This is a genomic window from Neptunicoccus sediminis, assembly GCF_001719615.1.
GTDB classification, from domain to species: Bacteria; Pseudomonadota; Alphaproteobacteria; order Rhodobacterales; family Rhodobacteraceae; genus Amylibacter; species Amylibacter sediminis.
On record NZ_MDVX01000002.1, the window covers coordinates 1 to 115343 of the forward strand.

Here is a 115343-nt window from a genome sequence, read left to right on the forward strand (position 1 = left end):
AAATCCCATGTCTATCACTCCATATCTCCCTGAACAAATTCGTCAGGGCAATGTGTTCACATGGGTCAATTCTCAGTGAAAATTTTGTAGGCTACCGGGTCACTTCTCAACGGAAATCAACACGGGGATGGTTGGGAGGCCCTGTTCCGGTTCTTCAAGAACTGGAGCCGCAGCATCAAGGCCGCGATGGGACGCCCGCAGAAGCCACTGCCTGCTCCACCACCCCTGACGCCTGCAAAGAAGTCTCAGGGGCCAACACAAGGCTTTCCGGTCCATCGAAGAGGCTCCGATGGCAAAACCGACCAAGAGTTCGAGCTGCCTGATCAGGAAGAACCCTCCGCTTATGAAGTTGACGAAGGAGAGGTGATCGACGAGTCGGAAGTTCTTTTCGAGCCGGAAGAGCCAATGCCCGACGATGAAAATGAAACAGGGCCCGCGTTCGGGCCCTGAAACTAAAGTGTATAAGTATGTTAAATGGGTAGCTACTGTCCCGGAAACGGTTTAACCAAACGGCACTCGTCAGGCGTCCTCTCTCGTGTCCAGCCAGCGCTGCAGGTCACTCTGCCGCCAGCCCACAAGACGAGCGGTCAGCTTGATCTGGGACGGGAACTCCCCGCTCTGTATCCGGCGGTAAATCGTAGACCGGCTCAAACCCGTCAGGTGCATCACTTCCTTCTGCATCAAAATGCGATCGATCGTCATATATTTTCCTTTCTAAACGATTTGTCACAACCTAGCAGGACATGTTTAAAATCAGGTTTAAAGGTGGGGTGGAAATGCGGACGCGGTTAGACATTTGGGCTGAAATTAGATCTTTGTTGCGCTCCACAACAACGGTAGCTTTGCGCAGCTCGTGATCTTTAAACGGCCACGCGAACGGCCCGAACCAGCCGTTCGCCTCGTGGCCTGCCGCTGCGGGGAAGTTTCACCAAACCGACCATTCGTCCATCGTGCAGCATTGCCGCCGGATGAAAGACGGAAGAGCGGACAAACCGGATCTTTGCCGCAAGTGCGCAAATGCCCGATTTGGCGAGCCGTTCAATAAGCGTACATTCCCGAATTCCAAAGGTTTAAGTCAGGAACGATGTGCACGGAGGGCTTCGGGGACAGCTATGAGAAGCAATACGGAAGCCGCGATCACAAAAAGCCAACTCCCTACAAGTTGAAACAATACCGCCCCGCAGACGCCCCCAATGGTGAAGCTGGCGAGGGTCAAGCTGTGTAGTTTGAGATTTGGCATAGCGTCTTGCCGCAACTTTGCTTCATCCGCGATCGCTACCAACTCTATTCCGATATCGGTTGCCATTCCTGACACATGGGTCGTGCGTACCCGCGCCCGTGAGATCATCGTCGTGACCGCGTTTTGAAGCCCCATAATAAAACTGAGAATGATGACTAGAATTGTCTCATTAGGGGACGCGAACGACAGAAGAAGCACCGTGCCAAGCAGCAAAAGTATGAAGGCCTCAACCGTTATCGCGAGGGCGTAGATTGACTGAAGGTTTCTCTTTTTTCCGGCTCGTATGACCAAGGCCGCTATATTTGCACCGAAGATAAATGCAGCGACCAGACCCAAGAACGACAACGACATCACAACGGCACCACCCGCGAAGTTATCCGCGAAGGCCGAAATGTTGCCCGTCATATTCGCGGTAAATGTCCCAGCGATAAGGAATCCGACGGCGTTTAACGCCCCTGCTATCGAGGACAAGAGACCTGCCAGAACCAGATCAATTTTTGTGGTGCGATCATCGCCAACTTTGATTAGCATTGTGGTTCCCGTTCAATGTTCTCTCAAAAGATGCCATTGGCCGATGGTATTCACAAACGTAAACACGACGGTTGAGAAAAACCTCTTTTGTGGCTCAAAAAATTGTCTCCCTAAAATGTTGTAAGAAACCCCGCTCAAAACCTAAGTGGTTGATAAAGTTTTTCTGCAATCCGTCGTTTAGCCGAAATTCGTGTATAACGCAGCATCGGTAAGATTGGGCTCCAAGCGGACCTCGGATGCACCGCGGCATCATGTGATACGATGCCTTCTCAACGTCGAGTTGTCGATGTGGGTGGGCGCGGTGGATCGGAGGGTTCATCATGGAAACACCAAACTTACCTGCCATCCGCGCATTGCGCCTAGCTTGGAACAAAGGCCGCATCGTCGGCCAGAAACGGCCCCTCAAGCCCAAACACGTCTGGGCGATCAGGGTGCGGCTGGAGCTGGCCGAAAACTATCGTGATCTGGCCTTCTTCAATCCTGCCATCGACAGTAAGCTGCACGGCTGCGACCTGGTGAAGATGAAAGTGGTCGATGTCATGGCATCAGGCCAAATCATGGAACGTGCATCGGTTCTGCAAAGCAAAACCCAGAAATCTGTGCGTTTCGAAATTTCTGAGGGCACACGTGCGTCCCTCGCAAGATGGATGAAGGAGCCGCTCATGGTTGGCTCCGCACACCTCTGGCCTGGGCGATTTCACGAACGAATTCACATCTTGACCCGCCAGTACGCGCGTATTGTTCGTAAGTGGGTAACCTGCATTGGCCTCGAGGCCAGCACCTATGATACGCACTCGATGAGGCGGACTAAGGTGACCCAAATTTATAAGAAGACGGGCAACCTTCGGGCAGTCCAGCTGTTTTTAAGCCATACCAAGATAGACAGCACTGTCAGATACCTTGGCTTTGAACTCGAAGATGCGCTGGCGATAGCCGAAGCTATCGAAATATAAATGCAAGGGCCGTCTTCACGGACGGCCCAAAGCGGCCTTCCATCCAGCACGCCGATGCCGCGCCGCAGCTTCCCCAGACCGGCCATTCGTTCATGGCGCAGCACTTTCGGAGGATGAAGGTCGATTGAACGGACATAGCTACGGTTTGTTGACTTCGCAGCAGTGGCGGCCTTCTGAAGCTGCGTGGCGATCGAAGCCCAGCCCGCCTAAGTTTCCGCTTGTTCGGCGTCACGCTCTTCCTTTGGCACCCTCTGTTCATGCGCTGTTTCACTACCAGAGAGAAAGATTCCCACTCCTTTAAGTGCAGGTATCTTGTCTGAGAAGACTCGCAGAACAATCAAAGCCGGGACGGCGATAAACATGCCGATGACAGACCAAGCCCAGCCCCAGAACGCCACCGCAAGGAATACCAGAACCGGGTTCAGCTTCAAACTACGCCCGACTGCATATGGCGTGATAAACTGTCCTTCTATCGTTGTCAGTCCAAGATAAACCCCTGCCACGATTAAGGCTGAAGACACGGTATCAAAGCTGATGACAGCTATGAAGAAAGCGAGCAGGACACCTGCAATTGCTCCAAGGAAAGGGATGTAGTTGAGAGCAAATGCCAGAACCCCGAAAAGTAAGGGGTTCGGCATTCCCAATCCCCAAAGCGCAAGACCGACAGACACGCCAAGGCCCGCGTTGATTGCTGTGATGGTGAGGAAGTAGCGCGACAGCTTGCGTTCAATATCGTAGGAAATCTGTATCGCTCTCTTCTTATCTTTAAATGTTGGCGCAGTCTGAACCAGCTTTTCATAAAACATGTCACCTGAAGCGGTCAGAAAGAAAAATAGGACCAAGGTGAAAATGATCTGACCCATGACGGACGGTGCAGTAGTGAGCGTTTGAGACAGAACGCTCGGTCCCTGAACGACTACCTCTTGGGGTGCTTCATCGCTCGGAGCGGCTGTCTCGGCGCCAGATTGTCCACCCTCGGCCACCTCTTGAACCTCATCCGATGCCTCCGCTACTTTCTGTATAACCTCTGAGACACCGCGCAACTTGCGTTCCACATCAGCTGCAATGGTCTCACGGTCGGCGACGTACTGCTGGATAGGACCGGAGAGCACCAAGGCAAGTGCGCTGAACCCCACCGCAAGAGCGGAAACAAACAACAGCGCGCTCACTGGCGGCGGCACGCGGCGACGCTGCAAAAAACGGCGAATGGGCGAGAAAGTTAGGGCCAGAAGAAAGGCGAGAAAGACGGGCATGATGAATGTGCGCCCAAGAACCACCGCAGCGACCAGAGCAAGGACTGCAAGCGTCACCTAGGGCCAATTAGTGGGTCGCAATGGCAAAGGCGGATCGATCTCAGACATAGCGAGTACCACCTTCTTTGAGATGCAAAATGAGAGGGAAGACAGTCAACGAGAGGAAGACGCCGGAAATTTTCCACAAGATAGGCCTCACAACGACAATCCTTCAGCAGTTCTGCTCTTATACATACCTTGAAGCCGCTATCCGGCAAGCGATGTTGTTCACAAGAAGATCTTGAAGGGATGGCTCACTGCCATTTTGCAATTGCATATGAGCGGCTTACCGCGTGAGCATGCCAGCAGCAAAGAAAGACACCTCATGATCCGTAGTCGATTGAAGTTCACCAATCAGAATCTGAGCGAGAATCTGTGAATCAGGCCTCTTCGCAATGCGGTTCTCGCAATTTTGGTCGTGTATGTGGTGCATTTTGCGGACACCCTGCCCCTACGGGACATCGCGCCTGACATCATTATAGAGACGGTCGAAAAACTGTTGACGGAGATCTCCGCAAGCATGCACGGGGTTGCCACATTTGCCGTCGCATCCTTGGTATCAGCTTATGCCTCCGCAGGCGGCCGTGCGACGCCCCGCGCCTTTGCGCTCATAATCGCGGATGGTATGTCGCAAGAAGCCCTCTCGAGCTTCATTGGCGCCTTCATTTTCAGCATCGTCGGGATCAAGCGGTCAAAGTTGGCTTCTTCGGTGTCGCAGGACGCCTTGCGCTCTTCCTTTTCACAATTGCAATATTTGCTTGGGTGGTGCTCACCTTCGTCCGCTGGGTCGACAACATCGCACGCCTTGGTCGCATCGAGAACACGATAGAAAAAGTGGATGCCGCAACCCGCGAAGCCTTTCATCATTTTCATCGCACAGCCCCGCTCGGAGGCCGGCCTGTCATCAACTACCCAAAGAATGGGGTGGATCTTTACTCAGATGAACTGGGGTTTATCCAGCACATCGATACGGGGCGGCTCGAAGAATGGGCAAAGGAAAATGATGTGGTGGTTTATGTCAAAAGCCTGCCAGGAGCGTTTATTCATCCACAACGTTCACTCGCAACGATTGCTCAAGAACTGAAAAAACAGTGTTGGACCTAAGCGAGCCCCTAAACGCCTCTGTGCTGGCTGAACGCCGAACCTATTCAAGCGACCCTCGCTTCGGCGGCAATCGCTAAGAAATTCAAGCGTGAACTGGCACCTGCCCAAGCTTCCGATTGAATTGGCCTGACGCACTGAGGCCAAGGCGGTCGATCTCGCTCCACACAACCACACAACCACACAAACGTAATTCGTTCAGGTATTTTCAGCAATACAGCCAAAATCTCGATTGCAGCTTGGCGTCTGTCGCTATTACTAAATAGATTGGCCAATGCAGGGCAGCATGATCTCAACTCTGGTTCCTTGGCCAACCTCGCTCTGCACTGATATGTCACCGCCAGTGTCCACTGCGAATTGCCGAGTTTGATACAGGCCCAATCCCGTGCCATGCTCCTTTTTGCTTGTGACGAAGGGGCTAAACAATGTCTCGATTGATGCTGCTGGAATACCTTTCCCGGTATCTTCGACCATGACAGCGACGAAGTTCCCGCCAGCAAGGCGTTGATGCTCATCTCCCTGAACTACCCGCGTCGATATCACTAAACGTCCGCCGTCGCCCATTGCGTGCGAGGCGTTAATCACAAGGTTCATCACGGCCGCATCGAAGAGTGCAGGACTCGCCATGATCTGCGCGTCATTGGCCGAAAGTCTGAGTTGCAGATCGACGTCCACCGCTATGCATCGGCGCAAAAGTCCTTCAAGCTTGGCAATCTGGGCGTCGGGATCAATCGCAATTTTGTTAACCTCGTGGTCTTTGGCGAAGCATAGCAGTTCGTTGGTCAGTCGGTCGCCCCGATCTATTGCATCTTCAAGATGGACCAGCAGATTTTCGTCAGCGCCCTGCCGCCGCAAGCTACGCACACCTGCATGAATTACCGATACCAAGTTCTTGAAATCATGTGCCACGCCGCTTGTCATGTATCCGACAGTCTCAAGCTTTTCCTGCATCAAGGCCTGCTGTCGGTGGGCTTGACGTTCCAGTTCTCGTCGCGACAAGATGGAATACAAAAGGACAATGAGGGCGATCACCAAAGCATCCATCAGCATAAGGAGCCAGATTGAGTTTTTCCAACTGGCCATCGCCTCGCTCTGATCATGTGCCAATGTAACCAGCAGCGGGTAATCTTTGAGCCGCTCATATCCCACAATTGAAGGCTGGTCGGAAAGGGGGTTCGTGGCCCGGTAGACACCGACCGGTGCGCGTGGAACGTGAGATCTGAATAACTCAAGACCTTCGGGCGCTTTCCCATAAAGGTCTGGCTGAGGCGGGCTGCTGGCAATCAATGTCCCATCCTGATGAAACAGGGCAATCGCATCGCCCGGTTGTAGCTGCAGACGGCCGTAAGTCTGCTCAACGAATAAGGGATCAACCGCTGCCACAACGATTCCGGTGAATTCCCCATCGGGGCTTTGAATTCGGCGCGAAATCGGCACGAACCACTCCGCGACGGAGCGGCTTAGGATCGGCCGCCCGACAAACATCTCCAGCGTTGGATCGTCCCGTAACGCCTGAAAATAGCGGCGGTCCTCCAACGAGACGCGCGGTGTGTTGGGGTAATCCGTATCATGAGTAATAAACCCGTCGGGACCGATAACAAACAGTGCCCGGACAATGCCCAGATGGTCGCGCGCGTCGCGCATAAAGGTTCGAAAATCGACATCGTCATGCTCAATCGCCTCGCGCTCGAGCTGGACTGCCAATGACCTAAGGGTTACATCCGTTGTTTCGAACACCAGGCGGGCCTGATCACCCAGAAGCGACGTCATATTTGCCACGGCAACCTGTGCCTCTTGGATGGCAGCCTGTCGCGATTGCACGATGAACCCGAGCGAAAACACGATAAGTGCCGAAATCAGAATGCCTGTTTCAAGCCGAAGCCGCCGCGGCGTTGCCGCGAGCTTGTGGCGGACCTGCTCTAAATATGAGTGAAGCGCGCGCTGATTCATAGAGGCATCTTACAGTGCATGTATTCTTTATAAAGACATAAACGGCGGCGGAGTGGCCTTAGCAACTCGGCTTCTTCGGCCTCTTGGATGCCGAAATATAACTGGCAGGTGTGGGCCGAACCTAGATTAACCAGAACCTGCGGTCTGCGAATGTTTGCTTCCAGTTGTCTGAACAAAGTCATTTCCTTGATGCAGCGTAAGTCCGCTCCCCACCGAATGTGTCAACCGGGCGTGTCTGCTTTGGGCTGGGACCAGTCATCCGGTTGGTCGCGATGCTGCGTGCAACGTCAAGTTTTGAGTGCCGCGGCGCCGCACGTCCGGTTTGAGCCAAACATGTTGTTTCGTTAGGGTGTAGTGGCTGCCTGATTAGCTATTACTTAGGTAAAGACCTTAACGTATTGACAGTTGCTGCTCAGTGATTTTACTTAGGTATATGGCTAAGTATGATTCGACTCTTGATCTGTGCTTTGCCGCCCTAGGCGACCCGACGCGGCGAATGATCCTTCAGCGCCTCGCGCGGGGTGAGGCAACGGCGAGTGAACTGGCGGAACCGCACGCGATGGCTCTGCCGTCGTTCATGGAGCATCTGAAAAAGCTCGAAGCTGCTGGTTTGATTTCGTCCGAGAAGAAGGGTCGAACCCGCGTTTGCGAACTGGCACCAGATGCCTTCACCCCCGCGAAAAACTGGCTGACAGAACAGAGCGCCATTTGGGACGGACGGCTTGATCAATTTGACGACTATGTCACCAATCTCACGAAGGAGCGGAATAAATGACTCTCGATCCGAAAACTGACCTGACATTTACGCGCACGATCAATGCGCCAAGAACTTTACTCTGGGAATGCTGGACCACTCCCGAACACATCAAGAATTTCTTCATCCCCAAGCCCCACGGTATTGAGAGGTGTGAGATCGACCTGCGTGTGGGCGGCAAGTTCAACACGACGATGAATGTCGAAGGCAACCTGATAGAAAACGAGGGGGTCTATCTGGAAGTGGAGGACTGCAAGAGGCTCGTCTTCACGGATACATACAGCGAAGGCTGGAAGCCTGCCACTGATCCGTTCATGACCGCCATCATCGAGTTTGGAGACGATGGAAACGGCGGAACGACCTACACCGCGATCGCGCGGCATCGCTCGCCAGAAGCCCACCAGAGCCATGAAGACATGGGCTTCTATGACGGTTGGGGCACAGTAGCGACGCAACTTGAAGAATACGCCCAGACTCTCAGATGATTAAAAGCGGACTGTGCGTTGATGGCGGCAAAGTCCGCTCATCGGACCTTCGCCCTTCAAAAATGCTGCACGATGCACGAATGGCCGGTCTCAGGAAGCCGCAATGCGGCACCCACGCTAGGCATGAAGGTCGGCTCTGGGTCGCTAGCGAAATACTGCGAACTCCACTTCCTTCGCACAACTGTCATTATTCTGGTCGCAACGAAGGGCGGTTCTCCGCCAAGTGGTGTCGAACTACACGGTAAGGCACCTAAAAAATACCCTTTCCGCCAGTGCATGAGGAAGGGGTTCGAGAAGCATTGTGTATGAGTTGCCGACTCCAATGCGAAGAAATTCTTCAGCCGCGAAAAGTAAGATAATATTGTAGATGCCTTTTGTATCTAATGCACTCCGACTAACTAATATTATGCGATATGGCCTTGACGATATGTCCGCCGGAGGCACTACCCCACCACCACGCTACCCCTCTTCGGCATCTCCAAACTCGACCCCTTTGGTCAGGGGAAAACCGCGCAGGAAATCTTCCGGTTCCATGACACCCTTGCCCGCCCGTTGCAGCTTTAGCAAATCAACCGCGCCCTCTCCGCAGGCTACGCGCAGTGCATCGTTTAGCACTTCCCCCGCCGCACCTGTCCCATGATCTGCAACCCGACTGAGAAGCAGTTTGACCCGCTGTCCCTCCACCATGCTCCACGCACCGGGAAACGGCGAGAGACCGCGAATCTGTCGATCCACTTCAACTGCGGGGCGGGTCCAGTCCACGACGGCTTCGGCTTTGTCGATCTTGGCGGCATAGGTCACGCCTTCTTCGGGCTGGGGCACGGCCTGTGCCGAGACTCCATCGGCCAGTACCGTCAGAATCGCATCCCGTCCCAAAAGGCTCAGCCGGTCGTGCAGGATCGCGGTTGTGTCTTGATTCGAAATATTCGTGCGCACGGTCAGCAGCACAGGGCCGGTATCAAGCCCTGCTTCCATCTGCATCACACAGACGCCGGTTTCCGTGTCCCCTGCCAGAATAGCGCGGTGGATCGGTGCGGCGCCGCGCCAGCGGGGCAGCAGGCTGGCGTGGATGTTCAGGCAGCCTTTCGCCGGTGCATCCAGCAGCGCTTGTGGCAGGATCAGCCCGTAAGCCACCACAACAGCCACATCCGCATCAAGCGCGGCGAAAGCATCGCGGTCCGCCTGATCCTTGAAGTTCACCGGATGGCGCACCGGCAAGCCCAACGCCTCGGCCGTTTTTTGCACCGGCGAGGGCCGGTCTTTTTTGCCACGGCCCGCAGGACGGGGGGGCTGGCAGTAAACGGCGCAAACCTCATGGCCTGCGTCCACGATACCTTGCAGAATCGGCACGGAAAATTCCGGCGTTCCCATAAAGATGACACGCATCACGCACGCCCTTTCTTCAGCGCCAGCTTGCGCGCCTTGGCCACCAGCATCTTGCGTTTAACCGCGCTAAGGTTGTCGAAATACATCTTGCCGTTCAGATGGTCGATCTGGTGCTGCACGCTGGTCGCCCAAAGCCCCACAAGATCCTTGCGCTGTTTCACGCCCGTCTCGTCCAGATAGGTCACAGTCACCCCGCGAGGCCGCGCAATTTTTGCCGACACGCCGGGCAAATTGGGCGAAGCTTCGGTGTATTCCCGCAGTTTCACACTGGCGTCGATGATTTCGGGGTTGGCCATGCGCAGCGGCTTGTCTCCGGCTTCAGAGGCGTCCACCACAGCAAGCCGCCGCATAACGCCGATCTGACAGGCTGCCAGTCCGACACCGGGCATGGCGTACATGCTGTCGAGCATGTCATCCCAGATGGCGCGGACTTCGTCGTCTACCGCTTCAACCGGATCACAAACTGTGCGCAGCCGTTGATCGGGCCAAGGGACGAACGGGCGGACTGTCATGGTGTTTCCTTTTGATAATCAAGCACTAGCCGCCCCTCCAGATGATCCGCTTCATGCTGGATCACAACGGCAGCATCGCCGGTAAACTCTTGCTGATGCCGCGCCCCTGTCACATCCTGCCAGTCGAGCCTGATCCTTGCGGGGCGCGTGACCTCAACCGGCGTATCGGGAATAGAGAGACATTGCTCGGCCACGGTGCGGCTTTCAGGTCCAAGCGGCGTCACAACCGGGTTAGCGCAGACGAAAGGATTTCGCTCCGCAGCCTTCCAATCCGCATCAAACACAAAAATCCGCCGCTCGTCACCAACCTGTGGCGCTGCCAGCCCGCGCCCTTCGGCTGCGTACATCGTCTGCAGCATATCCGCGGCCAGCCGCGCCAGCGCATCGTCAAAAACCTCTACCGCAGAACACACCTGCCGCAAGACGGGATCAGGATGCATCACAATCGGTAAAAGCCTCATCCGCGCGCCCGCTCTTTCTTTAGCTTCAACATTTTCTTGGTGATCATAGAGCGTTTCAGCCCGCTCAGGTAATCTATGAACAGCTTGCCGTTCAGATGGTCCAGCTCATGCTGTGCGCAGGTGGCCCATAGCCCGTCGAACTCCCGCTCTTGCTGTTCGCCCTGAAGGTCCAGAAACTGCATCACCGCACGGGCGGGGCGTTCTACGTCTTCATACATTTCGGGAATAGAAAGACAGCCCTCGTTGTAGACGCTGGTCTCCTCGCTGGTCCAGACAATGGCCGGATTGATCAGCACCATAGGTTCGGGCTCTTCATCCTTGGCGGTGCAATCCATGACAAACACCCGCTGTAAGGAACCGACCTGCGGCGCGGCGAGACCGACACCGGGGGCGTCATACATGGTTTCCAGCATGTCGCGAGCCAGCGCCTGCACCTCTGGCGTCACCGCCTCGACAACGGGGCAGACTTTCTTGAGGTGCGGATCGGGGTGTATCAGGATTTCTTTTACAGACATGCCCGCCATTTAGGATAATCCCGACGTCCATGCAAGCGCCCGTAAAAACCGCTTGCACCTGCGGGGCCTTTTCGTAGCATCCCCGTCAAATTCAAAATACAGGAATACCGAAGATATGAGCTTTGACGACATAATCGACCGCACAGGCACCAAATGCGCAAAATGGGACGGGATGGAATCCATCTACGGGGTTTCGCCCGAAGACGGCCTGCCCATGTGGGTCGCAGATATGGATTTCCGCTCCCCTGACTGCATCATTAAAGCAGCACAAGATCTGACGGACCACGGGGTATTCGGCTATCGCTCCGATTACTCGGATTATCACAATGCTATCATCTGGTGGATGAAAAACCGCCATGGCTGGGATGTAAAGGCAGAAGAAATCTTCACCACCTTTGGATTGGTAAACGCGGTGGGCATGTGCCTGCACAGCTTTACACAGCCCGACGACGAAATCGTGCTTTTCACCCCTGTCTACCACGCCTTTGCCAAGGTCATTAAAAACGCTGGCCGCAAGGTAAAAGAATGCCAGCTGGTCGAACAGGACGGCCGCTACGAAATGGACTTCGCGGCCTATGAAACCCAAATGACCGGCGCGGAAAAGATGCTGATCCTCTGCTCCCCCCATAACCCGAGCGGGCGGGTCTGGAGCAAGGCGGACCTGCAAAACATCGCGGATTTTGCCGAACGGCACGACCTGCTGATCATCTCGGACGAGATCCACCACGACATCGTCTACCCCGGCCATACCCACCTGCCGATGCCCGTGGCTGTGCCAGACTGTATCGACCGGCTGATCATGCTGACCGCCCCATCAAAAACCTTTAATGTGGCCGGCAATCACGCAGGGAATGTTATCATCCACGACCCCAAACTGCGCGCCAGATTTTCGGCGGCGATGCAGGGGCTTGGGGTATCCTCGACCATTTACGGCACGGCAATGACGACCGCCGCCTATTCCCCTGAAGGCGCCGCCTGGGTGGATGAACTCGTGGCCTATCTGGTTGAAAACGCGCGTATCTTTGACGAAGGCATCAACAGCATTCCGGGCCTTTCCTCCATGCGGCTGCAAGGAACTTACCTCGCATGGGTGGATTTCGCGAATACCGGCATGGATATGGCCGAGGTCAAAGACCGCGTGCATAACACCGCAAAAATCGCGCCGAATGAAGGCACAACCTTCGGCTCGGGCGGAGAGACCTTCCTGCGCTTTAACCTCGGAACCCCCCGCGCCAATGTGAAAGAGGCTATCTCCCGCATGAAAACTGCTTTCGCTGATCTGCAATAACGGCCCCTATCCGGCTCTTTTTGGTAAAAATATCCAATCCTGCGCTGCAAGCGGGGTCTTAACGCTGAAAGCTTGGAAATGCCGCAGCGCAGCACTTGCAGGGTGCTGCGCAATAAACTACCAATCAGCCAACCCAAATCGAAACATCATTACCCAAAGGATGCAAAAATCATGAGCTTCAAAGTCCAACCCGCCCCACCAGCCCGCCCCAACCGCTGCCAGCTTTTCGCACCCGGCTCCCGCCCGGCGATCTTTGAAAAGGCAGCCGCCTCCGATGCGGATGTGATCAATCTGGATCTGGAAGACAGCGTTTCTCCCGCGGATAAGGCCGAAGCCCGCAAAAATGTGATCGAAGCGATCAATACAATCGACTGGGGCAATAAAACCCTCTCCATCCGCATTAACGGTCTGGATACGGAATTCTGGTACAAGGACGTTGTCGACATTCTGGAAAACGCCGGTGACCGGATTGACCAGATCATGATCCCCAAGGTGGGCAACGCAGGCGACATCTACGCCGTTGACGCCCTAGTCACTTCTGTCGAAATGGCCAAAGGTCGCAAGAAACCGATCCAGTTCGAAGTGATCATCGAAACCGCGGCCGGACTTGCCCATGTGGAAGAAATCGCCGCTGCCTCCCCCCGTATGGCGGCCATGTCGCTGGGGGCTGCGGATTACGCAGCTTCGATGGGCATGCAGACCACAGGCATCGGGGGCACACAGGAAAACTACTATATGGTGGAAAACGCCAATGGCGATGCGTCCCGCGCCACCCATCTTGGTGATCCGTGGCACGCTGTCACCGTGGCCATCGTTTCGGCCTGTCGCACCCACGGCCTGTTGCCCGTTGACGGCCCGTTCGGAGATTTCTCCGATGAAGAAGGTTTCAACGCTCAGGCCCGCCGCTCTGCCACGCTCGGCATGGTGGGAAAATGGGCGATCCACCCGAAACAGGTCGCCCTCGCCAATGCTGTCTTTACTCCCTCCGAAGCCCAGATCACCGAGGCCCGCGAAATCCTTGTTGCAATGGAAGAAGCGGAAAAATCCGGTCAGGGTGCGGCCGTTTACAAAGGCCGTCTGGTGGATCTGGCCTCTATCCGTCAGGCGCAGGTTATTGTAAAACAGGCCGAAATGATCGGCTAACCCGTAAACGGGCGGGGCCACCCCCGCCCGATTCCAAAGGACAGCGCATGACCGACTCCCCCAATGCAGAACAGGCGGATTTCTGGACCGACGGGGCCGGATTGGACTGGATAACCTATGAGGCGCAACTGGATGCGCTTTTTGCGGGGGTCAATCAGGCACTTCTACAGGCGGCGGCACCGCAATCCGGACAAACCGTGCTCGACATCGGCTGCGGCACCGGCGCCACCACGCGGGAGTTCGCCAGAGCGGTCGGCCCAAGCGGCCATGTGCAGGGCCTCGATATTTCGACCACAATGGTGGAGCAAGCCAGAAAATCCGCAGCCGTTGCGGATCTTGGCAATGTCACCTTCACTTGCGCCGACGCCCAGACCGAACCCCTGCCCGAAAACCGCTTTGATCACGTCTTCTCGCGCTTCGGAGTGATGTTTTTCGCGAATCCCGTCGCCGCTTTTGAAAACTTGCGCAACAGTCTCACCCAAAGCGGCCAGTTAACCATAGCCTGCTGGGGACCATTCAAAGAAAACCCTTGGTTCACCCTGCCCCGCCGCGCGGCCACGGATCTGCTGGGCAATCCACCCCCGATGAACCCGCGCGATCCCGGCCCCTTTGCCTTTGCCGACACAGATTACGTGCAAACCATCCTCAAAGACGCAGGGTTCCAAAACTTCGCAGTCACCACAAAAGACATTCCCCTCACCCTGCAAGGCACAGCCGCAGACGCCGCTGAACTCTCCTCCTACATCGGCCCCGCCAACAGCGTCATCCGCGCAAAAGGCGGCACCGCCGCAGACAAAGCCGAGATCGTGAAAGCAACCAAAGCAAAACTGAAAGCCTACGAGAAAAACGGCACCGTCACCGTTCCTTCAAAAATCCACATCTACACAGCTCAAAAACAATCCTGACACCCGCTTCAATGTTCCGTGAAATACTCCCCGCCGGAGGCTCCCGCGGCTGCAAACGCCACAACCACGCGGTTACTCTGCAGCGACCTGTTTGATCCCCAGCATTTCCGCCAGATAATGCCCAGTGTGGCTGGCTTTCACTTGTGCCACCTCTTCCGGCGTGCCGATTGCTACAATTTCGCCCCCGCCATCGCCGCCTTCAGGGCCGATATCGATGATATGATCCGCAGTCTTAATCACGTCGAGGTTGTGTTCGATCACCAGCACGGAATTGCCCTGATCGACCAGTTCGTGCAGCACTTCCAGCAGTTTACGCACGTCCTCAAAGTGCAGGCCGGTGGTGGGTTCGTCGAGAATATACAGCGTCCGTCCGGTGGACCGTTTGGACAGTTCTTTTGACAGCTTCACCCGTTGCGCCTCACCACCCGACAGGGTCGTGGCCTGCTGGCCGACCTTGATATAGCCGAGTCCGACCCGCAACAGCGCAGTCATTTTGTCGCGAATGGCCGGCACTGCCTGAAAGAAGGTTTCCGCATCCTCGACAGTCATATCCAGCACATCGGCAATGCTCTTGCCCTTGAACAGCACCTCCAGCGTTTCGCGGTTGTAGCGTTTGCCGTTGCAGCTTTCGCAGGTCACATAGACGTCCGGCAGGAAGTGCATCTCGATCTTGATCACCCCGTCGCCCTGACAAGCCTCACAGCGCCCGCCCTTCACGTTGAAGGAGAACCGCCCCGGTTTGTAGCCTCGCGCTTTGGCTTCGGGCAACCCGGCGAACCATTCGCGGATCGGTGTAAAAGCACCTGTATATGTCGCAGGGTTGGAGCGCGGCGTGCGCCCGATGGCCCGCTGGTCAATGTCGATCACCTTGTCGAGATATTGCAATCCCTTGATCGCCTCGCAGGGGGCCGGCGTCTGTTTCGCACCGTTTAACCGCATGGAGGCGGTTTTGAACAGGGTTTCGATGGTCAGGGTCGATTTACCGCCACCGGAAACGCCCGTCACGCAGCAAAATGTGCCCAGCGGATAATGCGCAGTGACGTTTTTGAGGTTATTGCCGGTCGCGCCTTCTACCACCAGAGACTTGCCATTTCCCTTGCGCCTTTCAGCAGGGATCGGAATACTGCGTTTTCCAGTAAGATATTGACCGGTAATGGATTTTTTGTTCTTCGCAATTTGCGTTGGCGTGCCCTTGGCGATGATTTCCCCGCCGTGCACACCCGCCCCGGGACCAATGTCCAGAACGAAATCCGCCTCGCGGATGGCTTCTTCGTCATGCTCGACGACAATCACCGTATTGCCCTGATCCCGCAGGTTTTTCAGCGTCGTCAGCAAACGGTCATTATCCCGCTGATGCAAACCAATCGACGGTTCATCAAGCACATAGAGCACCCCCGTCAGGCCCGAACCGATCTGGCTGGCCAGACGAATCCGCTGGCTTTCCCCACCCGAGAGCGTACCGGAGTTGCGCGACAGGGTCAGGTAGTTCAACCCAACATTCACCAGAAAGCCCAACCGCTCGCGGATTTCCTTCAGGATTGCGCGGGCGATTTCGTTTTTCTGCGCTGAAAGTTCTGCAGGTATACCGTCGACCCAGTCATGGGCTTCGGCAATAGACATTTCCACCACCTGCCCCACATGCAGCCCGCCGATTTTCACCGCCAGCGCTTCGGGGCGTAGACGGTATCCGTCACAGACACCGCAATGACGGTTGTTCTGATAGCGTTCAAATTCTTCGCGGATCCAGTTGCTGTCCGTCTCGCGGTAGCGCCGCTCCATATTCGGGATCACGCCTTCAAAGGCGCGGGACACCTCATAGACGCGGCCACCCTCATCATAGCGGAACTTGATTTCCTCATTACCCGAGCCGTGCAACATCAGTTGTTGCACATGGGCCGGAAGTTCCCGCCAGGGCAGGTTTTTATCAAATTCGTAATGCCGTGCGATGGCCTCAATCGTCTGGCGGAAATAGGGCGATTTCCCCTTCGCCCAAGGCGCCAGCGCCCCTTTATACAGGGACAAAGACGGGTCCGGCACCACCAGACGTTCGTCAAAGAACAATTCCACACCCAGACCGTCACACTCCGGACAGGCGCCAAAGGGTGCGTTGAACGAAAACAGCCGCGGTTCGATTTCGGGGATGGTAAAGCCGCTAACCGGACAGGCAAACTTTTCCGAAAACGTATAACGCTCCGGCTCGCCCTCTTTCGGGGCGGTTTCCAGAATGGCAATGCCATCCGCCAGATCAAGTGCCGTGCGCAAACTATCCGCAAGCCGCGTCTCCAGCCCTTCCTTCACAACGATCCGGTCAACCACCACGTCGATATTGTGGCGGAATTTCTTATCGAGCGTAGGCGGCGTGTCGAGATCGTGGAATTCTCCGTTCACCTTGACCCGCTGAAAACCGGTTTTCTTTAGTTCAGCAAACTCCTTGCGGTATTCGCCCTTGCGATCCCGCACAATCGGCGCCAGCAGATAGGCGCGCGTACCTTCCTCCATCAACATCACACGGTCTACCATCTCGGACACTTGCTGTGCCTCGATCGGCAATCCGGTGGCCGGAGAATAAGGCGTGCCAACGCGGGCGAACAGCAGCCGCATATAGTCGTAAATCTCAGTCACCGTGCCAACAGTAGAACGGGGATTCTTCGAGGTGGTTTTTTGTTCAATGGAAATAGCGGGCGACAGACCGGAGATGTGATCCACATCCGGTTTTTGCATCATATCGAGAAACTGCCGCGCGTAAGCCGAGAGCGATTCCACATAACGGCGCTGCCCCTCGGCGTAGATCGTGTCAAACGCCAGAGAGGATTTCCCCGATCCCGAAAGCCCGGTGATAACCACCAGCTTGTCGCGCGGAATATCCACGTCGATGGATTTGAGATTATGCTCGCGCGCGCCGCGGATTTCGATATTTTTGAGTTCAGCCAATGCTCTGCCCTAGTTTGCCGATCAGACCCTACAACATCTAGGTCATCCGCGCGGGATTGCCAACAGAAAAGCCGGAACATTAAGGGAACATACAAGGATCGAAACGCCCTCCTGACAGAAAGTGTCATGACGACGGGGCGACCGGCAATTATTTGCCCAGAATGACTTTCACGTAGTTTCGCGTTTCCTTGTAGGGTGGCACGCCATTGTATTTTTCCACGGCAGCCGGACCTGCGTTATAGGCGGCCAGTGCCAGACGCCAGCTGCGGAACTTGGCATATTGCTGTTTAAGGTAGCGCGCACCGCCTTCAAGGTTCTGGGCCGGATCATGGGGGTTCACCCCCAGATAGCGTGCGGTAAACGGCATCAGTTGCGCCAGCCCGATGGCCCCTGCGTGGCTTTTGGCTTTGGGATTCCAGTTGCTTTCCTGCTGCACCAGACGGTTGAACAGATCCACCGGAATACCATGCTTGCGGGCGGCAGCCTCGGCCATTGGCCTGTAGACACCTTTATAGGACCCTGTGTAGCGCGGGATCAGGTCCAGACGGTTTTCCTTGGGCAACAAGCGGGCGGAGCTGGAATATTGGTTCGACAGTCGTTTGTCGATCAGCTTGGAATGGCTGGAGGAGATGCCCAGACGGGATTTGGAGGATTTCGTCACATCCGCAAAAGCCGCAACAGGACCGAACCCCATCACCACCACTAGACTGCCCGCCAGTATTTTAATCATTCTCGTGCCCCTGCCCGATCAAACTCTGGCACAGGCTTTACAGGTTTTTTGCCAATTTGAAAAGATAGCCCCGGAAAAGCAGCCGTGTTAGTGGTTTGTTCATTGGTTGCAGGGCACAGAGAAGATGGTTAACTACCACGCACGCAAGAAACGACAAAAGATTCGAGTTTAGGGAGAAACGCCTATGGCTGGCAGTTTGAACAAGGTTATGTTGATCGGCAATCTGGGCCGTGATCCGGAAGTGCGCAGCTTTCCAAATGGCGGTAAGGTGTGCAACCTGCGCATCGCAACTTCCGAACGCTGGCGCGACAAGAACACCGGCGAAAACCGCGAGCGTACAGAATGGCATCAGGTTTCCATTTTCAGCGAAGGTCTGATCCGCGTGTGCGAACAATACCTGCGCAAAGGCTCCAAAGTCTTTGTCGAAGGCCAGTTACAAACCCGTAAATGGCAGGACCAGAGCGGCAACGACCGGTATTCGACCGAGGTGGTTCTGCAAGGCTTTAACGGTACATTGACCATGCTGGACGGACGCGACGGCGGTGGTGGCGGGTCGCAAGGCGGCGGCTACGATCAGGGCGGCGGCAGCGGCGGCTATGGCGGCGGTTACGATCAGGGTGGCGGCTATGGCGGCGGCTCTCAGGGTGGCGGTTCCCAAGGGGGCGGCAACTCCGATCTGGACGACGAAATCCCGTTCTGATTGGCGCAAGCCCGTCACGACCGTCAGCATATTATGGCCCCCGACGCGGGGCCATTTTTTTGCCGTTTTGCACCCTTTCCGCTGCATGGCACGGGGCGTGATCTGATGCCACCGATCCGCTCCGGCGTGCCGATGGTCCGTACAGGGCCACAGGGGGCCATTTAGCGGAGGATTAAGGGGAATATTTTGCTGAATCGGGCCGAAATCGGGGCAGAAAGATTGCCCTTATGCTGAGGCTGGTTTATAGGTGGTCCACTAGATATTGTGTAAAGAAGCAAGGCGGCCAGACGTGAGCGACGAGACCGAAGATCAGCCGATAACCCCACCAGAACGCCCGATCCATGACGGCCCGACAATCTCTATCGAAGAGGAGATGAAAACCTCCTATCTCGATTACGCCATGAGCGTGATTGTCAGCCGCGCGATCCCTGATCTGCGCGATGGTTTGAAGCCGGTGCACCGCCGGATTCTCTATGCCATGAACGAGACCGGCAACACCCACGACAAATCCTACCGCAAATCGGCCCGTCCGGTGGGCGATGTGATGGGGAAATATCACCCCCACGGGGATTCCGCGATCTATGACGCGCTGGTGCGCATGGCGCAGGATTTTTCCATGTCGCTGCCGCTGCTGGACGGTCAGGGCAACTTTGGCTCTATGGACGGCGACAGCGCCGCGGCGATGCGTTACACCGAAGTGCGCATGGACAAACCGGCCGCCAGCCTGCTGGCCGATATTGACAAGGACACTGTCGATTTTCAGGACAACTATGACGGCAAGGACCGCGAACCGACGGTTCTGCCGGCCCGCTATCCCAACATGCTGGTCAACGGTGCCGGTGGTATCGCGGTGGGGATGGCCACCAATATTCCACCCCACAATCTGGGCGAAGTGATCGACGCAACCCTTGCGTTGATGAAAGACCCCGATATGGACAGTGTGCAGTTGATGGAATACATCCCTGCCCCCGATTTCCCCACCGGCGGCATTATTCTGGGCCGCTCCGGTGCGCGTAAAGCTTATACGGAGGGGCGCGGCTCGGTCATTATCCGTGCGAAAACGCGGATCGAGGAAATCCGCAAGGACCGCTACGCCATTGTCGTGGACGAGATTCCCTATCAGGTGAACAAGGCCACGATGATCGAAAAAATCGCGGAACTGGCGCGGGACAAAAAGATCGAAGGCATCGCCCATGTGCAGGACGAATCCGACCGGATCGGCGTGCGTGTGGTGATCGAGCTGAAACGGGATGCAACGCCGGAGGTGGTTCTGAACCAGTTGTTCCGGTTTACGTCCCTGCAAACTTCTTTCGGCTGTAACATGCTGGCGCTGAACGGTGGCCGTCCGGAGCAATTGAACCTGCACGGTTTCCTGTCGAGCTTTATCAAGTTCCGCGAAGAAGTCGTCGCGCGCAGAACCGCGTTTGAGTTGCGCAAGGCACGCGAGCGTTCCCATATCCTGTGTGGTCTGGCCGTGGCTGTGTCCAATGTGGACGAAGTGGTTGCAACGATCCGCAGCTCCGCCGACCCGGCCGAAGCGCGGGAAAAACTGATGACCCGCGCATGGCCAGCGCAGGATATTGCTGCGTACATCAAGCTTATCGACGATCCGAGTCACACTATAAACGAAGATGGCACCTATCATCTGTCGGAAATTCAGGCCCGCGCCATTCTGGACCTGCGGCTGCAACGGCTGACAGCAATCGGCGTAAAAGAAGTCACGGACGAGTTGGAAGAGCTCGCCGCGAAGATCACCGATTATCTTGAAATCCTCCGCTCGCGCGACCGGATCATGGGGATCATCACCGAAGAACTGACCGAAGTGCGTGAGATGTTCGCCGTGCCACGCCGTTCGGAAATTGTCGAACATGTGGACAACATGGACGACGAAGACCTGATCGAGCGGGAAGATATGGTCGTGACCATCACCAACTCCGGCTATATCAAACGCACCATTCTGGCGGATTACCGCGCACAGAAACGGGGCGGTAAGGGCCTGCAGGGGATGAACACCAAGGACGAGGATTTCGTCACCAACCTGTTCGTCGCCAACACCCACACGCCGCTACTGTTCTTCACATCGGATGGGATGGTCTACAAGCTCAAGACGTGGCGTCTGCCTCCGGGGGGACGGAACTCTCGCGGGAAGGCAATCGTGAATATCCTGCCGATTCCGACAGGTGTTTCCATCGCGGCAATCATGCCCGTGGATGTACCAGAGGACGAATGGGACAATCTTCACATCGTCTTTGCCACCACCGCAGGGGATGTTCGCCGCAACGCGCTGAGCGATTTCACCAATGTGAAATCCAACGGCAAGATCGCGATGAAGCTGCCGGAAAACGTGTCGATTGTGAACGTTAACATCGCCACGGAAAATGACGACTTCCTGCTGACAACGGAATTGGGCAAGGCGATCCGCTTCCCGATCACCGATGTGCGCGTCTTTAAGGGCCGTGACAGCACCGGCGTGCGCGGCATCCGACTGGCCGAAGGCGACTCTGTCGTTTCAATGGCTGTGATCCGTCACGTGGACGCCAGTGCCGAAGAACGGGCCGGTTATTTCAAGCGTCGTCGTGCTGTGACCGGAGAAGACGCCGGCGCTATAGAAGAAGCGGCCGATGGCGATATCTCACCGGAACGCTACGCCGAACTTGGCGCATTGGAGCAGTGGATCCTGACCGTCACATCCGGCGGTTACGGCAAACGGTCCTCTGCCCATGAATACCGCGTCGCTGGTCGGGGTGGTCAGGGTATCGCTGCGGCCAATTTGGGCCGGCGCAACGACCGGATCATCGCCAGCTTTACGGTGGATGAAGACGACCAGATCATGCTGGCCACCTCGACCGGCCAGTCGATCCGCTGCCCTGTCTCGGGTATTTCCCGTCAGGGGCGTACCTCTTCGGGCGTGAAAGTCTTCAACACGGCAGAGGGCGAAAAAGTTGTCTCGGTCGCCTATATCGCAGAGCAAGGCGATGAAGACGCCGCCGACGGCGAAGCGCAAATCGGAGACGAAACTGGTGAATCCGACGCTTCAACAGAAGAATAAACGCGGATTTATTTGAGAAAAACTTGGAAAAGGGGCCAAATTCGGCTCCTTTTCTTGACGATTTAGCGATCCGCGCCTAGGTTCGGGCTGCCAAACGGCGCTTTTGTATTACCGGATCGTTTTTGGCGTTACTCGTGTGTATGGCGGTTGTGTGATGGAAAATTGGGATGACTTGCGGTTCGTCGTGGCCCTCGCTCGCTACGGAACCATGTCCAAGGCCGCGTTATATCTACGCACAAACACCGCCACAGTCTCCCGCAGGATCAAACGGCTGAACGAAACCACCAACACGTTATTGTTCCAGAAATCCGGTGCCGAATGGGAACTCACCACCGAGGGCCGCCGCCTGTTTGAACTGGCGGCCGGTTTCAGCGATGATCTGCGCTCTTTTCATGCAACCACCCCGTCGAGCTTGCAAACCACACAAACCGTCCGCGTTACCGCGCTCGATTTTCTTGTCTCCACCGTCCTGAGCAAATCGCTCAACACATTCACCGCACAACACCCTAATGTCACACTAGAGCTGAGCGGCAACAATAACCGTGTCAGTCTGGCATATGGTGAAGCAGACATCGCACTGCGTCTGACCCGCCCAACCGAAGGCCGTCTGGTAGCGCACCGGATAGCCGATATTCGCATGGGGATTTACGGACCGCGGGATTGTCCGCGGGACGACTGGATCGGGCTGACCTTCGACCTCGACTGGACACCTGAAATGAAAAACGGTCTGGCGTTTTTTGCGCAGGAACCAAAATTGCGCTTGTCTTCGTTTCAGGGAATTATGCAGGCGATCCGGACCACCGGCCAGCCGGGTATCCTTCCCGAAGTGATGGCGACCAGCGCCCCCGATCTTGAACTTTTGCAACCTAGCGAGGAAATGCGCGTCAGGGAATTATGGCTGCTTTACCATGAAACCCGCAAAGAAGACGCTGTCCTGCGCAGCACCTGCCGGTGGCTCGAACAATCCTTTGCCAGCTTCAGCGAATAGCAACAATTTTATTCAAACATTTGACAGACTCCACAGGCTTCTTTAGCCTTCGATCTATCCCCTCCAATACCCGCTGTGCGTCTGCAATTTATGCAAACCCGCCTTTGCGTTTTTAGCGCTTTACCCCCGCGTCAGTATCCCGTCTTGTTAGGTGGGTAATTGGACCCGCTACCCATCTATTGGGTCCTTTTCTGCCCATTGCGGCAGTTTACCCGTTCCCACTGCGAACCCCTACCGCAGTGGGAACACTAAGCCCCTTTCCATTCCTGCCGACCTGTCCTAAATGCCAAGCATGAGCAAACCTATTCACATCATCGGCGGCGGCATGGCCGGCAGCGAAGCAGCCTGGCAAGCCGTTCAGGCGGGACAGCCCGTCGTTATCCATGAAATGCGTCCCGACGTGGGCACTTTCGCGCATCAAACCGACAATCTGGCAGAGCTGGTATGTTCCAACTCCTTCCGCTCCGACGATCACGAAGCCAACGCCGTTGGCTTGCTGCATTGGGAAATGCGCGCTGCGGGCAGTCTGATCATGGAGATGGCAGAGAGACACAAACTCCCCGCCGGTGGTGCGCTTGCGGTGGACCGCGAACCTTTTGCACAGGCTGTGACCGAACGGTTGCTGGGCCATCCTCTGGTGACTTTGGAACGGGGGGAAGTGACCGGAATTCCCCCGCAAGACTGGGGTCAAACAATCATCGCAACAGGTCCCCTGACCTCATCCGCGCTGGCGCAATCCATCCTGTCTGTCACGGACGAAAGCTCTCTGGCGTTCTTTGATGCCATTGCGCCGATTGTTTACGCCGACAGTATCGACATGTCCAAAGCGTGGTTCCAATCCCGCTATGACAAGGGCGAAACCGAGGAAGAGCGCACAGCCTATCTCAACTGCCCGATGGATAAGGAAACCTATGAGGCGTTCATCGACGCGCTGCTGAACTCTGGCAAGACAGAGTTCAAGGATTGGGAAAAGGACACGCCCTATTTTGACGGATGCTTGCCGATTGAGGTGATGGCCGAACGGGGTCGCGAAACCCTGCGGTTCGGGCCGATGAAGCCTGTTGGATTAACCAATCCCCATCAACCGGACGTCAAACCCTATGCGGTGGTGCAATTGCGCCGCGACAATGCGCTAGGCACTCTTTTCAATATCGTCGGTTTCCAGACCAAGATGAAATATGGCGAACAGGCGGCGGCTTTCTCCCTGATTCCCGGCCTTGAAAACGCACGGTTTGCCCGTTTGGGTGGTATTCACCGCAATACCTTCATCAACTCACCGCGCCTGCTGGACCATCAAATGCGTCTGAAAAACCGCCCCGACATCCGCTTTGCCGGACAGATTTCCGGTGTGGAAGGCTATGTGGAAAGTGCCGCAATGGGGCTGCTTGCCGGACGTCTCGCCGTGGCCGAAGCCCTTGGCGCGCCGCTTGATCCGGTGCCACAAACCACCGCAATGGGCGCCCTTGTGACACATATCACGGGCGGTGCGGATGCGAAAACCTTCCAGCCGATGAACGTCAATTTCGGGCTGTTCCCACCGGTCGACAACGTCAAAGGCGGGCGGCGAAACCGGAAAGACCGCTACAAAGCCTATACGGATCGGGCGAAAACGGACTGGCAGGGCTGGCTTGCCACGCAGGCCTGAACCGACTTTGCAGGATCACGGAACGGGACAGGTAACATGATCGTCGAAAGATTTGCCCCCTCTCCCACCGGGTTCCTGCATTTGGGCCACGGCTTTTCCGCGATAACCGCTTTTGACGCTGCGAAGGCGCAAAACGGTCGTTTCCTCTTGCGGATGGAAGACATTGACACCGCACGCTCCAAACCGGAATTTGAAGCGGCGATTTATGAAGATCTACGCTGGCTCGGACTGGCGTGGGAGACGCCGGTGCTGCGCCAATCGGAACGGATGGAGCACTACAATGCAGCGCTTTCGCAACTTGTGGACATGGGGGTCTGTTACCCCTGTTCCTGCACCCGTCGCGACATTGCCGAGTCGCTGTCCGCTCCGCAAGAAGGCGCAGCACAACAATTCGGTCCGGACGGCGTAATCTATCCGCGGACCTGTTGCGCCCGTTCAATGGCCCAAAAAACGAGCGCGGATGCCGTGCGTCTGGATATGCGCAAAGCGGTGGCGCTGCTCGATGATTTGGATAAAGCCGGTTACACAGAAATAGGCGAAAACCCGGGCTGGCAGCCTCTTTCCCCAAGCTACCTTATTGAGCGCTGCGGCGATATTGTTCTGGCCCGGCGCGACATCGGCACCTCCTACCATTTGGCCGTGGTTGTGGATGACGCGGCACAATACATTACCCATGTGACACGGGGCGCGGATATGGCCCCGGCCACCCCGATACACGTTTTGCTCCAGCGGCTGTTATCCCTGCCCACACCCGTTTACCGCCACCACCGACTGATCCGCGATGACTCAGGAAAAAGGCTCGCGAAACGCCACGACGCGCTGGCACTTCGCGCGTTACGGGATGCGGGCTGGACTGCGCAAGACGTGCGTACGGCTGTCAAACCATAGGCTTGGAGAGTTCTACCTCCCCCTCCAGCACGCTGGTGTAAAAACAACTGCGCCTGTTGGTGTGACATGCCGGACCTTCCTGATCCACCAGCACAAGAATACAGTCCCGATCACAATCAATCCGCATATCCACCAGCTTTTGCGTGTGGCCCGAGGTTTCCCCCTTCACCCAAAAGGAGGCACGCGACCGCGACCAATAGGTCACACGCCCGGTTTCCAGCGTTTTCGCCACCGCCTCGGCATTCATCCACGCAAGCATCAGTACTTCCCCGCTGTCGTGTTGCTGGGCGATCACGGGCAACAATCCCCGATCATCGAATTTCAGGGTGGCGGGATCAAAATTTACCATCTCGGGCCGGTTCCTCTTTCCAAAACAGGGGTTGAAGCCTAGTTATAGAGGTAACACGAGAAATAGAAGGGCTGCGCAATGACAGACGCATCCGAAATGGTAAAACTCTACTCCAACCGGATTCTTGCACTGGCGGCGGATATTCCCCATGCCGAACGGCTGAACGCTCCAGAGGCGAGTGATATGAAACGGTCTCCTTTATGTGGTTCTACCGTAACGGTAGATGTTTGCGTGAAAGACGGCGTGGTGTCCGATTTTGGCCAAGACGTCAAAGCCTGCGCCTTAGGACAGGCATCGGCCAGCGTTTTAGGCGCGGCGGTTATGGGGCAGTCTTTGAGCACGATCAAAACCGGACGTGACCAACTGGCCGCAATGTTGAAATCCGACGGACCCGTTCCTGATGCGCCGTTTGATGGTTTGGAAGTGTTGCAACCTGCCAAAGCTTACAAAAACCGTCATGCATCCATTCTTTTGGCGTTTGATGCAACGGTCGCTGCTCTCGAAAGCTTAAACCAAGCGGCGTAAAAATAGCGTTAACTGGAAACCAAAAAAAAACGCCGCGACCTAAACAGGTGCGGCGTCAAAGGTGTGCGGTGTCGAAAATCGGGCACGTCGGAAACGGGGCAATGTTTCAGGGCCGTCTTGGGACGGCGGGCATCACAGGGACGAGGCATCCGGATACCCAAGTGCAGCCAAACGACCGCGGACAGAGTTCAGAGGGTGTAACCGGGCAGGTGCAGAACAACGACCAGCATCACAAAAATGGCAGAAAGCCCGACAACGTCTTCAAGGACGGTGGCGGAATTAGCATTCAGTATTCGGATCATTTCGCGGATCATTGTCAGACCTCAGTGGTTATGTTCTCGTCAGTTCCTGTAATGTTCCGCAATTGTTCCTGCATTGCAAGAACTAAATGAGAACATTTAACTGTTCCTTAACCTCTGTGGGTTTAACCTACTGAAATGTATCGAAAAGATTTATCCTGCTCCATCAGATAAAGGAGAACACGCGCCGCTTTCCCCCTTTCGGAGACCAGTTGAGGGTCTTCGGCCAATAACAAACGGGCATCGTCCTGCGCCGTTTTCATCAACTCGGACTGGCGTTCCAAATCCGCAATCCGGAACCGTGGCAGACCGGATTGGGCAACGCCCAGAACATCTCCGGCGCCGCGGATTTTCAAATCCTCATCCGCGATGCGGAACCCGTCGTTGGTGTCGCGCATGGTCTTTAACCGCCGCTCGGCCGTCTTTCCAAGCGTGCCATACATCAACAAACAGGTTGAGGCCTCGGACCCACGCCCGACACGCCCGCGCAACTGGTGCAATTGCGCCAGACCAAAACTTTCGGCCTGTTCGATGACCATAATACTCGCCGTGGGAACGTTAACCCCGACTTCGATCACCGTTGTTGCCACCAGAACTTTGGTGCGACCTGACACAAAATCCGCCATGGCCGCATCTTTATCCGCTGGTGGCATTTGGCCGTGAACCATGCCCACGTTTTCGTCACCGAGGGCAAGTCGCAACAGACGGTAGCGCTCTTCAGTGGCGGCCCAGTCCTTTGTCTCGCTTTCCCCGACAAGCGGACATACCCAATACGCCTGCCGCCCCTCTGCAATCGCGTTGCGCAGGTGGGAGACCACTTCTTCGAGCCTCTTGTTCGAGACCAGAACCGTTTCGATCGGTTTGCGTCCGGCGGGTTTCTCATCCAGTACCGAAACATCCATGTCGCCATAATTCGCCAGTTCCAAAGAGCGCGGAATAGGTGTCGCTGTCATCACCAGCACATCCACCGCAGCCCCTTTCGCACCCAGGTCGAGCCGCTGGCGAACGCCAAACCGGTGCTGTTCATCAATGACGGCAAGCCGAAGATCTTGAAATTGAATGTCTTTTTGAAACACTGCATGTGTTCCCACGAGAATCTGGATGTTCCCGTTCTCCAGTGCCCCCAGCTTTTTGCGCCGCTCCGCCCCGGTGTCCCGCCCGGTCAGCAATTCCAAAACAACGCCGGCCTCGGCTGCGAGTGGCTGAAGCCCTTCCACATGCTGCCGCGCCAGGATTTCCGTTGGCGCCATCAGAACGCCCTGCCCGCCGGATTCCACCGCCGCCAGTAGCGCAATCAGCGCAACCAGTGTCTTTCCGGAGCCAACATCCCCTTGCAACAGACGGTTCATTTTCCGCTTGCTCGCCATGTCTTCGGTTATTTCCGAAAACGCCCGTAACTGCGCATTGGTGGGCGCGTAAGGTAAAGATTTCAATACCTTATTGCGTAGAACGCCGGTGCCTTTCGTCTCTAAACCTTTGGCACGGCGCTGGGAATTGCGGGCCAGCGCCAGGGTGATTTGATGGGCGAACATTTCGTCATAGGCTAACCTTGCGCGGTGGGGCGCTGTCGCTTGAACATCGGCCTGAGAGCGGGGTGCATGCGCTGTCTCCACCGCAGCTTTCCACCCCGGCCAATCGAATTTTGCAATGACGGACGGGGCAATCCACTCGGCAAGATCCGGCAAGAGACGCAAGGCCGAATGGACGGCGCGAAAGACCTGCTTTTGACTGATCCCCGCCGTCAGGGGATACAGCGGTTCATTGGCGGGGATCGTCTCCGCTGCTTCGGGCGGCAGAATGTAATCGGGATGAACCATCTGGGCGATACTGTCGAACATCTCTACCTTGCCGGAAACCACGCGTTTTTGACCGCTCGGCAGTTGTTCGCGCAACCAGTCGGAACGCGCGTGGAAAAACACCAGTTGAAAGCTGGTTTTACTATCCTGCACCGTTACCCGATAGGGCCGCCCCTTCACCGCGTTCGGGGAGTGAATGCCGACGACGACTTCGACCGTCACCACCGACGGCGGCGCAACGTCGAGGATACTCGTGCTGATTTGGCGGTTGATCAGGCTGTGAGGAAGCAAAAACAGCAGGTCACGGGGGCGGGTAATTTCAATTTTAGCAAAATTTTGCGCAGATTTCGGCCCGATCCCGTCGAGCACGGTCAGATCCGCAAAAAGCGGAAAGAGAATTTCTGGACGGCGGCTCATCCGGCGACCCTACCCTGTCGCGCCGATCAGTTCGAGCCAATCATCCTCGGAAATTATTTCAACGCCAAGAGATTCGGCTTTCTTTGCTTTGCTACCCGCACCCGGTCCGGCGATCACAAGATCGGTTTTGGCCGAAACCGAGCCCGAAACCTTGGCACCCAATGTTTCTGCGCGGGCTTTTGCCTCTGCCCGGGTCATTTTTTCCAGTGTTCCGGTAAAGACCACGGTTTTCCCCGCAACTGCGCTACCGGAGGTATTCGGCGCGACCACATCCTGAACCTCCAGCTCGGCAACCAATCTCGCGATAGCGTCGCGCGTATTTTTGGTGTGGAAGGCATCGACTAGGGCCTCTGCCATGACGGTGCCGACGCCGTCGATATTCAGCAATTCGTCCCATGCTTCCCCGGATTTTTCCCGTGCTTGGGTCATCGCGGTGAAAAATGCGTCCCAACTGGTGTAATGACGGGCCAACATGGCGGCGCTGGTTTCCCCCACATGGCGGATTCCCAGAGCAAAAATCAGCCGGTTCAGGGGAATCTTTCGTTTCTCCTCAATCGCAGAGAACAGTTTGCTGACCGATTTATCGCCAAATCCGTCGCGATTCTTCAGCTTGGTCAGATTGGCGGCGTCCCGCTGGGACAGGGTGAAAATATCCGCGGGTTCCTTGATCGGCAGGCTGTCATCCTTAAAGAACATCTCCACCTGTTTGGCGCCGAGCCCGTCAATGTCAAAGGCGGAGCGGGACACGAAATGTTTTAACTTTTCGGCCGCTTGTGCGGGGCAGATCAGGCCACCGGTGCAATAGGCGACGCTATCGCCTTCTTCGCGAACCACGTCAGAGCCGCATTTCGGGCAGGACGTTGGAAATTCATAAGGTACGGCGTCTTCAGGGCGTTTTGAGAGGTCTACATCGCGAATTTTGGGAATGACATCGCCTGCGCGGTAGACTTCAACCCAATCCCCCAACCGCAGGTCGCGGCCTTCGCGAATTGGGGCGCCTTTACTGTCCCGTCCGGCGATGTAATCCGCATTATGTAGGGTTGCGTTAGAGACGACCACGCCGCCGACCGTAACAGGATGTAAACGCGCCACGGGGGAAAGCGCACCAGTGCGACCTACCTGAATTTCAATCGCCTCAAGGATTGTATGGGCAATTTCTGCGGGAAATTTATGTGCAATGGCCCAACGCGGGGTTGTTGCGCGATAGCCAAGACGGGATTGCAGCGTCAGATCATCTACTTTGTAAACCACACCGTCTATGTCATAGCCCAGCGTGGCCCGTTGTTCTTCGATGTCGTGGTAATGCGTTAACATCTGGGCGGTATCGTCCAGCCGCCGCGTCAACGGGTTTGTGGAAAAACCCAGACTCTCCAACCTCTTGATCGCATTGAACTGGGTGTCAGCCAGAGGTTCGGAGACCTCTCCCCAAGCATAGGCAAAAAACAGCAGAGGGCGCTGTCGCGTAATATTTGAATCCAGTTGTCGCAAAGATCCGGCCGCTGCGTTGCGCGGGTTGGCGAAAGACTTCGCCCCCTTCTCTAGCTGACTGGCATTCAGTTTTTCAAAATCCGCATGGCTCATGTAAACTTCGCCGCGGACTTCCAGAATAGCTGGCGCGTCTTTCAGGCTGCGGGGAATGTTTGCAATCGTCAACGCGTTGCTGGTTACGTTTTCACCAACCTCTCCATCGCCGCGGGTCGCTGCCTGCACCAGTTTTCCATCTTCATAGCGCAGCGACAAAGACAACCCGTCGATTTTAGGTTCAGCTGTGAACGCCAGCGGTTCATTGTCCCGAAACCCTAGGTATTTTCGCACCCTTTGAGTAAAATCCTCAACATCTTCATCTGAAAAAGCGTTTCCCAAAGATAGCATGCGCTGGCTGTGCTTTACCTTTGAAAAAGCTTCCGACACCGGTGCGCCCACCTGATCCGAGGGGCTGTCCGGCCGTTTCAATTCCGGGAAACGGCTTTCAATTTCGGCATTGCGCAGGCGCAGGCGATCATATTCGGCATCGCTGAGTTTCGGCGCATCTTTGGTATGATAATCGATATTCGCTTCGGCCAGAATGTCGGCCAATCGGATCAGTTCTTCTTCAGCTTCTTTTACAGACAACTGTGATACCGAGCGTTCGACTGCCATGATCCGATAATCCCCAAAAACTGATCGTACCGAACCGTTCTATTTGGCTGCCCTTGTCGGGTCTAGTAGACAATTGGATCATTCGGCAATTTGAGGTGAAAGTTGGCAGACCTGCCAGACAAAGAATCAGCCTAAGTCGTCGCAAATTTTTCCGTTTTCCAATCGTTCACTTCTTAGTCAGGCAGTTGCGACCATTTTAACGGAATCCTCAACTTCATCCGGATCGCGAAGCACATATCCGCGTCCCCAGACCGTTTCGATGGGGTTTTCTCCCCCCGTAGCTTCGGCCAGTTTTTTGCGCAGTTTACAAATAAATACGTCAATGATCTTAAGTTCCGGTTCATCCATCCCGCCGTAAAGATGGTTAAGGAACATTTCCTTGGTCAGTGTCGTGCCCTTGCGTAGCGAAAGCAGTTCTAGCATCTGGTACTCTTTCCCCGTGAGATGGACCGTCTCGGTTTCGACCGAAACCGTTTTTGTATCCAGATTCACAACGATGCTTCCTGTCTCAATCACAGATTGCGCATGTCCCTTGGAACGCCGTACAATCGCATGGATACGGGCCACCAATTCTTCGCGATGGAATGGTTTCGTGAGATAATCATCCGCACCAAATCCCAACCCCTTAACCTTTTCCGACGCGTCATCATTGCCCGAAAGAATTAGAATCGGGGTTTGGATTTTCGCGACGCGCAACTGGCGCAGAACCTCATGTCCGTTAATGTCCGGCAGATTCAAATCCAGCAAGATAAGGTCGTAATCATAAAGCTTTGCAAGATCTATACCCTCTTCACCCAGATCCGTGGCATAGACATTCAGATTGGCATTAGAGAGCATAAACTCGATGCTTCGGGAGGTCGTAGGATCATCTTCAACAAGTAGAACACGCATAGCAGACTCCAGATCAATAAGATTTTGTAGGCTTAGTATTCTACAACTTAGTTAAATATACGTTACGCTCCGCAAGAAATTATCAATACACGTTAAGGTTGTCTATATAAAATTTGATCCTTTTTCCAACGCCATCAACTTCGGTACTTTTGAATCGCTGTCACCCGCAGCGCTGCAGGACCATGGCTTTGAACCGCGTTAATCCAGCTGTGCAACTCGTCCTGTGTCAGATCGTAGGTCTGGCATGCCTCGCGATCCGTAATCAGCCCACCCTCTACGGCGGCAACAATCACGGCCTTGCGTCGCGCCACCCAGCGCGATGTGTCCTTGGGCGGCAGATCAGAGCGGCTGAGGCGGCTTCCGTCCGGCAGGGTCACAGAAACGGGACCGGAGTCCTTTCTTATATACATGGGGCACCTTCTAACAAATTTCACTGTGGCCAAACTCTGCCCAAACCCCTAATAACTGGTGAACCCTCCCCCTTGAGAACACTTAGGGTTTTACTATATTCCATATCAAACCTGATCTATCGGCCCGGCAAGTCGGCATGGCGCTGTTGATCGGCTCCAAAACTCCGGCGATGTGATGGCACTCGACACTCCAAAAAACGAATTGAATTCTATGGGCTTTGCCAAAGCGCCCAAGGACACCCGTGTGCTCGTTGCGATGTCGGGCGGCGTTGACAGCTCTGTTGTGGCGGCCCAGCTTGCCTCTGAAGGCTATGACGTGGTGGGAATCACGCTCCAGCTTTATGACCACGGCGCGGCGCTGGCGAAAAAAGGCGCCTGTTGTGCGGGTCGCGACATCCATGATGCGCGCCGCGTGGCCGAGGAAATGGGCTTTCCCCATTACGTTCTCGATTATGAAAACAAGTTCCGCGAAAGCGTGATCGACGAATTTGCCGACAGTTATCTTGCCGGTGCGACGCCCGTGCCCTGCATCCGCTGTAACGAGCGGGTCAAATTCCGCGATCTTCTGGAAACCGCCAAGGATCTGGACGCCGATTGCATGGCGACCGGCCATTACATCCAGCGCTTTATGGGACCAAACAAGGCGGAATTGCACAAGGCCGCGGACGGGGATCGCGATCAGAGCTACTTCCTGTTTTCGACCAAACAGGAGCAACTGGATTATCTGCGCTTTCCCCTTGGCCATCTGCGCAGCAAGGCGGAAACCCGCGAGCTGGCTCGCAAATTCGGCCTGCCTGTAGCGGACAAGCCGGACAGTCAGGACATCTGCTTCGTGCCCAATGGCTCTTACGCTGCGGTGATCGAAAAACTGCGCCCCGGTGCGGCGGATCCGGGTCAGATCGTGCATCTGGACGGTGAGGTACTGGGGGACCACAAAGGTGTGATCCATTACACAGTCGGCCAGCGGCGCGGTCTAGGCATTGGCGGGCGCGAACCGCTTTATGTGGTCAAGCTGGATGTGGACAAGAAACACGTCATTGTCGGCCCGAAAGAGGCGTTGGCCACGCGCAAAGTGCCGGTTCGGGAAATCAACTGGCTTGGGGACGACCCCTTTGAAAGCCGCGAGGAATGGCATGTTTCCGTGCGGGTTCGTTCTACCCGCGCGCCCAAAGAGGCCATCGTGCGCCCGCTGTCCGCCACGCAAGCTGAGGTCGAATTGCTGTCCCCCGAAGAAGGCGTCGCCCCCGGACAGGCCTGTGTGTTCTATGAAACAGAAGGAACACGTATCTGGGGTGGCGGCTGGATCTGGCGCGGCTATTAATCCTGCTGCTATTAGGCACATATTAACTCCCACCTCCTATGCTGTGCCTGCCGCAGCCTTGGAGGACCGGATGAAAGGTGTCGTTTTTGTAGAGTTATTGTCACTGGCGGATTCCCTGATCGGGGAAGATGCCGTGGACGATGTGCTCAATTCTACCGAATTGGCATCCGGCGGGGCCTATTCTGCTGTGGGAAACTATTCCTGTGGCGAGCTGATGGCGCTTATTGATGGCCTGTCCCGTCATGCGGGTACAACGCCCGATAAATTACAGACAATTTTCGGCAAATGGATATTCCGGCGGTTCGCGCAAACCCATGCCCCTTTCATGGAGGGTAAGGAGACCGCCTTCCAAATGCTCGATTCCATCGAAAACGAGGTTCATGTAGAGGTCCGCAAACTCTATCCCGATGCGGAACTGCCAAGGTTCGCCACCCGTTACCTGTCTTCGCACTCTTTTGAAATGATCTACCTGTCGGAACGGCCGCTGGTGGATTTTTGTCAGGGTATGATCGAAGCCTGCATCGAACATTTCGGTGAAACCGCATCGGTTTTGCGAACGCCGGTCCGCTCTGACGGGTGTTCCGGTGCAACCTTTACCATGCGGCTGACATCCCGACAGGCTGCCTGATGAAATTGGAAGCAAAACTTTCTGCAACAGATACTGTTTCGCGGCGGCGCTATGATCGTGAAAGGGCGGCCCGTTTAGAGGCGGAATCCCTACTGGATGTAAAAAGCCGCGCGCTTTGGGAGGCGAATCAAAGGTTAATCAGACAGGCGGACGAATTGGAGAGGATGGTGGGCGACCGCACCACGGAACTCCACCACGCGATGAAAGCAGCCGAGGCAAGCAACAAGGCAAAAAGCGTCTTTCTCGCCAGTATGAGCCATGAAATCCGCACCCCTCTCAATGGTGTGCTGGGCATGGCGGAGGCGCTTACCGATACCAGCCTGACCGCCGAGCAACAGGAGATGACCAATACGATTCTCGAAAGCGGCGGGCTGTTGCTGTCTGTCCTAAGCGATATTCTGGATGTCTCCAAGATTGAGGCAGGGGAACTAACGATAGAGAAAATTCCCTTCGATCTGCCCGCCCATTTTAACGCGGCCAAGCAATTCTATGCGATGAAGGCGGTTAAACAGAACCTGTTGTTTGACATCGAACTTGCCCCGTCCGCTGGCGTCTGGATCAAAAGCGATCCGGTCCGGTTGCGGCAGGTGGTGGGCAATCTGGTCTCAAACGCCTTAAAATTCACCCGCGCTGGTAAAGTTTGCGTGCACGTAGATCTGGAAGACACCGACGCCGGCACCTTCCTGATAATCCGCGTCCGCGACACCGGCATCGGCATACGTCAGGACAAATTAAATCTTCTGTTCCAGCCGTTCAAACAGGCCGACGATACGATAACGCGAAACTTTGGCGGCAGCGGTCTCGGTCTCGTCATCTCCCGCCAGATTTGCCGGTTGATGGATGGGGATCTGACCGTGCAAACGGTCCTTGGCGAAGGCTCCGTTTTTACCGCACGCATGCGGGTAGATCTTGCAGTCCGCGCCGACGCTCCGGACCCGCAAGAGGACGATCAGGCGTTTGAATACCTGTCCTCGCGCCCCTGGCGGATTCTTGTGGCAGAGGACAATAAGACGAACCTTCTGGTTCTTGAGAGGCAGTTAAAGGATCTGGACCTCGAACTGGTGCCGGTCTCAACCGGGGCGGATGCGGTCGAACAGGCACGGGCGCGAAGCTTTGATCTGATTTTAATGGACATTAATATGCCGGTGCTCGGCGGGATGGAGGCGACAGCGAAAATCAGACAATGGGAGGATCAAACCACCCGCAGGCCCACGCCGATCCTTGCGCTGACGGCAAATGCAATGACCTATCAGATTGCCGAATATCTCAAGGGGGGGATGGATGGCTATCTTTCCAAACCCCTCAAGAAAAGCGTGCTGCTGCGCACGCTGGCTGACACGCTTCAAGCGCATGTCAAACCCGGGTATCCACCATGAAAAACGGCGACCGGCAGTGGAATTGGCAGGGTGCAATCACCCGAAGCCCGCGCAATCCGGCTGGCGGTTTCCACTTGCGCAGCGACCGCCAGCGGACAGATTCATCAAACGAAGGAGTCAGGCTCGGAGGCTTTACGCTCGGTCATATAGGCTTGCAGCGCTTCATCCACAGCGGGATCAATCGGTGGCTGGGTGTATTCGCCCATCATCCGCTCAACCCGCTCACTGGCCAGTTGCATCGTGTCTTTGGACCCTTCATCCGCCCAGGTTTCAAACGGTTTATAGTCCAGCAACTGCGACTTCCAGAAACTGTCCTTGAAGTTCGCCTGCGTATGGGCGCAACCAAGATAATGCCCCCCCGGACCGACCTCGCGCACCGCATCCAGCGCCTGACCGTTCTCCGACATATCCACACCCTTTGCCATAGAATGCAGAACGCCCAACTGATCCGCGTCCATGACAAATTTTTCAAAGGAGGTGACGAGCCCGCCTTCCAGCCAGCCGGCCGCATGCAGACAGAAATTCACCCCGCCCAGCAAAGCCGCGTTCAGGGTATTAGCGGTTTCATACGCCGCTTGCGCATCCGGCAGTTTGGACCCGCAGAGCGCCCCGCCAGAGCGGAAGGGCAATCCCAGACGACGGGCCAACTGCCCTGCCCCGTAAAGAATTTTCGACGCTTCCGGTGTCCCGAATGTCGGCGCACCGGAGTTCATGTCGATCGACGTCACAAAGGCCCCGAAAATCACCGGCGCGCCGGGATTGCAAAGCTGGTTATAGGCAACACCGGCCAGACCTTCGGCCATCACCTGCGCCAGCGTGCCCGCAACCGAAACCGGCGCCATAGCCCCGCCCACAATAAAGGGCGAAACGATACAGGCCTGGTTATTCTTGGCGTAAACCTCCATCGCGCCCATCATGATCTCGTCAAAGGTCAATGGGGAGTTGATGTTGATCAGAGACGTCATCACCGTCTTGTTGGCAATGCTCTCCCCGAACAGGATTTCGGACATTCTGACCGAATCCTCTGCCCGTTCCGGCGCGGTCACAGACCCCATATAAGGTTTGTCTGACAGGGTCATATGGGCATAAAGCATGTCCAGATGCCGCTTGTTCACCGCAATATCCGTCGGTTCGCAAACTGTGCCGCCGGAATGATGCAACCATTTCGACATATAAGTCAGTTTCACCATCTTCTGGAAGTCCGCCATAGTGGCATACCGCCGCCCGCCATTCACGTCGCGCACGAAGGGCGGGCCGTAAACAGGCGCGAGCACCATTGAATTGCCACCCACGCGTACGTTCCGCTCGGGATTTCTGGCGTGCTGGATGTATTCGGAAGGCGCGGTTTTGATCAACTCGCGGGCCAGCCCGCGGGGGATACGAACCCGTTCGCCGTCCACATCAGCGCCCGCATCGGCCCAGCGTTTCAGCGCACCCGGATTGTCGGGAAAGTGAACCCCAATCTCTTCAAGGATGGTTTCGGCATTGTTTTCAATAATCTCCAGCGCCTCTTCGGTCAGCACCTCGAAGTTCGGAATATTGCGCTCGATATATTTTGCCACCTCAAGGCGCACAGCAGTGCGATCGGCGCGGCGGGCGGCACCGCCTCCTCCACCACGGGTTCTACGACGGGTTGCTGGCGCAGCTTCAGACATCTGGGATCACCTTCTGTTCACATCTTCAAGGCTGGTTTAGCGTTTTCCTGCGAACGGTAAGGTGTAAATTCGCCCGTTTCTGGCACAAAGCGACATGGCCGGTCGGATTCAGGCGGCGACGGGAAAAATTCCCGTGAAATACACCCGTTTCCAACGCCCCCGCGACGAATGTGACCTTGCGCGAATCCCAGCCATTTACTATGGGCTTGCCATGACAGATCATGCCCCCCTCCCCGCTGAAACCTTCGACCATGAGAAGTTGCTGATTATTGATTTCGGCTCTCAGGTCACACAACTGATTGCCCGCCGCCTGCGCGAGCTGAACGTCTATTGTGAAATTCACCCGTTCCAGAATGTTACGGATGATTTTCTGGAAGAGTTTGATCCCAAAGCGGTGATCTTTTCGGGCGGGCCGGCCTCTGTGATGACCGAAGGGTCGCCCCGTCCGCCAAAGCGGGTGTTCGATCTGGGTGTTCCGATTCTGGGGATTTGCTACGGCCAGCAGGTTATGATGCACATGCTGGGCGGCACGGTGGAGCGCGGACATGGTACGGCTGAATTCGGGCGGGCCTATGTTACACCCGGAGCCGAGCGGATTGATCTGCTAACCGGCTGGTTCCTTGAAGAGCGTGAACAGGTCTGGATGAGCCACGGCGACCACGTCAGCGCCATCGCCCCCGGATTTAAGGTTTACGGCACCTCCCCCAATGCGCCTTTCGCGATCACGGCCGATCTGGAGCGGAACTTCTTTGCGGTGCAATTCCACCCCGAGGTACATCACACGCCCAATGGTGCGACCTTGTACGAAAACTTCGTCAAACTCGCCGGATTTAGCGGTGACTGGACGATGGAAGCCTACCGCGAACAGGCGATTGCCACGATCCGCGAACAGGTGGGCGATGCAAAGGTGATCTGCGGGCTTTCGGGTGGCGTTGACAGTTCTGTGGCCGCTGTGCTGATCCACGAAGCCATTGGCGACCAGTTGACCTGTGTGTTTGTCGATCACGGTCTGCTGCGTCAGGGCGAGGCCGAAGAAGTCGTTAAAATGTTCCGCGACAACTATAACATGCCGTTGATCCACGCGGATGAGCAGGAACTGTTCCTTGGCGAACTCGACGGGCAGTCCGATCCTGAAACCAAACGCAAGATCATCGGCAAGCTGTTCATCGACGTGTTCCAGAAACACGCCAGCGAAGTGGGGGGCGCAAAGTTTCTGGCGCAAGGCACGCTCTATCCCGATGTGATCGAAAGCGTCTCTTTCTCGGGCGGTCCTTCCGTCACCATCAAGAGCCACCACAATGTGGGCGGTCTGCCTGAAAAAATGGGTCTGGAACTGGTGGAACCCCTGCGGGAACTGTTCAAGGACGAGGTTCGCGCGCTCGGTCAGGAGCTGGGCCTCCCGTCGAGCTTTATCGGGCGTCACCCTTTCCCCGGACCCGGCCTTGCCATTCGTTGTCCGGGCGAAATCACCCGTCCGAAACTGGAAATTCTACGTAAGGCAGATGCGGTTTACATCGACCAGATCCGCAAACACGGCTTGTATGATGACATCTGGCAGGCTTTTGTCGCCATCCTTCCGGTGAAAACCGTTGGGGTGATGGGCGACGGGCGCACCTATGATTATGCCTGCGCACTGCGGGCGGTGACATCTGTCGACGGTATGACTGCGGATTACTACCCGTTCAGCCATGATTTCCTTGGCGAGACTGCAACACGGATCATCAATGAGGTCGAAGGCATCAACCGCGTGACCTATGACATCACCTCAAAACCTCCGGGCACGATTGAATGGGAGTGATCCTGTCGCTGTGAGTTCTTTGCGCTCCGCGCGGGGATATTTGGACCAAAAAGAGACGCGCCGCAGGACACACCTGCGGCGCGTGTTTATTTAGAAACGCAGAGCATTTTGCAGTTTGTAATAGCGCACCAGCATTGTTGTCGCCGCCAGTGTCAGTCCGATGACCAAGCCGCCCCAGACCCCTTGGGCGCCATATCCCATCGGGAAACCCAAGATATAGGCCATGGGTGCGCCGACACACCAATAGCTGAAGATGGCGAGGATCATCGGCACGGTCGTGTCTTTAATGCCGCGCAACATGCCGAGTGCCGCAACTTGCGTGGCGTCAACGATCTGGAAAGCCGCCGAGACAATCAAAAGCAGCACGCCCATTTCCACAATCGCAGAAAGATTTGGCTCTGACGGGTCAAGGAACAGCCGCATGAGCGTGCGCGGGATGGTCAGATAGAGCGTCATCGTCACCAAAGAGAACAAAAACGCACCCCAGATCACCACCGCAGCGGCGCGGGACAGGCCAAGCTTGTCCTTGCGCCCCAACGCGCGTCCGGCGCGAATTGTGCCAACGTTGGAAATCCCAAGCGGCACCATAAAGCCGACAGAGGTGATTTGCAGCACCACCGCATGGGCCGCAAGCGCGACTGTGCCGGACCAGCCGATCATTACGGTCGCGGCGGAAAACAGTCCGGTTTCCGCCAGCAAGGTCAGCGAGATCGGCCAGCCGAGCCTGAAGGTTTCCACGAACGCCTCACGGTCAAAGCGGAACGGGTTCACAAACAGGTCGTATTTTTTCAGCGCGGGCAGTCCCCAGCAGTAAAACAGCAGAAAGAGGAAATTGATCGAAATGGTAAGGATAGAGGCCACGGCTGCCCCCCGTGCGCCCATTTCGGGGAAGCCGAAATTCCCGAAGATCAGCGCATAGTTGAACAACACATTGGCAGCGGCGGCCGCAAGGGTTGCGATCAGGACGATCTGGGCCCGTTCCAGAGCAGACAGATAGCTTTTTAGCACCATGATCCAGAGCGCCGGAAACAGCCCGAACACCGCGATACGCATATATTCGGCTGCAATCCGTGCCAGATTTTCCTGCTGTCCGAGGAACAGGAGTATCGTTTCAATATGCCAGAGCGGAACTGCCAGCAGCAGACCGTAAAACAGCACCAGCCAAGCCCCCATCCGCACCGACCGGCGCACCTGACGATCATCATTGGCGCCAATAGCCGCAGCGCAAAGGGGCATCACCGCGAAGGCAAAGCCCGAGCCGACAATAAAGACGACGAAATAGGTCTGTGTCGCCAGAACCACCGCCGCCAGTGCATCCACTGAATACCAGCCCAACATTGCAACGTCTGTGATATGGGTCAGCATCTGCGCGATGTGGCTTCCCACCAGTGGCAACCCCAGCAGCAGGGATGCGCGAATGTGGCCGCGCCAGGACATGGGGGGAATCGTATTCATAGGTTGCTTTGTTAACCGCTTTGAGAGTGGAACCGGCCATGTGAAGGAAACTTTTCACTGCGGCTAGGAACAGGCACCTATCGGATAGTGTGCCAGCACACCATGATGGTCGGATCCCAGAAGATCAAGGGCTGAAACCCGCCCTTTGCACCCCTGGGGCGCAAGCACATGATCAATCGGAACCATCAGATGACCCTCGACCAGAAAGGTGTCAATCGTCCGCCCCACACGTCGGGTCCGGGTTGCGGTTTCGATCCGTGTCATCGTGTCGGACCACGGCACCATGTTGAAATCGCCGCCCAGCACAACCGGACCTGTCAGCCCTTCAAGCACCGGCAGGATACGCGTCACCTGTTCGGCCTGTTCCAGCGGAAAAGGCCAGCGCAGATGCAGCGTCACCAGCCAGACCGGACCGTCCGGCGTAATCACCTGAACCGCCAGCATCCCGTGCCCGGGCATACAAATCCGGCTTTCGGGGACCATGTCAAAGCGGCTTGCCAAAGCGATGCCCCTGTCGTCCTCTCCCAGACAGACAGACTGGGTGGGGTAATCCTCTTGCAGTGCAACCATCAAGCCGTTGGAGCGCGGGGTCATTTCCTGAAGTGTAATGAAATCAGGATCTTGCTCTTGGATGTCTGCGATAATTTCGGCGGGATCGTAAAGCACATAAAGCAGGTTCTTCTGATAGTGTGTATAGGGAAAATCACCCTGTGGCTGGGGCCCGTGATAGCTCCACAGGATTGCGCCGATGGCCGCAACAGACAGGACCATCGCGCCAATACCGCTGCGCCGCCAGTTCAACACGAACAAACCAGCGCCGCAGATCAATGCGATTACGCCAAGGTACAAACGGAACACCGCGAGACTGTCTCCCAGAGGATGCAGTGGCCCGCCCGCACTCGCAACCAGCAAGAGCGGCGGAACAAAGAAGATACACACGACAGCTTTTTTCATCACGGTGTCATGGCGCAACTGGAAAAAAGGTGCAACGGTTTCTTATAATTGCCACAGTCTGGCCCTTAATGGGCACCACACATTTGTTAATAAATTTAACAATCAAGTTAATTTTCGCGTTGAGGTTAGTATGAGCCTATTTTTTCGATACTACGCATTTTTTGCTTTGTCTTTGATGTTGCCCGTCTTTGTCCTGTTGCCTTGGGGCGATGAAACCAGTCCTCTCAATCTGCTGCTGCGGTTAATGCTGTTGCCGTCCTATTGCTGCGCTGTGATCGTTATCCTTATCGGGCTGGTTCCCGGACGACTTGGGGAGGTCATACGCACCGCCTCTACGCTTTCGGAAGATCCGGAATCCTGGCTGGCGCCGATTTTTACCATCACGGCTTTCCTGTGGGCGGGTCTGCATCTGGTCGGCATTCTGGTCTTGAAAGAGTTTAACGATAATTACCCGCTGGTTTACCTGTGCCTCGGGCTTAGCGCGCTGGCGCTGGGCGGATGGATCGCCTCTATCGCCTATCGCTCTGTGGGCACAACCTCACTTGCCGATCTCTGAACAGGCGCGGGGTCAAGGCCACTCTGCATCTTGCGCCGCCCCGCCCTCTTTGGTCTAATGCACACAACCAAAGAGCCAGCAGGAATCGAGCAATTATGGCCGCAGATGATCTCTTCCGTGAAAAAGCGGAGCAATCCTACGACGCCTCCAGCATTCAGGTGCTGGAAGATATGGAGCACGTGCGCCTGCGTCCGGGCATGTATATCGGCGGAACGGATGACCGCGCCCTGCACCACATGGTTGCCGAGATCGTGGATAACTCCATGGACGAGGCCGTGGCCGGTCACGCCAATTGGATCGAAGTCGAATTGAACGCGGATTTTTCCGTCACGGTGCGCGACAATGGTCGCGGCATTCCGATTGATCCCCACCCCAAAGACCCCAGCAAATCCGCGCTGGAGATCATTTTCTGCACCCTGAATGCTGGTGGCAAGTTCAACGGCGACAACTATGAGACCTCTGGCGGCCTGCACGGGGTCGGCAGTTCCGTTGTCAACGCGCTTAGCGATCATGTGCGGGTCGAAGTCGCGCGCAACCGAGAGCTTTTTGCCATCGAATTCAGCCGTGGCGTGCCCAAAGGGCCGCTGGAAAAATTGGGACCGACGCAAAACCGTCGCGGCACTTCGGTAACCTTTCATCCCGACGCCCAGATTTTCGGCGCTACCGCACGGTTCAAGCCCAAACGGCTGTATGATATGGCAAAATCCAAAGCCTATCTGTTTTCCGGCGTTGAAATCCGCTGGAAATGTGATCCGGCTTGCCTTGGCAAGGATGATACCACCCCGACAAGCGACAGTTTCCATTTCCCGAACGGGCTTGCCGATTATCTGGCAGAGCGGCTGGAAGGGTCTTCAACCTACTCCGAACGCCCCTTCGCAGGTCATGTGAATTTCTCCGAGAAATTCGGCGCAGGTGAAGTGGGCAATGTGGACTGGGCGATCAACTGGACGCCGGCACGGGATGCGTTCACGCAGTCCTATTGTAACACCGTTCCAACCCCTGAAGGCGGCACCCATGAGGCGGGTTTCTGGTCTGCGGTGCTGAAAGGGATCAAGGCTTACGGCGAATTGGTAGGCAACAAGAAGGCCACCCAGATCAACCGCGATGATGTGATGGGCGGGGGCTGTGCGCTTGTCTCTGTTTTCATCCGCGAGCCGAAATTCGTCGGCCAGACCAAGGACCGTCTGGCCACGGTTGAGGCACAAAAACTGGTGGAAAACTCGGTTCGGGACCATTTTGACAACTGGCTGGCCGCCGATACCAAAGCCGCAGGCGCCATTCTCGATTATATGGTGCTGAAAGCCGAAGAGCGGATGCGCCGCCGCGCTGAAAAGGAAACCCAGCGCAAATCTGCGACAAAGAAACTGCGCCTGCCCGGAAAGCTGGTGGATTGCACCAACAAAGACCGCAGCGGCACTGAATTGTTCATCGTGGAGGGTGACTCTGCGGGGGGATCGGGCAAAGGTGCGCGCGATCGCAAAACGCAGGCATTGTTGCCGCTTAAAGGTAAGATTCTGAACGTCTTGGGGGCCGCCAGCGGCAAGCTGACCTCCAATCAGGAAATCAGCGACCTGTGCGAATCCCTTGGCGTTGGCATGGGCAGCCGGTTCAACATCGAAGACCTGCGGTACGAAAAAATCATCATTATGACCGATGCGGATGTGGACGGAGCACATATTGCGGCGCTTTTGATGACGTTTTTCTTCACCCAGATGCGCCCGCTGGTGGATGGCGGCCATCTGTATCTGGCCTGTCCGCCCCTGTTCAAACTGACCCAAGGGGCCAAGACCGTTTATGTTCTGGACGAGGCAGAGCGCGACCGCCTGCTGGAAAAAGGACTGGGCGGGCGTGGCAAGATCGACGTGTCACGGTTCAAGGGATTGGGCGAAATGAACGCCGTCGACCTGAAGGAAACCACCATGAACCCGAAAACCCGCCAGTTGATCCGCGTTTCTGTGGATGACGACGAACCGGGCGAAACCGCCGATCTGGTGGAACGTCTGATGGGGAAGAAACCGGAACTGCGGTTTGAATATATCCAGCAAAACGCCCAGTTTGTCGAAGAACTGGACCTCTGACGCGGCAAACCGGCGGTTTAATTGACCTGCCCCTGATGTGATCTACATAAACAGTAGTCACGACCAAACGGAACCTGTCATGCCGCGTATCTTGAAACCTGCATTTTTTTGTCTTGCCGCTTTGGGGCTGGCGGCCTGTGAAACCCCGGCGGAAAAACAGCAACGCCTGACCCAGCACAATGGCAAAACGGTGGAACAGGTGATCGCCTCTCTGGGCACCCCCGTCAGCCGCACACCCACCCAAGCCGTCTGGGAGCGTCGCAACAGTTATGTCGTGCGCCACCCCGAATATGAACGCATCGGTGGCGTGATGCTGCTTGTGGGGTATGACAACCAGATCGTTGACCAGAAATGCCTTTTTGTGGCCGACCTGCAAAACAACCGCGTTGTGTCGAGCACCCTCTCCGGTACAGGGTGCTATAAAATGCTGCCCCCGCCCGGCCGATAGGGATCGGGCGCGGCACAAAAACAACGCCCCGTCCCCGCTGTTAACCTCTTTGCAATATCCCCTTTATCTCCGGCGCCGAACCGCCTAGTTTTTGCGCTGCCGCTGAAACAGTTGATCTGCGGCAGGGACAAAAAGGACTGATCTATGAAAACGCTGCTGAGTGCCGGATGCCTTGCCATGATGGCGGCCACCTCTGTTCAGGCCGAAATCGTCAATCGGCGTGCAGATTGTGATGTTTGGGAACATGTTCCAGCCTCTGACGCCCTTGGCACCCCTGCCACGGCCCTGTTGTTTTGCAACCGCGAAGACGAAAAATGGCTCGCGCTGCGGATTGAATGCGATGTGGAAAACGTGCGCATGGTGATGCGCTACCGTCCGGGATTTGACTACACGCCGCCAAATCTGGAAGAAGAAGAAAACACCGGCGCACAGGCGGGGGATTTGCTGACCCCCGAAGAACAGGAAGCCGCCAGAATTGTTGCGGCGATTCCCTATGACGACGGCGGCATTAAAACCATCCCCTCCGGTACGGATGACGGTCCGGCAGAGATGGTTTTCATGGATTTCAGATCGTTCGGTTATACCGGTGTTGCACATTATGATCCGGCGACAACCGACTGGACGATTGAGGAAAAGGAACCTCTCTCCCCTGTGTTCAGCCGTCTGATTTCGGGCAATTACGCCGACATCAAACTTCTGGCCTATGGCACCACCGAACGCTTTCCGCTGCGCGGGTCCAGCAAGGCGCTTAGCCCTGTGGTGGAAATCTGCCGCATCGCCAAACGGAAAGCCGAGCGGAACTAAATCCGCTCGACTTGATTGTTAATCCGCTAACGCCTGACACTGCGCCCAGAGCGCCGCATCGATTGAAACCTCGGTAGGCAATTCGCGATGGGCACCGGGCAAACGGGCCTCCGGCTGCGCATCTACGGCATCGGCAACGCGGGCCAAACGGTCATAAAACGCGTCACCGGAATAGCCTGTCGGATCAATCAACAGGTAAAACTGGCCCAGATCATGGGGCGCACCCTCTGCCGCTTTCAAACCCTTCACATCGAGTGAATTTACAGATCCGGTCACAGCCGCTGCCAGAACCTCTACCATCAGGCCGAATCCCCAGCCCTTATACCCGCCGGTGGACACCAGCGACCCTTTCAGCGCCGCGTTCGGATCCTCGGTTGGCTTGCCATCGGCATCGACTGCCCAGCCCAGAGGAATCTTCTCCCCCGCGCTCGCCGCCATTGTAATCTTGCCCAATGCCACGGCCGAGGTGGATTGATCAAACTGGAAGGCCACGCCACCGTCCTTGGCCGGAACCGCCAGCGCCATCGGATTGGTCCCAAGCACTGCCGCATGGCCACCGGGTGGTGAAACCACCGCCGACGCATTGGTGAACCCGATCCCGATTAAACCGGCCTGAGCAATCTGTTCAGTGAAATACCCCAGGGACGTACAGGTGTGGGAATGACAGATGGCCAGACTTGCCGTGCCCATTTCCCGCGCGGTTTCCAGCGCAACAGGCAATCCGCGGGCAAAGGCAGGCTGGGCAAATCCAAGCCCTGCGTCCACTTTCACATTGGCAGGTTTGGGTTTGGTGACTTCCGGTTCCACCTGCCCGTTCACCCGTCCGGAACGCAACTGGGTGCAATAGCTTTCAAGATAGTACAAACCGCAGATCAGATTGCCCGTGGCCTCGGCCTTGCGCACCGCTTTGGCCACTTCGGCCGCGATCCAGTCTGCCGCGCCATGGGCGACCATCGCCTGTTTCGCCGTTGTTTCGATCTTCTCCAGCGGAACTGTTACTTTTTGCGCGTTTCCTGCCATTTCTGTACCACATCCTTCACATTTAACGGAACATTCTGAAAGCACTCTTGCACTAATCCAGGCGTGCGCGAAAGCTTGGGAGTGGGCGCAGGGGCAGCAATTTCGTCATTTTTCTTAAAATGTCCGCGCGCCGTGTTGTGGGGCGCGTGATAGGCTTCCTCGATGGTCAACACCGGCGCGTAGCAACAATCGGTGCCAAGCAGCAGTTCGCTCCACGCGTCGCGGGTTTTCGTCGCAAAAATCGCTGCAAATTGCGCCCGCACGTCCGGCCATGTGCTGCGTTTCATCTGTGTCTCCGCCAGATCCGCATCCGCGCCAATCCGGTGCAACAATTCTGCGTAGAATTTCGGCTCTATCGCACCAATTGCCACGTGACCACCGCAGGCACATTCATAGACCCCGTAGAACGGCGCTGCCCCGTCCAAAATATTTGACTCGCGCCGATCAGACCACGCCTTCCCCTGCTGCATGGCATAGATCATCGACATCAAATGGGCCGTTCCATCGGTGATCGCGGTGTCCACCACCTGCCCCAACCCCGAGCGGGTCGATTCAAACAATGCACATACAATGCCATAGGCCATATACATCCCGCCGCCGCCAAAATCCCCGATAAGATTCAACGGGATAACCGGCGTGTCTTTTGGCCCGATAGCGTGCAGCGCCCCGGATAGCGCGATGTAATTGATGTCATGTCCGGCGGCATGGGCCAGCGGCCCGTCCTGCCCCCAGCCGGTCATCCGTCCGTAGACCAGCCGCGGATTTAGGGTGGCGACCTCCTGCGGGCCCAGCCCCAAACGCTCCATCACTCCGGGACGCATCCCTTCAATCAGCGCGTCCGCCTCTGACAGTAGCGCCTTGACCGTTTCAATGTCGCTGGCATTTTTGAGGTCCAGTTCCACAAAGCTGCGGCCCCGATCCAGAATGTCATACTCCAGCCCCATCAGATGCTTCAGGCCGGGACGCTGGATGCGGATTACCTCAGCGCCCATATCCGCCAGCGTCATCGCCGCAAAGGGGGTCGGCCCCAGTCCGGCAAACTCTACAATTCTGACCCCGTGCAATGGACCGTTTGACATCATATTCCTCCTGCAATTCTTGGGATTCGATAGCTGTTTTGCACAAATCCAGCCAGTTAAAAGCAATTTCCTGCCATTAACGTTGCGGCCAACGGCGCATTGGGATGACAGGACTGTGAAAACCTAGTATTATGCGCCGCAGGGCCGGCATCAGACCGGTTGAGCAGTAATCAGGAGACATCCCATGACAGGATGGAGCAGGCGCACCTTTTTGATGGGTGCAACCGCAGGCGGATTGAGCGCCTGTTCAGGCGGAACACGCAGCGACGCACGGTACAGAATCGACGATGACGTCAGCGCGGCTGTGCAGCAGATGCAAAGCGAACTTCCCTTTACACGGTCCCTTATGGACAATGCCGCCGGTGTCTTGATGATGCCGACAGTGACCAAGGCCGGACTGATTGTCGGGGGGGCATATGGTAAAGGCTCTCTGTTGATCGGTCAGGCTCCGGTCGATTACTACGAGGTATTCGCCGCAAGCTACGGTTTGCAAGCGGGTGCGCAGCAGTATTCTTCGGCCTTGTTCTTTATGGATTCCGACCATCTGCGTAAATTCCGCGAGCGGCCGGGCTGGACCCTTGGCGCGGATGTGGAATACACGCTGATCGACAACGCCGGTGCTGCGGGTGTGGACAACAACACCATCGATGATGCGGTCTATGCGGTTGTGTTCAATCAGGCGGGCATTCTGCTTGGGATTTCGATCGAAGGGTCGAAATACAACCGGATTATTCCCTAAGATAAAATCACACGGCAATAGAAAAGCCCGCAAGGTGATGGACACCGGCGGGCTTTTTTATGCGCAATCGTTTCTGACGGGCGCTGTTTCAGTAGGCGTTTAAGGCCGTTAACTATTCTTCATACCACCAGACATCCGGCAGAAACCCCGTCCAGTCGCCATAGACCGGCAGGCGTTCGGGGTAATGCAATTTCGCATCATGGGCGAGAAAGCTGACCGGATTATACCAGATCGGGATCACATAGCGCCCTGCTGTCAGCACACGATCCAAAGCCCGCACCGCCGCGTTGAATACCTCCGCATCGCGGGTTTCCAACATTGTGTCGATCATCGCTTCGGCGGCGGCGCTGTCCACCCCCATATAGTTCCGCGTTCCCGGTGTGGTGACACCGTCCCGCCCCCAATACAACCGTTGCTCGTTGCCCGGTGACAGGGACATATATCGGGTGAAATGCACCATATCGTAATCATAATCCTTGAGCCGCTCACGGTGCTGCACCGGATCAATCAGCTTTAGCCGCGCGTCAATCCCGAGCCGTTTGAGCGCATCTACGAATATCCCCATGATCGCTTCGTGTTCGGTGGCGGTGTTTTTAAGAAGGATTTCAAAGGCAAAAGGTTTGCCCGCGTCATTCACCAACACGCCGTTTTTTATCTGCCAGCCTGCCTGCTCCAGCAGTTTGGCGGCTTTGCGAAGATTGCTCCGGTTGCGCCCCGACCCGTCGGATTTGGGCAGTTGATACCCTGTTAGCGTATCTTCGGGCAGGCTGTCGGCAAAGGGGGCAAGCAGCTCGCGCACCGCTGCGTCCGCTTCCCCATCCTTCATGGACAACTGGCTGTTGGCAAAATAGCTGGTGATACGGGGCAGACTGCCGCCGTTCAGCGCCTGATTGATAAATTCAAAGTTGAAAGCGTGCATCATCGCATCGCGCACCCGAATATCGGCAAAAATCTCCCGTCGGGTGTTCATGACAAATCCGGTCATGCCAGTGGGTCTGGCATGGGGTATCTCTGATTTTACAATCGCCCCGGAGGTCGCTGCCGGAAAATTATACGCCTCCGCCCAACGTTGCGCATTCCCTTCGCGAAACACCGACAGCGCGCCTGCCTTGAAGGCCTCAAAAATCACGCTCTGGTCGGTATAATAATCATATTTCACCACATCCAGATTGTGTTTCCCTGCGTTAAAGCCCAGATCATTGCCCCAGTAATCGCGATTGCGTTTGAAACTGACAAAGCGCCCCGCTTCGAAATCGCCAATCACATAAGGGCCTGATCCGGTGATCGGCTGCAAACCGCTTTCGTCAAACGCGCGGTCGTCCCAATCCGCCTTGCGCAAGACAGGGCGCAGGCCAAGGATCATCGGCAATTCCCGATCCGGCGTGTTAAACGTAAACTTCACACTGCGCGGGCCGGTAATTTCAGAGCTGGCCACCTTGCCCCAACTGTTCAGATAGCGCGGATGCCCCTTGGTCCCCAGCGTTTCAAACGACCAGATCACATCCTGCGGCGTGACCGGATCGCCATTGGAAAACCGCGCCTCTTTGCGCAGGGTAAACTCCACAAAAGAGCGCGCGTCATCGGTTTCAACCGTTTCCGCCAGCAACCCGTAAAGGGTAAAGGGTTCGTCATAGCTCTGCCCGAGCAGGCTTTCTACCACATGGGTGCGAATCCCCCAAGGTGCTTCGCCCTTCAGGATGTAGGGATTAAGCGAGTCAAAACCGCCCGGCTCCGCCAGAACAATGGTTCCGCCCTGTGGCGCGTCCGGATTCGCGTAAGGCAGCGACTCATACCCCGCTGGAAGGGCCGGTTTGCCGTACATCGCAAGACCATGTTGCGGCGCAGCGAGGGCGAAATGCGGTGTAACCAAGGCAAGCCCTGCCATAATGGATACAATTCTACAGGTTCTACAGATCAGACGTGACATCGGCGCAACATTACACTCTCGGTTTGGTGTTTTTCCATATGTATCAAGCCTGTCGGAGAAATACTTCAAAATTCTACTTGGCGGAAGGATCGGGATTTTGTATAACATCCTTACTGCTCGATAGGTTTCTTGCCTGTATGAAACCTGCCTCAATAACTTAACGCCCTCCTTGTGAGGGCGTTTTTTTTTGCTCCGTTATCTCTGTGGAACCAAACATGCCCGCCGGAATCCCCTTATTCCATTGACGCTATGGCGGTTTCCACAAAGTCGGCGGTCAATTTTGCAGCCCCCTGTCAGACGTAACCAAAAGCAAAAATATCCGGCGCAAGCCCGCCTTTTGAAGAATCGAATCTCTCTCGTCAACCATTGGCGCAGGGTTCGGATTCACAATAATTTGAGAAAATTGAACTAAATACCTCCGGTTGAAATCTTCGGAATCCCGGCCGGTTTCCCTTGGTTAACAGAGTCTTAACAAGCTGAGTGCAAGTTGCCCCCATTGCCATCACAACACCCCCGCGTCACACGCAGGGATTTTGTGCTTCAACCGGCCTGTTTTGGTGATCCGCTTGAACATGACCGGCTTGGGGCGTATCCCCGTCCCGTCTAGCATTCAATTAATACAGGCAGGTTCCATGTCCCACACAGCAATTTTCGACCAAGGTGGCCCCGCACCTTGCCCCGCGCCTTTCAACCTCGCCGAATATGTACTGGCCGCAGGTGCTGATGATGCCATTGCGCTGGAAGTGATCGGAGAAACCACCACCCGCTGGCGCTATGCCGATCTGCGGGATGCGGTCTGGCGGACCGCCGGAGGATTGCTCGACACCGGACTGAAGGAAGGCGACCGCCTGTTGCTGCGGGTCGGCAATGATGCGGCGTTTCCGGTGCTGTTTCTTGCGGCGATTGCTGTCGGGATCGTGCCTGTGCCCACCTCTGCCCTGCTGACCGAACCCGAAGTGCGCAGCATTGTAGCAGAGCTGGAACCGGATCTTGTGGCCTTTGCCGGTGGGCTGGAGCCGATTGCAAATCTTGGTGTCCCAACGCTTGATGCCGCCGGAGTAGCGCGGTTGCGCAGCGCCGAGCCTGCGGCCCCTGTGACCGGTGATGCGGACCGGCTGGCCTATATGATCTACACCTCCGGCACCTCTGGCAAGCCGCGTGCGGTCATGCATGCCCATCGCGCAGTTTGGGCGCGGCGGATGATGTGGGACGGCTGGTACGGCTTGCGTGCGGATGATCGCATGTTGCACGCGGGCGCGTTTAACTGGACCTATACGCTGGGCACGGGGCTACTGGACCCTTGGGCCATCGGTGCCACCGCAATGGTTTACACCGGCCCGCCGGATCGCAGCATCTGGGGCAAACTGGTGGCAGAGCATCGCGCAACCATCTTTGCCGCCGCCCCCGGTGTTTATCGCCAGATCGTGGAATCCGGTGCCAGCGGCTTCGACGGGTTGCGCCACGGGCTGAGTGCGGGAGAAAAAATGCCCGCTGCAGTTCTGGCGGCGTGGCAGGAACAGACCGGAAAACAGGTTTACGAGGCATTGGGCATGAGCGAAGTTTCCACTTTTGTCTCGTCCAGCCCGAATGTTCCCCCGAAATCCGGCACCTCCGGTCGGGTGCAACAGGGCCGCCGTGTGGCGGTTCTGGGCACAGACGGTCCGGTAGAGGCAGAACAGCCCGGCGTCTTGGCTGTGCATCGCTCCGATCCCGGCCTGATGCTGGGGTATTTGGGTCAACCTTCTGAAACAGAAGCCAAATTTCAGGGCGACTGGTTTGTTACCGGAGACACGGTCTCTATGGATCAGGACGGCTATATCACCTATCTCGGTCGGGACGACGACATGATGAATGCAGGCGGCTACCGTGTGTCCCCCCTCGAAGTGGAGGCCGCAATGCTGGCCTGTGAGGGCGTTGAACAGGCCGCCGCCGCCGAAGTTGAGGTCCGTGCCGGCGTGCGCGTTATCGCCGGTTTCTATGTGGGCCCACGGGATCTGGAAATGTTGCTTACAGAAAAATGCGGGCAGGCGCTGGCAAAATACAAACAGCCGCGTATGTTTGTGCGAATGGACACGCTCCCCACGGGGGCCAACAACAAGGTGCAGCGCAAGGCGTTGCGCGACTGGAAGGTCTAGACCCTTGGCACGCGCCGGGGACGACGCCTGTTTGCGAAACATCGCGCCTGTCGGAACGAAACCGGCCCGCCGCGCCTAAGTGATTGAAACAACATGACGAAACTCGACATAATCTCTGATCCGATTTGCCCGTGGTGCTATATCGGCAAAACCAAACTGGACCGTGCGCTGGAAAAACATCCGGACCACGATCTGGTGGTCGAATGGCATCCCTTCCAGTTGAACCCCACCATGCCCGCCGAGGGCATGGACCGGCGCGAATATCTGGAGACGAAATTCGGTGGCAAGGAAGGCGCCGTCAAAACCTATGGCGCGATTGCCCAAGCCGCCGAAGATGCAGGAATCGACATCAATTTTGAGGGTATCAAGCGCACGCCAAGCACGCTGAACGCCCACCGTCTGCTGCACTGGGCCGCGCTGGAGGGCCACCAGAATGCTGTGGTGGACCGCCTGTTCAAAGCCTATTTCAAAGAAGGTCAGGATATTTCGGACGTGGATGTGCTAGTGGACATCGCATCGGGTGTCGGCATGGACGGCGCGGTTGTGCGCCGCTTGCTGGACGGGGATCAGGACACCAAGGAAATTCAGGAACGGGACGCAGCAGCCCGCGAACGGGGCGTGTCCGGCGTACCCTGTTTCATTATCGGCAAACATTATGTGGTTCAGGGGGCCCAGCCTACGGAACTATGGGAAAAAGTGATTAAGGAAATCAGCGACGCCCACGACAAGGCCGGTTCGTAACAGATACGATCCCTGAAATTTTATCCGGTGTAGGCCCGCCTGCCCCGTCTTTTGGAGTCCTCATATGGGAAAACGCCTTGCGTTGCCTGAATTTATCCTGCTGACTGCGCTGTTGTTCTCGCTTATCGCTTTTGGCACGGATGCGATGCTGCCGGCTTTTGGCCAGATGGCGGCGGATCTGAACACAAGCAACGCAAACCGCGTGCAACTGGTTGTGGCGGCGTTTGTTCTTGGCACCGGATGCGGACAGTTGATCAGTGGCCCGCTTTCCGATGCCATCGGCCGCAAGCCGGTGTTGCTTGGCGGAATCGGCGTGTTTATTCTGACCAGCTTTTGGGCGTGGGGCAGCCAGTCTCTTGAGATGTTGCTACTGGCCCGTTTAATTCAGGGGCTGGGCATTTCGGCCCCCCGCACCGTGGGCATGGCGATGGTGCGTGACCTCTACTCTGGTCGTCAGATGGCCCGCGTTGTATCACTGGCGATGATGATGTTCGTGCTGGTGCCTGCTGTCGCGCCGCTGATCGGTCAGGGCATCATGCTGGCGTTTGGCTGGCGGGCGATTTTCATGTCCTTTGTGGTGCTGGGCTGCGCGGTCGGGCTGTGGCTGTGGATCCGCCAAGAGGAGACCCACATTCCCGAAAGGCGCCGCCCCATGCGGGTGGCCACACTGGTTTCCGCGGCCAGAGAAATGGCACGATCCAGACGTGTTGTGGTGTCCCTGCTGGTTTTGTGCATGTCCTACGCCATTGTTTTCTCTTACATTTCCAGCGCACAACAGCTCTTTGTGGTCTGGCTGGACGCAGGCGCACGTTTTCCTTTCTACTTTGCCATCATCGCGCTGGTGTCCGGCTCTGCCAGTGCGTTGAACGCGGCTTTGGTGGTGCGTCTGGGCATGTGGTTGCTAAGCACAATAGGGCTCGCGCTGCTCGCGGTCGGGTCGATCAGCGTCGGAACCCTCATCGCGTCGGGCGTGATTTCCGGCGATGCTTTGCTTTACGTGGTGATCGGCTGGTCGATGATGTTGTTCTTTCTCAGCGGGCTGGTGTTTTCCAACGTAAACGCCTTCGCAATGGAGCCGATGGGCCATATCGCAGGCACCGCCAGCGCCATCATCGGGTCGCTGTCCACATTGGCGAGCATCGTGATCGCGGTGCCGATCGGGCAAATGTTTGACGGAACCGGTCTACCCCTGATGTTCGGGGTCGGTACCTGCGCTGCAATCGGATTTCTGCTGAATTTGGTTAACCCACGCACGGTTTGAACGCACGTTCTGAGGTGGTGGGGTTGGTCGGGCTTAAGCCCGACCTACGGTCCAATTATGCTTTGGCTTGCGCGGCGAGATCGCGGGCGATGATATAGGCACCCTTGATCTTGGTGTCGTCCTTGGACCAGTCGCGGCGTACGATAATCTTGTTGTCCTTCACTTTCGCCGTGCCATTCTGCTTTTGCAAAAACTCCACCAGCCCCGCCGGATTTGCGAATTTGTCATTGTGGAACTGGATCACAGCGCCTTTCGGCCCGCCGTCCAGCTTGGCAATGCCCGCCCGTTTGCACATGGATTTCACCCGCACAATCCGCAACAGCGTATTCACCTCGGAGGGCAGCTTGCCAAAGCGGTCGATCAGCTCGGCTGCAAACCCCTCCAGCTCCACCTTGGTGGTCAGAGAGGACAGGCGCCGGTACAACCCGAGCCGCACATCCAGATCGGGAACGAAACTTTCGGGGATTAACACCGGCACGCCCAGATTGATCTGCGGCGACCATGTGCCGCCATCATCCGAAAGCCCCTCCATCTCGCCCGCCTTCATCTTGGCAATCGCCTCTTGCAGCATCTCTTGATAAAGCTCGAACCCCACTTCGCGCACATGGCCCGACTGTTCATCGCCCAGCAGGTTCCCTGCCCCGCGAATATCAAGATCCTGCGACGCCAGCGTAAAGCCCGCGCCCAGCGAATCGAGACTCCCCAGCACCCGCAGCCGTTTTTCTGCATTTGCGGTCAACGGCTTGCGTGGTTTGGTGGTCAGATAGGCATAGGCACGGGTTTTGGACCGCCCGACCCGTCCGCGTATCTGGTAGAGCTGCGACAGGCCGAACATATCAGCGCGGTAGATGATCATCGTGTTGGCTGTGGGAATATCCAGTCCCGACTCTACGATGGTTGTGGCCAGCAGCACATCGTATTTGCCGTCGTAAAAAGCGTTCATCCGGTCGTCCAGCTCTCCGGCGGCCATCTGGCCGTTCGCGGTGATAAAGCTGACCTCTGGCACCTGCGTTTTCAGGAACTCCTCAATCTCGGCCAGATCGGACACGCGGGGCACCACAAAGAAGGACTGCCCGCCGCGATAGTGTTCCCGCAACAGGGCCTCGCGGATGGTGATCGTGTCGAACTCCGAGACATAGGTGCGGATCGCCAGCCGGTCCACCGGCGGCGTACCGATGATCGACAATTCGCGCACGCCCGACAGGGACATCTGCAAGGTGCGCGGGATCGGTGTCGCGGTTAGGGTCAGTACATGCACGTCAGAGCGAAGCTGTTTCAGCCGCTCTTTGTGGGTCACGCCGAAATGCTGCTCCTCGTCGATCACCAGCAGGCCGAGGTTGGCGAATTTGATGCCCTTGGCCAACAGCGCATGGGTGCCTATCACGATCTCAACACTGCCGTCGGCCATGCCCTGACGGGTCGCCTCTGCGTCCTTGGCGCTGACAAAGCGCGAAAGCTGGCGCACCCGGATGCCTGTATTGCGGAACCGTTCGGCAAAGGATTTATAGTGCTGACGTGCCAGCAATGTAGTCGGCGCAATGATCGCCACCTGTGTGCCCGCAGAGGCCGCAACAAAGGCCGCACGCAAGGCGACCTCGGTTTTGCCAAAGCCCACATCGCCGCAAATCAGCCGGTCCATGGGGGAACCCGATGCCATATCCCCGAGAACATCCTCAATGGCGTGCAACTGGTCGTCGGTTTCTGCATAGGGGAAACGGGCGCAGAATTTGTCCCAGGCCTCGACCGGCGGTTCCATCACCTCGGCCTTGCGCAAGGCCCGTTCCGCAGCAATCCGGATCAGCTTGTCCGCCATCTCGCGGATGCGTTCCTTCAGCTTGGCCTTTTTCGCCTGCCACGCGCCGCCCCCCAGACGGTCAAGCATGCCCTCTTCATGGCCAAAGCGGGACAGCAGTTCGATGTTTTCCACCGGCAGATACAGGCGGTCGTTATTGGCATATTCCAGCAGGATACAATCATGGGGCGCACCCGCCGCCGAAACCGTCTCCAGACCGCGATACCGGCCGACCCCGTGATCCAGATGCACCACCAGATCCCCCGGCGTCAGGCTTTGGGCTTCGGTCAGGAAATTATCCGCCCGCCGTTTACGCCGCGGGCTTCGGATCAACCGATCACCCAGCACGTCCTGCTCGGAAATCACCGTCAGGTCTTTGGCCTCGAACCCCTGCTCCAGCGGCCAAACGGCGAGCGCAACAGCGCCTTTGCCTTTCAGATCACCCAGCTTGGCGATCTCTACCGCGCCGTTAATATCCTGATCCGCTAGCAAGCCGCCCAGACGCTCCCGTGCGCCTTCGGAGTAGCTGGCAATCACCACATTGCCCTTTTTCTGGCGCTCCCTGATGTGATCCGCCAAAGCCCCGAACAGGCTGATGGTTTCCTGCTGGCGTTCCGGCGCAAAACTGCGCCCCAGACGCCCGCCTGCATCGGTGACATTGGGTCCGGTGCCTTGGGGAAGAACCGAGAACTGTTTCACCGTCAGATCGGTGATTTCCACCTCGAATGCGGCATCATCCAGATAGAGAAGATGGGGCGGACAGGGTTTATACACGCTGTCCATGCGGGATTTGTTGCTTAGCGCCTCTTTGCGGGCATCATATTGATCTGCAATGCTTTCCCAGCGGGACAGACGCGCCTGTGTGGTGCGGTCATCCAGAAACACCTGCGCGTCCGGCAGATAATCGAACAGGGTTTCCATCTTGTCATGAAAGAACGGTGCCCAGTGTTCGATGCCCTGATGCTTGCGCCCCGCGCTCACCGCTTCATAGAGCGGATCATCCGTGCCAGCAGCCCCGAATTCAATGCGATAGTTCTGGCGGAACCGCTGGATAGAGGGTTCGTCCAGAATGACCTCGGACACAGGGGCCAGTTCCAGCCGTTGCAGGGATTCCGTGGTGCGTTGGGTGACAGGATCAAACCGCCGCGCCCCGTCCAGTACATCGCCAAACAGGTCCAGTCGCACAGGCCCGCTGTCGCCCGGTGGATAGACATCAATCAAGCCGCCCCGGATCGCAAAATCCCCCGGTTCGGTGACGGTGGGCGCCTGCACGAATCCCATACGGGCAAAGAATTCCCGCAGGGCTTTCTCGTCCACCTGACGGCCGACCTCGGCCACGAAACTGGCAGAGTTCAGCGTTTCTCGGGCCGGCACGCGCTGGGTCACAGCGGCAACGGTGGTCAGAAGGATGAAGGGGCGGTCAAACCCAGCCGCCAGCGCCGCAAGAACCGCCATCCGTGCTGCAGAAATCTCGGCGTTGGGGGAAACGCGGTCATAAGGCAGACAGTCCCACGCGGGAAAGACAAACACCGGAACCTCTGGCGCGAACAGGCCAAGGGCTGTGCGCGTTGCGGCCAGTCGGGCGTCATCGCGGGCGATGTGCATCACCGGACCTTTGCCCTCTGCCAGCGCCGATGCCAGCAGATGTGCGTCAAATCCTTCGGGGGCGCCCCCGATCGTGCGGTGCTTATCGTTATACTGCTGTGCCATCAGGCGGATTTAGCGCAGCGGGTGACTTCGGACAAGGTGGAAAACCCGGCCTGCCTAGAAGGTGCCTGCATAGGGAGAAAACAGAATTTGCGACACACCCCAAAACGCTGCGAAAAAGATCGAAAAAGCGCCGATTCCCTGTTTTATCCGCCGGTGCCAGACATAGGCAGAATATAGCGCCTCGCCTTTCAGATCCCCGTCCCTCAGTTTACGGGCCAGATGGATCGACAGCCCCGAGACGATGGTCAACGGAAAGATCAGCAGAAAACCGGCCTGCATGAACTGGATGCCAAAAGAAAAGCCGAGCATAAAGATCGTTGCCAGAAAGAACGCCGCCAATCCGGTGAGCGCGACCGAATGGCCCTCAAACACTTCCAGCGTCTTGCGGATGTTAATTTCGATCTGGATCTCAAAGTCCGTCTGATACTGCCCGCCAAAGCGTTTGGCGTTGCGCGCATCCTCGTAAGGGACGCCAAGCGTCCAGTGCGTAGTACGGGTCCAGACCACAGCAAACACGATCCAGTACCAGATACTGGCAAAACTGCGTGAACCGATTACTTCCTGATAAAAGCCTTCCATCATCGGCCCTTCCGTCTGGTCTGGGCGCGGTGTTAGCCTATTGCGTCAATAATTCCAATTGCAGTTTGGGGCTTTTCTGGCGCATTTGGGGGAACCCGTCAAAAGGATCAACATATGGTACATACACCACCACCGTTTCCGGTGTCCCGCCCCCGCCGCAACCGCCGCACCGACTGGATGCGCGATCTGACGCGGGAGAACAGCCTGTCGGTCTCTGACCTGATCTGGCCGATCTTCGTGCGCGAAGGCGATGACGTGGTGGAGCCGATCGACAGCATGCCCGGCGTGAACCGCCTGAGCGTGTCCCGCGCGGTAGAAGCCGCGAATGAAGCGGCCAATCACGGCATTCCGCTTATCGCGCTGTTTCCCTATACCGATCCGGACAAGAAAACCCCCGATGCGGCCGAGGCATGGAACCCTGAAAACCTCGTGAATACGGCAACCCGTGCAATCAAGGCGCAGGTGCCTGATATCGGGGTGATGCTGGATGTGGCCCTTGACCCCTATAATTCTGACGGACACGACGGGATCGTGCGCGACGGCGTGGTTATGAATGACGAAACCCTTGGGGCGTTGGAGCAACAGGCGCTGGCACAGGCCGAAGCAGGCGCGGATATTCTTGGCCCCTCCGATATGATGGACGGGCGGATCGGCATCATCCGCCGTGCGCTGGAACAGCATGATTTCCCCGACACTGCAATTATGGCCTATTCCGCGAAATTCGCCTCGGCCTTTTACGGTCCTTTCCGCGATGCTGTTGGCGCATCGGGTGCGTTGAAGGGCGACAAGAAGACCTACCAGCTTGATCCGGGCAATTCGGATGAGGCCCTGCGCATGGTAGCGCGGGATCTCGACGAAGGCGCCGATATGGTCATGGTCAAACCCGGCATGCCCTATCTGGATATTTGTCAGCGGGTGAAGCAGGAATTTTCTGTGCCGACCTACGCGTATCAGGTCTCCGGCGAATACGCGATGATTGCGGGAGCGGGCGATCAGGGCTGGATTGATAAGGACAAGGCGATGCTGGAAAGCCTGATGGCCTTCAAACGGGCCGGATGTGACGGAATCCTAAGCTACTTTGCGCTGGAAACGGCTAAATTCCTGCGCCGTGACATGGATTTGTTCTAAACAAAAAACGGCGCCTTCTGGCGCCGCTTTTTTTCGTCTGGGGCTGCCCTGATCAGGCAACGTCGAGACATTCCCGTAGGAGAGATTTGTATTTGCGGGTTTCGGTGTAGGTGTCATGCCCGCCCCGCGCCGCATCAAGAGAGACAAGTGCCCGTTCCATCAAGCGCAGCGAACTGCCCATCGACCAGAAAGACGCTTGTACCGGCTCGCCCGTGACCATCGTAACCTTGCAAGGGCTGCCGTTGTTATAGACAAGCTCCAGTTCATTCACCGCTTTCTGTACGATCTGGGCAATATTATAGCGGTTTTCCTTGTCGCTCTCGCGGGAGACCACGACAAAACGGCCTGCCCCACAATAAGACAGCAGCGATTTTTCGCTGGAGAAACAGCTTTGTAATGCGGCCGCCACATCCCCGATAGTGTAATAGAGATCAAAGGCCGTGGTCCGGTCGTAAATCTCGTTGAATTCCTTGATCCCGAAGGCATAGACCTGCGTGCGCGAAATTTGCAGGCGAGAGAGTTGCAGGATGTAGTTTTCCATCTCCAGCTTGTCGATCATATTAGGGACGAAATCCACCTTCAGACCTTTTTCGCGGGTCAGCTTCATATCCTGTTCGATCTGCGCCTTGAGGGTCTGGGCGGCCTCAAAGTTGGTCTCGGCGCGGCGGCGTTCGCGCAGCAGATGGGTCACGGACTGGATGCGGGCTGCCAGATCCAGCGGCTTGACCGGCTTGCAGACGTAATCCGTGGCCCCTGCTGTAAAGGCGTCACGCACGCTGTCTTCCTTGGTCACGGTCGTGACCATCAGAATCGGCGTAGAGTTATATTCCGGTATCAGGCGGATTTTACGGCAGAGTTCGATCCCGTCCATGCCGGGCATTTCAATATCCAGCAGAATGACATCAAAAGGCTTGGGAGACTTGTTGAGGATCGCAAGCGCCACAGAACCGGACTCCGCGCATTCCAAAGTCTTGATGCCCATTTCGTCAAAGTTGTTCTTCAGGACTTCGAGGATCAGGGGATCGTCATCGACGGCTAATGCTCTCATATTCATTCCTCTCCACTCTAGGTAGATCCCCTTAGATGGTCCCTTTAAGGGGGGATTTCACTCTTTACGTGTGAACCTTTTTGCGTGGAAATGGTCTGAAAATAAGTTTGAAATTGGGCAAGATTAAGAAATTATTAACGATTATCCCCGCAGTTACCCACAGCCCGTTGATCGTGTTGTGGATAACTTGCATCGCAGATTTGAAAGTAAAACGTTTACTATCAGTATCTTATTGCTGCTGTGACAGTTCTTCAAGCTCCAGCCACTCCAGTTCGGCGGCTTCTAGCGCGGTCTCTCTTTCGGACAAGGCTTCGGTGGCTTTCTGAAATTTGACAGGGGCCGTTGTGTAAAGCTCCGGATCGGAAAGATAGTCGTGCAACTTGGCGATTTCCGCTTCAAGGCGCTCTATCACCTTTGGCAGCTCTTTCAACCTATGCTCATCCTTGAAGCTCATCTTTTTGGGCGCGGCTTTGGGCTTTTCGACCGGCTGCGCCTTAGATGCGGGCTTTTTGGGGTCTTTCTCTGCTTTCTCTGCCTTGCTGTCTTCCTTGCGCTGGGCCTGATAGTCCGACCAGCCGCCGGCATAGATCGTGGCCTCGCCATCGCCTTCCATCACGATAGAGGTGGTCGCCACGCGGTCGAGAAAATCGCGGTCGTGGCTGACCAGAAGAACGGTGCCTTCATAATCGTCGAGGATCTCCTGCAGCAGATCCAGTGTTTCCACGTCCAGATCGTTTGTCGGTTCGTCCAGCACCAGAAGATTGCTCTCTTTCGCCATCAGACGCGCCAGCAACAGCCGTGCTTTTTCCCCGCCAGACAAGGCAGAAACCGGACCACGGGCCTGATTCTCCGAAAACAGAAATTCCTTGAGATAGCCCACCACATGTTTGGGCGTGCCGCGTACCATGATCTGGTCGTTCTGGCCTGAAACACCCAGTTCCTTATCCTCGGTCAACGTATCCCAAAGCGAGACTTTCGGGTCGAGCACGGCGCGGTTTTGATCGAATATTGCGGGCAACAGATTGGTGCCGAGCTTGACCGATCCGGTGTCCGGTTCCAATGCTCCGGTAAGCATGTTCAACAGCGTGGTTTTACCGACACCATTCGGCCCGATCATCGCGATCCGCTCTCCGCGTGCGACGCGAATGGAAAACTCCCGAACGATGGTCTTTTCACCGAAGGATTTGGAAATATCCGTGGCCTCGATCACCCGCTTGCCGGATTTCTGACCACTGTCAAAGGCCATCGCCGCAGCCCCTGTCCGTTTGATCTGTGCGCCCCGTTCCGCACGCAAATCCGCCAGACGCCGCACGCGGCCCTGATTGCGTTTGCGCCGTGCAGAGATGCCTTCCACGGCCCAGCGGGCCTCGGCCTTGATCAGACGGTTCAGCTTGTGGCGCTGCTGGTCTTCTTCTTCAAAGGTCTTGTCGCGCCATTCCTCAAAGGCTTCAAATCCTTTGGGATGCTGGCGCACGATGCCGCGGTCCACCCACATGGTATCCCGCGTGAGCGAGCGCAAAAACGCACGGTCGTGAGAGATCAGGATAAAGGCATCGCGGGTCTGGCGCAGGTGATCCTCAAGCCATTTGATCGCCTCAATATCAAGGTGGTTGGTCGGCTCGTCCAGCAGCATCAAATCCGGCGCCTCGGCCAGAATTTTGGCAAGTGCGGCGCGACGGCGTTCCCCGCCCGATGCGGCAGACGGGGCCTGTTCAAGGTTCAGCTTCAAACCTTCGGCGGCCATCTCGACCTTATATTCCTCGCCCTGCTGCAAACCGGACATGGCGAAATCGCCCAAGGTTGCATACCCTGACAGATCAGGATGCTGGTCCATGTACCCCACAGAAACACCGGGCTGCACAAAGCGATTCCCCGCATCGGGTTCTACCAGTCCGGCAATCACCTTAAGCAGCGTGGATTTGCCCGAGCCGTTGCGCCCCACAAGGCAGATGCGCGCCCCTTCGTGAACGGTCAGCCCAACGCCGTCAAACAACGGGTTGCCGCCAAAGGTGAGCATGATATCGGAGAGGGTCAGTACAGGAGGATTAGCCATGCAGCCCCTATCGGTTATGCAGATTGCGCCGTCAAGGGGCGCTTGCTAGGGTCCCCCCAATTCAAAAGGAAAACTCTGATGACGGTCTCTAAATCCAGCCCGATGAACCCGCTTCTTGCAGCGACCATCACATCCCCCATCGTAGAATCCCGGAGCTGGGTTGAAAATGTGACCTTTTCCGACGACATGCCTTTGATCAACGTCAGTCAGGCCGCGCCGGTTGATCCGCCCCCTGCCCCGATGCGTCAGGCATTGGCGGAATCGGTGCTGAACGATGTCAGCGCCCATCTCTACGGTCCGGTTCTCGGTCTGCCGGACCTGCGAGAGACGCTCGCCCGTCACTGTGCCATGACCTATGGCGGCGCGATCTCTGCGGGGAATGTGGGTATCACCTCCGGTTGCAATCAGGCGTTCTGCGCGGCGATTTCCTCGCTTGCCGGTCCGGGGGATGCGGTGATCCTGCCCGCACCTTGGTATTTCAACCATAAGATGTGGCTGGATATGGCGGGGATTGAATGCCGCGTGCTGATGTGCGGTGACGATATGCTGCCCGACCCGCAGCAGGCGGCTTTAATGATCGACGATCGGGTGAAGGCTATCGTGCTGGTGACGCCGAACAACCCGACCGGCATGGAATATCCGGACGGGCTGATTACGGCATTCTACCAACTGGCGCGGAAATCGGGGATTTCACTGGTGATCGACGAAACCTACCGGGATTTCCATTCTGCCAGCGGCGCCCCCCACAGCCTGTTCAACGATCCAGACTGGTCTGATACGCTGATCCAGCTTTACTCTTTCTCCAAAGCCTACCGACTGACCGGCCACCGCGTTGGCGCAATTGTCTGTTCGCACCAGCGCATGACAGAGGTGGAGAAATTTCTCGACACGTTAACCATTTGCCCCAACCAGCTTGGCCAGCGCGGTGCCCTTTTCGGGATGCGTAATCTTGGCAACTGGCTGGCACGGGAACGGGCCGAAATTCTCGACCGCGCCAGCGCCATGCGCACAGCCTTTCCGCAACTGGAGGGTTGGGCGTTGAAAGGCTGCGGCGCCTATTTCGCCTATGTCTCACACCCGTTTGACGCGCCGTCCGATCAGGTAGCCAGAGCGCTGGTGGAGAAATCCGCCATCCTCGCCCTGCCCGGCACCATGTTCAGCCCCCGCAGGGAGGAAGGCGGCAACGGCCATGCCGAACAGCATATGCGGATCGCTTTTGCCAATGTGGACCAGAGCGGAATTGATAGGCTTTTCGCGCGTCTCGCGGCATTTTCCATCCCATAGCCCCGTTATTATACCATCGGGCAAGGGGGCGCCCTGTGTTGCCGCTTGCCCTCCGGCGTTTTGCTGCCTAAAACCTGCCTTCAGACAAGGGAAAAAAAGGTCCGGTAAATGCTCGATTCAATGCGCGGAAAAGGCCAAAGCAAGGTCATGTGGGTTATCATGGGGTTGCTCATGCTCGGACTGACGGGGTTTGGCATTGGCGGCCTTGGGGGCGGTACGGTGCGCTCGATCGGGAAGGTCGGGGATGAATCCATTCCGGTGAACACCTATGCACGGGCCTATCAAAACGCCGCCAGCCGGATCAACCAGCAGGCCGGTCGCACCCTGACCGCAGCTGAACTGGAACAATTCGGCGTGCAGGAACAGGTGCTGGACGCAGTGGTGGGACAGGCAGCTCTGAACAATGAAACCACTGATCGGGGCCTGTCTGTGGGGGATGAAACCGTCCGCAAGGCGATTCTCGAAAGCCCGCAGTTTCAGGGACTCGACGGGACATTCGACCGGGAAGGCTATGATTTCTATCTGGAACGCCAGCTCGGGATTACCGCGACAGAGTTTGAAACCCTGATCCGCAAGGAAAACGCCCGTGCGCTGTTGGAAAACACCATTGTGACCGGCGTGAAAGGCGATCTGACCGTGCCTCTGACGCTGATGGAATTTGCCCAGCAGGAACGCTCCTTTGAATGGGTCGCGCTAAGCGAAGAAGATCTGGACACCACCATTGCGGAACCCGGCGATGAGGAATTGCAAGCCTTTTACGAAGAACATGCGACCAACTATATGTCGCCGCTGACCCGCAACATCACTTACGCGTGGCTGAACCCTTCTGCGCTGCTGGATGCTGTGGATGTGGACGAAGACGAGATCCGCGAAAGCTATGACCTGCAGAGCGACCGTTTCAACAAGGTAGAACAACGGGCCGTGGACCGGCTTGTATTTTCAACAATGGAGGACGCCCAAGCCGCACGGGACCGGATCGACGCAGAAGAAGCAAGCTTTGCAGAGATCGTCGGAGAACGGGGGCTGGAAGAAGCCGATGTGGATATGGGCGAAATCAGCCGCAACGATGTATCCAAAGCGGCCGCGGACCTGCTGTTTGCCACGACGGAACCGGGTATCGTGGGACCGGTCGACTCTGATCTGGGTCCGGCCCTGTTCCGGATCAACGCGGTTCTGGATGCCGACAGCACGCCCTTTGAGGATGTACGCGACGAATTGCGCAATGAACTTGCCGGTGAAGCCGCGCGCCGTCTGGTGTCTGATCGTGTGACGGACATAGACGACCTTCTTGCAGGTGGTGCAGAGCTGGAGGCGCTTGCCAATGAGACCGAGATGACCCTTGGCACCATTGCGTTTTCCGCTGAATCCACCGAGGAAATCGCCGGTTATGACGCCTTCCGCGAGGCAGCACTGGCCGCTGAGGAAGGGGATTTCCCCGAGGTAATCGACCTGTCTGACGGCGGCGTATTTGCGCTGCGTCTGGACAGCATCGACCAGCCCCAAGCCATTCCGCTGGAAGAGATCCGTGACCAAGTTGCCGCAGACTGGCGTGCCGATCAGGTGAACGCCGCCCTCAAAGCCCGCGCTGAAACCCTGAAAGCCGCGTTGGAAGAAGGCGGCGATGTCAGCGAACTGGGTCTGGAAATGACCGCAGTCGATGGCATCAAGCGCAACAGCTATCTGGAACAACTGCCCCCGACCACCGTGCCCGAGGTCTACAAACTCGACGATAACGGCGTGGCGATCGTGGATGGTGGCGACCGTGTGGTGCTGGTGCGTCTGACCAACATCACCGCGTTTGATCCGGATCTGGGCAACAACGACCAGCTTTTGAACCAGATCAACGGCCAGTTGAACGCGCAAATTTCGCTCGACCTGCTGGGCTATTTCACTGACGCCGTACAGTCACAGGCCGGTGTGCAGCTGAACCGCCCGATCATCAATCAGGTCAATACACAGGTCACTGGATTTTGAGCACGTTAATTCCCTCCTTTGAAGCTTTTGAAAAGGCCCATAAAGACGGTCACAATCAAGTGGTCTATACCCGTATTGTGGCCGATCTGGACACGCCTGTGTCGCTGATGCTGAAACTGGCACAGGCGCAGAAGGACAGTTTCATGCTGGAAAGCGTGACCGGCGGTGAAAACCGGGGCCGCTATTCCTGTATCGGCATGAAACCGGATTTGATCTGGCAGTGTCACGGCGACAGTGCACGGATCAACCGTCAGGCGCGGTTCGATGCCAATGCCTTTGAACCGATGAAAGCCGATCCGCTGACCAGTTTGCGGGCGGTTCTGGATGAAAGCCATATCGACCTGCCCGAAGACCTGCCGGCGATTGCGGCGGGTCTGTTCGGCTATCTCGGCTATGACATGATCCGTCTGGTGGAAAACCTGCCCGACGTGAACCCCGATCCGCTCGGCCTGCCGGACGCGGTGATGATGCGCCCGTCTGTGGTGGTCGTCGTGGACGGGGTGAAGGATGAAATCACCGTGGTCTCTCCGGTGTGGGCAACGGGCGGCCTGTCGGCCCGTGCGGCCTATAATCAGGCAGCAGAACGGGTGATGGATGCGGTGCGCGATCTCGAACGCCCTGCACCTATGGCCACCCCCGTAGCCGATCCGGAATCCGCTGTGGGCGAACCTGTGTCCAACACCAGCCGCGAGGAATATTTCGGTTTTGTCGACAAGGCCAAGGATTACATCCGTGCCGGTGACATCTTTCAGGTTGTCCCGAGCCAGCGCTGGACGCAGGACTTCAAACTGCCGCCCTTCGCGCTTTATCGTGCGCTGCGCCGCACCAACCCGTCGCCTTACATGTTCTTTTTCAACTTCGGCGGCTTTCAGGTCATCGGCGCCAGCCCCGAAATTCTGGTGCGGGTAAAAGACAAGGAAGTCACCATCCGCCCTATCGCAGGCACCCGTCATCGCGGCGCGAACGAGGCCGAAGACCGCGCATTAGAGGCGGATCTGCTGGGTGATCCAAAAGAAATGGCAGAGCATCTGATGCTGCTGGATCTGGGGCGCAATGATGTGGGCCGGGTTTCCAAAATCGGCACGGTAAATCCGAACGAACAGTTCATCATCGAACGTTATTCCCATGTGATGCACATCGTATCCAATGTGGTTGGCGAACTGGCCGAAGATCAGGATGCCCTTTCCGCCCTGCTCGCCGGATTGCCTGCGGGCACGGTTTCCGGTGCGCCCAAGGTCCGGGCCATGCAGATCATTGACGAATTGGAAAAAGAGAAACGCGGCGTTTATGGCGGCGGTGTCGGCTATTTCAGCGCCACCGGCGAAATGGACATCTGTATCGCCCTGCGCACGGCGGTTCTAAAGGACCAGAAGCTGCACATTCAAGCAGGCGGCGGCGTGGTTTATGACAGCGATCCTGAGGCAGAGCTTCAGGAAACCGTCAACAAATCCAACGCTTTGCGCAAAGCAGCCAAGGATGCCGTGACCTTCGTAAAGTCGAACGGCAACTACTGATCCCGATATTTGATAATGACTGGCGGACGCCCTTAGGGGTTGCCCGCCATCAATGCCGCTGACACTGGCGCAAAACTGACGGTGCGGGCATTAATGCCCAGCGACCAGTTCAACAGCGCGGACAAGGTCTCGTCGTTTGGCATCGCCAGCACAATCGCACTGCCCTTGCTTCGCGCGGTGCGGGCGGCACGGTTCAAATAGCCCGACAGGACCGTTTCCGTATCCTCGGACCCGTCAAGAATATGGCTGACCACACCAAACGCCACATCCTGTTGATCCGCCAGCCGTGGCGCAGCGTTCAAACCACCCGCATAGGTGATTATGCCGTGGCCGGTCTGTGCGAAATATCCCACCACAGAGCGCACCAGCCGCTGGTCCCGTTGCAGCAGCGCTGCGGGACGGTCGATCAACCCCATCGCATCGGGCATCAGGGAAAAGAACCGCTCTAACAGTTCGGCCACCTGCTCGTCGGTCTGGCCACCCGGAAGCGACAGTTTCACGTCACGGGGGCTGAGAGCAAGCACCTCAAATCCGGCATTGCGATAGGCACGGGATTTGGCAGGTACATCGGGTTGATCTACCGGAATGGCAATCGCCAGTGGCAGGCCAAGCCGCGCGAATTTGGACAGTTGGCCTTCAATCTGGCCGTTGTCCAGCAACACGACAGAGACCAGCGGTTTGCCGGTCGGGGTGAATTCATTGGCATTGGCCCGCAACGCACCAACCGCTGGCGTTGCAATCTGCCCCGAGAGTACCGGCTCGTCCTCACCGATGGTGGGGATGCGTTTGCTGATCGCTGATTTTCCTAACGTCGAAATACCATCTGCGCCCTTGTCCCCGATGGTCGGCAGGCGGGATCCGAGCGTGGCAAAGGTCCCTGACGTGTTCGGCTGGTTGTCCGGACTAAAGGCAGCGCTGCGCAAGGTATCATCGTCGGACTGTGGTTCGTCGGATCCGGCCTTGTCCTCGGGTACGGGAACAACCGGCAGGATGCGCAAGGGGTCCTGTGTATCCTCTGCGGCCGGTTCGGGCGCCGGTGCCTTGCCCGGCTCTTTGTCGAGCCGGGGCAGCACAATGGCGGTCTGGTCCAGCACGCCGATCCTTCGCGAGTCGCGGGTATCCGCACGCTCTATTGTTCCGTCCGGGTTCAAGAGCGGCAGATCGTTGTCGTTGTCATCTGTTTCCCCCACCAGCGCATCCGGCCCCGCCGTTTCCACCAGCGGTTGCCCCATCTCTACAGGGTCCGCCGGATCGGAGGATACTGTGGGCTGGTTCTCTGCCCCGTCCTCCGGAGTGATACGGGCGAGCCCTGCGGTTTCGGGCGTGTCCGCTACAACCGGCATGGTGATCGAAAGCTCGGTCTCTGCAGGAACCTGTGTTTCTGTTGTCAGCACAGCCACTTCGGTATTTTGTGGCCGTTGACGCGCGGCATTGACACTGGACGGGGCGCTGTCCTGGGACCCTGAAACGATCACGCCGTTCGGGGATTGATCCGGCGCAGGCGCTGCGGTGCTGGCAGCGGTCTTGGTCATATCCAACGTCGGGGACTGGTTAACGCCACTGGTGTTTTGTGAAACCACCGCGCCGGCACTTGTGCCATCCGGTTGCGCCGTGGGGGTCGCCGGCGATCCGGTCGCTTGTTCCGGTGCGTTTGAAACGGTTGTTCTGTCGGTTTCGGGAAGGATCGGATTCAGCGCCGCCAGAAAGACGCCAGATGTCAGCCCGACGGCCAGTCCGGACACAACTCCTGCGGTTTTACCCCAGTTTGCCATTATAAGCCTCATGCGCCTTTTATATCATTTGCCTGCAATCGTGCGCGTGTTTTCTTGGCCCGCTGCTCTTGACCTCTGCGCACGCCCGTGAGCAATGTATAGCGCAATTCACAACAGGGATCATCCCCCTAAATCACCGATGTTGAGGACGGGCAAAATGCTGCTTTTGATCGATAATTACGACAGTTTCACCTATAATCTGGTGCATTATGTCGGGGAATTAGGGGCCGAAGTTGTGGTCAGACGCAACGACGAAATCACCGTGCAGGATGCGATGGATATGCAGCCGGATATGATCCTGTTGTCCCCCGGCCCCTGTGATCCGGATCAGGCAGGAATCTGTCTCGATCTGGTAAAAGCCGCTGCGGACACGCAAACCCCGCTGCTCGGGGTGTGTCTTGGCCATCAGGTGATCGGTCAGGCGTTTGGCGGCAAGGTTGTGCGTTGTCATGAAATCGTTCACGGAAAGATGGGCAAGATGCACCATAAGGGCGCGTCCGTCTTTGCCGGATTGCCTGTGCCGTTTGAAGCCACGCGCTATCACTCGCTGGTGGTAGAGCGGGACAGCCTGCCCGATGACCTGGAAGTTACCGCTTGGCTGGAAGACGGCACCATCATGGGGCTGGCCCATAAATCTCTGCCGATCCACGGCGTTCAATTCCACCCTGAAAGCATCGCCTCGGAACACGGGCACGCGCTGCTGAACAATTTTCTAAAGACTGCAATGGAACCCGCATGAGCACGCCGCTAAAGACCCTGATTGCCAAAGCCATCGACGGCCCCCTCAGCCGCGCAGAGGCCGAAGCCGCCTTTACCACCATAATGGAAGGCGATGCGACGCCCGAACAAATCGGCGGTTTCCTGATGGTGCTGCGCACACGGGGGGAAACCGTTGAAGAATACGCCGCAGCCGCCGCTGTGATGCGGTCCAAATGCCTGCGCGTCAGTGCACCTGAAGGGGCAATCGACATCGTTGGCACCGGCGGCGACGGGAAATCCACCCTGAACATCTCGACCGCGACGGCCATTGTGACCGCAGGGGCCGGCGTTGTTGTGGCCAAACACGGCAACCGGAACCTATCGTCCAAATCCGGCACCGCGGATGCGCTCGGCCAGTTGGGGGTAGAGGTAATGGTCGGGCCTAAAGTGGTGGAACAGGCGATCAACTCGGTCGGAATCGGCTTTATGATGGCGCCGATGCACCACCCTGCAACCCGCCATGTAATGCCCGCCCGCCAAGCCCTTGGCACCCGCACGATTTTCAACATCCTCGGACCGCTAACCAATCCCGCAGGGGTGAAACGCCAGCTTACCGGCGCATTCTCACGCGGGATGATCCGCCCGATGGCCGACGTGCTGCTGCAACTCGGCTCTGAAAAGGCATGGCTGGTACACGGCTCCGACGGGACTGACGAAATCTCCATCGCGGGTCCTACTTGGGTCGCCAAACTGGAAAACGGCACGGTAACAGAGACAGAGATTTCCCCCGAGGACGCAGGTCTTCCGGTACATCCGTTTGAGTCGATCGTCGGGGGGGAGCCGGATCACAACGCTGCCGCGCTCAGGGCGCTGCTGGCCGGCGAGCCTTCGGCCTACCGCGACGCGGTGCTGTTCAACACTGCTGCTGCGTTAGTGGTTGCAGATAAAGTAGAAAACCTGCGCGAAGGCGTTGAAGTTGCGGCCCAAAGCATAGACAGTGGCGCTGCAGCCGCCAAGCTGGACGCGCTGGCAAAAATAACGACAGAGGCAGCAGATGACTGATATTCTCGAAAAGATCAAAGCCTATAAACTGGAAGAGATCGAAGCCGCCAAAGAAGAAGTCTCCCTCGGGGAACTTGAATCTCTGGCCGCAGACCAGACCCCGCCGCGCGGCTTTGCCGATGCGTTGAAACGTGCCGCGCAATCGGGTGGCTACGGTCTTATTGCCGAAATCAAAAAGGCAAGCCCCTCCAAAGGCGTCATCCGCGAAGATTTCGACCCTGCTGCACTGGCCGCCGCCTACGCCGATGGCGGCGCGGCCTGTCTCTCGGTTCTTACAGACACGCCATCGTTTCAGGGCGCACCGGAATTTCTGACAGAGGCGCGCAATGCCTGCGACCTGCCTTGTCTGCGCAAGGACTTCATGTACGACACCTATCAGGTCGCCCAAGCGCGGGCGTGGGGTGCGGATTGCATTCTGATCGTCATGGCCAGCGTTTCGGATGCACAGGCACAGGAACTGGAAAATGCTGCTTTTGATTACGGCATGGACGTTCTGGTTGAAATTCACGACCGCGAGGAACTGGACCGCGCCGCGCATCTGCGCTCGCCCCTGTTGGGGATCAACAACCGCGACCTGAAGACCTTTGAGACCTCTCTTGAAACCTCAACCACGCTGGCACGCTACGCTCCGGCGGAACGGTTGCTGATTTCCGAAAGCGGTCTGAACACCAAGGAAGATCTGGCGAATCTGGCAAAATTCGGGGTGCGCTGCTTCCTGATCGGGGAATCCCTGATGCGTCAGGACGATGTGGCCCATGCCACCCGCGATCTGATTGGCAGCCCTTGGACCCCGCAGGCGATGTAACGGAGCCATCATGGCAAAACTGACCCATTTTGACGAATCCGGCGCCGCCCATATGGTGGATGTTTCGGAAAAACCTGTCACCAGCCGCGTTGCCGTCGCAAAGGGCCGTGTGATCATGAATGCCGAAACCCGCGCCATGATCGAAGAAGGCCGCGCCAAGAAAGGCGATGTGCTGGCTGTTGCACGGCTTGCAGGGATCATGGGGGCGAAGAAAACCTCCGATCTGATCCCGCTCTGTCATCCGCTTGCCATTTCCAAAGTCTCGCTTGATCTAAAGGTGACAGAGGACGGCGTGATGATCGAGGCTACCGTGAAAACGACCGGACAGACCGGCGTGGAAATGGAAGCGCTTACTGCGGTTAATGTCGCTGCCCTGACCGTTTACGATATGGTAAAGGCCGTCGATAAAACTATGCAAATCAGCGATGTACGGGTCGTTCTTAAAGACGGTGGAAAATCCGGCCGGTTTGAATCAGAATGATCAGCGTTGAACAGGCTCTGGACAGGGTTCTTGAACTGTTTGAACCGCTGGACGTGGAAACAGTGCCCCTGCGTGCGGCGGCAGGTCGGGTGCTGGCTCAGGACGCTGTTGCTGCCCGCAGCCAGCCGCCGTTTGCCTCTTCCGCAATGGACGGTTACGGCGTGCAAACAGCCGATCTGGATAGCGGCGCCAAGCTAACCGTCATCGGAGAAAGCGCGGCAGGTGGCAGATTCGACGGCACGGTTCAGCGCGGTCAAGCCGTGCGCATTTTCACCGGCGCCCCCGTGCCCGAAGGTGTGGACCGGATACTCATCCAGGAAGACTGCACACGGGACGGCGACAGCATCATCGTAGGCGAAAACCTCGACCAGAGTTTTTACATCCGCCCTGCTGGTGGAGACTTCAAAGCCGGTGATGCAATGTCCGCGCCCCGCGTGCTTTCCGCTGGCGATGTCGCGTTGCTCGCCTCTATGAACTGCGCCTCTGTGGTGGTGCGTCGCAAACCTGTGATCGCGCTGGTTGCCACCGGCGACGAACTGGTGATGCCGGGGGAAACACCGGGCCCCAGCCAAATAATTTCCAGCAATAACTACGGCTTGAAGGCCCTAATTGAAGCGAATGGTGGCATTGCCCGCATTCTGCCGATTGCCGCCGATGATCCGGAGGTTTTGCGGGCGGTTCTGGATCTGGGAATGGATGCGGATGCGATAGTTACCCTTGGCGGCGCGTCTGTCGGGGATCACGATCTGGTACGACAGGTGGCAACAGCGGCGGGGTTGGAGCAAGCCTTTTACAAAGTCGCCATGCGTCCGGGTAAACCCCTTATGGCGGGTCGGCTCGGCACAACCCCGATGATCGGGCTGCCCGGCAATCCGGTCAGCTCTATGGTGTGTGGCACCGTGTTTCTGGTGCCAGCAATGCGGGCGATGCTTGGCCTTGGTAAACAGGCGATGCCCCGCGAACTTGCCCGTCTTGGCGCGGATATGGGACAGAATGGACCGCGCAGCCATTACATGCGCGCACAACTCTCGATTGACGAAGGCATGCTGTCCTGCACGCCTGAAACCCGGCAGGATAGCTCCCTTTTGTCGGTGCTGTCCCGCGCGGATGCCCTGCTGGTGCGCGACCCCAATGATCCCCCCCGCAAAGCCGGTGAGACTGTTCCCTTTATCCGCCTCTAGCCCCCTGTCGTGCCACCATCCGCATCAGAAAATAGGTTTTGACACAAAACAGGAACGCTTGTAGAACAGACAGGAACAGAAGCGAACAAACGCGCGAAACAGGAGGGTATCATGCTCACTCGCAAGCAGATGGATTTGCTGGAATTCATTCACAAGCGGATGCAAAAGGACGGTGTACCGCCCTCCTTTGACGAGATGAAAGAAGCACTGGACCTGCGTTCCAAGTCCGGCATTCACCGCCTGATTACCGCGCTTGAGGAACGGGGATTTATCCGTCGTCTGGCCCATCGCGCCCGTGCCATCGAAATCGTGCGCCTGCCAGAGTCGATAGAAGCCGGCAAATTCAACCCCCGCGTGATTGAAGGCTCGGCTCCGCCACCGCCCCCCCGTGATGCAATGCCTGTGTCCAACATGGACGCGCAGTCCCTGCCGATTATGGGCCGGATCGCAGCAGGTACCCCGATTGAAGCGATCCAGCACGTCACCAGCCACGTGGCTGTGCCCGGCGGGATGATGCACAATCAAGGTTCGCACTACGCGTTAGAGGTGAAAGGCGATTCGATGATTGAGGCGGGGATCAATGAGGGCGACATCGTCGTGATCCACGAACAATCCGACGCGGAAAACGGCGATATTGTCGTGGCGCTGGTGGATGATCAGGAAGCCACGCTGAAACGCCTGCGCAAAAAAGGCTCTGCCATCGCGTTGGAGGCGGCAAACCCGGCCTATGAAACCCGTGTTTTCCGCGATGATCAGGTGAAGATTCAAGGCAAACTGGTCGGGCTGATCCGCACCTATTGAACTGGCGAACCGCTTACCGTTCATTCCATAACCGCGTGCCAGAGGCTTGGCGCGCGGTTTGAACTGTCAAACCTTTCCGGTTTGAGCGTACCGCGACGGAACCGCTTTTCCGCAAGTCTGCGGCTGTGACGGGCTGGCACGGACCTGTAATCTGTGCTTTCCATTGCGGCACAATCAGCAGATCGGATGTATCGCAGGCAGCCCGGATCTCTTCCGCGCTGCGTTTTTTGCCCCAGAGGTAAGCAACCGTTCCGCCGTCAAACTCCACCCGCCAATCGTCCCCGTCCTCGACGAACCGCGCAGCCGCGATCGCCTGATCCGCCGCATCTGCATCATTTTCCAACCAGTTTTGCGCAGCAAACCCGTTGCCTCTGCTTCGTGAAATGGCGCGGCCCTGTTCTGTCAAAATACCTGCCATCCGCCCGTTCTGGGTGATCAACAGATCAGGTCGCGTGGCCCATGTCCAACAGCCAAAGCCAAGACAGGCAACAAGAACCCCCAGAAAGCGGCTCCGACCCTGCCAGATGATTACGATTAAGCCGCCAAGTGTCACCAACCCCAGCGCCCAGACCGGCCCCGACTTGATCCGCACCACCGATCCGTCCTGCGCTGCCACGAAATGGGCCACGGCGAGGATCCAGTCGATGCCCTGCCCCATGACCCAAAACGCGCCACCTTCCAGTCCGACCAGCGTCAGGACGCCTGCGATCACGGCTGCCGGCATGACGACCAGACTCATCACCGGAACAGACGCAAGATTGGCGAGCAAGCCGTATTGCGCCATCTGGTTGAAATGGAACGCAGAAAACGGCGCGGTTGCGGCTCCGGCCACGGCGGAGGCGATGAAAAGGGATGCGAAGGGAGAGACCAGCGAGAACCTGCTTTGGCGCAAAGCCTGCCAGCCCCGCGCCCGATTCAGCGATTCAAACGTTGCCACCAGCGCGGTGGTTGCGGCAAAGGACATCTGAAACCCCGGTCCGGACAGGCTTTCGGGGCGGAACAGCAGGATCAGGGTTGCAGCGATCGCAACCGCGCGCAGGGTGATCGCCGGACGCTCCAGCAGCACCGCCACCAGCATCACCGCCACCATGACAAAAGCCCGCTGCGTTGCGATATTTGCACCGGACACCAGCAGGTATCCCGCCCCCGCCAGCAGCGCCACCACCGCGCCGATTTTCTTGGCTTGCAAGCGCACGGACAGATAAGGAACCGCTGCAATTCCAAGCCGGATCAGCGCAAAGACAAACCCCGTCAACAGCCCCATGTGCAACCCCGAAATCGCCAGCAGATGGGCCAGATTGGAACGACGCAAATCGGCCAGCAGCAGCGGATCAATCTGTGATCGGTCGCCGGTAAGTATCGCTGCGGCAAACGCCCCCGTGCGGCCCGGAATATGGTGTTGGATATGGCGCGACATCTGCATGCGCAGCGCAAAAACCCGCAACGCAAAGGCGCGATTGTCAGCAGGCACGGCCAGAACCGGCGGCGCACGGGCATAGCCCACCGCGCCGAGCCGGTTGAACCAGGCCATACGCTGAAAATCAAAGCCCTTTGGTTCTACCGGACCGGCGGGGGGAGACAGGCTCGCCGTAAGCATGATCCGCGCCCCCGGCTTCAACGCGGTGCCGTTAAGTTCGGAGTGCAGCGACACCCGCACGCGGTCCGGCACACGCGCAGGGTCCATCCGCTCCAGCACCGGATCGGCCAGCGTCACGCGGGGCTTGTCAGAACCGGAGCGGTCTAGATGCACGATGGTTCCCTCCACCGATCCGTAGTAATGCCAGCCGAGTTTCGGCGCAGCCACCCAATGGGCACGCCCTGCCGTGACCAGAAAGCCAAGCGAAACCAGCGCGGGCACCCAGATCAGGACGCGCAACGGGTCCGGTCCGATCCGGCTTAGCGGCGCGGCAAGCAGGACCAGCCCGCAAACACTTGCCAAAAGCCAGACATCCGGTTCAAATCGCAGTGAAAAATATAAAGCCACGCCAAGCCCCAGCCAGACCGGAACCCACAGGCCAAAGCGGTGACGCTGCGCAAACAGCGCCTCTGACAGATGTTCACCCCCCATCGCTGCCCATCGTTGCCTTGTCCTTTATGACCGTTATGGAATAAGTAGTGCCAACCCTGCACCCGCTTGGTTTCCAAAAGGTTAAGATTGATGTCCGACACTCCCGTAGTTACCCGTTTCGCCCCGTCCCCCACCGGATTCCTCCATATTGGTGGGGCGCGCACAGCCCTGTTCAACTGGCTTTATGCCCGCAATCAGGGCGGGAAATTTCTGCTGCGCATTGAAGATACGGACCGCGAACGGTCCACCCCGGAGGCAACTGCGGCGATTTACGACGGGCTGAAATGGCTTGGACTGGATTGGGACGGCGAGGCGATCAGCCAGTTTGAGCGCCGCGACCGTCACGCCGAAGTGGCACAGGCCATGCTCGATAACGGCACCGCCTACCGCTGTTATGCCACACAGGACGAAATCGAAGCCTTCCGCGAAGCCGCCCGCGCCAAGGGTGAATCGACGCTGTATCAAAGCCCCTGGCGGGATGCCGATCCGGCAGACGCGCCGGATCTGCCTTCGGTTGTGCGTCTGAAAGCCCCCCGCGAAGGCGAGGTGCGCATCAAGGACAAGGTGCAAAAAGACGTTAAATGGCAGGCGGATACGCTAGACGATATGGTGCTGCTGCGCTCTGACGGGACGCCGACCTATATGTTGGCGGTGGTTGTGGACGATTACGATATGGGCGTCACCCACATCATTCGCGGGGATGACCACCTGATCAACGCAGGACGGCAAAGCCTGATCTACCGTGCGATGGGCTGGAAAATCCCCGTCTTTGCCCATATCCCGCTGATCCACGGCGACGACGGCAAGAAACTGTCCAAACGGCATGGCGCACTCGGGGCGGAAGCCTACCGCGAGATGGGCTATACCCCTGCGACCATGCGCAATTATCTGACCCGCCTGGGCTGGAGCCACGGCAACGACGAGCTGTTTACCACGGAACAGGCTGTTGAGTGGTTCGACTTCAAAGGCTTGGGCAAATCCCCTGCCCGTCTGGATCTCAAAAAGCTGGATCATGTGGGCGGCTATCAGATCGGAATCGCACCGGATGACGTTCTGCTGGCGGACTTGCAAACTTACCTGCGGGCCACCGGACAGGATGAACTGGACGAAGAAGCGCGCGCAAAAGTGGCCGATGTACTGCCTTTGCTGCGGGATCGGTCGAAAAAACTGACGGATGTGCTTGAAAAAGCCTACTTTGTGCTCGGCTCCCGTCCGTTTACTCCAGATGCCGCAGCGGAAAAGCTGCTTGATTCGGTATCCCTTGGCATACTGAAAGAATTGACCGCTGCATTGCAGCATGCTACATGGACGCTCGAAGGACTTGAGACCTGTTTGAAGGATTTTTCTCAAGCCAGAGATCTAAAACTCGGAAAGATTGCGCAACCGTTACGCGCGGCCTTAACCGGGCGCACAGTGTCGCCGTCGGTTTTTGACATGATGGCTGCGTTGGGCAAGGAGGAAACCCTCGGCCGCCTTCAGGATGCGACATCGCCCGCCTGAAGTGTAAGCGAAGCCCGAGGATAAATATGCGCAGGCCCGTACCTGCCAATAATGATAGAGAGGTCGCATGACAGACAGTCCAAAAACAGCAAAACTTACTTTTGGCGATAAAGAGCTGGACCTGCCAATGTATTCCGCAACAGCCGGACCGGATGTGATTGATATCCGTCGTCTTTATGCGGAGGGGCAGGTTTTCACCTATGATCCCGGTTTCACATCCACCGCCGCTTGTGACAGCACCATCACCTTTATTGATGGCGACAAGGGCGAGCTGTTGCACCGTGGGTATCCCATTGACCAGCTGGCCAGCGAATCCCACTACCTCGAAGTGTGCTACCTGTTGCTTTATGGTGATCTGCCAAGTGCCGAAGCGCTGGAAGATTTTGAGAACCGCGTGACCAACCACACCATGCTGCACGAGCAGATGATGAATTTCTTCCGCGGTTTCCGGCGCGATGCACACCCGATGGCGGTTATGACCGGCGTTGTCGGCGCGATGTCCGCGTTCTACCATGACAGCACCGACATCAGTGACGAATGGCAGCGCGAAGTGGCCTCTATCCGCCTGATCGCCAAAATGCCGACAATCGCGGCTTATGCGTATAAATACTCCATCGGTCAGCCGTTTGTGTATCCGCGCAATGATCTGGACTATGCCTCCAACTTCCTGCGCATGTGTTTTGCGGTTCCGGCCGAAGATTACGAAGTGAACCCGATCCTGAGCCGCGCAATGGACCGGATTTTCACTCTGCACGCCGACCATGAGCAAAACGCTTCCACATCCACGGTGCGTCTGGCCGGTTCTTCGGGTGCAAACCCGTTTGCCTGTATCGCTGCTGGTATTGCCTGTCTTTGGGGTCCTGCCCACGGTGGTGCAAACCAGGCCTGTCTGGAAATGCTGGAAGAAATCGGCTCTGTCGATCGTATTCCGGAATTCATCGCCCGTGCGAAAGACAAGGACGATCCGTTCCGTCTGATGGGCTTTGGCCACCGCGTTTACAAGAACTTTGATCCCCGTGCGACGGTGATGAAGGAATCCGCGGATGAAGTGCTGAGCCTGCTTGGTATCGAGAACAACCCGAAACTTCAGGTTGCCAAGGAACTGGAACGTATTGCGCTGGAAGACGAATATTTCGCCTCCAAAAAGCTGTTCCCGAATGTGGATTTCTACTCCGGTATCATTCTGGAAGCGATGGGTTTCCCGACATCCATGTTCACACCAATCTTTGCCCTGTCCCGCACAGTAGGCTGGATTTCCCAGTGGAAAGAGATGATTGGCGACCCGACACAGAAAATCGGCCGTCCGCGTCAGCTCTACAAAGGCGAACCGCTGCGCGATTATGTGAATGTCGAGGACCGGTAAATCCGGCTAACCCTTTTATAGATTTAGAAAAACCGCCCTATTGGGGCGGTTTTTTTGTGTGAATTATCGGCAGGTTACTGCTGCGCCTAGCGTCCTTCAAACTGGGCTTTGCGCTTTTCCAGAAAGGCCATCACCCCTTCCCTGAAATCGGCTGTCCGTCCGGCCTTGCCCTGAAGATGCGCCTCTGTTTCAAGCTGCTCGTCGAGGGTTTGATCGACGCTCATCCGCATGGCCCGTTTGATCAGACGGTAGGCTTCGGTCGGCCCGTTCGCCAGATGCAATGCGCGGGTGCGTACCACTGCGGCGAAACTGCCATCGGGTACGGATTCCCAGATCATGCCCCATTCCGCCGCTTTTATCGCGGTTACAGGTTCTGCGAATAGGGCCGCACCCATTGCGCGGGCAAAGCCGACCTGACGGGGCAGCCAATAGGTGCCCCCTGCATCAGGGATCAGCCCAATACGCGAGAATGCTTGCAGGAAGGTCGCGCTTTCGGCAGCGATGACAACATCCGCCGCAAGAGCTAGATTTGCCCCTGCCCCTGCTGCCATCCCGTTCACAGCACTAATGGTTGGAATGCGGCAATCGAAAATTGCCCGCAGCATCGGTTCGTATTCGTCCCGCAGCGTGCCTTCCATGTCAATGTCGGCCACTTTGGACGCATCGCCGAGGTCTTGCCCCGCGCAAAATCCGCGACCGGCCCCTGTCAGAACCAACACCCGTGCCTCGGCTTCGCCGCGCTTGACCGCGTCCAGCAATTCCGCCCGCATCTGCGTTGTCAGCCCGTTCAGAACATCAGGCCGGTTCAGCGTGATGGTCGCGATATTATCGGACAGATCGTAGAGTAGGGTTTCATAGTCCATAGGGTCAAGCTCCGCTGTTTGCCGGTATCCTATCGCGGTGCTCAGGTGGCAGAAAGCGGAAACTCGGCTTAGTCCCCGAGCAGTTGTTCCAGACGCTCGGCCTCTTCGCGCGACAGGGATCCGAGCGGTGTTTCCGGACGGCGGGACCGCCGCCGCAGGTACAAGAACGCGCCGATTGCGCCAAGCACCAGCAGCACCGGACCGATCAGGTAAAGCACCGCATTTTCCCGCGAAAGGCGGGGCTTGAGCAGCACATATTCGCCGTATCGGTCCACGATGAAATCCACCGCTTCGGAATTGCTGTCGCCCGCCACCAGACGCTCGCGCACGAGCAATCGCAAATCCTTGGCGATGCCCGCATTAGAGCTGTCGATATTCTCATTGCGGCACACTAGACAGCGCAATTCGCGGGAAATTTCCCGCGCCCGCTGTTCTAGCACCGGATCGTCAAGGATTTCATCCGGTTCCACCGCATAAAGCGGGGTGGCGAGCAGTAGGGTCAGGATCAAAAGCAACTGTCGCATCATCACTCCGCCGGTTGTGGCACAGGCCGCGCTCTGGGGCGTGCTGCCCCGGCAACGCGATAGCGCCGGTCAGTAAGGCTGAGACATCCCCCAAGCGCCATGACCAAAGACCCGATCCAGATCCAGTTGGAGAACGGCTTGATATAGGTGCGGATTGTCCAACCGCCATCGCCTTGCTGCTCTCCCAAAACCACATAGAGGTCCCGCGTCAGGCCAATGTCGATCGCCGCTTCGGTTGTTGGCATTTGTTGCACCGGATAGAACCGCTTTTCGGGCCGCAGTTGGGCCACCTCGCGGTTGTCCTTAAAGGCGGTGACAGACCCGACCTGAGCAGAATAGTTCTTGCCGTTCTGGTTTACGACATCGTTCAGCTGGAATTCATAGGCCCCCACCGCAAAGCGTTCGTTCAGGGCGACCACGCGGATGTCCTCTTGTTCCCAAGCGGTGATCGCCGCGATGCCGAACACGGTAAGCCCGAGCCCTGCATGGGCCACAGCCTTGCCCCAATCGGAACGGGGCAAATTACGCAGACGGCGCAGGGTTGTGCCGAGCGGATTGTCCCGATAGCGCGCCCGCACCAGTAAATCCATAATCGCCCCAAGCACCAGCCAGGCCGCCAGCGCCAGACCGAAAGGCGCAAGCATGCGTCCGCCGGTCTGAAGGCTCCAGACCAACACGCCCAAAGCGATAGACAGGGCCAACGCCCCGCGCAGGTTTTTCATGGATTTCCCAACCTGTGCCCGTTTCCACGGCAAAATAGCCCCAAGGGGAAGGATCGCGACAAGAATGATCATGAAGGGGGTGAAGGCGGCGTCAAAAAACGGTGCGCCAACCGACAGTTTGCGCCCTGTTGTCAGCTCTGCCACCAGTGGCCAGATGGTGCCGAAGAAAACCACAGCCGTGGCCACCACAAGCAGTAGGTTGTTCAGCACAAGACCGCTCTCGCGGCTGACCAGTCCGAAAACCGCCGTTGTGCGCAACTGCCCCGCCCGCGCCGCATAAAGCGTAAGCGCGCCGCCAATCGCAACCGTCAGGATTGCGAGGATGAAAACACCCCGTTCAGGATCATTGGCAAAGGCATGGACCGAGGTAATCACACCGGATCGTACGATGAAGGTGCCGATCAGCGAGAAGGAAAACGCAAGGATCGCAAGCAGAACCGTCCAGCTTTTGAGGGCGTCGCGTTTTTCGACCACAATCGCGGAATGCAGCAAAGCGGCGGCAATCAGCCAGGGCATAAAGCTGGCGTTCTCGACCGGATCCCAGAACCACCAGCCGCCCCAGCCCAATTCATAATAAGCCCACCATGAACCAAGCGCGATGCCAATGGTTAGCGTGACCCAGGCAAGCAAAGTCCAGGGCCGGACCCAACGGGCCCAAGCCGCGTCAACGCGCCCTTCGATCAAAGCAGCCACCGCAAAGGAAAAGGACATCGAGAGCCCCACATAACCCAAGTAGAGAAACGGCGGATGAAATGCGAGCCCCGGGTCCTGTAGCAGCGGATTGAGGTCATTCCCATCCGCCGGAGGGACAGCAATCCGCAGGAACGGGTTGGAGGTGAAGATCAGAAACGCGAGAAACGCCGCCGAAATCATCGCCTGAACCGCAAGCACCCGTGCCTTCAAAGCGCTTGGGAGGTTTCGGCCAAACAGCGCCACCAATGCGCCGTAAAATACAAGGATCAGGATCCACAGCAACATGGAGCCTTCGTGGTTCCCCCACACGCCCGTAACCTTATACAGCATGGGTTTCGCGGAGTGAGAATTGGCCGCCACAAGCGCCAGCGAGAAATCAGAGACGACAAAACTGTATGTCAAGGCCGCAAAGCTGAAGGCGATCAGCAGGAACTGGGCCATCGCAGTGGAATCCGCCAGCCGCATCCATCCGGCCCAGTTCTTTTGGGCGCCAATCAGGGGCACGACGGATTGTACGATGGATAGGGTGAAGGCCAGAAGGACTGTGAAGTGGCCGATCTCTGCGAACATGGTGCTGCCCCTTATTGCTCGGACCGTTTATAGCAGGCTTACCCCCTGTCACAATTCAATTAAGCTTGAGAGGGTTGCGTGAAATGTCACAGGCTGGCAGCGGGATTCTGATAGGCGGACCCGAAGGCGAAGATATTGTTCGGATTGTTGATGCGAAGGTTTCTTCGATACAGACCGAAGCCGCGATCCTCAAGGATCTGGCGGACCATATGACCGATCATGCGCCGCATCTGCGCAGAGCGGCGCACCTTGGGGAAGCGATGTTGCAGAAAGGGCGATAGAGGCTCTATCGCGGGACGCCGCAGGTAGCTGGCGGTTTCCATGATCGCGATGGTTGAGGCTTCGTTAAGAAACCTCCAAAGCGCCTCTCCCTCCATCGTGTCATAGGTGGTTTTGAATTTGTCGGGACGGTAGCTTTGCATGATGCGCCTATCAGGTTGGGAACAATATCTGCGCAACCTTAGGCAGCCATTCGTAAAGATTCCCCTAACATAGAAGCTTCATATGAGAAGCTTGTATAATGAAGCTTCATTTAAGAAGCTTCATATAGGTAGTATGTAAATCGAGTTATCCCATAACAATCAGCACGTTACCGCCCCCTCACCCCGACGCTCATCCCACCTCTCACCGCCTTGCCCGCCAGTCCCGCACGGCGGCATTCTCGGTATCCTGCGGCTCGGGCAGCTGCACCGCTTTGGTCCGCTGTTGCGAGCGGCTGCGCACATAGTACAATTCCCGCGCACCAAAATAAAAAGACACCACCGCCCCCAACAGCCACCATAACTCTCTGGGGACCGCATCAAGGCCAGCCATGCGGCGGGAAAATGCCACAGGATTCCACATGGCGAAAATAAACAGGCCCACCGTCCCCAGCGCAAACACAGGCCGCGGCAAGCGGTTCAGCCCGTCCACGAGATTGTTGAACCAGCCGCCCCGCTCCCGCGCGAATTCCGCGCCGAATTGCGCGACCGAGGCTTTGTGTTCCAGATGTTCGAACTCCGCCGTTGCGGTCTTGTTCGGCACAAACACCTCTGCCACCTCACGCACGGCCTTCCCGATGCCCAGCAAATCACCGATCATCCCCATGCCGCACACCTCCGTTTGTGGTCTGCAAGGCTCAAGTGGTAGCGCGGAGAGATGAATTCCTCGGCGCGCTTAATCCAGCCGCCCTTGCCGCCGGACCGACTGCGCGCGTATTTGCGCGAGGCCGGGCGCTGGTCCGCCAGAGCATAGTAGTAATTGCGCCGCGCAATTCCGTAGGCATCCACCAGATAATCCGGCGCCGCTGACATCGCGGCCTCTGCTGCGGCCCGCGTTTGCGGACCGATCACGCCGTCAACGGACACATGCTGTCCGAATTGCCCAAGACAGCGTTGCAGGATCCGCACCCCGTGACTGCCCGCGTTGACATACATGTCAAACACACTGGGCTGCAGGGGGATGGGCAGACCTCCGATCCCGGGTTTGGCAAAATAATGGGATTTGAAGATTTCGACAGCTTCAGCCTCGCTCAGCGCACGCACGTCTTGCGTATCCACGGTGCCGTCATTGTTCAGGTCCAGCCCTAGACGGCGCATGGTGTGGATTGTGACACCGAATTTCGTTGCTCCGCCCGGATCGTCCGGATCATTCACATAACCGCCTTCACGGCGCACGATTTCTCTGGCGATTTGATCTACTGTTTTCATAAAATCCTGCCGATCTGTTGCTATCGGCAGAATTTATCGGATCAAACTTCTAAGGTCCGGTAAGCGCAGCGCACGCTACTCGGTGGCTTTCTGATATACGCCCTGTTCCTTGAGGGCATCCATGACCTCTCTGGGCATATATTCTTCATCATGTTTGGCGAGGATCTCCTGCGCTTCAAACACCCCGTCCGACAGAACGCCGGTGGCGATCATGCCTTGTTCCTCGGTGAACAGATCGGGCAGGATGCCGGTGAAGACCACCGGCACCGTGGCGCCACCATCTGTCACGCGAAAGCGGACGGTCTGGCCGGTCTTCTCGATAGAGCCCCCTTCGACCAATCCACCGATGCGGATAATCTGACCCTCGGCCGGTGGCTTGGTGGCCAGATCAGACGGGCTGTAGAAATATTGAAACGCATCCCCCGCCGCAAGGTAGATCACCACGAACCCCGCAAACAGGCATGAAAATCCGGCTATAATAAGCTGGATACGGCGTTGTTTTTTCAGTCCGGCCATTAGCTGTGCTCTTTCCTATAGCGCTGGAGGGCAGCGTTCAGTTCGGCCCCCAACAATATGATCGCGGCAGAGAAGTACAGAAACAACATGGTGATCACAATGCCCGCCAATGCGCCGTAAGTGACGGAATAGCGCCCCCAATTTGCCAGAAAAATCGACAATCCCGTGGCCATGCCAAGCCAGCTTATGGTGGTGAACACAGCGCCCGGCCAGCGGGTGAACCCTTCGGCGTGATTGCTTGGAAGAAACCAGTGCAGGCTCCAGATCAGCCAGTAAAACACAACAATTCCAACAGCGTATCGCATCAAAGTGATGTTGGTTGGAATTTCCACGTGGGTGAATTCTTCGATTACAACGATCAAACCTGGCGCCAGAAGGATCGACAGGCCCAGAATTACAGCCGCAATCGCAGAGAGGAAAACCGTCACCAGCGCCTTGATCTTGCGCAGGACCCAGACCCCGCCATCCCGCTCCCCGTAGATGCCATCAAAGGCGCGGTTAATTGCCTCAACCCCGCGCATGGCCGCCCAGATCGCCACCAGAATGAACAGGGTGAACAGGCTATGCGTCCGCGACAGCACATCCACCACCGCCGGTTCCAAAACTTTGGCAAGATAGGGCGGTGCGAAATCAAACAGCACACCCACTGCCTCGGCACTGCGGTCCACACCGATAAAAATCCCCGTCAGCGAGACACAGAAAATCAGAAACGGAAAAATCGCGAGCAGCAGGGAATAGGCGATGTACCCCGCCTGCATATCCCCGCCCCGCGCAATAAAGGAGTTCACTGCATCGCGCGAGACGACAATGAACGGAGAATGCATCACGGGAACAGCGGTGCCAGTTCCAACCCCATCGTTTCGGGCAGCCCCAGCATCAGGTTGGCATTCTGTATCGCCTGACCGCTAGACCCTTTGGTGAGGTTATCAAGCGTTGAAAACACCATTACCCGTCCTGGCTTGCGGTCAGGAATAACCCCCAGATGGCAGTAGTTAGAGCCGCGCACGTGTTGCGTGGCGGGTGCCTCTCCGAAGGGGAGAACATAAACAAAGGGTTCATCGTCGTATTTCGCGCGCAAGGCATCGTGAATCGCCTGTGCTTCACCCTTGACGTAGATGGTCGCCAGAATTCCACGGTTCTGGGGCAGCAGATGGGGGGTGAAAGTCACGCTCACCGGCTTGCCCGCGATCAGGGACATTTCCTGATCGAACTCTGCCAGATGCCGGTGCGCAGCCACGTTATAGGCGCGGTAGCCTTCGGAAACTTCGGAATGCAACATGCCTTCCTTGGGCGAGCGCCCTGCCCCGCTGACACCTGTGGCCAGATCAATGATAATGTCGTCGCTGTCAATCACACCGGCTTCCAGCAGCGGCAGGATCGGCATCAGGCCGGTCATGGCGTTACAGCCGGTGCCTGCCACCAGACGGGCGGATTTGATCTGTGCGCGGTAGTATTCGGTCAGCCCGTAAACCGCCTCTTTTTGCAACTCCAACGCTGTATGCGGGCCGCCATACCATTTTGCATAGTCTTCCGGATCGCGCAGCCGGAAATCGGCCGACAGATCGACCACCTTCACCGTTTCGGGCAGTTCACGGATCACGCTCTGGCTGGTGGCGTGGGGCAGCGCACAGAACACCAGATCAATCTCGTCAAAGTTGACGTCTTTGATGGTGGTCAGCTCCGGCAGGTCCAGATGCCGCAAATGGGGGAACACGGCGCCGTAGGCCATGCCGGCCTTACGGTCCGCTGTCATCGCACGCACAACCATTCCGGGGTGGGTTGCGATCAGGCGCACCAGCTCTGCGCCGGTATAACCGGACGCCCCCAAAATCGCGATATTTTTCGGCGTGTCTACATGCGTGCTCATGGGCCATCTCCTTGGAATTCGATAAATGATCTAGGGCAAATTGCATCTCTGTGCAATCAACCGGACAGATTTGGGGCAAGTGGTGCAGGTGTTCGGGGCGTTCAGACGGCCTCAAACACCATTCTTCGCCCGATAAAACGGGTCGCAGCCGTACCGACACGCTCCGGATCGCCGGATGTCAGACAACGGGTCTGTCCCGCCGCACCCACCATATCGGGGTGACGGTGCAAGTAATCCTCAAGGCTGGCGGCTGTCAGACGCCCTTGGGAATAAACAGAAACATCCGGCCCGAGCGCATCCTGAAAGATTGCCTCCAGTATCGGATAATGGGTACACCCCAGAACAGCCGCCTGCGGATTGGGCATGCGCCGTTTCAATGCTGCCACATGGCTGCGGGCCAAGGCCTCGGCCAGTTCCAGATCATTGTCTTCCAGCGCATCCACAAGACCGCCGCAGGGCTGAGCCTCTACATCGACACCCACGGCGCGAAACGCCAGTTCCCGCTGGAACGCACGGCTGGCCACAGTTGCGGGGGTGGCGAACAGCGCCACCTGTTTGACCGCAACCTCCCGCGGCGCGGAGGTATCGCCCCACATCCGTTCGGTCATCGCCTCGATCATCGGCACAAACACACCCAGAACCCGTTTGTCCTTGGGAACCCAGTTTTCCTGCATCCGCTTCAAGGCCACCGCCGAAGCCGTGTTACAGGCCAGAATCACCAGATTGCAGCCTTCATCGAACAAACGCTCACACGCCCGCGTGGTGATACCGTAAATGTCATCAGCGTCCCGCACCCCGATGGGCGCAATGGCGTTATCCCCGAAATAGACCAAAGGCTGTTCGGGCATCCTTGCACGGATCGCCTCAAAGACGGTCAGGCCGCCCAGTCCACTGTCAAATACGCCTACAGGCATGGGGTTCAGTCCGTAAAATTAGATGAATACTCGCGGATTGGACGTACCAGTAACGCTGCTTTGTGAACGGGTAAAGCCGAGATTGGAGAAAGTCGATCCGCAACCGCACGAAAAAAGGGGCAGTGAAACACCGCCCCTTTTCGTAACCTTGATCGTAAAGCTTAACGCTTGGAGAACTGGAAGCTCCGACGCGCCTTGCGACGACCGTATTTTTTCCGTTCCACAACGCGGGAGTCCCGTGTCAGGAAGCCAGCAGCCTTCAGAGGCGCGCGCAGGGATGGTTCGTAGAGTTGCAGCGCCTTGGAAATACCGTGCTTTACAGCGCCGGCCTGACCGGACAGACCACCGCCCTTAACAGTTGCCATCACGTCGAATTCGCCAACAACATCAGCGATTTCAAACGGCTGTGCCAGGATCATTTGCAGAACCGGACGGGCAAAATATTTGTTTTGCTCTTTACCGTTGATGGTAACTTTGCCGGAACCGGGTTTGATCCAAACGCGGGCAACCGCGTCTTTCCGTTTACCTGTCGCATAAGAGCGACCCAGTTCGTCACGAACCGCTTCACGGGTGACGGCAGCAGGTTCGCCAGCAGCGTCTTCGATCACCATGTCAGAGGCTTCTACAGCGTCCTTCAGATCGTCCAGAGATTTGATTTCGTCGCTCATGACTGGCTCCGCGTGTTTTTAGGGTTCATCGCTTTGACATCCAGCACTTCGGGGTTTTGCGCCTCGTGGGGGTGCTCTGCGCTTGCGTAGACGCGCAGATTAGTCATTTGCTGACGGGACAGTGGGCCACCTGGCAGCATCCGTTTGACAGCCTGTGTGACCAGACGCTCGGGGTGTTTGCCTTCAAGGATCTGACCGGCTGTACGGGATTTGATCCCACCCGGATAACCGGTGTGCCAGTAGTGAATCTTGTCGGTGCGTTTCTTACCTGTCATCTGGATTTTATCGGCGTTGATAATGATAACATTATCGCCCATATCCATAGACGGCGTGAAAGATGCCTTGTGCTTGCCACGCAGGCGCATGGCAACGATCGACGCCAAACGGCCCAGAACAACGCCTTCAGCGTCGATCAGGATCCATTTCTTGTCGATATCAGCAGGCGTTGCTGAGAAAGTTTTCATGGTTTTAAGTCCAATTGCTGGAAGTGAAAACAAGACCGTAAAGCCCTGTCGAATTCTGCGCCTGTTCTACCCGCCTGAGCGCCGCAGTCAATTGCAAAAATGGCAAAAAAATCGTTACTAAACAATATTTTGAAATTATGGTATTATTTTACCCCAGAAAAACCCGCTCAAAATGCCCGATTTACGGCCTGTCCTGCCTGAAAAAATCTTGCAGATGGAAAAAGCATCAATAAAGTAGCACTGCAAAAATTCATGCATAACCATATTTGGGTTTATTTGACCAATTTTAGAGGGGTATTTCATGGTTGGTTTTATCGGAGAGCAGCATCTTCTTTCAGGCGACGGGTTGGGCGTTTCGGTTGAAGAAACATACACAAGCACAGTTTTAAGCAATGGCAAGGTGGCAAGCGCCTATCTCGGCAGCAGCAGCGGCCTCTTGCGGGTCAGTCTCTACAATCCCAAAACCGGCGAGACCGAGGAACTGTTCACACAGGGCACCTTCGCGCTCGGTTACAAGGTTCCCACGATTATGGCGGGGGATAAAGGCAAATTCTCTATCATCATGGAAGAGGGCGCCGATACCATTAACCACAATCAGATTGTGCTGAGGAACTATAAGGCAAACGGCAGCCAGATAGGCGAGGCCAAAGTGCTGGACAGCGGTTACTTGATGGAGGTGAAATCGGCCATCAACACCAAAGACGGCTTTTTCGTAGCCTACCGAGACCGCGATCCCGAAGCGGAACTGGAATATGTCGGGCGGTTCTTCAACGAAAAAGGCAAGCAGGTATCGACCTACAACTTTGACGAAGGCCGCGGCCCGACGGAATTCGGCCGCGCCAATCCCGTTCTGACCGAAATGGACGACGGCCGTTTTCTCGCGACATGGCAGCTAGGCAGCGAAAGTTCGCGTTACGGCCAGTTCTTCAACAGCAACGGCAAGCCGGATGGAGAGCGTTTTGAAATGCCCCACAGCGTTGAGGGTGAAGATTATGCAGCCGATCCGGCAATCCACGCCACTAAAGACGGCGGGTTTCTTGCTGTTTATTCCATCGTTGATACAGATCACCTTACGGATGAAAAGGATCTCGTCCACATTCAAAGATACAACAAGAACGGAGTCGCCAAAGGCAAACCGGTCACGTTTGACTCCAAAATAGACGGAGAAAGCGTCACCCCGAATGAATTTGCAGTCGCCGAAACCGCAAGCGGGCTGCTGGCCGTGACCTTCACAGGCTATCGGAAGATTTCACTTTATGAAGGGGATTCGGATGTCTATCTTTCGGTGGTGTCCCCCTCCGGCAAACTTGTCTTCGGCCCTGCAGTGATCCACGAAGACCCCGAGATCGAGGACCAGTCCAACGCTGCCTTCCATGAACTCAAGTCCGGCCAGTTCCTGATTACCCTGCACGACAGCACCTTCAAATGGCTGAGCTACGGGGATTCTCTGCAAGGGGTAGACCTGAGCGAGCCGGATTACTTCTGGGAAGGCAACGGAAAGGACAACAAGCAATCCGGCACAGACAGAGAGGATATTCTTCTTGGCTTGGCCGGAGACGACAATTTGTCCGGCGGAAAGAAAGCCGATTACATCAAAGGCGGTGGCGGCAGTGATGCCATATCCGGTGGTGATGGTAGCGATTTGTTGTATGGCGAAGCCGGAAACGACGTGCTTTCGGGCGATGCTGGCACCGATACGCTTTATGGTGGTCAGGACAACGACACATTGCGCGGCGGCGGTGGAGGCGATTTCCTATACGGGGGCGAGGACAACGACAAGCTGCTAGGCAATGGCGGCGGCGACCAGCTTTATGGCGGCGATGGCAAGGACCGCCTGACCGGCGGCGGCGGCGGCGATACGCTGTTTGGAGGCAACGAACGCGATGTTCTGCTGGGCGGCGGCGGCTCTGACGCAATGAACGGCGAGGACGGCAATGATGTACTGAAAGCCGGAAACGGCGATGACTACATTTACGGCGGCGAAGGAAAAGACAAGATTTTCGGTGGCGGCGGGAACGATTTTGTTCAGGGCGGCGAAGGAAACGACAAAGTCTATGGCGACGCGGGGAGCGACAATATCTACTCCGGCGGTGGCAATGACAAGGAATATGGCGGCGCTGGTAACGATAGGATCTATGACAGCGACGGCAACGACCGCCTGTTCGGCGGTGACGGTGCTGACAGTTTCGTCTTTCAGGATTCCGATTTCGGCAAGGACAAAATCCTAGATTTCGAGTTTGGCACTGATGTTCTGGACATGAGCATCACAGCCCAGAACCTAAAAACAGCCGGCGCCCCTGACATTAAGATCATCGATAATGACAAGGGTGTGCTGTTCAAAGTGGATGGCGATCATTCGGTTCTGGTGGTGGGCGCCGATCTTTCGGACTTCAAAGACGGCGACTATATCACCGACAGTCTGTTCTAACGCACGAACTCGTCCCGTGGCGGGATGGAATAGGTCACATTGGCATGGGCAACAGGTTTGTCCATGCCGTCAGAATACAGCATCACATCCCCCACCGCCAAAGCCTTCCCGAGTTTGAGCAGACGCGCCTTGGCAATCATGTCGCGGGGTTCGGGTTTGCGCATGAAATCAATGGAACAGTTTGTCGTCACGGTCAGGGCCTTGGGTCCGATGTTCGCCATTGTGATTAGATAAAAGCACACATCCGCCAGCCCGAACATGGACGGTCCCGAAACCGTGCCGCCCGGACGCAGATGTTTGTCCGATACTTTCAGACGCACTGTTATCTCATCCGCGCTCAGCGCTTCGATGACAAAATCGTCTTTGACCTGCGGGAACACCTCTTTAAGAAATGCGTGCAGTTCGTCTATGGTCATTTTCAGGGGCATTGTCTTTCCTCGGCCTTTTGTCTTGTCTAAGGTTTGGGTCAAAGGCCACCGCCAAACAAGGGAAAACCATGACGTCCGACATTCTGTTACGCAACGATTCCGGCGCTATTGCCACGCTGACGCTGAACACGCCGCAAACCCTGAATGCGCTGTCCGATGACATGCTGGACGCGTTGCAGGGCCAGTTTGACGCGCTGATGCAGGACAAATCCATCCGCGTGGTGATCCTGAAGGGCAACGGCAAGGCGTTCTGCGCCGGTCATAACCTCAAGGAAATGACCGCCGCGCGGCAGGCAGAGGATGACGGAAAACAGTATTTCCTCGACCTTTTTGCCAAATGCACAAAGATGATGACAACCATCCCGAAACTGCCCCAGCCGGTGATTTGCCAACCCCACGGTCTGGCCACCGCCGCCGGTTGCCAGCTGGTCGCAAGTTGCGATCTGGCGGTGACGGATACAGAGACAAGGTTCGGCGTGAACGGCGTGAACATCGGGCTGTTCTGCTCTACCCCGATGGTGGCCCTGTCCCGCAACATCTCGCGCAAACAGGCGTTTGAGATGCTGACCACCGGCCAGTTCATTCCCGCCGACAAAGCCTGCGATCTCGGCCTCGTGAACCGCGTGGTTCCGGTTGCGGAACTGGAACAGGAAACGCAGGCGCTGGCTGAACAGATTGCCTCCAAGCTGGGCGCGGCAGTGGCCATCGGCAAACAGGCGTTTTACGAGCAAATCCAGATGCCGCTGGATCAGGCTTACACCTATACCGGAGAGGTCATGGCGCAGAACATGCTGCTGTCAGACACGGAAGAAGGCATAGCCGCTTTTCTGGAAAAACGCACACCGGACTGGACGCAAAGCTGAACAGAAGGACCGCGCGCGCAGCCGTTCTACAGCTTGTATATATCGCCAAACTTCGTATTCAGATAGGCCAGCAGCGGTTCCGCCGTTGGCGCGTGACCGACCGCACGGGTGATGGTTTCACGCGGTTCGTACAAGGCACCAAAGCGGTGGATTTTGTCCCCCAACCACGCCAGCGCCGCCTTGGTATCGCCCTTGCCCAGATCCGCCTGCAACTCTGGCAGATCACCGGACATCGCTTCAAACAGCTCACCGGCATAGATATTGCCCAGCGAATAGGTGGGGAAATAGCCAAACAGCCCGACCGACCAGTGCACATCCTGCAAAACACCATTCGCAGGCTGATCCACCGGATAGCCGAAATCCTTCTCAAAGCGTTCGTTCCATGCCGCTTCCAGATCAGCCACCTCCAGTTCGCCGGCGATCATCTTGCGTTCCAAATCAAAGCGCAGCAGCACGTGCAGATTATATTGCACCTCATCGGCTTCGGTGCGGATAAACCCGCGATGCAGCTTGTTCACCACGCGGTAAAAACTCTCGGCATTTTCGATCCCGAAATCGCCAAATACCTCAAGCATCCGGTTATAAAGAAATCCGGTAAAGGCGCGGCTGCGCCCAAGCTGGTTTTCCAAAATGCGGGACTGGCTTTCATGAACGCCCATCGACACGCCACGCCCCAGCATGCTCAGCCCGTAATCCTGTGAAATCCCCTGTTCATAAGTGGCATGACCCACCTCGTGAATGGTAGAATAGAAACAGTTGAACGGGTCTGACTCTGACACGCGGGTGGTAATCCGCACGTCATTGAAACTGCCGCTGGAAAACGGATGGACGCTGAAATCGAGCCGCCCGCGGGTCCAGTCATACCCGAATGCCGTGGCGAGTTCATGGGCAATCATGGTTTGCTGCGCATGGGAGAAACTGCCTTGAAGATTGGGAATAGCCTCGTGGCTTTCGGCCACCCTGCCCCGCAGGTCCACCAGACCGTCGCGCAAGCCGCCCAGCAACTGTGCCAGTTCCGGTTCCTTCATGCCCGGTTCGTAATCTTCCAACAGCGCATCATAGAGATTTCCGCCCTCAGCCAGCGCCGCCGCCTCTTCCCGGCGCAGGGCCAGAACTTCTGTCAGAACATCCTGAAACGCCGAGAAATCACCCGCTTCCCGCGCTTTGGCCCAAACCCCTTGGGCCTGCGATGTGACCCGCGCAATCTGGCTGGCCAGCGCCGCAGGGACCTTGGACTGACGCTCAAACTGGCGGCGGATCAGGCGCACATTGGCCGCCTCCACTTCGTTCAGATCAGCCCCGTCCACCGCGTCCAGCCAATCGGCAATCCGCGGATCGGTGCGCTGGCTGTGGCTCAGCTTTTCAAGGGCGCTCATCCATTCGGACCGCTGCGCGGCGGCCCCTTTGGGCATGATTGTTTCCTGATCCCACCCCAGCAAACCTGACACCTGCCCCAAAGCCACCACATCGCGGAAATGATCGGCCAGCGCCGAGTATGCTGTCTTGGAGTTCATCAAATCACCTCAATTATCTAAGCTTTTGCGCCTTTGGGTAGAGCGCTGAAAACCGGACGTGTAAAATACTTACAATAACAATCACAGCGCCCACCAGATGGAAGATCGCAAGATGGACCGGGGCAGCGTGCATCACAGTCACAATCCCCATAACCATTTGCGCCACCACCATGACCAAAGCAATCAAAGCCGCGCGCCGTGTTGCCAGAATAGCCGAGCCGCGCGCCGAATACCAGAGGTAGAGTGCCCCCAGCAGAACCAGATAGCCCAACATCCGGTGATTGAACTGGACCAATGCGGGGTTTTCAAAAAAGTTCGTCCAGAGCGGCACGTAATCAAAAGACTCCGATGGCAGGAATTCCCCGTTCATCAGCGGCCAGTCGATATAGCCCCGACCTGCATCAATACCGGCCACCAATGCGCCCAGAAGGATCTGAGCGAACACCAGCAGCAGCATGACAGTTGAAAGTGTCACCAGCGGCTTCTCCTGATTGCGACGGGAATGGAACAGGTCCATTTCGCTGCGCTGAAGCTGCCATGCGTACCAGACCAGAACGCCAAGAATGACAAAGGCCAGCCCCAGATGGGTCGCCAGCCGGTAAGAGGCCACGTCAACCATACGCCCCGTCAGACCCGAGGATACCATCCACCAGCCAATTGCGCCCTGCAATCCACCCAATCCGCCCACAAAAAGCAGTTTACCGGTCCAGCCTTTGGGAATCTGGCGGCGCAGCAGGAAATAAGCAAAGCCGAGCGCCCAAACCAACCCGACAAGCCGCCCAAGCTGGCGATGTCCCCATTCCCACCAGTAGATAACCTTGAACTCGGAGAGGCTCATGCCTTTGTTCTGAAGCTGGTATTCCGGCGTTGCCTTGTATTTAGTGAATTCTTCTTCCCAGATCGTCGCATCCATCGGGGGGATTGCGCCGGTGACGGGTTTCCATTCGGTGATGGACAATCCACTGTCAGTCAGCCGCGTCATGCCCCCCACAAGGATCATCAGCGCCACCATAGCAAAAAGGACCATCAGCCAGACCGCAATGGCCCGTCGTGCTCCGGTTTTGCCTGCGTCGATCAATCCGCCTTTGGGGTGGTCTCCTGCGGGTTTCTCGCCGGAAACCTCTTCAAAGATGCTGCGTGTCTTGCTCATGGGCCGCGCCTTTCAAAATGCTCGCCCATATCTAGGACGTGGCGCAGGGGCGATCAATGGTTAACGGGACTTCGGATGCTTGTCAGCCAGCGACTTGATGACGCCGTGGAACATCCGCACATCCGCCTGTGTCAGTGGCATACGCGAAATCATGTTGCGCAGGTTCGTCACCATGCTTTCGGCTTTGTGATCCGGCCAGAAGAACCCGACCGCCTCCAGCCGCGCCTCCAGTGTCTCGCTCAGTTTCTGGATTTCGATGGCTTCGGCGTGTTTTGTCCCCGCCAGTTCCAGCACCTCGGGGGCCGCATCCCCCTGCTGGCGGCGCCATTCATAGGCCAGCAACAGCACGCATTGCGCCAGATTGAGCGAGGCAAACGCCGGATTGACCGGCACGGAAATAATCGCATTCGCCCGCGCAATGTCAGGGTTTTCAAGGCCCGAGCGTTCGGGCCCGAAAAGAATGCCCACATTCTGCCCCTCGGCCACCATAGCGCGGGCCTGTTCCATGGCCCGTTCCGGTGTCACCACAGGTTTGGTCAGATCCCGCCCCCGCGCTGTGGTGGCAAAAACGTAGTTCAGATCCTGCACCGCTTCCTCTGTGGTCTGTGTTACCTGCACCGCGTCAATCACCCTTGCCGCGCCGCTCGACATGGTAACAGCCTTCTGGTTCGGCCAACCGTCCCGAGGGTTCACAATCCGCATCCGCTCCAGCCCGAAATTCCACATCGCCCGCGCCGCCGCTCCGATATTCTCACCCATTTGGGGTTCAACGAGAATGATCGCTGGCTGGGGGCCGCCCCATTCAGCGGCTTTGGCGTGGTCTGTTCCGGACATATATGGACTCCTGTGTGTGCTGGCCTGCCTGTTACGCTGCAAGGGAGCGAAGATCAAGAAAGGCGGCCCTGTCAGAGCCGCCTTGCGCAATTCCTGTGACGGTCTAAGACTTAGACGCCCTCAACCAGAACCATGGAACGGTTGGAATTATCCAGCGCGAGAGGCAGGATTTTCTGATACTCGTCAGAATAATAAAAGGTCTTGGCCGCCTCTGTGCTGTCAAACTCGATCACCACATTGCGCGCAGGCCCGTCACCTTCGATCCATTCCGCATCACCACCCTTTACCAGAAAGCGCCCGCCGAATTTTTCGGCACAGGCAACCGTCTGGCTGGCATATTCCATATAGCCTTCAAGGTTCGTCACCTCGATCTGGGCGATGACATAAGCCGCCATTACACGCCCTCAACAAAGATATAGTCGCGATCCGCTGCTGGCAGACCGTGGCTCAGCGCACGCTGGTATTCCGGACCGTTGTAAAACGCCTTGGCTGTGTCCATATCCGGCCACTGGATGATCACGTTGCGCGACCGCGCCTGACCTTCCATCACAACAGTTTCGCCGCCGCGCGCCAGAAACACACCGCCATATTGTTGCACCGCAGGACCGGCCAGTTCGGCGTAGCGTGCGTATTCTTCTTCGTCATGCACATCTATATGCGCCATTGTGTAAACAGTCATTTAACCCTCCAGAATTTCTTTGGCCGCCTTGATAGCAGCTTCTGCATTATCCGCAGACGGACCACCGGCCTGCGCCATATCGGGACGGCCACCGCCACCCTTGCCGCCCAAAGCCGCTGCAGCCGCCTTGACCAGATCAACCGCCGAAATGCGGTCCGTCAAGTCGTCCGTTACCCCTGCAGCCACCGCCGCCTTGCCACCTGCACCGGAAATCAGCAGGATTGCGCCGCTGCCAAGGCGTTTTTTATGCTCGTCGATCAAGCCGCGCAGATCCTTGCCCGGCACATCCGCCAGTATCTGGCCAAGGAAGGGAACCCCGTTCACCTCCTCTGCGTCCGAGCCGCCACCGGCACCGCCCATAGCGGCCTGTTTGCGCAGTTCCGCCACTTCGTTCTGAAGCGCCTTACGTTCGTCCTGCAAGGCTTTGATCCGTGCAGGCACATCGCTCGCCGGTACCTTCAGCGCCAGTGCAGCTTCGGCCAGCAGGTGATCCTGCCCGCGCAGATAATCCTGCGCCGCCTGTCCGGTCAGCGCCTCGATCCGGCGCACACCGGAACTGCTGGCACTGTCGCCCAGCAATACAAATGCGCCGATGTCGCCGGTGCGCCGCACATGGGTGCCGCCACAAAGCTCCAGCGAATAGGTGCGTTTGTCACTCCCCTTGCCGCTGCCCTCAAGCTGTCCCATGGACACGACCCGTACTTCATCGCCGTATTTCTCGCCAAACAGCGCCTGAGCGCCCAGTTCGCGGGCCTCATCCGGTGTCATGATCCGCGTATCCACCGGAGAGTTCTGGCGAATATAGGCGTTCACCTCCCGCTCCACCTGCCCCAGTTCTTCGAGGTTCAGGGCTTTGGAGTGGCTGAAATCAAAGCGCAGACGGTCCTCTGCATTCAACGACCCGCGCTGCGCCACATGATCGCCAAGGGCAATCCGCAAAGCCTCATGCAGCAGGTGCGTGGCAGAGTGATTGGCGCGGATGGCACTGCGCCGGTCGTGATCCACCACCAGTTCCGCCGCATCGCCCTTGGCGACTGCCCCTTCGCTGACCGTACCGATATGCACAAACACTCCGGCCTTCTTTTTCACATCAGACACGCGGACGACACCACCGGCGGTTTTGATTACGCCTGTGTCCCCCACCTGACCGCCGCTTTCCGCATAAAATGGCGTCTGGTTCAGCACCAGCTCAACCGCAGCGCCGGATTCGGCTCGTTCTACTGGTTTGCCATCCACAACAACCGCGCGGATCTGGCCTTCGGCTTCTTCAGTATCATAGCCCAGAAATTCGGTAGAGCCTTCTGCATCGGCCACATCAAACCAGACCGATTCATCCGCTGCCTCGCCCGAACCGGACCAGGCTGCCCGCGCCTTGGCTTTCTGCGCTTCCATCGCTGCGTTAAACCCGTCGGTGTCCACTTCAACACCCCTCTCCCGCAGCGCATCCTGTGTCAGATCCAGCGGGAAACCGTATGTATCGTAAAGCTTGAACGCGGTTTCCCCTTCCAGCGCCTGCCCTTCGGCCATGCCTTCCAGTTCCGCATCCAGCAGCTTCAACCCGCGATCCAGCGTGGTGCGGAAACGGGTTTCTTCAAGCAGCAAGGTTTCTTCGATCATCGGTTGGGCACGGCCCAATTCCGGATAGGCCTGTCCCATCTGACGCACCAGTTCGGGCACAAGACGATACATCAACGGATCTTTCGCCCCCAGCAAATGGGCATGACGCATGGCACGGCGCATGATCCGGCGCAGAACATAACCGCGCCCCTCGTTTGACGGCAGAACACCGTCCGCAATCAGGAAAGAGGTAGAGCGCAGGTGATCCGCAATCACACGGTGATGCACGTTCTGGTCCCCGTAAGGGTTCACGCCGGTGCCCTGTGCCGATGCCTCGATCAGCGCTTTGAACAGATCGGTATCATAGTTGTCATGGCTGCCTTGCAACAAGGCTGCAATCCGCTCCAGCCCCATGCCGGTGTCGATGCTCTGCATATCCAGTTCCCGCATGGAACCGTCCTCGAACTGCTCGTTCTGCATGAAAACGACGTTCCAGATCTCAATAAACCGGTCGCCGTCTTCTTCGGCAGAACCGGGAGGTCCGCCCCAAATGTGATCGCCGTGGTCGTAGAAAATTTCGGTACAAGGACCACACGGACCCGTAGGCCCCATCTGCCAGAAGTTATCAGAGGTCGCGATGCGGATGATCCGGTCCTCAGGCACGCCCAGTTTCTTCCAGATCGCAAAAGCTTCGTCATCGGTGTGGTAAACAGTTGTCACCAGACGGGATTTGTCGATGCCAAATTCTTCCGTGATCAAATTCCACGCGAACGGAATTGCCTCTTCCTTGAAATAATCCCCGAAGGAAAAATTCCCCAGCATCTCGAAAAACGTATGGTGACGCGCTGTATACCCCACATTATCCAGATCGTTGTGCTTGCCGCCCGCACGCACACATTTCTGCGCCGAAGTCGCCCGTTTGTAATCCCGCGTTTCCGCGCCGGTGAACAGGTTCTTGAACTGCACCATACCGGAATTGACAAACATCAGCGTCGGGTCATTGCGCGGCACCAGCGGAGAGCTGTCTACAACCGCATGGCCGTTCTTCTCAAAATAGGACAGAAACGTGCTGCGGATATCGTTTACGCCAACCATGTGTATGCCTTTGCAGTCTTGGGAAAATTATCAGGGGCGGTTATACCCTGCCTGTGCATTCTGTCCACATCCCATTTAGGACCCCCGAACGCAAAGCGCCGCAGACAAAGCCTGCGGCGCACTCGGAACAGTTTCAATGTTCCCAAAATACTCCCGCCGGAGGCCCCGGCGGACGCGTCAAATCCTAACCTTCGATCACATCATCCCCGCCCTCATCGGCAGCGGGTTTTGGCATGTCAAAATCCAGCCCGTGAGAAGCGCGGATTTTATCCTCGATCTCCCAAGCGGTTTGCGGATTGTCCCGCAGGAAGTTCTTGGCGTTCTCCCGCCCCTGCCCGATCCGCTGGTCCCCGTAAGAAAACCAGGAGCCGGATTTCTCGACGATACCGGCCTTGACACCCAGATCGACCAATTCACCCCGCTTGGAGATGCCCTCGCCATACATAATATCGAATTCCACCTGTTTAAACGGCGGGGCCACCTTGTTCTTGACGATTTTGACACGGGTCGCATTGCCAACCACTTCGTCGCGGTCCTTGATCGCGCCGGTGCGGCGGATGTCCAGACGCACAGAGGAGTAGAATTTCAGCGCGTTGCCACCGGACGTGGTTTCCGGAGAGCCAAACATCACACCAATCTTCATACGAATCTGGTTAATGAAGATCACGGTGCATTTGGATTTGCTGATAGAGCCTGTCAGCTTCCGCATGGCCTGACTCATAAGGCGGGCCTGTGCGCCGACCTGATGGTCGCCCATATCCCCTTCCAACTCGGATTTCGGCGTCAGCGCCGCGACCGAATCGACAACAACCATCGAAACCGCACCCGACCGCACCAGCGTATCGGTGATTTCCAGCGCCTGTTCGCCCGCGTCCGGCTGCGAGATCAGCAGTTCGTCCAGATCCACACCCAGTTTTTTGGCGTAGGTCGGATCCAGCGCATGTTCCGCATCCACAAAGGCGCAAACGCCGCCTTTTTTCTGCTCTTCGGCAATGCAATGCAGGGTCAGAGTCGTCTTACCGGAGCTTTCAGGGCCATAGATTTCAATAATCCGCCCCTTTGGAATGCCACCGATCCCCAGCGCAATATCCAGCCCGATGGACCCTGTAGAGGTCGCCTCCACATCCATCACAGGATTCGCGCCCAATTTCATGATAGAGCCTTTGCCGAACTGCCGTTCGATCTGCCCAAGGGCTGATTCCAGTGCTTTTTGCTTATCCATGGACTGTCTTTCAGTTAAATCGAGTAGGTTTGTAGCCATCTTTGACATCCCTTATTTCACATCGCCGGAGACTCGGCAATCGCTGCTGATGTTCGCCTCTTGTTCTCCCATCGTATATGAGATCAAAACAGGAACATTTCAAGTAATATTTTCAATTTAACTATCCGCGACGAATGTTTATGAATGGTAAACGAGGTACAGTTTTAAGTTGAACAGGGGCAACTAAACCGGATGATGGTCTTCCTCAAGGAAAAGCTGGTGTTCTTTGCAACGCCCAAAACCGCTTCGACGTCGATTGAAATGGCGCTCGGGCCCAATTGCGACATTCGCATTTCCAAAGTGCCCAACGCGAAACACACCCCCTATCGCAAATACCAGCGGCTGCTTGAACCGTTTATCATGACGTTAACCAAGGATGAGCCCGACACGGTCGCGGTGATCCGCGAGCCTGTGGAGTGGCTCGGTAGCTGGTACCGCTACCGCTCGCGCGAGGAATTGAACGGCGCTGCCAATTCAACTGCCGGTGTCAGTTTCGATGAATTTGTCGCGGCCTATCTGTCCGACAATCCACCGGAGTTTGCCCGCGTCGGCTCGCAAGCTAAATTCATGTCGGATAAAGACGGCGCGCTCGGCCTGTCCCATCTGTTCCGCTATGATGATATGGACGGGCTGGTGCGCTTTTTGCAAAACCGCCTGAACCGCCAGTTCACACTTGGACGGGCGAACCAGTCGCCCAAGGCAGAAATCACCCTCAGCCCTGCACTGCTGGCCGAATACCAAAACGCCTATGCGCAAGACTTCGAGCTTTACGCGAGACTGTCACCGGAGGGGTGATTTGCCCCCGCGTCAAGCCGCCAGATCGCGGACGGTTTCTGTCAGTTGTTTCAGGGAGAACGGCTTGGGCAGGAAATGGGCGTTGGGGATTTCGCCGTATTCTGATGTGAAGTTTTCTTCGGCGTAGCCGGAGACGAAAATCACGCTTACGTCCGGTCTGCTCTCTTGCGCTTTCACCACCCATGTGGGCCCGTCCATCCCCGGCATCACCACGTCAGAGACAATTAAATCCACATGCAAATCAGCATCTTGCAGCTTTTCCAGCGCGATTTCTGCGGAAGAGGCTTCGGTCACGCGCACCCCCTGCATCGCAAGAGCGCGGGCGACAAACGTGCGGACCGGGGCTTCGTCTTCGACCAGCATGACAGACAGCCCGTTCAGGCTTTTGGCCGGAGTTCGGTGGCTCGATTTGGTGGTGACTTCGGATTTTTCCCGTCCGTCATGGGCGGGCAGCAGCAGGGTAAATTCCGATCCCTCCCCCACGGTGCTTTTGGCGAAAATAAAGCCGGAGGTCTGTTTTACGATACCATAGGCCATCGACAGCCCCAGCCCCGTGCCATCGCCCACATCCTTGGTGGTAAAGAAGGGTTCAAACAGTTTTTCCATATGTTCGGGATGGATACCGCTGCCCGTATCCGCGACACTGACGGTTACATAAGTTCCCTTTGGCACCAGCGCACGATCCACGCGGGTTGGCCGGTCGTAGACGCGCATTCCGCTTTTGATACTCACCTCTCCACCGTCGGGCATCGCATCCCGCGCGTTTACTACAAGGTTCAGAATGACCTGCTCGATCTGGCGACCATCCACAAAGGCGCGGGGCAGATCCTTGCCGTATTCCGCATTCAGCTGCACCTTTTCGCCCAGAAGCCGGCTGAGAAGATGGGTCAGGTCAGAGAGGGTCTCATTCACCGAAATGACTTTGGGCTGCAACGTTTGTTTGCGGGAAAACGCCAGCAACTGCCCCACCAGAGCGGCGGCGCGATTGGCGTTCTGGGTGATCTGGATCAGGTCGTTATAGTCCGGGTCGCCTTTTTCATGACGCAGCAACATCAGGTCGCAATAGCCTGAAATTGCGGTTAAAAGATTGTTGAAATCATGGGCCACACCACCGGCAAGCTGGCCTATAGCCTGCATTTTCTGGCTTTGTACGAATTGCGCTTCCAAAGATTTCAATTCTGTAGCGTCACTTAACGTGGCGATCAAACCACCCTGTCCGGCCACGGGTGGCGGCATCAGGGTAACCTGCAAAATCTCCTCTCCAAGAGAGCGGCGGACCTGCACCATTTCAGGGCTGGTCGGCTCTTGAACATCGCGCGATGATTGAATCCACGCCGACACGCTGCGCCCCATGCCTTCGACCAAACTATCGAACAAGGGTGATTCTGCCGGTTCCAGCCGCAGGAACTCCCGTGCGGCGGCGTTGGATTGCCCGACACGTCCACGACTGTCGATCTGGACAAGCGCGATGGGAAGGCGATCAAACAACTGCTGCATTTTTTCAGCAATCAATGTTTCGCTGATCGGGGCAAGCGCGGGTTCCGGTGCGCTGAATTCCTTCTGGACCGGCGGCAGAACAGGCACAAACTCTTGTTTCAGGTCAGCATGTTGCGCCGCGAAGTAGCTCTGCCTGCGCGCCACCAGAACCAGACCAAACCCGCCAAGAAAGGCGATGATTCCAAACCATGCGACCGGATCGGGCATCAACCACATCAGGCCAAGACTGGTGCCGACAATCCAGATTAGCGCCAATATCGTTACATTATGCGGAATTTTGAAAAGATTCATAAAGCCCCCCAGCCCTAAAATCAAAACCCGACCCTTCACCGTCCCATATGGAATGTAACATAGTGACAATACACGTCAAAGTTGTTTATGGAGAATTGAACAGAAGAATCCGTCCCCCGGTTGGTTGAGCGCGAAGCTGCGGGATATTTGCAACTGATAATCACTGTGCCTGCTTAAAAATTCGTTAACCACTTCGGTATTTTCCCGCGTCAGCACGGAACAGGTGCCATAGGCCAATATGCCCCCCGGTACCACCAATTGACTGGCTTCGGACAGAATCTCTGCCTGAAGTTTGGCAAGTGCCTGCAACCCCTCTGCCTGCAAGCGCCATTTGCCTTCGGGATTGCGCCGCCATGCGCCGGACCCTGAACAGGGCGCATCCACCAGAACAAGATCAAACCGGGCCTGCATGGGCTTAGCTGACAGCAGTTTCACCTGCGCACCGGCCCGTTTCGCCCGTTCTTCCAGCGGCCTAAGACGGGGCTGGCTGATGTCCCAAGCCGACAATTTAGCGCGGGGGGCTTGCGCCGCCATAGCCAGCGTTTTACCGCCACCGCCGGCGCAATAGTCCAGCACGCTCTGTCCGTCTTTGAGGTCAAGCATCTGGACCAGCGCCTGCGACGCTGCATCCTGCAATTCGACCTGACCGGATTGATAGGCTTTTGATCCCGCCACACGACGGGGATTTTTCAGAACCCGCAGCGCTGTTGGAACGCCCGCGACCGGCTCGGTTATTATGTCTTCAGCCGCCAAGGTACGGGCGGCGCTGTCCCGTGTGGTTTTGGCAAGATTCACCCGCAGGTCCACGGGCGCACGGTCGCACAATGCAGCAGCAGTAGGCCCCGCATCCACCCCCAGATCGGTTTTGAACACCTCAACCAACCAGTCCGGCAAGTCTATTACTGTAGCCGGATCGGCTTGCGCAGCTTCGATCGCGCGATACTCTGATTCCACCAGCGGTGCCGGAGCATAACCGACACCGTTGAAAATATCCGCAGGAGCATGCCCCGCAGCAATGCAATGGCCAAGCGCAATGCCCCGACCCTGCCCCAAGCCGGACAATGCCGCAAAGCTGTTAAGATTGCGTAAAGAGTCAAACACAATGTCACGCACCGCCGCACGGTCCTTGCTGCCCGCGTAACGGTTGCGCCGCGCCCAGTTGGACAGCAACTTCTCGGCCGGTTCGCCCGACAGGAAACCGTCCAGAACCTCTATTGCGGCGGCGTAACGCGCGGCAGGTGTCATGGCTTAACCGACCCTGTAGTTCGGGCTTTCGCGCGTGATCTGCACGTCATGTACGTGGCTTTCTTTCAGGCCCGCACCGGAAATCCGCACAAATTTACATTCGGATCGCATCTCTTCGATGGTCGCACTGCCGGTATAGCCCATCGCTGCCCGCAGCCCCCCGATCATCTGGTGAATCACTGTGCCCGCCGGACCTTTATAGGGCACCTGCCCTTCGATCCCTTCGGGCACCAGTTTCTCCGCTGTCACCTCTTTCTGGAAGTACCGGTCCGCAGATCCCCGCGCCATCGCCCCGACAGAGCCCATACCGCGGAAGGATTTGTAGCTGCGGCCCTGATAGAGGATCACCTCGCCGGGGGCCTCGTCCGTGCCGCCCAGCATAGAGCCGACCATCGCACAGGATGCGCCTGCGGCAATCGCCTTGGCAAAATCGCCCGAGAATTTGATCCCGCCATCCGCAATGATTGGCGTGCCGGTCTTTGCGCCCTCAGAGGCACAATCGTCGATGGCTGTAAGTTGCGGCACGCCCACACCGGCAACGATCCGTGTGGTACAGATAGACCCCGGCCCGATCCCCACTTTCACCGCATCGGCACCGGCGTCGATCAGGGCGCGGGTGGCCTCGGCGGTGGCGACATTGCCTGCCACAACCTGCACGTCATTATTATAGGCTTTGATCCGCGATACCGCTTCGGAGACGCTGGCGGAATGGCCGTGGGCGGTGTCGATCACCAGCAGGTCAACCCCCGCTTCGATCAGTTGGACCGAACGTTCATAGCCTGCATCCCCAACGGTCGAGGCCGCACCAACCCGAAGGCGCCCACGGTCATCCTTACACGCCTGCGGGTTCAAAACCGCCTGCTCGATGTCCTTGATCGTCAGCAGGCCGGTTAATTTGTTGTCACCATCCACCACCAGCAGCTTTTCGATCCGCCGCGCGTGCATCATGGAACGGGCTTCGGACAGATCGGCAGGTTCGCGCAGAATGGCCAGATTGTCCCCTGTCATCATGGTGTGGACCGGCGTGTCATCCGCATCGGCAAACCGCATGTCGCGGTTGGTGACAATGCCAAGAATGCGGCCCTTTTCATCAACAACCGGAAATCCGGTAACGCGGTAGCGTTCCTGCAGGGCCTTTGCATCGCCCAAAGTCTGGTCGGGCCGCAGAGTGACAGGATTGTAAACAATTCCGCTTTCAAACCGTTTGACGCGACGCACTTCTTTTTGCTGTTCGTCGAGCGTCAGGTTCCGGTGCAAAATCCCCATGCCGCCGTATTGCGCCATTGCAATCGCCATCCGCGCTTCGGTGACTGTGTCCATTGCCGAACTCAGCAAGGGGATGTTCAGGGGGATGGACTTGGTGACAAAGGTTCTGGTGTCTGCCGTGGCTGGCAAGACATTGGACGCACCTGGCACCAAGAGTACATCATCAAAGGTAAGGGCCTCACGAATCTCCATTGCATATCTCCTGCTGGAATACCGCTGTTGGCACGTCCCTATCTCATGGGTTTGGGGAAAAGAAAAGACCCGATCACAGAAATCGGATTGCAGGGATTACGGCTTAGGGGCTACCCTTCAGGAAACCAAGGTAAAATCGGAAAAACGGATGTTGGGAAAAATAGTCGGATTGGGTCTGGTCGGGGTTGTGGCAGGCGCTGGCGTGTTCTGGTGGATCACAACGCCCAAGGTCTGGAACGCCGAGGCGCTGGCATCTGTCACAGGGGACGCCGGAAAAGGCGCGCGGATTTTTGCGGCTGCGGGCTGTGCGTCCTGTCATGCGGCTAAGGGGGCCGAGGGCGCGGACAAGCTGGCGCTGTCGGGCGGGTTGGCCTTTGAAACCGATTTTGGCACCTTCCACGCCCCGAACATCTCGCAAAGTGTGCAATACGGTATCGGTGATTGGTCCTTTGGGGAATTTGCCAATGCGGTCAGCTACGGAACCTCGCCAGAGGGCAGCCATTACTATCCGGCCTTCCCCTATACCACTTATGAAAACATGGGCCTGTCCGATCTGGCTGATCTTTACGCCTACTTCAAAACCCTGCCCGCTGTAGAAACGCCGAACATCCCCCATGAGGTCGGGTTTCCCTTCAATATCCGCCGTTCGCTCGGGGGGTGGAAATTTCTCTTTGCAGGCAAGGGCTGGGCACTGGACGGCGACCTGAGCGAAGAAGAAACCCGTGGCCGTTATCTGGTCGAGGCGATGGGCCATTGCGCCGAATGCCACACGCCGCGCAATGCCATTGGCGGCATGGATCGCAGCCGCTGGATGGCGGGTGGACCGAACCCGGATGGCAAGGGACGCATCCCAAACATCACCCCCCATGATGACGGAATCGGTGGCTGGGCTGTGGTGGATATTGTGACCTATCTCAATTCAGGCTTCACGCCGGAATTTGACGTAGCTGGCGGGCAAATGGCGGATGTGGTGGAGAACACCAAACTGCTGCCCCCCGAAGATCACGCAGCGATTGCGGCCTATCTGAAGCGACTGGAACCGCTTGCGCGCGCAGAATAACTCTGCGCGCGAACAGTAAATAAATCGCGGATAAATCCGCAGGGGCGGCTTAGGCCAGCCCCAGCGCCTTATTCCGCGACTCCCGCAGGCGGGCAAAATCATCCCCCGCGTGATAGCTGGAGCGGGTCAGCGGTGTGGCCGAAACCATCAGGAACCCTTTGCCGTAGGCCGCCTTTTCATAGGTTGCAAATTCTTCCGGCGTTACGAACCGGTCCAGCGCGTGGTGTTTCGGCGTTGGCTGCAGGTACTGGCCAATCGTCATGAAATCAATATCGGCCGCCCGCATGTCATCCATCACCTGCATCACCGCTTGTTTGTCTTCCCCGAGACCAACCATAATGCCCGATTTGGTGAACATCGACGGGTCGAGTTCCTTAACCCGCTGCAACAGACGCAGGGAATGGAAATACCGCGCACCGGGGCGCACTTCGGGATAGAGTCCCGGAACCGTTTCAAGGTTATGGTTGAACACATCCGGACGGGCCGCAACCACCACTTCCAGCGCTTCGGGGGCGCAGCGGATAAAGTCCGGTGTCAGGATTTCAATCGTCGTATCAGGCGATTGTTTGCGTACGGCACGGATGGTCTGGGCGAAATGCTCTGCGCCGCCGTCCTCTACGTCGTCGCGGTCCACCGAAGTAATCACCACATGGTTCAGACCCAGTTTTTTCACCGCCGCCGCCACACGCCCCGGTTCAAACACATCCAGATCCTCTGGCGGTTTGCCGGTTGCAATGTTGCAGAATGTGCAGGCGCGGGTACAGACCTCGCCCATGATCATCATGGTGGCGTGGCCCTGCGACCAGCATTCGCCCACATTCGGGCAACCGGCTTCTTCGCAGACCGTGACGAGCTTGTTCTCGCGCATGATGTTGCGGGTTTCAAAATAACCCTTAGATGTCGGCGCTTTGACCCTGATCCAGTCCGGTTTCTTGGGCTGGGCGTTGTCGGGCCGCTTGGCTTTTTCGGGATGCCGTTGAGACGGGATTTTCAGATCGCGCATGAGAGCCTTCCTTGGTTGCCCCTTTATCCCCATATTAGCCCGTATTTGCAACAGGAGCAGTGGGGATTCCGCAAGGCCGGTATGCGCAGGCCGGAAGTCGCTTTTCACGAAATAATAAAGGGGCAAAACCTTGCGGCCCTGCCCCTTTGATGCCTTTGCAGTAGACCTGAATTACTTCACATCAAAGCGATCGGCATCCATCACTTTGGTCCATGCCGCGATGAAGTTCGGGATGAAGGCATCTATTGCATCCTCGCTGGCGTAAACCTCGGCCAGTGCCCGCAGTTGCGAGTTGGAACCGAACACCAGATCGGCGCGGGTTGCAGTCCAGCGCAATTCGCCGGTTTTGCGGTCGCGGCCTTCATAAATGCCTTCCTCGTCGGATTTTTTCCACTCCGTCGCCATATCCAGCAGGTTCACGTAGAAATCCGTTGTCAGGCTTTCCTTGCGGTCGGTGAACACGCCGTGGTCCGACTGGTTTGTGTTGGCGCCAAGCACCCGCAAGCCGCCCACCAGCAGCGTCATTTTCGGCGCTGTCAGACCCAGCAGTTGCGCACGGTCCACCAGCAGTTCTTCGGGAGAAACCGAATACTGTTTGCGTTGGAAGTTGCGGAATCCGTCCACGATGGGCTCCAGCACATCAAAGGACTCTACATCCGTTTGTTCCAGTGACGCATCCATGCGGCCCGAGGTAAACGGCACCTCAACCACATGGCCCGCATTTTGTGCCGCCAGTTCAACGGCTGCACACCCACCCAGCACGATCAGATCGGCCAGAGACACTTTCTTGCCGCCGCTCTGGGCCGCATTAAAGGTGGATTGAACCCCTTCAAGCGTTTCCAGCACTCGCGCCAGTTGCTCCGGCTGGTTCACTTCCCAATCCTTTTGCGGCGCAAGACGGATACGGGCACCGTTGGCACCGCCCCGTTTGTCAGACCCGCGGAACGTAGAGGCAGAGGCCCAAGCGGTTGAGACCAGTTCGCTTATGGACAGACCGGAGGCAAGGATCTTGCCTTTCAATGCCGCAATGTCATCCGCATCAATCAACGCGTGATCCACAGCAGGAATCGGGTCCTGCCAGATCAGCACTTCCTGTGGCACCTCCGGCCCGAGATACAAATCCCGTGGCCCCATATCGCGGTGGGTCAGTTTGAACCATGCGCGGGCGAAAGCATCTGCAAATTCTTCGGGATTTTCGTAGAACCGACGGGAGATCTTTTCGTAAACCGGATCCATCCGCAGCGCCATATCCGCTGTGGTCATCATCAGCTTCACAGATTCACCCGAGCCGTCCACCTGCGGTGCGTGATGCTCTGCCGGAAGGTCTTTGGCTTCCCAGATATGGGCACCGGCGGGGCTTTTGGTCAGTTGCCACTCATTCCCGAACAGCGCCTCGAAATAGCCATTGTCCCACTGGATCGGGTTAGAGGTCCAAGGCCCTTCAATCCCGCTGCCGATGGTATCAACACCCTTGCCGCTGCGGAAGCTGCTGGTCCAGCCAAGCCCCTGTTCCTCTATCGCAGCACCCTCCGGTTCGGCACCCACATGATCGGCCGTGCCCGCACCATGTGCCTTGCCGAAGGTGTGACCACCAGCGACCAGCGCCACAGTTTCCTCGTCGTTCATGGCCATGCGCCCGAATGTGTCGCGAATGTCAAAAGCCGACGCCAGCGGATCAGGGTTCCCGTCCGGTCCTTCAGGGTTCACATAGATCAGACCCATCTGCACAGCGGCGAGCGGATCTTCCAGTTTGCGATCATCGCTGTAACGCTTGTCACCGCCGAGCCAGGTGGTCTCTGTGCCCCAGTAAATATCCTCTTCCGGTTCCCAAATATCGGCGCGGCCACCGGCAAACCCGAATGTTTTCAGTCCCATAGACTCCAAAGCGCAGTTTCCGGTCAGGATCATCAGATCGGCCCAAGAAATCTGGCGACCATATTTCTGTTTGATCGGCCAGAGCAAGCGGCGCGCCTTGTCCAGCAGTACGTTATCAGGCCAGCTGTTCAGCGGCGCAAACCGCTGCGTGCCGGAAGTCGCCCCGCCACGGCCATCGCCCATCCGGTACGTCCCGGCAGAGTGCCACGCCATGCGGATGAAAAACGGACCGTAATGCCCGTAATCCGCAGGCCACCAGTCCTGAGAATCCGTCATCAGCGCATAAATATCCTTCTTCAGCGCCTCCAGATCCAGCTTTTGAAATTCCTCGGCGTAATTGAAATCCGGCCCCATTGGATCGCATTCCATAGAGTTCTGGTTCAAAATTCGCAGGTTGATCTGGTTCGGCCACCAAGAAGAATTGCCAGTGCCACGGCTCATCGCGTTTGTGCTGCCGTGGATGACGGGGCATTTGCCCCCCGAGTTTACGTTATTTCCGTCCATGATGTCCCTCCGTTGGGTCGTTAGAGCCTTCGGGTCTGCCGACTGTCATAGCGAACAGCCGATCCCGATTTTTATCCTGAACCGGTTTTACCCCAGTTATGTGAGAAGATTAAGTTTGATTAATTGATACTTTTAATAACTAAAGACTATGGAATTGCGCGGATAAAAAAAGGCGGCTTGGAGTGACCAAAGCCGCCTTTTGCGTTTGTCAGATTAGTAGCCTTAGAAGTGGATCGCCGCCCCGTAAGCGTCGAGCACGCTTTCGTGCATCATTTCGGACAGGGTCGGATGGGGGAAGACCGTCTGCATCAGGTCTTCTTCGGTGGTTTCCAACTGACGGCCCACAATATAGCCCTGAATCAGCTCCGTCACTTCTGCGCCAACCATATGGGCGCCCAGCAGCTCTCCGGTTTTGGCGTCAAAGACGGTTTTCACCATGCCCTCCGGTTCGCCCAGTGCGATGGCCTTGCCGTTGCCGATAAAGGGGAAGCGCCCGACTTTTATCTCGTAGCCCGCTTCTTTGGCCTTGGCTTCGGTCAGACCGACACTGGCCACCTGCGGGTGGCAATAGGTGCAGCCTGCAATGCTTTCGGGTTTGACCGGATGGGCATGTTTGCCCGCCACCAGATCCGCCACCATGACACCTTCGTGGCTGGCTTTGTGGGCAAGCCAGGGCGCTCCGGCGATGTCCCCGATGGCAAACACCCCGTCTGCGGCCGTGCGGCAATATTCGTCAGTGATCACATGGGTGCGATCCACCTTGATCCCCGCTTCCTCCAGCCCGAGCCCTTCTACATTGCCAACAATTCCTACAGCGGAAATAACCGTGTCAAATTCCAGTTTTTCCGTCTTGCCACCTTTTTCGATATGGGCCGTAACCTTGCCCTTGGAGCGGTCCAGTTTCTTGACCGTGGATTTCTCCATGATGGTCATGCCCTGTTTTTCAAACTGCTTTTTGGCGTGTTTGGAGATTTCCTCATCTTCCACGGGCAGCACACGGTCCATGACCTCGACAACGGTGGTATCTGTGCCCAAAGTGTTGAAGAAACTGGCAAACTCGATGCCGATTGCACCCGAGCCGATCACCAGCAGTTTTTTGGGCATGTGGGGCGGGTTCAGCGCATGGCGGTAGGTCCAGACCCGTTCGCCGTCAGCCTCCAACCCCGGCAGTTCGCGGGCGCGTGCACCCGTGGCGACAACGATGTTCTTTGCCGAAAGGGTCTGCTCGCCATCGTTATTGGTGACAAGAACCTTGCCCTTGCCTGCCAGTTTCGCAGCACCCATCACAACTGTGACTTTGTTCTTTTTTAACAGATGCCCGACACCGCCCGACAGTTGCTTGGCCACCCCGCGGGACCGTTTAACCACCGCTTCGAGATCGTAATCAATGCCTTCCGCCTTAAGGCCGAATTCCTTGGCGCGGTGCATCAGATGGAACACTTCGGAAGAGCGCAGCAGCGCTTTGGTCGGGATACAGCCCCAGTTCAGACAGATGCCGCCCAGATGTTCCCGCTCAACCACGGCAACCTTCAAACCGTTTTGCGCCCCGCGGATCGCGCAGACATAGCCGCCCGGCCCTGCGCCTATCACAATCATATCAAACTGGGTGTCGGCCATTCTCGTCCTCGCAGAATTGGTTCAAGGTTAAACTATCTTGCAACTAGGATGCTACATTTCATCCCGTCTCGCAAGAGCGCACCAAAACCTAAGGCGAAAACCGACGGTGTAAACACCGCAAAAATACGGATCAGGCGGCGGCTTTGACCTCTTGTGTCATCTGCTGGTAGCCGCCATTTTCAAGAAACGTTCTTTCAGCCGCGGTAGATTTGCGTCCCAAGGCATTGTTCCGATAGGGAAAACGCCCGAATTTACGGATCACAGCGCGGTGTACTTTGGCGTGCAGCAGATTGGTGCTGCCATTGGCCGACATCCGCTTGGCGATCAACCGCACACAGCGTTCCTGATGGGTCAGACATTCCGAATGCATGAACGGCAGATAGTAGAACTGACGCTCCGGTTCATCCGTGCGCATGTCATAGCCTTCGTCAATCGCATGGGCCGCCACCTTCAGCGCTTTGGCGTCGGTTGCAAAAGCGCGGGGGTCCTCGCGGAACATATTCCGTGGAAACTGGTCCAGCAGGATCAACAGGGCCAGCGACTTGTCAGGGCAACAGGCCCATCCGTCATAATCGCCTTTATTCGCGGCCTCGTAATCGTCCATAAAGCGGTCTCTGATCTTGTTATCAAGCGCCTTGGTGCTTTGATACCATCCGCCGGGTCCGACTTCGTCAATCCAGAACTCGATAATCTCTTTCGCTTTGTCCATCGTTCCCTCCGACATAGCTTTTACACAAAATAACTGGGCCTTAGGTCCAGACTTGAGCTTGAAACAGGCTGCGTCAACCGTTTTTTAACTATTTTACAAACTGTTAACGCTATCGTTGCCTTCTTCCCCCTCCAGCGCCATCTCAATCGCGACCTCTTGGGCGACCTCAAAGGCCACCGGCGAGGCCGTGCTGAACACAGGCGCATAGCTGTTTGTATCGTCCACATCGGGAGAGGCACGTTGGAAGGTCCGGTAGATCGCGTAAATCGCCATCACCATCATCAGAGCACCGATATAAAGGAAGAAACTGTCGGAACCGAAGGTGGACATCATCCAGCCCACAACCAGCGGACCTGAAATCGCACCGATGCCGTTGACAAAAATCAGACCGCCACTGGCCGCAGCCATATCATCCAGTTCCAGAAAGTCGTTGGTATAGGCAAGCAACAGGGAATAAAGCGGGTTCGCCGTGCCGCCGATGATGAAGCTACAGACCATCAGAACAGTGAAATCGGACGCAAAGGCAAAGGCCACCAGCGTTGTAGCAGTGCCAATCATCGTGATACCGATGATCAAAAGGCGCCGGTCCATTCGGTCCGACAGCCATCCGATCGGGAACTGGCATAGCATCCCGCCCACATAGATAATTCCCACAAAGATCGAGATTTCGCCAACACTCATCCCTTTCTCCGTCCCGTAAACCGCCGTCATCCCGAAAAGCGCGGCAAAGATACCGCCCAAAAGGAAGGTCCCCACAACCCCCAGTGGCGAGGCGTGAAACAGTTCTTTCAGGCTCATGGGTTTGGTGGTGTGGAACACCGGCGCAGGGCTGACCGACAGAAGAATCGGCGCAAAGGACACGGAAACCGCAACTGAGATGATGATAAACAGGATAAATCCGCCGACATCAGCAAAGTTCAGCAACCACTGCGCCGCAACAATCCCCATCATCTGCACAATCAGATAGGCCGACAGCGCCTGTCCGCGGGTCTCATTGGTCGCAGAATCGTTCAGCCAACTTTCGGCAACCACATACACACCCGAAAAGCAGAACCCGACCACAACCCGCAGGAAGAACCAGACAAATTCATTCGGCATCGCTGCATAAAGGATCAGCGCCGCCGAGATCATCGAGGCAAGTGCTGCGAAAACGCGCACGTGCCCGACCCGCCGGATCATCCCCGGCGCCATCTGTGAACCGCCAAGAAAGCCGACGAAATAGCCCGACATGATCAACGACATGGTACCGGGCGTAAAACCTTCGAGCGCCCCGCGAATACCAAGCAATGTGCCTTGCACACCATTGCCAAGCATCAGCAGAAACATTCCCAAAAGCAATGCCCAGGAGTTTTTCAGTACAAGAGTCATGTCGTCGCCTAACCGCGTTGAATTTCGCCAGCCATATGGGATTCGGTCGTCCCGATACAAGACAAACACGACACCTTTGAACGGCTATTCGTCCCCTTGCGCAGCTTATCGCTGCTTGGGCAAGAGAAGAGAGCTGTCACCGTAGGAAAAGAAGCGGTATTTTTCTGCAATCGCGTGGGCGTAGATGGTTTTGACGGTCTCCACCCCCATCAGGGCACTGACCAGCATCATCAGGGTTGATTTCGGAAGGTGGAAATTCGTAATCAAACCGTCTGTCACGGCAAATTCGAATCCCGGTTTGATGAAAATATCGGTTTCCCCGACCCAAGGCGCAATTTTGCCTGTGTCACGCGCCGCAGTTTCAATCAGACGCAGCGCAGTTGTGCCAACCGGAATGACCCGCCCGCCCTCGGCCTTGGTGCGGGCGATCTCGGCGGCGGCCTCTTCGTCCACCCTGCCCCATTCCGCGTGCATCTTGTGTTCGCTCACGTCGTCGGTCTTGACTGGCAGAAAGGTTCCGGCCCCCACGTGCAGGGTCACTTTAGAGAAGTTTACGCCCATGTCAGACAGGGAATCGAGTATTCCCTGATCAAAGTGCAAGGATGCCGTCGGCGCTGCCACCGCGCCGGAATTTTGTGCAAAGACCGTTTGGTAATCCTGCACATCCTGTTCGTCCGCTGCCCGTTTCGCCGCGATATAGGGCGGCAGCGGCATGGCACCGAGCGCCGCAAGCTGCGCATCAAAATCCGCCCCCGAAAGGGAAAACCGCAGCCTGATCCCGTCCGCCCCCTTGTCCAGAACCTGCGCCGACAGCTCCGGTGAAAAGACAATCGTTTCGCCCGCCCGCACGCGCCGTCCCGGTTTGGCCAGCGCCATCCAGTCCCCCTGCCCGTCCAGCGACAACAGCGTCACCTCCACTGCGGCAAAGGTTTCGCCCTGATCGGACAGGCGCCGCCGCTTGCCATTCAGCCGTGCGGGAATAACCTTGGTGTCATTCAGAACCAGACGGTCGCCGCGCCTCAGGAACTTTGGCAGATCATAGAAATGATGGTCCGAGATTTCTGCCCCCTGCGCCAGCAACAGACGCGAGGACGGGCGCGGTTTGGCCGGACGCAGGGCAATCAGGCTTTCGGGCAGATCAAAGTCAAAATCAGAGAGTTTCATGGGCCTGCCCATGCCCAAACCCGCGCCGGAGTGCAACTGTTTTTGCACCTATCACGGCGGCTATTGCGCCGGGGGTGCCGGGGGTTGGGTGCGGAAAATCTCGCGGAAGGCACCGGGTGTCAGGATCGACAGCGGGTTGACCGACACTTTGGGATCATCCGCCGGACCCTGCATCCGGTAGGTAAAGCTGAACATACCTTCCCCCTTGCGCCGCCCCATCAACGGGCCGAGCAGCCTTTCAAAAATGCCGTTCACGGCATAAAGCGGCGTTACCACCCCCTCAAAGTTAACCGACTTGCGGGCGGTGTCATACCAGCCGTCCAGCGTCATGCCCATCGACGGCCCGACTGCGCTGATCTTTTCCAGCTTCACCCCGTTGGAGCGTAGTTTGAACTGC

At 57.0% G+C, this 115343-nt stretch carries 99 protein-coding genes (1 of these 99 running past the window's edge); 42 read left to right on the plus strand and 57 right to left on the minus strand.

Annotated elements, in window-relative coordinates; all coding sequences use genetic code 11:
- Positions 1–519: 519 nt before the first annotated feature.
- Both BFV97_RS04080 and BFV97_RS04085 read right to left on the minus strand, forming a co-directional pair.
- On the minus strand, positions 520–702 hold the full coding sequence (locus BFV97_RS04080; RefSeq protein ID WP_069299080.1) for a helix-turn-helix transcriptional regulator: 183 nt from the start codon (positions 700–702) through the stop codon (positions 520–522).
- A gap of 373 nt (positions 703–1075) precedes the next feature.
- A complete protein-coding gene (locus BFV97_RS04085; RefSeq protein WP_069299081.1) occupies positions 1076–1771 on the minus strand; it encodes a YoaK family protein in 696 nt (231 codons plus the stop codon).
- Positions 1772–2091: 320 nt separating this feature from the next.
- Between BFV97_RS04085 and BFV97_RS04090 the strand changes: the two genes are divergently transcribed.
- Positions 2092–2724, plus strand: coding sequence for a tyrosine-type recombinase/integrase (locus tag BFV97_RS04090; protein WP_069299082.1), 633 nt, complete (start codon positions 2092–2094; stop codon positions 2722–2724).
- 206 nt (positions 2725–2930) lie between these two features.
- On the opposite strand, the gene BFV97_RS04095 is transcribed toward BFV97_RS04090, so the two are convergent.
- On the minus strand, positions 2931–4034 hold the full coding sequence (locus BFV97_RS04095; RefSeq protein ID WP_281200935.1) for an AI-2E family transporter: 1104 nt from the start codon (positions 4032–4034) through the stop codon (positions 2931–2933).
- Positions 4035–4443: 409 nt separating this feature from the next.
- Between BFV97_RS04095 and BFV97_RS19240 the strand changes: the two genes are divergently transcribed.
- Positions 4444–4845 (plus strand): DUF2254 family protein, encoded by a 402-nt coding sequence (locus BFV97_RS19240; RefSeq protein WP_425412263.1) that lies wholly within the window; start codon positions 4444–4446, stop codon positions 4843–4845.
- The gene (locus BFV97_RS19145) at positions 4782–5120 is read left to right on the plus strand and encodes a DUF2254 family protein (protein WP_216635947.1); all 339 of its coding nucleotides are present in this window, start codon (positions 4782–4784) and stop codon (positions 5118–5120) included. The genes BFV97_RS19240 and BFV97_RS19145 overlap by 64 nt, the downstream gene beginning before the upstream one ends.
- Before the next feature lie 255 nt (positions 5121–5375).
- Here the strand turns inward: BFV97_RS19145 and BFV97_RS04110 are convergent, their stop codons facing one another.
- The gene (locus BFV97_RS04110; protein WP_069299085.1) at positions 5376–7067 is read right to left on the minus strand and encodes an ATP-binding protein; all 1692 of its coding nucleotides are present in this window, start codon (positions 7065–7067) and stop codon (positions 5376–5378) included.
- A gap of 433 nt (positions 7068–7500) precedes the next feature.
- Here BFV97_RS04110 and BFV97_RS04115 point away from each other — a divergent pair, with 433 nt between their 5' ends.
- Together BFV97_RS04115 and BFV97_RS04120 are read left to right on the plus strand one after the other, a co-directional pair.
- Complete coding sequence (locus tag BFV97_RS04115; protein ID WP_069299503.1) at positions 7501–7842, plus strand: ArsR/SmtB family transcription factor; 342 nt, start codon at positions 7501–7503, stop codon at positions 7840–7842.
- Positions 7839–8306 carry an SRPBCC family protein gene (locus BFV97_RS04120; RefSeq protein WP_069299086.1) on the plus strand — a complete coding sequence of 156 codons (468 nt, stop codon included), beginning with the start codon at positions 7839–7841 and terminating at the stop codon, positions 8304–8306. The genes BFV97_RS04115 and BFV97_RS04120 overlap by 4 nt, the downstream gene beginning before the upstream one ends.
- Positions 8307–8765: 459 nt before the next feature.
- Here the strand turns inward: BFV97_RS04120 and fmt are convergent, their stop codons facing one another.
- From fmt to def (BFV97_RS04140), 4 genes are read right to left on the minus strand one after another with little or no spacing between them, the layout of a single operon-like run.
- Positions 8766–9692: a methionyl-tRNA formyltransferase gene (gene fmt, locus BFV97_RS04125; RefSeq protein WP_069299087.1), complete on the minus strand. Its 927-nt coding sequence runs from the start codon at positions 9690–9692 to the stop codon at positions 8766–8768.
- Positions 9692–10204: a peptide deformylase gene (def, locus tag BFV97_RS04130; protein WP_069299088.1), complete on the minus strand. Its 513-nt coding sequence runs from the start codon at positions 10202–10204 to the stop codon at positions 9692–9694. The genes fmt and def (BFV97_RS04130) overlap by 1 nt, the downstream gene beginning before the upstream one ends.
- Positions 10201–10665, minus strand: a complete 465-nt coding sequence (gene def / locus BFV97_RS04135; protein ID WP_069299089.1) for a peptide deformylase — start codon at positions 10663–10665, stop codon at positions 10201–10203. The genes def (BFV97_RS04130) and def (BFV97_RS04135) overlap by 4 nt, the downstream gene beginning before the upstream one ends.
- Positions 10662–11180 carry a peptide deformylase gene (gene def, locus BFV97_RS04140; RefSeq protein WP_069299504.1) on the minus strand — a complete coding sequence of 173 codons (519 nt, stop codon included), beginning with the start codon at positions 11178–11180 and terminating at the stop codon, positions 10662–10664. The genes def (BFV97_RS04135) and def (BFV97_RS04140) overlap by 4 nt, the downstream gene beginning before the upstream one ends.
- A 115-nt stretch (positions 11181–11295) precedes the next feature.
- Between def (BFV97_RS04140) and BFV97_RS04145 the strand changes: the two genes are divergently transcribed.
- From BFV97_RS04145 to BFV97_RS04155, 3 genes are all read left to right on the plus strand, one after another.
- Positions 11296–12468 carry a MalY/PatB family protein gene (locus tag BFV97_RS04145; protein WP_069299090.1) on the plus strand — a complete coding sequence of 391 codons (1173 nt, stop codon included), beginning with the start codon at positions 11296–11298 and terminating at the stop codon, positions 12466–12468.
- A gap of 171 nt (positions 12469–12639) precedes the next feature.
- Positions 12640–13611: an HpcH/HpaI aldolase/citrate lyase family protein gene (locus BFV97_RS04150; protein WP_069299091.1), complete on the plus strand. Its 972-nt coding sequence runs from the start codon at positions 12640–12642 to the stop codon at positions 13609–13611.
- A gap of 47 nt (positions 13612–13658) precedes the next feature.
- Entirely contained in the window at positions 13659–14516 is an 858-nt protein-coding gene (locus BFV97_RS04155; RefSeq protein WP_069299092.1) for a class I SAM-dependent methyltransferase, read from the plus strand.
- A gap of 72 nt (positions 14517–14588) precedes the next feature.
- Here BFV97_RS04155 and uvrA read toward each other — a convergent pair whose 3' ends face one another.
- Together uvrA and BFV97_RS04165 are read right to left on the minus strand one after the other, a co-directional pair.
- Positions 14589–17447, minus strand: a complete 2859-nt coding sequence (uvrA, locus tag BFV97_RS04160) for an excinuclease ABC subunit UvrA (protein ID WP_069299093.1) — start codon at positions 17445–17447, stop codon at positions 14589–14591.
- Positions 17448–17595: 148 nt separating this feature from the next.
- Positions 17596–18177, minus strand: coding sequence for a lytic transglycosylase domain-containing protein (locus tag BFV97_RS04165; RefSeq protein WP_069299094.1), 582 nt, complete (start codon positions 18175–18177; stop codon positions 17596–17598).
- A 184-nt stretch (positions 18178–18361) separates the two neighbouring features.
- On the opposite strand from BFV97_RS04165, the gene ssb reads away from it, so the two are divergent.
- From ssb to gluQRS, 5 genes are all read left to right on the plus strand, one after another.
- A complete protein-coding gene (gene ssb / locus BFV97_RS04170; RefSeq protein ID WP_069299095.1) occupies positions 18362–18877 on the plus strand; it encodes a single-stranded DNA-binding protein in 516 nt (171 codons plus the stop codon).
- A gap of 289 nt (positions 18878–19166) precedes the next feature.
- Positions 19167–21926, plus strand: a complete 2760-nt coding sequence (gene gyrA, locus BFV97_RS04175) for a DNA gyrase subunit A (protein ID WP_069299096.1) — start codon at positions 19167–19169, stop codon at positions 21924–21926.
- Between the two features lie 154 nt (positions 21927–22080).
- Positions 22081–22914 carry a LysR family transcriptional regulator gene (locus tag BFV97_RS04180; RefSeq protein WP_069299097.1) on the plus strand — a complete coding sequence of 278 codons (834 nt, stop codon included), beginning with the start codon at positions 22081–22083 and terminating at the stop codon, positions 22912–22914.
- 292 nt (positions 22915–23206) lie between these two features.
- Positions 23207–24559, plus strand: a complete 1353-nt coding sequence (trmFO, locus tag BFV97_RS04185) for a methylenetetrahydrofolate--tRNA-(uracil(54)-C(5))-methyltransferase (FADH(2)-oxidizing) TrmFO (RefSeq protein WP_069299098.1) — start codon at positions 23207–23209, stop codon at positions 24557–24559.
- A gap of 36 nt (positions 24560–24595) precedes the next feature.
- A complete protein-coding gene (gene gluQRS, locus BFV97_RS04190; RefSeq protein ID WP_069299099.1) occupies positions 24596–25447 on the plus strand; it encodes a tRNA glutamyl-Q(34) synthetase GluQRS in 852 nt (283 codons plus the stop codon).
- Here gluQRS and hisI read toward each other — a convergent pair.
- Positions 25437–25796, minus strand: coding sequence for a phosphoribosyl-AMP cyclohydrolase (gene hisI, locus BFV97_RS04195; RefSeq protein WP_069299100.1), 360 nt, complete (start codon positions 25794–25796; stop codon positions 25437–25439). The genes gluQRS and hisI overlap by 11 nt on opposite strands.
- Before the next feature lie 78 nt (positions 25797–25874).
- Here hisI and BFV97_RS04200 point away from each other — a divergent pair, with 78 nt between their 5' ends.
- Positions 25875–26321 (plus strand): iron-sulfur cluster assembly scaffold protein, encoded by a 447-nt coding sequence (locus BFV97_RS04200; RefSeq protein ID WP_069299101.1) that lies wholly within the window; start codon positions 25875–25877, stop codon positions 26319–26321.
- A gap of 424 nt (positions 26322–26745) precedes the next feature.
- Here the strand turns inward: BFV97_RS04200 and recG are convergent, their stop codons facing one another.
- From recG to sciP, 4 genes are all read right to left on the minus strand, one after another.
- The gene (gene recG, locus BFV97_RS04205; protein WP_069299102.1) at positions 26746–28833 is read right to left on the minus strand and encodes an ATP-dependent DNA helicase RecG; all 2088 of its coding nucleotides are present in this window, start codon (positions 28831–28833) and stop codon (positions 26746–26748) included.
- A 9-nt stretch (positions 28834–28842) separates the two neighbouring features.
- On the minus strand, positions 28843–30972 hold the full coding sequence (gene ligA, locus BFV97_RS04210) for an NAD-dependent DNA ligase LigA (protein WP_069299103.1): 2130 nt from the start codon (positions 30970–30972) through the stop codon (positions 28843–28845).
- A gap of 177 nt (positions 30973–31149) precedes the next feature.
- Complete coding sequence (gene ctrA, locus BFV97_RS04215; protein ID WP_069299104.1) at positions 31150–31863, minus strand: response regulator transcription factor CtrA; 714 nt, start codon at positions 31861–31863, stop codon at positions 31150–31152.
- A 134-nt stretch (positions 31864–31997) separates the two neighbouring features.
- Positions 31998–32273, minus strand: a complete 276-nt coding sequence (sciP, locus tag BFV97_RS04220; protein ID WP_069299105.1) for a CtrA inhibitor SciP — start codon at positions 32271–32273, stop codon at positions 31998–32000.
- A 175-nt stretch (positions 32274–32448) separates the two neighbouring features.
- Between sciP and mnmA the strand changes: the two genes are divergently transcribed.
- From mnmA to BFV97_RS04235, 3 genes are all read left to right on the plus strand, one after another.
- Positions 32449–33594, plus strand: coding sequence for a tRNA 2-thiouridine(34) synthase MnmA (mnmA, locus tag BFV97_RS04225; protein ID WP_069299106.1), 1146 nt, complete (start codon positions 32449–32451; stop codon positions 33592–33594).
- A gap of 70 nt (positions 33595–33664) precedes the next feature.
- A complete protein-coding gene (locus BFV97_RS04230; RefSeq protein ID WP_069299107.1) occupies positions 33665–34222 on the plus strand; it encodes a heme NO-binding domain-containing protein in 558 nt (185 codons plus the stop codon).
- A complete protein-coding gene (locus BFV97_RS04235) occupies positions 34222–35598 on the plus strand; it encodes an ATP-binding protein (RefSeq protein WP_069299108.1) in 1377 nt (458 codons plus the stop codon). Before BFV97_RS04230 ends, BFV97_RS04235 begins: the two co-directional genes overlap by 1 nt.
- Positions 35599–35702: 104 nt before the next feature.
- Here the strand turns inward: BFV97_RS04235 and BFV97_RS04240 are convergent, their stop codons facing one another.
- A complete protein-coding gene (locus tag BFV97_RS04240; RefSeq protein WP_069299109.1) occupies positions 35703–37253 on the minus strand; it encodes a trimethylamine methyltransferase family protein in 1551 nt (516 codons plus the stop codon).
- Positions 37254–37464: 211 nt separating this feature from the next.
- On the opposite strand from BFV97_RS04240, the gene guaA reads away from it, so the two are divergent.
- Complete coding sequence (gene guaA / locus BFV97_RS04245; RefSeq protein ID WP_069299505.1) at positions 37465–39051, plus strand: glutamine-hydrolyzing GMP synthase; 1587 nt, start codon at positions 37465–37467, stop codon at positions 39049–39051.
- A gap of 90 nt (positions 39052–39141) precedes the next feature.
- Here the strand turns inward: guaA and BFV97_RS04250 are convergent, their stop codons facing one another.
- Both BFV97_RS04250 and BFV97_RS04255 read right to left on the minus strand, forming a co-directional pair.
- Positions 39142–40506 carry an MATE family efflux transporter gene (locus BFV97_RS04250; RefSeq protein ID WP_069299110.1) on the minus strand — a complete coding sequence of 455 codons (1365 nt, stop codon included), beginning with the start codon at positions 40504–40506 and terminating at the stop codon, positions 39142–39144.
- Positions 40507–40569: 63 nt separating this feature from the next.
- On the minus strand, positions 40570–41460 hold the full coding sequence (locus tag BFV97_RS04255; RefSeq protein ID WP_157888263.1) for an endonuclease/exonuclease/phosphatase family protein: 891 nt from the start codon (positions 41458–41460) through the stop codon (positions 40570–40572).
- A gap of 130 nt (positions 41461–41590) precedes the next feature.
- Here BFV97_RS04255 and BFV97_RS04260 point away from each other — a divergent pair, with 130 nt between their 5' ends.
- From BFV97_RS04260 to BFV97_RS04275, 4 genes are all read left to right on the plus strand, one after another.
- Entirely contained in the window at positions 41591–42016 is a 426-nt protein-coding gene (locus BFV97_RS04260) for a hypothetical protein (protein WP_069299112.1), read from the plus strand.
- 95 nt (positions 42017–42111) lie between these two features.
- The gene (gene parE / locus BFV97_RS04265; RefSeq protein WP_069299113.1) at positions 42112–44094 is read left to right on the plus strand and encodes a DNA topoisomerase IV subunit B; all 1983 of its coding nucleotides are present in this window, start codon (positions 42112–42114) and stop codon (positions 44092–44094) included.
- 79 nt (positions 44095–44173) lie between these two features.
- Positions 44174–44542: a hypothetical protein gene (locus tag BFV97_RS04270; RefSeq protein ID WP_069299114.1), complete on the plus strand. Its 369-nt coding sequence runs from the start codon at positions 44174–44176 to the stop codon at positions 44540–44542.
- A 144-nt stretch (positions 44543–44686) separates the two neighbouring features.
- Complete coding sequence (locus BFV97_RS04275) at positions 44687–45346, plus strand: hypothetical protein (protein ID WP_069299115.1); 660 nt, start codon at positions 44687–44689, stop codon at positions 45344–45346.
- Positions 45347–45364: 18 nt separating this feature from the next.
- On the opposite strand, the gene BFV97_RS04280 is transcribed toward BFV97_RS04275, so the two are convergent.
- Both BFV97_RS04280 and BFV97_RS04285 read right to left on the minus strand, forming a co-directional pair.
- Positions 45365–46366, minus strand: coding sequence for an Ldh family oxidoreductase (locus tag BFV97_RS04280; RefSeq protein WP_069299116.1), 1002 nt, complete (start codon positions 46364–46366; stop codon positions 45365–45367).
- Positions 46342–47445, minus strand: a complete 1104-nt coding sequence (locus BFV97_RS04285) for a CaiB/BaiF CoA transferase family protein (RefSeq protein ID WP_069299117.1) — start codon at positions 47443–47445, stop codon at positions 46342–46344. Before BFV97_RS04285 ends, BFV97_RS04280 begins: the two co-directional genes overlap by 25 nt.
- 184 nt (positions 47446–47629) lie before the next feature.
- On the opposite strand from BFV97_RS04285, the gene BFV97_RS04290 reads away from it, so the two are divergent.
- Entirely contained in the window at positions 47630–48184 is a 555-nt protein-coding gene (locus tag BFV97_RS04290; RefSeq protein WP_069299118.1) for a lipid-binding SYLF domain-containing protein, read from the plus strand.
- A 112-nt stretch (positions 48185–48296) separates the two neighbouring features.
- On the opposite strand, the gene BFV97_RS04295 is transcribed toward BFV97_RS04290, so the two are convergent.
- Positions 48297–50111, minus strand: coding sequence for an extracellular solute-binding protein (locus tag BFV97_RS04295; protein ID WP_069299119.1), 1815 nt, complete (start codon positions 50109–50111; stop codon positions 48297–48299).
- A 632-nt stretch (positions 50112–50743) separates the two neighbouring features.
- On the opposite strand from BFV97_RS04295, the gene BFV97_RS04300 reads away from it, so the two are divergent.
- The 3 genes from BFV97_RS04300 (at position 50744) to BFV97_RS04310 (ending at position 54248) form a co-directional block, all read left to right on the plus strand.
- Positions 50744–52246 carry a class I adenylate-forming enzyme family protein gene (locus BFV97_RS04300; protein ID WP_069299120.1) on the plus strand — a complete coding sequence of 501 codons (1503 nt, stop codon included), beginning with the start codon at positions 50744–50746 and terminating at the stop codon, positions 52244–52246.
- A gap of 93 nt (positions 52247–52339) precedes the next feature.
- On the plus strand, positions 52340–52987 hold the full coding sequence (locus tag BFV97_RS04305) for a DsbA family oxidoreductase (RefSeq protein WP_069299121.1): 648 nt from the start codon (positions 52340–52342) through the stop codon (positions 52985–52987).
- A gap of 64 nt (positions 52988–53051) precedes the next feature.
- On the plus strand, positions 53052–54248 hold the full coding sequence (locus tag BFV97_RS04310) for a multidrug effflux MFS transporter (protein ID WP_069299122.1): 1197 nt from the start codon (positions 53052–53054) through the stop codon (positions 54246–54248).
- A gap of 55 nt (positions 54249–54303) precedes the next feature.
- On the opposite strand, the gene mfd is transcribed toward BFV97_RS04310, so the two are convergent.
- Both mfd and BFV97_RS04320 read right to left on the minus strand, forming a co-directional pair.
- Positions 54304–57750, minus strand: a complete 3447-nt coding sequence (gene mfd / locus BFV97_RS04315) for a transcription-repair coupling factor (RefSeq protein ID WP_069299123.1) — start codon at positions 57748–57750, stop codon at positions 54304–54306.
- A gap of 54 nt (positions 57751–57804) precedes the next feature.
- A complete protein-coding gene (locus tag BFV97_RS04320) occupies positions 57805–58332 on the minus strand; it encodes a hypothetical protein (protein WP_069299124.1) in 528 nt (175 codons plus the stop codon).
- Between the two features lie 111 nt (positions 58333–58443).
- Between BFV97_RS04320 and hemB the strand changes: the two genes are divergently transcribed.
- Positions 58444–59457 (plus strand): porphobilinogen synthase, encoded by a 1014-nt coding sequence (hemB, locus tag BFV97_RS04325; protein ID WP_069299125.1) that lies wholly within the window; start codon positions 58444–58446, stop codon positions 59455–59457.
- Positions 59458–59509: 52 nt separating this feature from the next.
- Here hemB and BFV97_RS04330 read toward each other — a convergent pair whose 3' ends face one another.
- Together BFV97_RS04330 and BFV97_RS04335 are read right to left on the minus strand one after the other, a co-directional pair.
- Positions 59510–60505 carry a response regulator gene (locus tag BFV97_RS04330; protein ID WP_069299126.1) on the minus strand — a complete coding sequence of 332 codons (996 nt, stop codon included), beginning with the start codon at positions 60503–60505 and terminating at the stop codon, positions 59510–59512.
- Positions 60506–60734: 229 nt separating this feature from the next.
- Positions 60735–62558: an ABC-F family ATP-binding cassette domain-containing protein gene (locus tag BFV97_RS04335; RefSeq protein ID WP_069299127.1), complete on the minus strand. Its 1824-nt coding sequence runs from the start codon at positions 62556–62558 to the stop codon at positions 60735–60737.
- A 78-nt stretch (positions 62559–62636) separates the two neighbouring features.
- Here BFV97_RS04335 and BFV97_RS04340 point away from each other — a divergent pair, with 78 nt between their 5' ends.
- The 3 genes from BFV97_RS04340 (at position 62637) to trpE (ending at position 67330) form a co-directional block, all read left to right on the plus strand.
- Positions 62637–63842: an aminotransferase gene (locus BFV97_RS04340; RefSeq protein ID WP_069299128.1), complete on the plus strand. Its 1206-nt coding sequence runs from the start codon at positions 62637–62639 to the stop codon at positions 63840–63842.
- A gap of 108 nt (positions 63843–63950) precedes the next feature.
- Positions 63951–65816 carry a SurA N-terminal domain-containing protein gene (locus tag BFV97_RS04345; protein WP_069299129.1) on the plus strand — a complete coding sequence of 622 codons (1866 nt, stop codon included), beginning with the start codon at positions 63951–63953 and terminating at the stop codon, positions 65814–65816.
- Positions 65813–67330 carry an anthranilate synthase component I gene (gene trpE, locus BFV97_RS04350; protein ID WP_069299130.1) on the plus strand — a complete coding sequence of 506 codons (1518 nt, stop codon included), beginning with the start codon at positions 65813–65815 and terminating at the stop codon, positions 67328–67330. Before BFV97_RS04345 ends, trpE begins: the two co-directional genes overlap by 4 nt.
- A 32-nt stretch (positions 67331–67362) precedes the next feature.
- On the opposite strand, the gene BFV97_RS04355 is transcribed toward trpE, so the two are convergent.
- The gene (locus BFV97_RS04355) at positions 67363–69102 is read right to left on the minus strand and encodes a divergent polysaccharide deacetylase family protein (protein ID WP_069299131.1); all 1740 of its coding nucleotides are present in this window, start codon (positions 69100–69102) and stop codon (positions 67363–67365) included.
- A gap of 157 nt (positions 69103–69259) precedes the next feature.
- Between BFV97_RS04355 and BFV97_RS04360 the strand changes: the two genes are divergently transcribed.
- The 6 genes from BFV97_RS04360 (at position 69260) to lexA (ending at position 74131) form a co-directional block, all read left to right on the plus strand.
- A complete protein-coding gene (locus BFV97_RS04360; RefSeq protein ID WP_069299132.1) occupies positions 69260–69841 on the plus strand; it encodes an anthranilate synthase component II in 582 nt (193 codons plus the stop codon).
- Positions 69838–70863 (plus strand): anthranilate phosphoribosyltransferase, encoded by a 1026-nt coding sequence (gene trpD, locus BFV97_RS04365; protein ID WP_069299133.1) that lies wholly within the window; start codon positions 69838–69840, stop codon positions 70861–70863. Before BFV97_RS04360 ends, trpD begins: the two co-directional genes overlap by 4 nt.
- A complete protein-coding gene (gene trpC / locus BFV97_RS04370; protein WP_069299134.1) occupies positions 70856–71668 on the plus strand; it encodes an indole-3-glycerol phosphate synthase TrpC in 813 nt (270 codons plus the stop codon). The genes trpD and trpC overlap by 8 nt, the downstream gene beginning before the upstream one ends.
- Positions 71669–71678: 10 nt before the next feature.
- Positions 71679–72149, plus strand: coding sequence for a cyclic pyranopterin monophosphate synthase MoaC (gene moaC, locus BFV97_RS04375; protein ID WP_069299135.1), 471 nt, complete (start codon positions 71679–71681; stop codon positions 72147–72149).
- Complete coding sequence (locus BFV97_RS04380; protein ID WP_069299136.1) at positions 72146–73330, plus strand: molybdopterin molybdotransferase MoeA; 1185 nt, start codon at positions 72146–72148, stop codon at positions 73328–73330. The genes moaC and BFV97_RS04380 overlap by 4 nt, the downstream gene beginning before the upstream one ends.
- A 111-nt stretch (positions 73331–73441) precedes the next feature.
- Positions 73442–74131, plus strand: a complete 690-nt coding sequence (gene lexA / locus BFV97_RS04385; RefSeq protein WP_069299137.1) for a transcriptional repressor LexA — start codon at positions 73442–73444, stop codon at positions 74129–74131.
- A 13-nt stretch (positions 74132–74144) separates the two neighbouring features.
- Here lexA and BFV97_RS04390 read toward each other — a convergent pair whose 3' ends face one another.
- Positions 74145–76199, minus strand: coding sequence for a ComEC/Rec2 family competence protein (locus BFV97_RS04390; RefSeq protein WP_069299138.1), 2055 nt, complete (start codon positions 76197–76199; stop codon positions 74145–74147).
- 90 nt (positions 76200–76289) lie between these two features.
- Here BFV97_RS04390 and gltX point away from each other — a divergent pair, with 90 nt between their 5' ends.
- Together gltX and gltA are read left to right on the plus strand one after the other, a co-directional pair.
- Positions 76290–77699 carry a glutamate--tRNA ligase gene (gltX, locus tag BFV97_RS04395; RefSeq protein ID WP_069299139.1) on the plus strand — a complete coding sequence of 470 codons (1410 nt, stop codon included), beginning with the start codon at positions 76290–76292 and terminating at the stop codon, positions 77697–77699.
- A gap of 67 nt (positions 77700–77766) precedes the next feature.
- Positions 77767–79062, plus strand: a complete 1296-nt coding sequence (gene gltA, locus BFV97_RS04400; protein ID WP_069299140.1) for a citrate synthase — start codon at positions 77767–77769, stop codon at positions 79060–79062.
- An 86-nt stretch (positions 79063–79148) separates the two neighbouring features.
- Here gltA and BFV97_RS04405 read toward each other — a convergent pair whose 3' ends face one another.
- The 12 genes from BFV97_RS04405 to rplM form a co-directional block, all read right to left on the minus strand.
- On the minus strand, positions 79149–79925 hold the full coding sequence (locus tag BFV97_RS04405) for an enoyl-CoA hydratase-related protein (RefSeq protein WP_069299141.1): 777 nt from the start codon (positions 79923–79925) through the stop codon (positions 79149–79151).
- 68 nt (positions 79926–79993) lie between these two features.
- Entirely contained in the window at positions 79994–80449 is a 456-nt protein-coding gene (locus BFV97_RS04410) for a cytochrome c-type biogenesis protein (protein ID WP_069299506.1), read from the minus strand.
- Positions 80450–80451: 2 nt separating this feature from the next.
- Positions 80452–82434 carry a heme lyase CcmF/NrfE family subunit gene (locus BFV97_RS04415; protein WP_069299142.1) on the minus strand — a complete coding sequence of 661 codons (1983 nt, stop codon included), beginning with the start codon at positions 82432–82434 and terminating at the stop codon, positions 80452–80454.
- A gap of 86 nt (positions 82435–82520) precedes the next feature.
- Positions 82521–82856, minus strand: a complete 336-nt coding sequence (locus tag BFV97_RS04420) for a hypothetical protein (protein WP_069299143.1) — start codon at positions 82854–82856, stop codon at positions 82521–82523.
- Positions 82857–83058: 202 nt separating this feature from the next.
- Positions 83059–83520, minus strand: coding sequence for a holin family protein (locus BFV97_RS04425; protein ID WP_069299144.1), 462 nt, complete (start codon positions 83518–83520; stop codon positions 83059–83061).
- On the minus strand, positions 83511–84122 hold the full coding sequence (locus BFV97_RS04430; RefSeq protein WP_069299145.1) for a holin-associated N-acetylmuramidase: 612 nt from the start codon (positions 84120–84122) through the stop codon (positions 83511–83513). The genes BFV97_RS04425 and BFV97_RS04430 overlap by 10 nt, the downstream gene beginning before the upstream one ends.
- 75 nt (positions 84123–84197) lie before the next feature.
- Complete coding sequence (gene ccmE, locus BFV97_RS04435) at positions 84198–84638, minus strand: cytochrome c maturation protein CcmE (protein ID WP_069299146.1); 441 nt, start codon at positions 84636–84638, stop codon at positions 84198–84200.
- Positions 84638–85462: a YihY/virulence factor BrkB family protein gene (locus BFV97_RS04440; protein WP_069299147.1), complete on the minus strand. Its 825-nt coding sequence runs from the start codon at positions 85460–85462 to the stop codon at positions 84638–84640. Before BFV97_RS04440 ends, ccmE begins: the two co-directional genes overlap by 1 nt.
- Positions 85462–86505, minus strand: a complete 1044-nt coding sequence (argC, locus tag BFV97_RS04445; RefSeq protein WP_069299148.1) for an N-acetyl-gamma-glutamyl-phosphate reductase — start codon at positions 86503–86505, stop codon at positions 85462–85464. The genes BFV97_RS04440 and argC overlap by 1 nt, the downstream gene beginning before the upstream one ends.
- Positions 86506–86606: 101 nt before the next feature.
- The gene (locus BFV97_RS04450) at positions 86607–87419 is read right to left on the minus strand and encodes a glutamate racemase (protein WP_069299149.1); all 813 of its coding nucleotides are present in this window, start codon (positions 87417–87419) and stop codon (positions 86607–86609) included.
- 161 nt (positions 87420–87580) lie between these two features.
- Positions 87581–88087, minus strand: a complete 507-nt coding sequence (gene rpsI / locus BFV97_RS04455; protein WP_069299150.1) for a 30S ribosomal protein S9 — start codon at positions 88085–88087, stop codon at positions 87581–87583.
- A complete protein-coding gene (rplM, locus tag BFV97_RS04460; protein WP_069299151.1) occupies positions 88084–88551 on the minus strand; it encodes a 50S ribosomal protein L13 in 468 nt (155 codons plus the stop codon). The genes rpsI and rplM overlap by 4 nt, the downstream gene beginning before the upstream one ends.
- A gap of 301 nt (positions 88552–88852) precedes the next feature.
- Here rplM and BFV97_RS04465 point away from each other — a divergent pair, with 301 nt between their 5' ends.
- The gene (locus tag BFV97_RS04465; protein ID WP_069299152.1) at positions 88853–90979 is read left to right on the plus strand and encodes a calcium-binding protein; all 2127 of its coding nucleotides are present in this window, start codon (positions 88853–88855) and stop codon (positions 90977–90979) included.
- Here BFV97_RS04465 and BFV97_RS04470 read toward each other — a convergent pair.
- Complete coding sequence (locus tag BFV97_RS04470; RefSeq protein ID WP_069299153.1) at positions 90976–91407, minus strand: PaaI family thioesterase; 432 nt, start codon at positions 91405–91407, stop codon at positions 90976–90978. The two genes, BFV97_RS04465 and BFV97_RS04470, sit on opposite strands and share 4 nt — an antisense overlap.
- 68 nt (positions 91408–91475) lie before the next feature.
- On the opposite strand from BFV97_RS04470, the gene BFV97_RS04475 reads away from it, so the two are divergent.
- Positions 91476–92270, plus strand: coding sequence for an enoyl-CoA hydratase (locus BFV97_RS04475; protein ID WP_069299154.1), 795 nt, complete (start codon positions 91476–91478; stop codon positions 92268–92270).
- A gap of 26 nt (positions 92271–92296) precedes the next feature.
- Here BFV97_RS04475 and BFV97_RS04480 read toward each other — a convergent pair whose 3' ends face one another.
- The 7 genes from BFV97_RS04480 to recA all read right to left on the minus strand — a co-directional run bounded on the left by BFV97_RS04480 (position 92297) and on the right by recA (position 100360).
- Positions 92297–93784, minus strand: coding sequence for a carboxypeptidase M32 (locus BFV97_RS04480; RefSeq protein WP_069299155.1), 1488 nt, complete (start codon positions 93782–93784; stop codon positions 92297–92299).
- A gap of 13 nt (positions 93785–93797) precedes the next feature.
- A complete protein-coding gene (gene ctaA, locus BFV97_RS04485) occupies positions 93798–94934 on the minus strand; it encodes a heme A synthase (protein WP_069299156.1) in 1137 nt (378 codons plus the stop codon).
- Positions 94935–94994: 60 nt separating this feature from the next.
- Complete coding sequence (locus BFV97_RS04490; RefSeq protein ID WP_069299157.1) at positions 94995–95768, minus strand: RNA methyltransferase; 774 nt, start codon at positions 95766–95768, stop codon at positions 94995–94997.
- 110 nt (positions 95769–95878) lie between these two features.
- Positions 95879–96163, minus strand: a complete 285-nt coding sequence (locus tag BFV97_RS04495) for a DUF1330 domain-containing protein (protein ID WP_069299158.1) — start codon at positions 96161–96163, stop codon at positions 95879–95881.
- Positions 96163–96447, minus strand: a complete 285-nt coding sequence (locus tag BFV97_RS04500; protein ID WP_069299159.1) for a DUF1330 domain-containing protein — start codon at positions 96445–96447, stop codon at positions 96163–96165. The genes BFV97_RS04495 and BFV97_RS04500 overlap by 1 nt, the downstream gene beginning before the upstream one ends.
- Positions 96448–99099 carry an alanine--tRNA ligase gene (gene alaS / locus BFV97_RS04505; RefSeq protein ID WP_069299160.1) on the minus strand — a complete coding sequence of 884 codons (2652 nt, stop codon included), beginning with the start codon at positions 99097–99099 and terminating at the stop codon, positions 96448–96450.
- 184 nt (positions 99100–99283) lie between these two features.
- Complete coding sequence (gene recA, locus BFV97_RS04510; protein WP_069299161.1) at positions 99284–100360, minus strand: recombinase RecA; 1077 nt, start codon at positions 100358–100360, stop codon at positions 99284–99286.
- Between the two features lie 192 nt (positions 100361–100552).
- Here recA and BFV97_RS04515 point away from each other — a divergent pair, with 192 nt between their 5' ends.
- Positions 100553–101155, plus strand: coding sequence for a sulfotransferase family protein (locus BFV97_RS04515; protein WP_069299162.1), 603 nt, complete (start codon positions 100553–100555; stop codon positions 101153–101155).
- Between the two features lie 12 nt (positions 101156–101167).
- Here BFV97_RS04515 and BFV97_RS04520 read toward each other — a convergent pair whose 3' ends face one another.
- From BFV97_RS04520 to guaB, 3 genes are all read right to left on the minus strand, one after another.
- Positions 101168–102943, minus strand: coding sequence for a hybrid sensor histidine kinase/response regulator (locus BFV97_RS04520; RefSeq protein ID WP_069299163.1), 1776 nt, complete (start codon positions 102941–102943; stop codon positions 101168–101170).
- Between the two features lie 75 nt (positions 102944–103018).
- A complete protein-coding gene (locus tag BFV97_RS04525; protein ID WP_069299164.1) occupies positions 103019–104188 on the minus strand; it encodes an RsmB/NOP family class I SAM-dependent RNA methyltransferase in 1170 nt (389 codons plus the stop codon).
- A 3-nt stretch (positions 104189–104191) separates the two neighbouring features.
- Positions 104192–105646, minus strand: a complete 1455-nt coding sequence (guaB, locus tag BFV97_RS04530; RefSeq protein WP_069299165.1) for an IMP dehydrogenase — start codon at positions 105644–105646, stop codon at positions 104192–104194.
- A 148-nt stretch (positions 105647–105794) separates the two neighbouring features.
- Here guaB and BFV97_RS04535 point away from each other — a divergent pair, with 148 nt between their 5' ends.
- Positions 105795–106706, plus strand: coding sequence for a c-type cytochrome (locus tag BFV97_RS04535; protein ID WP_069299166.1), 912 nt, complete (start codon positions 105795–105797; stop codon positions 106704–106706).
- A 49-nt stretch (positions 106707–106755) separates the two neighbouring features.
- On the opposite strand, the gene lipA is transcribed toward BFV97_RS04535, so the two are convergent.
- The 7 genes from lipA to BFV97_RS04570 form a co-directional block, all read right to left on the minus strand.
- Positions 106756–107709: a lipoyl synthase gene (lipA, locus tag BFV97_RS04540; protein ID WP_069299167.1), complete on the minus strand. Its 954-nt coding sequence runs from the start codon at positions 107707–107709 to the stop codon at positions 106756–106758.
- A 171-nt stretch (positions 107710–107880) separates the two neighbouring features.
- Positions 107881–110088, minus strand: a complete 2208-nt coding sequence (gene katG / locus BFV97_RS04545) for a catalase/peroxidase HPI (RefSeq protein ID WP_069299168.1) — start codon at positions 110086–110088, stop codon at positions 107881–107883.
- A 222-nt stretch (positions 110089–110310) separates the two neighbouring features.
- Positions 110311–111705, minus strand: a complete 1395-nt coding sequence (gene lpdA, locus BFV97_RS04550; protein ID WP_069299169.1) for a dihydrolipoyl dehydrogenase — start codon at positions 111703–111705, stop codon at positions 110311–110313.
- 130 nt (positions 111706–111835) lie between these two features.
- Positions 111836–112414: a DUF924 family protein gene (locus BFV97_RS04555; protein ID WP_069299507.1), complete on the minus strand. Its 579-nt coding sequence runs from the start codon at positions 112412–112414 to the stop codon at positions 111836–111838.
- Between the two features lie 93 nt (positions 112415–112507).
- Positions 112508–113782 (minus strand): MFS transporter, encoded by a 1275-nt coding sequence (locus BFV97_RS04560; protein ID WP_069299170.1) that lies wholly within the window; start codon positions 113780–113782, stop codon positions 112508–112510.
- Positions 113783–113887: 105 nt separating this feature from the next.
- Complete coding sequence (gene queA, locus BFV97_RS04565) at positions 113888–114946, minus strand: tRNA preQ1(34) S-adenosylmethionine ribosyltransferase-isomerase QueA (protein ID WP_069299171.1); 1059 nt, start codon at positions 114944–114946, stop codon at positions 113888–113890.
- 60 nt (positions 114947–115006) lie between these two features.
- Positions 115007–115343: the 3' end of a YhdP family protein gene (locus BFV97_RS04570; RefSeq protein WP_083225509.1), read on the minus strand. Its footprint extends 2951 nt past the window's final position; 337 of the gene's 3288 nt are visible here — the last part of the coding sequence; its start codon lies beyond the right edge, outside the window; it ends in the stop codon at positions 115007–115009.

Bases quoted from the DNA above. Each gene is read 5' to 3' on its own strand.
- BFV97_RS04240 (WP_069299109.1), bottom strand. From the start codon at position 37,253: ATGTCTGAAGCTGCGCCAGCAACCCGTCGTAGAACCCGTGGTGGAGGA.
- BFV97_RS04355 (WP_069299131.1), bottom strand. From the start codon at position 69,102: ATGGCAAACTGGGGTAAAACCGCAGGAGTTGTGTCCGGACTGGCCGTC.
- BFV97_RS04255 (WP_157888263.1), bottom strand. From the start codon at position 41,460: ATGAAAAAAGCTGTCGTGTGTATCTTCTTTGTTCCGCCGCTCTTGCTG.
- BFV97_RS04115 (WP_069299503.1), top strand. From the start codon at position 7,501: ATGGCTAAGTATGATTCGACTCTTGATCTGTGCTTTGCCGCCCTAGGC.
- ccmE (WP_069299146.1), bottom strand. From the start codon at position 84,638: ATGGCCGGACTGAAAAAACAACGCCGTATCCAGCTTATTATAGCCGGA.
- BFV97_RS04555 (WP_069299507.1), bottom strand. From the start codon at position 112,414: ATGGACAAAGCGAAAGAGATTATCGAGTTCTGGATTGACGAAGTCGGA.
- trmFO (WP_069299098.1), top strand. From the start codon at position 23,207: ATGAGCAAACCTATTCACATCATCGGCGGCGGCATGGCCGGCAGCGAA.
- gluQRS (WP_069299099.1), top strand. From the start codon at position 24,596: ATGATCGTCGAAAGATTTGCCCCCTCTCCCACCGGGTTCCTGCATTTG.
- BFV97_RS04320 (WP_069299124.1), bottom strand. From the start codon at position 58,332: ATGATGGAAGGCTTTTATCAGGAAGTAATCGGTTCACGCAGTTTTGCC.
- gltA (WP_069299140.1), top strand. From the start codon at position 77,767: ATGACAGACAGTCCAAAAACAGCAAAACTTACTTTTGGCGATAAAGAG.
- BFV97_RS04495 (WP_069299158.1), bottom strand. From the start codon at position 96,163: ATGGCGGCTTATGTCATCGCCCAGATCGAGGTGACGAACCTTGAAGGC.
- BFV97_RS04525 (WP_069299164.1), bottom strand. From the start codon at position 104,188: ATGACACCTGCCGCGCGTTACGCCGCCGCAATAGAGGTTCTGGACGGT.
- BFV97_RS04295 (WP_069299119.1), bottom strand. From the start codon at position 50,111: ATGTCACGTCTGATCTGTAGAACCTGTAGAATTGTATCCATTATGGCA.
- BFV97_RS04335 (WP_069299127.1), bottom strand. From the start codon at position 62,558: ATGGCTAATCCTCCTGTACTGACCCTCTCCGATATCATGCTCACCTTT.
- BFV97_RS04180 (WP_069299097.1), top strand. From the start codon at position 22,081: ATGGAAAATTGGGATGACTTGCGGTTCGTCGTGGCCCTCGCTCGCTAC.
- BFV97_RS04465 (WP_069299152.1), top strand. From the start codon at position 88,853: ATGGTTGGTTTTATCGGAGAGCAGCATCTTCTTTCAGGCGACGGGTTG.
- BFV97_RS04425 (WP_069299144.1), bottom strand. From the start codon at position 83,520: ATGGGGATGATCGGTGATTTGCTGGGCATCGGGAAGGCCGTGCGTGAG.
- BFV97_RS04345 (WP_069299129.1), top strand. From the start codon at position 63,951: ATGCTCGATTCAATGCGCGGAAAAGGCCAAAGCAAGGTCATGTGGGTT.
- recG (WP_069299102.1), bottom strand. From the start codon at position 28,833: ATGAGCCGCCGTCCAGAAATTCTCTTTCCGCTTTTTGCGGATCTGACC.
- BFV97_RS04490 (WP_069299157.1), bottom strand. From the start codon at position 95,768: ATGTCCGGAACAGACCACGCCAAAGCCGCTGAATGGGGCGGCCCCCAG.
- BFV97_RS04340 (WP_069299128.1), top strand. From the start codon at position 62,637: ATGACGGTCTCTAAATCCAGCCCGATGAACCCGCTTCTTGCAGCGACC.
- guaA (WP_069299505.1), top strand. From the start codon at position 37,465: ATGACAGATCATGCCCCCCTCCCCGCTGAAACCTTCGACCATGAGAAG.
- BFV97_RS04475 (WP_069299154.1), top strand. From the start codon at position 91,476: ATGACGTCCGACATTCTGTTACGCAACGATTCCGGCGCTATTGCCACG.
- gltX (WP_069299139.1), top strand. From the start codon at position 76,290: ATGTCCGACACTCCCGTAGTTACCCGTTTCGCCCCGTCCCCCACCGGA.
- lpdA (WP_069299169.1), bottom strand. From the start codon at position 111,705: ATGGCCGACACCCAGTTTGATATGATTGTGATAGGCGCAGGGCCGGGC.
- BFV97_RS04415 (WP_069299142.1), bottom strand. From the start codon at position 82,434: ATGTTCGCAGAGATCGGCCACTTCACAGTCCTTCTGGCCTTCACCCTA.
- hisI (WP_069299100.1), bottom strand. From the start codon at position 25,796: ATGGTAAATTTTGATCCCGCCACCCTGAAATTCGATGATCGGGGATTG.
- def (WP_069299504.1), bottom strand. From the start codon at position 11,180: ATGTCTGTAAAAGAAATCCTGATACACCCCGATCCGCACCTCAAGAAA.
- moaC (WP_069299135.1), top strand. From the start codon at position 71,679: ATGGCAAAACTGACCCATTTTGACGAATCCGGCGCCGCCCATATGGTG.
- BFV97_RS04280 (WP_069299116.1), bottom strand. From the start codon at position 46,366: ATGGCAGGAAACGCGCAAAAAGTAACAGTTCCGCTGGAGAAGATCGAA.
- BFV97_RS04250 (WP_069299110.1), bottom strand. From the start codon at position 40,506: ATGAATACGATTCCCCCCATGTCCTGGCGCGGCCACATTCGCGCATCC.
- BFV97_RS04405 (WP_069299141.1), bottom strand. From the start codon at position 79,925: ATGGACTATGAAACCCTACTCTACGATCTGTCCGATAATATCGCGACC.
- BFV97_RS04290 (WP_069299118.1), top strand. From the start codon at position 47,630: ATGACAGGATGGAGCAGGCGCACCTTTTTGATGGGTGCAACCGCAGGC.
- BFV97_RS04150 (WP_069299091.1), top strand. From the start codon at position 12,640: ATGAGCTTCAAAGTCCAACCCGCCCCACCAGCCCGCCCCAACCGCTGC.
- mnmA (WP_069299106.1), top strand. From the start codon at position 32,449: ATGGCACTCGACACTCCAAAAAACGAATTGAATTCTATGGGCTTTGCC.
- hemB (WP_069299125.1), top strand. From the start codon at position 58,444: ATGGTACATACACCACCACCGTTTCCGGTGTCCCGCCCCCGCCGCAAC.
- alaS (WP_069299160.1), bottom strand. From the start codon at position 99,099: ATGGTTGGCGTAAACGATATCCGCAGCACGTTTCTGTCCTATTTTGAG.
- BFV97_RS04430 (WP_069299145.1), bottom strand. From the start codon at position 84,122: ATGAAAACAGTAGATCAAATCGCCAGAGAAATCGTGCGCCGTGAAGGC.
- BFV97_RS04360 (WP_069299132.1), top strand. From the start codon at position 69,260: ATGCTGCTTTTGATCGATAATTACGACAGTTTCACCTATAATCTGGTG.
- BFV97_RS04560 (WP_069299170.1), bottom strand. From the start codon at position 113,782: ATGACTCTTGTACTGAAAAACTCCTGGGCATTGCTTTTGGGAATGTTT.
- katG (WP_069299168.1), bottom strand. From the start codon at position 110,088: ATGGACGGAAATAACGTAAACTCGGGGGGCAAATGCCCCGTCATCCAC.
- fmt (WP_069299087.1), bottom strand. From the start codon at position 9,692: ATGCGTGTCATCTTTATGGGAACGCCGGAATTTTCCGTGCCGATTCTG.
- mfd (WP_069299123.1), bottom strand. From the start codon at position 57,750: ATGGCACAGCAGTATAACGATAAGCACCGCACGATCGGGGGCGCCCCC.
- BFV97_RS04535 (WP_069299166.1), top strand. From the start codon at position 105,795: ATGTTGGGAAAAATAGTCGGATTGGGTCTGGTCGGGGTTGTGGCAGGC.
- BFV97_RS04410 (WP_069299506.1), bottom strand. From the start codon at position 80,449: ATGCGACAGTTGCTTTTGATCCTGACCCTACTGCTCGCCACCCCGCTT.
- BFV97_RS04390 (WP_069299138.1), bottom strand. From the start codon at position 76,199: ATGGGGGGTGAACATCTGTCAGAGGCGCTGTTTGCGCAGCGTCACCGC.
- BFV97_RS04500 (WP_069299159.1), bottom strand. From the start codon at position 96,447: ATGACTGTTTACACAATGGCGCATATAGATGTGCATGACGAAGAAGAA.
- BFV97_RS04285 (WP_069299117.1), bottom strand. From the start codon at position 47,445: ATGTCAAACGGTCCATTGCACGGGGTCAGAATTGTAGAGTTTGCCGGA.
- BFV97_RS04110 (WP_069299085.1), bottom strand. From the start codon at position 7,067: ATGAATCAGCGCGCGCTTCACTCATATTTAGAGCAGGTCCGCCACAAG.
- BFV97_RS04305 (WP_069299121.1), top strand. From the start codon at position 52,340: ATGACGAAACTCGACATAATCTCTGATCCGATTTGCCCGTGGTGCTAT.
- BFV97_RS04080 (WP_069299080.1), bottom strand. From the start codon at position 702: ATGACGATCGATCGCATTTTGATGCAGAAGGAAGTGATGCACCTGACG.
- BFV97_RS04310 (WP_069299122.1), top strand. From the start codon at position 53,052: ATGGGAAAACGCCTTGCGTTGCCTGAATTTATCCTGCTGACTGCGCTG.
- ctrA (WP_069299104.1), bottom strand. From the start codon at position 31,863: ATGCGTGTTCTACTTGTTGAAGATGATCCTACGACCTCCCGAAGCATC.
- rplM (WP_069299151.1), bottom strand. From the start codon at position 88,551: ATGAAAACTTTCTCAGCAACGCCTGCTGATATCGACAAGAAATGGATC.
- trpD (WP_069299133.1), top strand. From the start codon at position 69,838: ATGAGCACGCCGCTAAAGACCCTGATTGCCAAAGCCATCGACGGCCCC.
- trpC (WP_069299134.1), top strand. From the start codon at position 70,856: ATGACTGATATTCTCGAAAAGATCAAAGCCTATAAACTGGAAGAGATC.
- BFV97_RS04200 (WP_069299101.1), top strand. From the start codon at position 25,875: ATGACAGACGCATCCGAAATGGTAAAACTCTACTCCAACCGGATTCTT.
- recA (WP_069299161.1), bottom strand. From the start codon at position 100,360: ATGGCTACAAACCTACTCGATTTAACTGAAAGACAGTCCATGGATAAG.
- sciP (WP_069299105.1), bottom strand. From the start codon at position 32,273: ATGTATATAAGAAAGGACTCCGGTCCCGTTTCTGTGACCCTGCCGGAC.
- BFV97_RS04275 (WP_069299115.1), top strand. From the start codon at position 44,687: ATGAAAACGCTGCTGAGTGCCGGATGCCTTGCCATGATGGCGGCCACC.
- ctaA (WP_069299156.1), bottom strand. From the start codon at position 94,934: ATGAGCAAGACACGCAGCATCTTTGAAGAGGTTTCCGGCGAGAAACCC.
- def (WP_069299089.1), bottom strand. From the start codon at position 10,665: ATGAGGCTTTTACCGATTGTGATGCATCCTGATCCCGTCTTGCGGCAG.
- BFV97_RS04085 (WP_069299081.1), bottom strand. From the start codon at position 1,771: ATGCTAATCAAAGTTGGCGATGATCGCACCACAAAAATTGATCTGGTT.
- parE (WP_069299113.1), top strand. From the start codon at position 42,112: ATGGCCGCAGATGATCTCTTCCGTGAAAAAGCGGAGCAATCCTACGAC.
- def (WP_069299088.1), bottom strand. From the start codon at position 10,204: ATGACAGTCCGCCCGTTCGTCCCTTGGCCCGATCAACGGCTGCGCACA.
- BFV97_RS04515 (WP_069299162.1), top strand. From the start codon at position 100,553: ATGATGGTCTTCCTCAAGGAAAAGCTGGTGTTCTTTGCAACGCCCAAA.
- ligA (WP_069299103.1), bottom strand. From the start codon at position 30,972: ATGGCAGTCGAACGCTCGGTATCACAGTTGTCTGTAAAAGAAGCTGAA.
- BFV97_RS04300 (WP_069299120.1), top strand. From the start codon at position 50,744: ATGTCCCACACAGCAATTTTCGACCAAGGTGGCCCCGCACCTTGCCCC.
- BFV97_RS04260 (WP_069299112.1), top strand. From the start codon at position 41,591: ATGAGCCTATTTTTTCGATACTACGCATTTTTTGCTTTGTCTTTGATG.
- rpsI (WP_069299150.1), bottom strand. From the start codon at position 88,087: ATGAGCGACGAAATCAAATCTCTGGACGATCTGAAGGACGCTGTAGAA.
- BFV97_RS04120 (WP_069299086.1), top strand. From the start codon at position 7,839: ATGACTCTCGATCCGAAAACTGACCTGACATTTACGCGCACGATCAAT.
- BFV97_RS04450 (WP_069299149.1), bottom strand. From the start codon at position 87,419: ATGCCTGTAGGCGTATTTGACAGTGGACTGGGCGGCCTGACCGTCTTT.
- guaB (WP_069299165.1), bottom strand. From the start codon at position 105,646: ATGGAGATTCGTGAGGCCCTTACCTTTGATGATGTACTCTTGGTGCCA.
- BFV97_RS04380 (WP_069299136.1), top strand. From the start codon at position 72,146: ATGATCAGCGTTGAACAGGCTCTGGACAGGGTTCTTGAACTGTTTGAA.
- BFV97_RS04165 (WP_069299094.1), bottom strand. From the start codon at position 18,177: ATGATTAAAATACTGGCGGGCAGTCTAGTGGTGGTGATGGGGTTCGGT.
- BFV97_RS04470 (WP_069299153.1), bottom strand. From the start codon at position 91,407: ATGCCCCTGAAAATGACCATAGACGAACTGCACGCATTTCTTAAAGAG.
- BFV97_RS04235 (WP_069299108.1), top strand. From the start codon at position 34,222: ATGAAATTGGAAGCAAAACTTTCTGCAACAGATACTGTTTCGCGGCGG.
- lipA (WP_069299167.1), bottom strand. From the start codon at position 107,709: ATGCGCGATCTGAAAATCCCGTCTCAACGGCATCCCGAAAAAGCCAAG.
- BFV97_RS04145 (WP_069299090.1), top strand. From the start codon at position 11,296: ATGAGCTTTGACGACATAATCGACCGCACAGGCACCAAATGCGCAAAA.
- BFV97_RS04420 (WP_069299143.1), bottom strand. From the start codon at position 82,856: ATGCAAAGCTACCGTCCCGACAAATTCAAAACCACCTATGACACGATG.
- BFV97_RS04480 (WP_069299155.1), bottom strand. From the start codon at position 93,784: ATGAACTCCAAGACAGCATACTCGGCGCTGGCCGATCATTTCCGCGAT.
- BFV97_RS04270 (WP_069299114.1), top strand. From the start codon at position 44,174: ATGCCGCGTATCTTGAAACCTGCATTTTTTTGTCTTGCCGCTTTGGGG.
- BFV97_RS04155 (WP_069299092.1), top strand. From the start codon at position 13,659: ATGACCGACTCCCCCAATGCAGAACAGGCGGATTTCTGGACCGACGGG.
- BFV97_RS04520 (WP_069299163.1), bottom strand. From the start codon at position 102,943: ATGAATCTTTTCAAAATTCCGCATAATGTAACGATATTGGCGCTAATC.
- argC (WP_069299148.1), bottom strand. From the start codon at position 86,505: ATGAGCACGCATGTAGACACGCCGAAAAATATCGCGATTTTGGGGGCG.
- queA (WP_069299171.1), bottom strand. From the start codon at position 114,946: ATGAAACTCTCTGATTTTGACTTTGATCTGCCCGAAAGCCTGATTGCC.
- ssb (WP_069299095.1), top strand. From the start codon at position 18,362: ATGGCTGGCAGTTTGAACAAGGTTATGTTGATCGGCAATCTGGGCCGT.
- BFV97_RS04230 (WP_069299107.1), top strand. From the start codon at position 33,665: ATGAAAGGTGTCGTTTTTGTAGAGTTATTGTCACTGGCGGATTCCCTG.
- BFV97_RS04440 (WP_069299147.1), bottom strand. From the start codon at position 85,462: ATGCATTCTCCGTTCATTGTCGTCTCGCGCGATGCAGTGAACTCCTTT.
- lexA (WP_069299137.1), top strand. From the start codon at position 73,442: ATGCTCACTCGCAAGCAGATGGATTTGCTGGAATTCATTCACAAGCGG.
- BFV97_RS04090 (WP_069299082.1), top strand. From the start codon at position 2,092: ATGGAAACACCAAACTTACCTGCCATCCGCGCATTGCGCCTAGCTTGG.
- BFV97_RS04330 (WP_069299126.1), bottom strand. From the start codon at position 60,505: ATGAGAGCATTAGCCGTCGATGACGATCCCCTGATCCTCGAAGTCCTG.